This window comes from Tsuneonella suprasediminis (assembly GCF_003605755.1).
Lineage (GTDB): Bacteria > Pseudomonadota > Alphaproteobacteria > Sphingomonadales > Sphingomonadaceae > Tsuneonella > Tsuneonella suprasediminis.
This window is the reverse complement of record NZ_RAHJ01000018.1, coordinates 687971-802211: the sequence shown is the minus strand read 5'-3', so window position 1 is coordinate 802211 and position 114241 is coordinate 687971. Positions and strand designations below refer to the sequence as shown.

Below are 114241 nucleotides of genomic sequence, written 5' to 3'. Positions count from 1 at the left end.
GCCACTGAAACAAAAGCCGCCAGCGCGACTTTCGCCAGCCCCGGCTGGAAACTGACCGACGCCACCCGTTTCGAAGTCTCCACCGCTGAAACCACCAGCTTGCCCTCTGTCGTTGTGGGACAGGATCTGACGCCCGAACAGATCGAGCTGGGCAGCGTGAACCCCGACGGGCAATCGCTGATGGAACTGTCGCGCTCGATCGCCGATTACCGCGAAGCCGGTCGCCGCACCGCGGAGCTGGAGGCGAAGTGGTGGCACAAGATTTCCGGCCCGCTTTCCGCTGCGCTGATGCCCTTGCTGGGCGCGGTCGCCGCATTCGGGCTGGCGCGTTCGGGCCAGCTGTTCCTGCGCGCGATCATCGGCATGGCGCTGGGCTTCGCCTATTTCGTGGTCGACAACGCCGCGCTGGCGATGGGCAATTTCGGCGGATACCCGCCCTTTCTCGCCGCATGGGCGCCGTTCATGCTGTTCCTGCTGATCGGTGAGACAGTGCTGATCCGCACAGAGGAGTAGCGGATTGGGGAAGAAGCTGGGCTGATGGCACTGCCGCCGCCCGCCCCGCTCCGGCCCTTCGGGTCCGCTACCGCTTGTTACGCCGCCTTATCGCTATTCCGTGCGCGCATGGTGCTGGCCGCGATCCGCCCGACCAGCGGGATCATCCCGGTATAGTTCGCCTGAAGATACGTCGAATCCGCGCCCAGATGCGCCGACAGCCGCCGATGCGCCTCGCCCAGCGAGTGATAGGGCATCGATGGAAGCAAGTGGTGCAGCGCGTGGAACCGCAGCCCCACCGGCGCCCACATCGCAGCCACGATGCCCGGCGGCGGTACGTTGACCGAATCGAGATACTGCGCGGTCACCGTCATCGGCTCGCCCTCGTTCTCCCACAAATGCGCCACCAGCGTGCGAAGCTGGTTGAGCACTGCGACCACCGAAAACACCGCCAGCGCCACCAGTAGCGGTCGCCAGCCCAGCAGCGGGATGCTGGCAAACAGCGCCAGCGCCCAGATCGACGCGCCGGTTTCCAGCAGGATATACCAGCGCCGCTTCGATTCCGCGGGCGGGCGGCGGCGATAATCGGGATTGATCGCCAGCGTCGAGAACCGTTCCCAGTTCATCTTGCGGATCGCCGGGAAAATCAGCCCCAGCGGCGCGAGGATGCCAAAACGGATCATCAGCGCGGGCGGTGCCAGCAAGGCGATCAGCAGGAACACCGGCAGGCTCCACGGTTTCATCAGCGCCAGCGGCAGATATTCCGGGTCTTCCGGGGTGCCATATTTGGTCCGCGAATGGTGGATGGTGTGCCCGTCTTCATACATGAACGAAGGGGTCAGCATCGGAATGCCGACCAGCAGGTTCCACACAGTGCGGAAACCGGGCAGCGCATCGCGGTGCATGTGCGAAATTTCGTGAATGAACAGCAGCGCGCGATACAATGCCTGCACCGCCACCAGCCCCAGCAGGATCGCCAGCCATGTCTTGTCGGTCAGGATTGCCCCGGCCAGCGCGGCATAACCGATGAATGCAGAGCCGAGCATATCGGGCCAGTAAATCCCCGGCTTGGCTGTATGCAGGTCGCGCGTCAGATCGACTGCGGCACGCAACAACACTTTGTCGTCCGGCAAGCGGGTGCGATCAATCGCCGCATTCGTGGCGGTTTGAGCTTCCTGCGCGGAATAGGCGGTGGAGTGACTGGCGGGTTGAGTGGCGTTCATTATCTGCTTTTCCGAAACGATGACACGCCTTACTGCGCCCCTTTCGGGGTGGCGCGCTATGGCATAGGTCAAATCGCAGCTACCCCACACCTATGGAACACACAATGAACGAGGCTGCTGCCGTGTCAGACCGACAGATAGAAGTGATCCCCGTCACGAACAAGCGCGAGCGCGCGGATTTTGTCGATCTCAGTTATCGGATTCATGCCGACGATCCGCATTGGGTGCCCCCGCTGCGGATGGAAGCGATGGAGCTGGTCACCCCCGGTAAGAACCCGTTTTTCGACCATGCCGAGGTGCAGCATTTTCTGGCGAAGGAAGGCGGCCGTACGGTCGGGCGCATTTCCGCGCATATCGATCATCTGGCGATTGCCCAGCCGCCCGAACAGGGCATGGGGCCGGGTGTCGGCAACTGGGGCCTGTTCGAAGCGGAAGACGCAACAATCGCCGCCCGCCTGATCGCCACGGCGGAAGAATGGTTGCGTGACAAGGGGATGCACCGCGTTCTTGCCCCGCTGTCGATGTCCGTATGGGAAGAACCGGGGCAACTGGTGGCGGGCCACGATCATTCGCCCACGGTGATGATGGGACACCAGCCCGCCCGCTATCGCGACTGGTTCGAAGCGCTCGGTTATACCAAGGCCAAATCGCTTTATACTTACGAGCTGGATATTACGCAGGAATTCCCCCCGCTGATCCAGCGCATCGTCGCCTCTGGCGAAAAGAACGCGAAAATCCGCATTCGCAATGTCGATAAATCGAAATTCGACGAAGAAGCGCGCCTGATCCTCGATATTCTCAACGATGCGTGGTCGGATAACTGGGGCTTCGTGCCGTTCACCGACGCCGAAATCGCCTATGCCGGCAAGAAGTTCAAACCCATCGTGCGCGAAGACCTCATCATGGTTGCCGAATACGAAGGGGAACCGGTGGCGTTCATGATGACGTTGCCCGATCTTAACGAAGTGCTGAAACCGATGAAGGGCAAACTGTTCCCGTTCAACTGGATCAAGCTGCTGACATGGCTACGCAATCCGCAGGTCCGCACGATGCGGGTGCCGCTGATGGGGGTCCGCAAACGCCTGCAGTCCTCGCGCCTTGCCAGCCAGCTGGCCTTTATGATGATCGAATATATCCGGCGCAATGCGATTGAAAAATACGGCTCGACGCGCGGGGAAATCGGCTGGATCCTCGACGATAATCAGGGAATGGTCGCCATCGCGGAGGCTATCGACAGCCGGATCAACCGCGAATACGTGGTCTATCAGAAGGAGCTATAAGCGCGATTGCGTCGGGGCGGTGACACCACGAAGGGCGCCCCACATTATCAGCCCCACCGTCACCCCGGCCCACCTCTCGTCATTGCGAGGAGCCGCAGGCGACGTGGCAATCCATCGACCATACCTCGCCCTCTCACAGCCGTTGCGATGGGCGGGACCGTCGGGTGGAAGCTGGTCACACGAAGGCGCGAAGGCACGAAGTGAGTTTGGTCCGGACGTAAGGTCGCACTGCCGATGGCTGCCCAATACCATCGCGCGCACCCTCCCCTCGTCATTGCGAGGAGCGTAAGCGACGCGGCAATCCATGAACCGAACCTCGCCTCTTCCACAACCGCTGCAATGGACACCACCGCCCCACGTTGGATTGCTTCACTGCGTTCGCAATGACGAAGAGCGCCCCATATTATCAGCCCCCACCGTCACCCCGGCCCTGAGCCGGGGGCCAGCTTCTGCTGGCTCCACGCCGGAAGAATAGTGGCCCCCGGATAAAGTCCGTCCGCTCCAATCGTCATTGCGAGGAGCCGCAGGCGACGTGGCAATCCATCGACCGCACCTCACCCTCTCACAGCCGTTGCGATGGGCGGGGACGTCGGGCGGAAGTTTGGCACACGAAGGCGCGAAGGCACGAAGTGGGTTTGGTTCAGGTGCAGCGTCGCACTGCCGATGGCTGGCCAATACCATCGCGCGCACCCTCCCCTCGTCATTGCGAGGAGCGTAAGCGACGTGGCAATCCATGGCCCTGCCTCACCATCACCACAGCCGCCGCGACGGGCGCATCGCAGCGAACCGGCAACCGTCTCTCACACAGCCCGCTAACCGCTTCTATTCGTGGTATTTGTGCCACGAGGCGGCGCAATTTGGCGGAACGTGGGAACGGTGTTCCGGCGCCTGTCGTTCGCGTTATATGATCGCCCCGGCTTTTCCGTCCGGCGGCGCGAGAGGAACACGCGCAGGTGGCAACCCAAGGGGTGAAATCAGACAAGCGGAGCAAAGCGACTGCCGCGCCGCCAATCGGCATCGTGCTGGTGGTGGAAGACGACGCTATTCTGGCGCTGAATATCGAAGAGACCCTGCTTGGCGCAGGCGCCACGCGGGTGATTCAGTGCAATTCGTCCGACGATGCGCTGGCAGCATTACGCACACACCAACCGGATGCGATGATACTGGACGTGCATCTGTCGGATCGCGACGACGGCTGGGCGCTGGCCGAGCTGGTCAGCTCAGTCGGGCCCAATCCGCCGCGCATCGTTTTTTCAACCGGTGCCCCGCAAGATATCCCGGCCAACATCGCTGAGCTGGGGCCGGTGCTGGAAAAACCCTACGCGCCCGAGGATTTGCTCGCTGCGATCCAAACGCGCCCAGGTGCGACCGGGCTGTTCTCCCGTTTGAAAAGCGTTCTGCGCTAAAACCCATTCGCGCCACAACTCTGTGTCGCAACAGTTCCGCCAAGCCCATCCGTTTCATCAGGCCATAAAAAAGGCCTCCGCTCGCATTCGAGCGGAGGCCCTTCGGGATCGTATCACCAGCCGCTTGGACGGGAGGGGGGTCTCGGCGGTGACATAAGGGAAATGCACCGACCGAAAACCGGTTCCCCGCAGAATCGCATTTTTCAAATTTTTTTGATTCACCGCAATTCGGCTGTGCGGTGGGAGATGTGCCGGGGCTTTCACCAGATGCCCTCTCAGCCCCTCAGATAAACGGCCGCATCTGCATGCGCCGCCCTTCGAACTGCGCGAATTCGCTGGTGCGTTCCATATCGGGCACGGCAATCCGGCCATTGCGCCAGTCAACCAGCTTTTCGCGGCGCAGCCATTGCAGTGTGCGGTTCACATGCACCAGCGACAGACCAAGCATTTCCGCCACTTGCGTCTGCGTGATCGGCAGTTCGAGGCTGTTGTCCCGCCGGGCGATGCCGGTTGCCTGTGCGCGGTCCACCATCCACACCGCCAGATTGGCGATCCGTTCGCGGGCGTTACGCTGGCCCAACGAGACGATATGTTCTTCCAGCTCGGTTTCTTCCTTCGCCGCCATCCACACGATGTCGTATCCCAGCCGGGGATGCGAACGGATCAGCGTGGGGAAATCGACGCGGTGGAATTCGCACAGCCGCGCTGGCAGGATCGCTTCCACCGAATGACTGCGCGGATCGTCGAACGCACCCTGCAATCCGACCAGATCGCCGGGGAACATCAGGTTGACGATTTGCCGCCGTCCATCGTCCAGCGTGCGGACCCGCATCAGCACCCCTTCGAGCACCGTGAACAGTTCGTGCCCGTCACTGCCCTGTTCGAAAACCGTGTCGCCACGGTCGACCACGCGTTCCCCGCGCTTGATCGATTGCATGGTTTCGACTTGTTCGACCGTGAGAGCGCGCAGACACTGTGCCAGTTGCAGCGGGCATTCGGCGCACCGCGTCTCATCAGACGAAACCATCCGTACCCCCCCATTGCAATAGAAGAAACTGTCACCAATTTCTGTGCGATGGCAGTGATTTGTCCCGTTGCCAACAGCTTGTCAATTCGCAGGCGGAACCTTCGCTGTTCTGCATCGTTTCCCCGCTATCTCAAACGGGAAGGGTTTACATGTCGCTTGGAGATCAAGTCGCTTCCAATCTGCCGTATTTGCGCCGCTATGCCCGCGCACTGACCGGCTCTCAATCGACCGGTGATACATTCGTGCGCGCTACGCTGGAGGCCGCACTGGCCGACGACGAGCTGAAAAAATCGCTCGAGGCCGGTCGTGTCCCGCTCTACCGCGCATTTAACAAAGTGTGGTCGAGCGCCTATCTCGAAGTGGCCGACGATGGCCGCCCGAACGATGGGACCGGCGAACACGAAAGTGCCGCCCGCGATCGGCTGAAAGTCATCACTCCGCTCAACCGTCAGGCTTTGCTGCTGACGACGCTGGAAGATTTCTCGATCCCGGAAACGGCCGAAATCATGGAGCTGGACGCCGCTCAGGTGGAGGCTCTGGTTCAGGAAGCCGTGGCGGAAATCGACCGCGAATCCGCCACCAGCGTCCTGATTATCGAAGATGAGCCGCTGATTTCGATGCAACTCGAAGATCTGGTCCGCTCTTTGGGTCACGACATTTGCGGCACCGCCGCCACCCGCACGCAAGCGCAGGAAGTCGTTGCCGAAAAGACCCCCGGTCTGGTGCTGGCCGATATTCAGCTGGCCGATGGCTCCTCCGGTCTGGATGCAGTGGACGATATTCTGGCGATCGGTTCGGTGCCGGTGATCTTCATCACCGCCTATCCCGAACGCCTGCTGACCGGCGACCGGCCCGAACCGACCTATCTGGTCACCAAGCCGTTTCAGGAATCGACCGTACGCACCGCGATCAGTCAGGCGCTGTTCTTCGGATCAAGCCGCCCGCTGGCCTGACACCGCGCACAGCAACACCGAAACCAACCCGGCGAGGACAGATGTCCCTCGCCGGGTTTTTCGTGTCTGACGTAACGGGCGAGAGGGGCGCGAACGCGCGAAAATCGTAGATGGCAGGCAACGCCGTGCCAGCGTTACGTGTCAGCGAGATGCCGGGCTTTTACGGCGCCGTCCGGTCTGCCGACGCTCCGCCCGTTTGCGCGCGCGGATTTCAAATTCGCTGGGGCGGCGCACCGGCACCAGCAAGCGGCACCGCACCCCTTCGCGGGCAAATTCCAGCCGCACCGGATGGCGCAGTTCGTGGGCCACGATCTTTTCGATCAGATCGGTGCCGAACCCGCGCGATCGCTGATCGGGGACCGGGGGACCGCCACTTTCCACCCATTCGATACTGGCCAGGTTTTCTTTTTCCAGCGCCCAGGTCAGGCGGACTTTGCCCTCCGGCGTGCTCAGAGCGCCGTATTTCGCGGCATTGGTCGCCAGTTCGTGCACCGCCAGCCCCAGCGACAGCGCATCGTTGGGCGCCAGTTCGACATGCGGCCCCTCCAGTTCTATCGACGCTTCGCTGCGGGCATAAGGCGCCAGTTCGGCCTGCATCACCGCGCCGAGCGGAGTCGTGCTCCAGTCCGACGATGTCAGCAAATCGTGCGTGGCCGACAGCGCACGGATGCGGCCGTCCAGCCCGTCGGCAAAATCGTCAATATCGGTTGCCCGTCGCCGGGTGAGATTGACGATCGACAGCACATTGGCCAGCGTGTTTTTGACACGGTGGTTCAGTTCGCGGGTCAGCGTGTCGCGGATCGAATTCTGTTCTTCCAGCCATTCGAGCGAGGCCTGATCTTCTGCTGCCTGTTGCGTCAGCAACCGCACCACCACCATCAGCAGGCTGGCCACCAGCAGCCCGAACAGCAAAGTCAGCATCGACAGCGTGGACAGCCCCGCCCCTCGCGCCGATTCCACTTCCAGCACCATCGGGTGATTGGCGATATTCACCTGATTACGCACAATGCGACCGGTGCGGTGCGCCGGGGCGAGTTCCGCCAGCAGATTCTCCTTGCCCGGCGCCCCGTCATACAGGCGCACACCCATGTCACCGGGCGTTTCCAGCTCCATTGCCGAAATCAGGAAATCCTGCGCGTTGAACGGGCTATAGACAAATCCGCGCAGTTTACGGCCACTGATCCCCCCTTCGAACACAGGCATGTAGATCAGAAAACCCGGCTCTGGCTTGTTGCCTTCCTGTGCCAGCACGACTTTGCCGCTGGCGGTGGGGCGCACCGAATGGATCGCTTCGTCCATCGCCTCACGCCGGACAGGCTCGGAATACATGTCGAACCCGATGGCGCGGCGATTGCGTTCGGTATCGGGCTGCAAAAACGTGACGGGCACCACCAGCTTTGCATTCGCGGCCGGCTTGGGATGCACCGCACGACGGCTGGCAGTTACTTCACTCAGCGCGGCTTCATACCGGGAGACATCGCGCGGCTTCAGCGCAATCGCCCAGCCGATACCTTCCGCTCCGCGATAATCGGAATCAAGCCGCAGTTCGCTTATAAAGCGCCGGAAAAGAGGCCCCGGCACGGCATCGACCGTGCCGAACAGAGCCGCGCCTGCACGCAGATAAGCCGAAGAGGTATTGCCGCGCCGTTCCAGCGCAGAGGCGACTGCTTGCGCTGTTTCACTCATCGCGGCCTGTTCGCGCTGCCACTCGCCCCGCTCTATCGCGAAGATAGAGAGGGCGGTAATCGCTGTAATCAAAAGAAAAATCGCCAGCGGCGCCGCGCGCGGATATTGGACCAGCAATTGCCGTGCCCGGCGATTCTGCAAGTCCGAATTACTCAACCGACTACCCCCAACCGACTTGCCGACAAAATTGGCCGCAAGCCATTGTCTGCCAATACATACCCGGCAGTATCAAGGGAACCATGCGCGCCCGGCTTCGTTCCCAACTTGACAGCACGGCCATTCCGGGGAGTAGCGCACTCAACGACAGGCCGTTTACTGCGGACGCATTTTGTATCGATACATTATTGTTTGGGACGTTCATGACATCGGACAAGGACGACACGAAAGATTCTGCATCACAGGGGGGCGAAAAGGATCGCAACACAGTGAACAGACAGAAAAAAGATGCACAACCGGGGTGGGCCAATGGCCTGCGCCAGTTGTACGATTCTGTTGTGGAAGAAGAATTGCCGGATAGTTTCAAGGATTTGCTTTCCAAACTGGATGGCAAGAACTGATGAGCGAGACCGAGCGAACGGCCAGCGAGAAGGCCGATTTCAAGCGAGAGCTGACCGAAGTGGTTCCGCATCTGCGCGCATTTGCGCGTGGCCTGTGCGGCCGCCCCGACATGGCAGACGATCTGGTGCAGGAAACCATGCTGAAGGCATGGGCCGCGCAGGATCGATTCCAGCCCGGCACATCGATGCGCGCATGGACTTTCGTGATCCTGCGTAACGCCTATCTCACCGATATGCGCCGCAATCGTTTCCGTGGCGATTTCGACGAGAACGTGGCCGAACGTATCCTGACCGCGCCTGCGGGACAGGAAGAACCGATCCACCTGTCCGACATGCGCCGCGCGCTGCTGACGCTGCCGCCCGAACGGCGCGAAGCTTTGCTGCTGGTGGGTGCGGGTGGCTTCTCTTACGAAGAAGCGGCCAATATCTGCGGCTGTGCCGTGGGCACGATCAAAAGCCGTGTGGGCCGCGCCCGCGCTGCTCTGACGGCAATGCTGGAAGATGGCACAATTCCCAAACGCACCGCCGAAGACGAAAGCGCACACCGCGCCTTGCTGGAAGAGCTGGACGAAGTGGCCGCGGGCAACGGTGTCAGCGAACCGACCCGCTGATTGCGAACCGCTTGAACAGACCCCACGCTTGCGGCAATATCGCAGGTTCCGATTGTCATAAGGCTCCACGGCGATGAGCGCCCACGAATCCCGCGATGCTGCTGTGTCTGCGCCAGATGGCGGCGAACCCGCGCGCGTATCGGACAGCTCCACGCAAATGACATTCGCCGCGCAGGAATTGCGGCTGATGTCGGCGCTGGTGGTCATTCTGGGTCTGGGACTGTTTCTGGCACTGCCGTTCGTGCTGTCGATCGGGTCGGTAGTATTCCTGCCGCTGGTCACCGCACTGATCCTGACGATAGTTCTGTCGCCACTGGCGGATAAACTCGCCAGTTGGGGGCTGCCCAATGTCCTGGCATCGTTCCTGTCACTGCTGCTGCTGTGTGCGATTATGATGCTGGCGCTAGGGCTGATCCTGCAACCGGCAGTCGCCCTGTTCGATCAATTGCCGCAAGTGGTCGATCAGGTCAGCAAGCGGTTCAGCGAACTGCGTGCGAACTTCCACTGGATTGCATCGGCCAACGAGCAGATCGCGCAGATTACCGGGCATACCGGGCGCGAAGTCGTGCTGGCCAGCCCGTCGGTGTTCGAACAGCTCGCCTTTGCGACGCCCAGCGTGGTGCTGGAAACCTTGCTGACGTTCCTGATGACGTTCTTCATGGTGGAGGCGCGCGTCAGGTTGCGCCGCCACCTGATGCTTGACCGCAGCGATTTCGGCAGCAGTATCAAGGCCGCCCGCGTCATCCGCGAAGTGCAGGACCGGGTCGCCGCCTATATCCTGACAGTCACTTTCATCAACGCAGGCGTCGGCGTGATCGTCGCGCTGGGCGCATGGGCGCTGGGGGTCGATGCCCCGGTGATGTGGGGCGGGCTGGCCGCGCTGCTCAATTTCCTGCCCTATATCGGCCCGCTGGCGATGACAGCGGTGCTGGCGCTCTATGGCGTGGGGACAGCGGAAACCGCCTTGCTCGGCATTATCCCCGCGGCGGCCTATCTGGGTCTGCACACAGTCGAATCGAACGTTGTCACGCCGTCGATTCTCGGTGCACGATTTACGATGAACCCGGTGGTGATCCTGATCGCGCTGAGTTACTTCAGCTGGATCTGGGGCGTGTTCGGCGCGTTGCTGTCGGTGCCCATTCTGCTAACCCTGACCGCGTTCTTCGACCATGTCGGGCGGCCCAACCTGATCGGCTTCATATTTGGGGAGCCATTGTTCATCGGCAATCCGCAAACCACCGAACCTGCCGAAGAAACCTGATACGAAAAACCCGCCCCGGACAGCCGGAGCGGGTTTTCTGCAATCGCTGACTCGCGAGGATCAGCCCGGATATTTCCAGGTGGTGCCACGTGCGAGGTTTTCCGAAGCGAAGCTCCAGTTCAGCTTTGTGTCGATCACTGCGTCCAGATAGGCCGGGCGGGCATTCTGGTGATCGAGGTAATAGGCGTGTTCCCACACGTCGACGGTCAGCAGCGGGTTGCCGTCCTGATCGGCCAGCGTATCGCCATCGTGCGTTTCCGCGATTTCCAGCTTGCCGCCCTTTTCGACCAGCCAGACCCAGCCACTGGCGAAGTGGCCTGCGCCGCGTGCCTTCAGCTCGTCCTTCAGCTTGTCGAGCGAGCCGAATGCGTCGTCGATCATCGAAGCGAGTTCATCCGACGGGTTGCCGGTGTCAGCCGCCAGCGAATGCCAGTAGAACCCGTGGTTCCAGCTCTGCGCGGCGTTGTTGAACAGACCCTGGTTCTTGCCACGAACGGCGGCAATCACTTCTTCCAGCGACTTGTCGGCCAGTTCGCCACCTTCGATGGCGGCATTGGTCTTGTCGATGTACGCCTTGTGATGCTTGCCATAGTGGTACGACAGCGTTTCAGCGGAAATGGCCGGTGCCAGTGCCGTGTCGGCATAAGGCAGCGGGATAAGATCGAAAGCCATTTGGTTTCTCCCGTATTCGGATTGGAGTGGTAGTGAGGGTTCACATAGGCAATGCGCGAGTGACGGCAAGGTTGCAACCGAGTCAATTTAATCCTTGCTTGTCCGGTCGACAGCAGTGGTAACGGCCACGTCCAGCGTCACATTGCCCACCGTCCGCATGATATCCGGCAGCATCTCGACCGCGACCAGCAGGGCCAGCGGCCCGACCGGCACCCCCATCGCCAGTGCGATCGGGCCGATGGATACGACAAAGCTGATCGAACCCGGCAAGCTGACCGACCCGACCGAAATCACCAGCGCCACCGCTATGCCCGCAGCCAGCGAGAGCGGAGTAAGGGTGACACCCGCCAGATGCGCGACATAGATCGCCACAGCCAGATTCATCGCCGGGCTGGTCGAACGGAAAATCGCCACCGCCAACGGCAGGACAAATTCCGCTGTGGTTTCGCGCACACCCAGTCGCTGCGCCGCGACCAGCATCGCGGGCAAGCTGGCTAGCGAACTTTGGGTGGATAGCGCGACAGCCTGTGCCGGGAACATCGCGCGGGTGAACCGCAGCGGATTGATCCCTCCAGCGACCCACGCCAGTACATATCCGCCCAGCATGACGATGAAGCCCATCGCTGCCACCACCAGAATATAGTGCGCCAGCGTCGCGAATGCCGCGCCCCCGCTTTGTGCGGCAACGCCCATTGCCAGCGCAAACACGCCCACCGGGGCCAGCCACAAGACCCATCCGATAATCAGCAGCATCGTGTTGGCCAGCGCGCGGAAGAACTGGATCATCGTGTCGCGCTGCCCCGCGGGCAGGCGCACCAGCGCCAGCGCGAATACGGCGAAGAACAGAGTCAGCGGCAACATTGAGGTGTTGGCCGCCGCCTCCACGATATTGGGAGCGACAAGCGATTCGACGAATGCACCAATCCCCGGCACTTCCTGAGCGGGGCCAGTGCTGGCCGAAAGGATGCCTGCGGCGGAAGCGGGCGGCGGAAATACAGATAGCAACATCGGCAGGACAAAGGCCGACACCAGTCCGCCGAAAATCAGAACTACAGCTATCCAGCTTAACATCCGCCGCGCCACCGCCCCGGCGCGCGCGGCTTGCGCCATTTGCGTGATACCCAGCACCAGCAGCGCCGCGACCAGCGGCACGATAGTGACCTGCAAGGCCCTGAGCCACAAAGAGCCAACCGGCTTGGTTATCGCCAGTATCGGATCGATCGTTGCACTGCCCGCCAATGCCCAGCCTAGTAGCAGGCCCGCGATCAGTCCCGTTAGTGTCCACCCCGCCGGCAGCCGCACGTTGACGAGCTGATGTTCCGCCGATTGCGCGCGTGCAGCGCGATCCCCTGTATCGTCCATTACCCCAGAATAACGCAATTCTCGTTTCGCGCTAGGTACTGACTAAAGGGTGACATTTTCGCCGGTTCACGGCATGGCGGCTGCTATTGACGAGACGAGAGATTGAGAGACAGATGGGACGCAGGTTCTTCGGCACCGACGGCATTCGCGGCCGCACCAATCAGGGGGTGATGACCGCCGCCACAGCGATGAAGGTTGGCCAGGCCGCCGGTCGGCACTTCCTGCGTGGCGACCACCGCCACCGGGTCGTGATCGGCAAGGACACCCGCCTTTCCGGCTATATGATGGAAAGCGCTCTGGTAGCGGGCTTCACCAGTGTGGGGATGGATGTGATCATGACCGGGCCGCTGCCGACCCCGGCGATTGCCCTGCTCACCCGCGAAATGCGCGCCGATCTCGGCGTGATGATTTCCGCCAGCCATAACCCGTTCGAAGACAACGGGATCAAGCTGTTCGGTCCCGATGGCTTCAAACTGTCCGATGCGGACGAACTGGCGATAGAGGCGATGCTCGATCAGGAACTGCCACTGGCAGACGCCCGCCAGATCGGCCGCGCCCGGCGGATCGACGATGCGCGTGGCCGCTATATCCACGCGGTCAAACAGACAGTGTCGAGCGAAATCCGCTTCGACGGCCTGAAGGTTGTGGTCGATTGCGCCAACGGCGCCGCCTATCAGGTGGCGCCGTCTGCGATCTGGGAACTGGGCGCGAAAGTAATCCCCATCGGGGTCGAACCCAACGGCACGAATATCAACGACAAAGTCGGATCGACCTCGCTCGATGCGATCAAGGCGAAAGTCATCGAAACCGGTGCCGATATCGGCATCGCGCTGGATGGCGATGCCGATCGCCTGATCGTAGTCGATGAAAAGGGCGAAACGGTCGATGGCGATCAGATCATGGCGCTCATCGCCCTGCGCCTGCATGGCAAGGGCGCGCTGAAGGGCGGCGGTATCGTGGCCACGGTGATGTCAAACCTCGGCCTCGAACGCTGCCTGCAAGGGCACGGGCTAACGCTAGAGCGCGCCAAAGTCGGTGACCGCTACGTGCTTGAAAAAATGCGCGCAGGCGGGTTCAATGTCGGCGGGGAGCAATCGGGGCACATGATCCTGCTCGATCATGCCACCACCGGCGATGGCACTATTGCGGCCATGCGCGTGCTGGCCAGCCTCGTGCGTTCGGGCAAGCGAGCGAGCGAGATGCTCCACCAGTTCGACCCTGTACCGCAATTGCTGAAAAACGTGCGCTACGATGGCGGCGCCCCGCTCGACGATGCACATGTCAAACAGGCGATTGCAGACGCGGAAAGCGAACTGGCCGGGCGCGGGCGGCTGGTTATCCGCCCGTCGGGCACCGAACCGGTCATCCGGGTGATGGCCGAAGGCGATGACGAAGGGCAAGTCGAACGCGTGGTCGATTCAATCTGCGACGCTGTGCGGGCGGCGGCCTGATGCTGGACATGCGGCCCGATTGCGAACGGTGCGGCACCGATCTGCCGGCAGAGGCACCCGGTGCCTTCATCTGTAGTCTGGAATGCACATTCTGCGCCGAATGCGCCGACGATCTGGATGATCGTTGCCCTAATTGCGGTGGCGAACTGATGGATCGGCCCACGCGGGCAAAATCGCTCCACGCCAAATTCCCGCCATCCACACAGCGGAAGCATTCGGCATGATCGACCGCCCCCCTCCCCGCATATTGTCGATCGCCGGTTCCGATTCGTCGGGCGGCGCGGGAATTCAGGCCGATATCAAGACGATCACGATGCTCGGCGGATATGCGATGACCGCCATCACGGCGATCACGGCGCAAAATACCACCGGGGTTCAGGCGATTGCCCCGCTTTCCGCAGACATGGTTTCAACTCAGATAGATTCGTGCATCAGCGATATCGGGGTGGATGCGATCAAGATCGGGATGCTGCACGATATCGCGATTGTCGATGCGCTCGACAGTGCGCTGGCGGGTCTGGACGCGGCAGTGCCGGTCATCCTCGACCCGGTGATGGTTTCCACCAGCGGCGCGACTTTGATCGCAGAGGATGCCGTCGCGGCGATCCGCGAAAAGCTGTTCGCCCGTTCGATGCTGGTCACGCCCAACTTGCCCGAACTGGCGCACCTTGCGGGGCGCACACTGGAAGATACCAATCAGGTGATCGACGCTGCGGCGGAACTGGCCGACCGCCACGGCTGCTGCGTTCTCGCCAAAGGCGGGCATACCGAAGACGCGCGAGTGATCGACACTCTGATCCAGCCGGGCGGTCGCTGGGTTCAATTCGATCACGCGCGGATCGACACCCGCCACACCCACGGCACCGGCTGCACACTGTCGTCCGCCATCGCCACGCTGATCGGTCACGGGCAGGCGTTGGACCACGCAGTGCGGCTGGGACGGCAATTCGTGCTGGCAGCAATCAATGCCGCACCGGGATTCGGCGCAGGCAACGGCCCGCTGGGGCAGCAGGCGGTGCGTAATCTCAACTAACGCGCACTGCTCCGTTCACTGGAGTAATGCCTAATAAAACGAAGGGGGCGCGGGCTGCCAAACAGCCGCGCCCCCACTCTTCGCGCCGACACGGGGCAATGTCCGACCCTGTCAGCAGGGCGCTTTGAGAGTCGGCTCGTTCAGCTTGTAAAATCCGCAGATGTGGCCCCACGCCTCGTCCGCGGTTTCACACCAGCGGAACAGGTTGAGATCGTCTTTGTTGATCGTTCCTTCTTCGGCCAGTGCCTCGAAATCGATCACGCGGTTCCAGAAATCCTTGCCGAACAGCAGGATCGGAATCGGCTTCATCTTGCCCGTCTGAATTAACGTGAGCAGCTCGAAGAATTCGTCGAACGTACCAAAACCGCCGGGGAACACCGCCACCGCCTTCGCCCGCAGCAGGAAGTGCATTTTGCGAAGCGCGAAGTAGTGGAACTGGAAGCTGAGATAGGGCGTCACATATTTGTTTGGCGCCTGTTCGTGCGGCAACACGATGTTGAGGCCGATCGATTCCGCCCCCGCATCGCTCGCGCCGCGATTGGCCGCTTCCATGATCGACGGGCCACCGCCCGAACAGATCACGAACTGGCGCTTGCCATCTTCCACGATGGATTTTTCGCTGACCATCTTCGCCAGCTTATGCGCTTCGGTGTAATACTTCGCCTTCTCCACCAATCGTTCGACCACCGTGCGATTGGCATCGGTGATGGAAGCGCGCATTTCATCGACCTTGTCAGGCGACGGAATGCGGGCCGAACCATACATCACCAGCGTGGAGCCCACGCCCGCTTCGTCCAACAGCATTTCCGGCTTGAGCAGCTCAAGCTGGAACCGAACCGGGCGCAATTCTTCGCGAACCAGGAAATCGGTGTCGCGAAATGCCAGACGATAGGCCGGATGCCGCGTTTGCGGGGTATCTGGCGTTCCCTTGTCGGTGAATTCGGCTTCCTGTTCGGCGCGGTAAAACTTGCGATCCTTCAGATCGCGTTCCTGTTTCTTATTCTCATCAGTCATCACCGCCCGATAGGCCGCGGCAGAGCGGCGGGCAAGATACAGAAGCACGCGAAGAAGCTGGATGCCCCGTGAGGATTCGAACCTCAATTGACGGAGTCAGAGTCCGTAGTCTTACCATTAGACGACGGGGCATCGGGTGCGCGGCGGTAAGCCCTGCCAACGCGAGAGAGGGCGCACTTAGTTTCCATGCCCCGCAAGGTCAAGGGGATGCGTGACCGATCTCTTGCCCCACGATCAAACCAGCGCTAGCATTGCAGACAGGTGCCCGTGCGCGGACGGTTTTATGCGGCGCGGGTGGATTATTGAGAAAGAGTACAATGGCGGACGTGTCTCCGCCGGACACGAACAGGAGAGCTGGCAGGAAAGGGGGCAAAAAGTCCGGCAAAGTAGCCGATTTTCGCTACAAGGGCCCCCCTCAGCTCAACGATCGTCGACCCGGCCAGTCGCCGGACAATCGCGGCGAACCCAAGGCTTCCGAGCCACAGCGCGGCGCGTCGAATCGGCGCAAAGAGCGGCGCAGGCGGCATGGCGGCAAACCTGCACAGTCTCAGTTGCCTCAGGCCCGGTCACCCCAGGTGCAGTCACCTCAGGTGCAGGCCCAGCCCGAAATCCGGCCCAATTCAGCCGCCGACAAACCACGCCACCCACGCGGCACCCCGCATCCGCGGCAGGCCTATGCCGCGCTCGACCTTGGCACTAACAACTGCCGCCTGCTGATCGCACGCCCTTCGGGAGAAAATTTCACAGTGATCGATGCATTCAGCCGGGTTGTCCGCCTGGGCGAAGGGCTGGCCGCCAGCGGACAATTGAGCGAAGCGGCTATGGATCGCGCCCTGGGCGCATTGCAGGTCTGCTCCGACAAATTGCGCCGCCGCAACGTGTTCCTCGCCCGCTCGGTAGCGACCGAAGCCTGCCGCCGCGCATCCAACGGGGAAGAGTTCATCGAGCGGGTTCGCCGCGAAACCGGCATCGTGCTCGATATCATTTCCGCTCAGGAAGAGGCGCGGCTGGCTGTGCTCGGCTGCCACGTATTGCTGGAACAGGGCACAGGACCGGCGGTGATTTTCGATATTGGCGGCGGTTCAACCGAACTCGTACTGATAGAGCCAACCGATACTGTTCCGCGCATACTCGACTGGGTCAGTGTACCGTGGGGTGTGGTGTCGCTGACCGACACGGTCGGCCGTTCAGAAGGGGATGCGGAAACCCGGCTGGCCCGTTACGCCGAAATGCGCCGCACGGTGTTCGACAGCTTCGCTGACTTCGCGAAGCGTATCGCACCTGCCGCCACGGCCGCGGAGGATGTCCGCCTGCTTGGCACCAGCGGGACAGTGACCACGCTGGCCAGCCTGCATCTCGAATTGCCGCAATACGACAGGCGCGCTGTCGATGGGCTGATCGTTCCATCGCAATCGATGCGTGGGATTGCCGATCGGCTGTCGGCAATGTCGCCCGATGAAAGGCGCACCCTGCCCTGCATCGGCAATGACAGGGCCGATCTGGTTGTCGCCGGTTGTGCAATCCTCGAATCGATTCTCGACATCTGGCCCGCCGACCGGCTGGGCGTGGCCGACCGGGGGATTCGCGAAGGCATCCTTCGCTCGCTGATGGCAGGTGCAGCATGAGCCGGTCGGGACGCAACCCGGACAAACGCGTGCGAACCGCGCGCGGGCGCACTGCATCGTCGAATCGCTGGCTCGAACGCCAGCTCAACGACCCTTACGTAAAACAAGCCAAGGCCGAGGGGTATCGCAGCCGCGCGGCCTATAAGCTGACGGAGCTGGACGATAAGTATCGCCTGTTGAAGGGGGCGCAGCGCGTGGTCGACCTCGGCATCGCTCCCGGCGGATGGAGTCAGGTGGTCCGCAAGCGTGCGCCTCATGCCGCCGTGGTCGGCATCGATCTGCTGGAAACCGAGCCAATCGAGGGCGTTACGATTCTTCAGATGGATTTCATGGCGGACGAAGCGCCGCCCGCGCTCGAATCGGCACTGGGCGGCCCGGCCGATCTGGTGCTGTCCGACATGGCGGCCAACACGGTGGGCCATAAGCAGACCGATCATTTACGAACGATGGGGCTGGTGGAAACAGCCGCGTGGTTCGCGATCGAGAATCTGTCGCCGGGTGGTGCATTCGTGGCAAAGGTGCTGGCAGGCGGGACCGATACCGATCTGCTCGCTCTGCTGAAGAAGCACTTCAAGACTGTCAAACATGCCAAACCACCCGCCAGCCGCAAGGGATCGAGCGAGTGGTACGTGATCGCACAAGGATTCAAGGGCGCCGAATAGCGGCGCCCTTGCAAATTCTTTCAACGATTTAAGCTGAAGGCAACTGCCCGCGCCAAAGCTCAGTTGGCGGGTGCGGCTTCCGCCGGTGCAGCCTCTGCAGGCTTGGCTTCTTCGGCTGCCGCTGCATCCGATGCCGCATCAGCCGGCGCGGCGGCATCGCCTTCAGCCGGTTTAGCTTCCGGGGTCGGCAGTTCGGGGCCGCCGCCCAGCGAGCGCAGATACAGGATGATGTTGGCGCGATCTTCACCCTTCGACAGACCGGCGAAGCTCATCTTGGTGCCCGGCGCAAACGCCTTCGGGCTGGCAAGCCAAGCATCGAGATTTTCGTATGTCCACTTGCCGCCATGTTCGGCCAGCGCAGCAGAGAATGCGAACCCGCGTTTGCCGTGGCCGATATCTTCCCCGACAGTGCCGAACAGATTCGGACCAGTCCCGTTCGCGCCGCCCTGATCGAAAGTGTGGCAAGTGCCGCAACGCGCCTTGGCGTCTTTTTCACCCTTGGCGACATCGGCGGTGGCCAGCAGTTCGGCCAGACTTGGCCCCTTATCGGCCCCGCCTTCGTCCGCCGCGCCTTCGACGGGATAACCCATCTCGTGCGGGGCGTGGTGTTTATCGGCCATGAAATACTTGGCGCTCAGGCTCGACAGGCCGAGTGCGACGATCCCTGAAAACAGGACCCATCCGGCAGCGGTGTTGAAACGGTCGTCCATGCGTGCAGCTATCCCGCGAATTCTCAAAAGTGGTAAAGGTAAAAGTCCCCTTGCGGGCCGCTCTAATTGCACGATTGCCTGCGCGCAAGAGCGGAAACCCTTGCCGCCCGATTGACGCACAGCTACGCGCGCTTCGCCAATGAACAGCTTTCCTGCCCCCGCCCGCGCCATGGTCGCCCAGATGGCCGAAGCCGCCGCCGCCGATCCGGCGCGCGCCATCGCCTATCAGGGCTCGCCCGGGGCCAATTCCCACCGTGCGGCGGTGGAAATGGTCCCCGGTTGCCTGCCACTGCCTTGTTTTTCTTTTGCCGACGCAATCGAAGCGGTGAAAGACGGGCGCGCCGGCGCAGCCGCGATTCCCATCGAAAACAGCCAGCACGGGCGCGTTGCCGATATTCACTTTCTGCTACCGGAAAGCGGGCTGTCGATCGTTGCCGAACATTTTCTGCGAATCAATCATGCGCTGATGGCCGCGCCCACTGCCGATGGAAAACATGGCCCGTTCGAATACGCGCTGAGTCATCCGCAGGCTCTGGGACAAAGCCGCCATTACCTGCAAAAACGCGGGATCAAGCCGCAGGCGCATTCGGATACCGCCGGTGCGGCCGCCTATGTCGCGGAAATGCGCGATCCCACGCTGGCAGCGATTGCCCCGCCGATGGCAGCAGACCTATATGGTCTCGATATCGTGGAAAACGATGTCGAAGATGCTGCGGACAATACCACGCGTTTTCTGCTGCTCGCCCGCGAACCGCTGCCCCCTGAAACGGTCGCAGGCCGACCTGCAATCACTACGTTCGTGTTCGAAGTGAAGAATATTCCCGCTGCACTGTACAAGGCGTTGGGCGGGTTCGCGACCAACGGCGTCAATATGACCAAGCTGGAAAGTTACCAGATCGGCGCGCGGTTTGCTGCTTCGATGTTCTATTCGGATATTCTCGGTGCACCGGGCGATCCGGCTGTCGACCGGGCGCTGGACGAGCTGGCGTACCACAGCAAGGAGCTCCGCATTCTAGGCACTTACCCCCAGGCACGCGAGCGCGGTTGATCTCTGCGCTTGCGGTGGCGCGCCGGGCGTGTCACCACCTTTTCCTGTGACGACAAGTACGGGGGAATTGCAGCCAGCAGGCGAAGCGTGGGATGCCGTCCGCGCGGATTCTTCCATTCAATATGCGCCGATTCCCCAACCCAAGACTGCTCAGCCGCCTGCGTGGCTGGAGACCGTGTTCAAATGGCTGACGGAAGTGCTGGGCCCGGTAGGGCGCTGGCTGGTTAATGCATGGCCAGTGCTGAAATGGGCTTTGCTGGCACTGGCCATCGCCGCCCTGCTGTATCTGTTATGGAAACTGATCGGCCCCACGCTTGGCTGGCGGCCGCAAAAGCACAGCGATTCCTATCGCGAAGACGAATGGCAACCTACCCATGCCGCTGCGCTAGCTTTGCTCGAAGATGCAGACCGGCTTGCCGCAGAGGGGTGCTTCGATGAAGCGACGCATTTGTTGCTCCAGCGAAGTGTAACCCAGATTGCCGATGCCCGCCCCGATCTGGTCGATCCATCCAGCACTGCGCGCGAGCTGGCGGCATTGCCTGCCCTGCCCGATGCCGCACGTGCGGCCTTCGGTACGATAGCGACCCGTGTGGAACGTAGCCTGTTCGCGCTCCGCACACTCGGTGCAGACGACTGGCAGATCGCCCGCGATGCATATGCTGCGTTCGCTCTGGAACGGATCGCCCGATGAGTGGTACGGGCGCCTCTGCCTTCAACCCGCGCGTGATTCTGGGGCTGGTGCTGTTCGGCGCAGTGGCGTTTCTTGCTACCCTGTATTTCATCGGCAGTGGACAAACCGGCAAGAGCGGTGTGGCCGAAGCCGACGTGACCAATCGCGGCCTTAATGGGTACGCCGCGCTGTATCGAATGCTGGAACGGCAGGGACACGATGTCTCCCAATCGCGCAGCCGCAAGCAATATCTGACCGATGGCCTGCTGATCCTGACGCCATCCGCCAATGCCGAAGCTGACGATATTCGCAAGGTTATCGAAGATCGCCGCTATATCGGCCCCACTGTGCTGATTATCCCCAAATGGGTCGCAATCGACGCGCCACGCACACTCCCCGGCCGCAAGCCCGATTGGGTCATGCTGGGCGGCAGCTTCACCCCCGAATGGGCGTCCGAACTGGGAGATGACTTGTCGCTGGAGACAAAGATCGAACCGGTCGAAAAAGGGACCGCACGGTGGAGTGGGTTGGGCAAGTCAGGCGCTTTGCCCAGCCCGGAATATGTGCAGGCCTTCACACAAGGGCGGATCGTCGGTCTGGCAGAAGATGCCCAAGGGCGGAATCTCGTCGGCTATATGGACGATGGCGGTTGCTATCCGGTGCTCGATCAGGCTGCCGGGCTGGCCGCCATCCCCCCCGACGACTGTACCGAAGATCGATGGAACGTCATGGTCGTGGCCGAACCTGACCTGATGAATAACTATGGGCTGGCGGATCGCAACCGTGCACTGTTCGCAGCGCAAGTGGTGAACCTTGCCCGCGAAGGGATGGACCTGCCGATCGTTTTCGACACGACATTGGCCGGTGCGGGTGGCACACAGAATCTGTTGACGCTGGCGTTCACCCCGCCGTTCCTTGCAGCGACGCTGTGCCTGCTGATCGCGATGCTGATCGTGGGATGGCGCGCGTTTCGCCGCTTTGGCCCGCCTATGGCGGAAGGGCGGGCGATTGCATTCGGCAAGCGACAACTGGTGGCCAATGCCGCCGGATTCACGATCCGCAGCCGGCGCCTGCATCTGCTGACTGCGCCCTATGCCGCACTGGTCGCCCGGCGGCTGGCGGCGGTGCTGGGGCTGCGTTCGGCAGACCCGGTCGCAATCGATGCGGCGGTTGCCCGGCGGGCACCGGACGCACCGGTTTACTCCCAACTCGCCGCTCGTCTGTCTCAGGCGCGTGGCCCATCCGAAATCCTGCGTGCCGCGCACGCGCTCAAGTCGCTGGAAAGGACTATCGCCCCATGACCATGACCCTCCCCGAGGTTCGCACCCTTGCCGGTGCGATCCGCGCCGAAGTGGCCAAGGCCGTTGTCGGGCAGGAGGAAACCGTCGAACACCTGCTGGTCGCGCTGCTGGCCGAAGGGCACGTGTTGCTGGAAGGGCCGCCGGGAACCGCGAAGACATTTCTGGCGCAATGTTTCGCCACTGCGCTGGGCCTCGATTTCGGGCGCATCCAGTTCACGCCTGACTTGCTGCCGGGCGATATTCTGGGTTCCAACCTGTTCAATTTCCAGACCAGCCAGTTCACTCTGACGCGCGGACCGATCTTCTGCGACCTGCTGCTAGCCGACGAAATCAACCGCACCCCGCCCAAAACCCAAGCCGCTTTGCTGGAAGCGATGCAGGAACGGCGCGTGACGCTGGACGGCGAAACCCATGCATTGCCCGAACATTTCATGGTCGTCGCCACGCAGAACCCAATTGAAAATCAGGGCGTCTATCCTTTGCCCGAGGCGCAGCTCGACCGGTTTCTGTTCAAGCTGCTGGTGCCCTATCCCTCGTCCGAGGAAGAGGCGGCGATTGTCACCCGTTTCGGGAAGCGCCAGGGTCCGCAGCGCCCGGCGGATTTCGGCATCGCAGCCGTTGCCAATGGCGAAACGATCGGACAAGCGACCGCAGCGCTCGATCAGGTGACAATGGCGGAAGAAATCGTCGACTATGTCGTGCGGCTGGTGCGCGCCACACGTGACAATGCCGATCTCAGTAGCGGGGCCTCGCCGCGCGCGGCTGTACAACTGGCGAACGCCGCCCGCGCCCGCGCCGCGCTGGAGGGGCGCGATTATGTCATCCCCGACGATGTGAAGGCGCTGGCCGTGGCTGTGCTGCGCCACCGCCTCGTGCTCAGCCCCGCAGCGGAGATCGAAGGGCGCGCAGTCGAAACGCTGGTCGCTGAGCTGGTCGAATCGACCGAGGCCCCGCGCTGAGGTGAAGCTGCCGCTTGTCCCCACTGCCCGCGCAGCATGGATCGCCGCGCTCGCCGCGCCGGTGGCCCTGCTGATCGCAGCCGCGGCACCCGCTGCATGGGTGGTCGCGCCCGCGGCGGGTGTGGCATTGCTGGTGGTGATCGTGCTCGATGCGCTGGTGGCCGGTCGGCTCGACGGCTGGCGCGTGATCGCGCCGCACGATTGCGAAGTGGGGGAGCCGCTGCACGTGCAGGTGTTGGCCGACCTGTCTGCCCGCGCTGGCGGTGGCGCTGTCGATGCCGCGCTGGAATTCGATTCCCGTCTGGAAGACGGTGGCCGGGCATTTGTGGCCCTGCACCCCGATCAAGGGAACGATACCTGGCAGGGGGATATCACGCTCACCCCCAACCGGCGCGGCACGGCCACGCTCGACCGGGTCTGGCTACGCTGGACTGGCCCGCTGGGTTTGGGGGCGCGGCAGATGCAGCACGATCTGGATCATGCTATCCGCATCTGGCCCGATCTGTCGCCCGTACGCAGTCCGGCACTGCAACACTTTCTGCGCGACGCTCAGTTCGGCCTGATCGCCCGTCGTATCCGCGGCGAAGGCACACAATTCGAAGCGCTGAGCGAATACGAACCCGGTATGGATCGCCGCCGGATCGACTGGAAGGCCAGCGCGCGCCACACCCGTCTCTATGCCCGCGAAAACGAAAGCGAGCGCAACAACCAGATCGTGTTTGCGTTCGATTGCGGTCAGGCAATGTGCGAACCCGTCGATGGTCTGCCGCGTATCGACCGCGCCGTTTCTGCCGCGCTGACCGCTGCCTATGTCGCGCTGAAAGGCGGTGACCGCGTGTCGCTGTTCGGATTTGCCGCCCGCCCGCAAATCGCCACTCCGTTTTACGGCGAAACCCGCCAGTTCCACCGCTTGCAGGCCGCCGCTGCCGCGCTGGATTATCACAGTGAAGAACCCAACTTCACGCTGGCGCTGGCGACACTGTCCAGCCGGTTGCAGCGGCGTAGCATGGTAGTGGTGTTTTCCGATTTCACTGACCCGACCGGGGCAGAAATCATGATCGAAAGCCTTGGGCGACTGGTCGAACACCATCTGGTGCTGTTCGTTACCATTGCCGACAGCGAGCTGTCCGATCTGGAAGATGCCGCCCCCGATACGCTCGATAATCTGGCAATGGCAGTCACTGCCGATACTCTGTCGCGCCAGCGCGCACTGGTGCTGCAGCGTCTGCGCCAGATGGGGATCGACGTGATCGAGGCACCGTGGGATCGGATCGGCTATCGCCTGATCGATGCCTATCTGGCCGTCAAACGCAGTGGAGCGATCGGATGAAGGCCCCTACCCTCAGCGGCCTGTTCGGCCGAAAACAGGACGCCAGCCCGCCACCCGATATCGAAGCGGCCGCTCTGCGTTCTGACAGGTTCCGGCTGGCCCGCGAAGGCGACTGGCAGCGGCTCGATACTATCGTCACCGCTATGGAAGAGAACCGCCTGCGCCGCCTGTCCGATGATGACGTACTGGCCTTGCCTGCGCTTTATCGCACCACTGCATCCAGCCTGGCGGTGGCGCGCGAAACTTCGCTCGATTCCGCGACAATCGCCTATCTCGAATCGCTGGTGCAACGGGCATGGTTTCAGGTCTATGGTCCACGACAGGGCTTTGTACGATGGCTCGGCGGATTTCTCGGCGGTGGGCTGAGCCGGGCGATACGTGAAATCTGGCCGGAAATTCTGGTCGCGCTGGCCGTGATGGTGGCCGGAGTGGCGACCGGGTGGCTGCTGGTCAGCGGCGATCAGGACTGGTATTTCTCCCTCGTCCCCAGCCAGTTCGCCGACACCCGCGTGCCGGGCGCATCGCGCGCAGTATTGATGGAATCGCTGTCCACCGCCGATAGCGCGGGCGGCTTGTCAGGCTTTGCCGCCTATCTGTTTCAGAACAATGCCAGCGTTTCGATCCTCGCATTCGCGCTGGGATTTGCATTTGGCATACCGACGTTGATGATCCTTCTGAAAGAAATGGCCACGCTCGGCGCGATGCTGTGGCTGTTTTCCACGCGAGGGCTGACACTGGATTTCGCCGCATGGCTTTCGGTTCACGGAACGACCGAACTGTTTGCCATCCTGCTGGCCGGAGCTGCTGGCCTGCACGTGGGGCGTTCAATGGCATTTCCTGGCGGGCGCTCGATCATGGCGGCTGCAGCGGAAAGCGGTCGGCGGGCGGCCATTGTGATGGCAGGGGTCGTGATGATGCTGATCGTCGCTGCTCTGCTGGAAGGGTTCGCCCGGCAACTGGTGGGCGATACGCTGGAACGGCTCGCAATCGGCGGCTCGATGCTGGTGATCTGGTGCGCTTATTTCTTCGCATTCCGCCGCGTTCCGCCGGGTGCAGAGCGATGAACATGCGCGACCGGCAGTCTGCGTTTATCGCCAGGCGGCAACGCACGGTTCTGACACCCGAAGGACTGGCGTTGCCCTTTATCGTCGGATCACGGTCGGCCCGGATCGGTGCGCTGATCCTAGACTATCTGATCCTTCTGGTTGGCACTGTCGCAGTAACAATAGCGATGGCTTACATCGGCCTGCCCTTGCGCGAGATGGAAGGTGGCGACGGTGCCGGCGAGTTTCTGGCGGTATTGTGGACCATATTCTGGTTCATCGCGTGGAACGGATATTTCATGGCGTTCGAACTGGGCCCGCGCGGGGCAACCCCCGGCAAACGGATCGTCGGTATCCGCGTTGCCGCTCGCCCCAACGCCGCAGGCAGCGCGGGTCGGTTGACGCCGGAAGCAGTGATCGCCCGCAATCTGCTGCGCGATATCGAACTGTTTATGCCGCTGATTCTCGTGCTGATGGCGCCTAGCGGTGCGGGCGGCCCTGCGGCGATGGCCGCAACGGCGTGGTTCCTTATTTTCGCGCTGTTCCCGTTCTTCAACCGGGATGCGTTGCGCGCTGGCGATCTGATTGCCGGAACATGGGTAGTTGAAGCGCCCCGCACAAAACTGGCCCGCGCGCTTTCGGTGGAAGGGGGCGCGCACGGCGCCAGCGAAGTGACCGGGGCAACATACCGCTTCGGAGATGAGGAATTGTCGATCTACGGCGAATACGAATTGCAGACGTTGGAACGGGTGCTGCGCGACAATCAGGCCGAAGCGATGGAGGCGGTGCACGCGGCGATCTGTCGCAAAATCGGCTGGACCCCCGGCGCAGGCGATGAACGCGCCTTTCTGGAGGCATTCTACGCCCAACTGCGCGCCCGGCTGGAAAATGACATGCGTTTCGGCAGGCGCAAGGCGGATAAATTCAGCTAGGGCCAGCCCCCTAAGGTAAACACACAATGCCCCACTATTCCATTCGCCCCGATCCCCTTTGCGATCAGGACGTGCTCGACCTGCTGCAACTGCATCTGAACGAGATGCACCAGTGGTCGCCAGCCTGCAAAGTGCATGCGATGCCTGCCGAACGTCTGCGGGCCAATGATGTGGCATTTTATTCGGCGTGGGATGGCGACAAGCTGGCCGCCGTTGGTGCACTGAAGGATCTCGGCGGCGGCAGGGGGGAACTGAAATCGATGCGCACCGCCCCCGCCTATCGCGGCAAAGGTGCGGGGCGCGCCATGCTCGACCACCTGATCGCGGAAGCGCGGCATCGCGGGATGGTGTGGCTGGGTCTGGAAACCGGAAATGCCACTCCCTTCGACGCTGCGCGGGCACTTTACGCCCGCAACGGGTTTGCCCAATGCTCCGCATTCGGCGACTACGTTTCCGACGATTTTAGTATCTGCATGGAACGCACCTTATGAAGTTCAATCGCCGCACCACTCTCGCCGGGACTGGCGCGCTCATCGCGGGCGCCTGCGTTCCGTTGCAACAGGACACATCCGGCAGGCTGACGGCAAAGCTGCGCCTGATCGAAGTGGGTAGCGGCGGCACACTGGGGGTGATGCTGCTGAATACAGCGGATGGCCAGACCATCGGCCACAATTCCGGCGAACGCTTCGCCATGTGCTCCACCTTCAAGGCAAGCCTTGCCGCGCTCGCGCTCGATCGCGCAGCAAAGGGTGCGCTCGATCTCGATAAAGTTTTGTATTGGCGGGAAAGCGATCTGCAATCCTACGCGCCGTTCGCAAAAGAACGGCTGGTCACCGGTGCGACGATCCGCGAACTTGCCCGCGCGGCGCAGGTTCTGTCGGACAACACAGCTGCCAATCTCGTGCTCGGCGCCGTCGGCGGCCCTTCGGCGCTAACGCAATTCTGGCGCAGTCTGGGGGACGATGTCTCGCGGCTGGATAACGTCGAGCCGCTGCTCAATGTTGTGCTGCCCGGCAGAGTGGAAAATACCACTACCCCCGTTGCAATGGCGCGCACTCTGGCCAAAATCCTTTTCCGTGGCGGCGTAGCTCCGCAAGCAGCGCAGACTTTGCAGCAATGGATGCGCGAAACGCAGACCGGTACAAAGAAAGTGCGAGCCGGGTTGCCAGCCGAATGGGTCGCAGGCGACAAGACCGGCTTTTCCGGCTCGCCACCCGGAATGCAGGGAGTCTCTGCCGATATTGGATTCGCGATACCGGTCGATGACGCGCCAATTGTGTTCGCCACATATCACCGCGCCACCACGGTCGGCCCGCCCAGCCCGATGGCCGACGCTGCGATGGCGCAGGTCGGCGGTATCATCAGGCAATTTACGGGGGTTTAAGTGTCAGAAATACGAGGCTACTTGGTGGTATAGCCGCCATTGACGAGGATTGTCTGTCCGGTCATCCACCAACCCTCTGTAATCAAAAAGCGAATCCACGGAACGATGTCTTCGATATCGGTCAGTCCCGTCTTTGAAAATCGTGAAAGCGCCGCCGCACTCTTGTGATAGGCCTGCGCCTCCGAGGATTCCTGCCCATAAAAGAACGGCGTATCCATCGGCCCTGGACCAATGGCTGTCACAGAAATTCCGCGTTCGCTAAACTCTTTCGATGCTGCACGGGTGAAGTGCTCGACCGGTGCCTTGCTACCTGCATATGTCGCGTAAAACGGCGTGTACGCGCCCAGCAGAGAGGTCACCAAAGTGCAGATCTTGCCGTTATCGCTGACATGCTTTCCGGCTTCTTTCAGGAAGAAAAACGCGGACTTGGCATTGACTGCGCTCATGCTGTCATAATCGTCTTCGGTCGTCTCAAGCATCGGCTTCTTCAGCACTTTGCCGACTGTGTTCACAGCGACATCGATGCGGCCCATTGCCGCAACGGCATCGGCAAACAATTGCTCCATCGCACCGACCGTCGTCAGATCAGCTTGAAAGGTATGTGCTTTTGCACCTGCATCTTCGATCACCGCGGCTGTTTCTTCGGCTGCCGCCTTTGCCGAATCGCTGTTGTAATGAATGGCAACAGAGCTCGCCCCCCGCTCCGCCAGATCTCGGGCGAGCAACCCGCCCAGATTTTTGGCGCCGCCTGCAATGAGCGCGGTCTTCCCGTTGATTGAATGATCGACCATTCTGAATGCCTCCTATTATGTGACTGACATCCGTTTGGCTGTTTATCATTGCTGGATAAATGAGCTTTCTTGACTTCATATGTTGTATATTTGAAACAATGAGCGATGGACCGGATCGAATTGCTCAATGTGTTCTGCCACGTCGTGGAATGTGGCAGCTTCACGCGTGCGGCAGATCGGCTGACTATGCCGCGATCGTCCGTTTCTCTGGCAATTCAAGAACTTGAACGGATCGTCGGAACGCGCCTGCTTCATCGCACGACACGCAAGGTTTCCCCAACGCAGGATGGGCTTGAATGCTACGAACGGTGTCAGCCGCTAATCGAAGAATTCGACGATCTCAGCAATATGTTCACTGCGGCGCAACGCGGCCTGAGCGGTCGCATCCGGGTCGATCTGCCCGGTCGGATCGGTCGACTGATCGTAGCCCCGGCCATTGGCGAATTTCTCGCCCAACATCCTGAAATCGATATAATAATGGGCGTCACTGATCGCTCTACCGATCTGATTGAGGAAGGTGTCGATTGCGTCTTGCGCGTAGGGACTCCTGAAAACAGCTTCCTCGTCGCGCGTCAAATCGGTGAGGTAAAGCTGACCAATGTTGCCAGCCCAGACTATCTGGCGCGTCACGGAACCCCATGCATCCCGGCTGATTTGTCGGATCACAGCATGGTGTTGTTTGCCTCGCCCAACACCGGGCGGGTCGAGCACTTTGAATGGGTTGCCAGCGGTCAGCTATATACACAGCCCGTTCGCGGGCGGCTGACGGTGAACAATGCCGAGGCTATGATCGCCGCCTGCCATGCCGGTTTAGGCATAATCCAAATCCCGGCATATGACATACAGGACTCGATCGCCCGAGGTGAACTAGTTGAAATCATGCCCGAATTTCGCGCAGATTCCATGCCGATGAACCTGCTTTTTCCCCGCCGCCGCGAAAGGACGAGGCGGGTGCTAATATTTGCCGATTGGCTGGAATCGCTCGTCCGTCGCGAAATTCTAAGGACACAATAAAGTAATAGACCACGTCGCAGAACATGCTCAGTCTCGGCATCAGGACACTGAAATATAGTATTTTCCCCAGCCCCGCCTTGGATCCAAATTTAGACCAACCCCCATACGGTCATCCACACGTCGCAAAAAACAGTGATCCGATGAGCAGAAATGCCAACAGAGCTCCACGAAAGGCCGCCTTCATCAAGGCGAAGATTCGTCGCAACAATGACTGGGCCGATGCATCGATCGCCAATGTATCGACATCGGGTTTGATGATCAAAACGCAGTCTCCACCCGAAGTCGGCTCAATCGTTGAACTTCGGCATCGAGGATGGAATATGCAAGGCGAAGTGGTCTGGAACAGCCGGTCGCGCGCTGGTATTCGCGCCTTCGAGCCAATCGATATAGCTGAACTAACTGGCAATTCCGGTCTTGGCCAAAGTGTGCGGAGTGACACATCACGGCCGACGCCCAAGGGCATATGGCATTGGGCCCGGGCGCGCTAAATCGCACGCGCCCGACACCCGTAATTTCAATCGCTTCCAGCCGACTTGCTTTGTAATTGCACGTAATTCAGCAAGCCCATCCGCTCGATCATGTCGAACTGAGTTTCGAGAAAGTCGACGTGATCTTCCTCGCTTTCCAGAATTCGTTCAAATATCTCACGACTGGTATAGTCGCGCACGGTTTCGCAATGGGCGATCGCCTCCTTGAGCAGAGGAATTGCTTCCATTTCCACGGCGAGATCGGCCCGCAGGATTTCCTCTACCGTTTCACCGACTTTCAGCCTGTGGATCGCCTGAAAATTCGGCAGGCCCTGCAGAAACAGGATACGCTCGGCCAGAACATCGGCGTGTTTCATTTCGTCGATGGATTCGTGGCGTTCGTATTCTGCAAGCTTCGTCACGCCCCAGTCGGCCAGCACACGATAGTGCAGCCAGTACTGATTGATTGCGGTCAGTTCGTTTGTCAGTGCCTTGTTGAGGAACTCGATGACCTTCTCGTCACCCTTCATCGCTGTCTCCTGTGCTGCGTTACCGACAGCTTAGACGTCAGGAGGCGGAGCGGGCAAGCTGCGACTGTCCTGTAGCAAATCCCGAAGACATAGCGCCCAGAGCCGGGGCACGCTCTTCGAACAGGATTTCCTCTGCCTCGTCCAGGCAATGGCCGCATTGGGGCCGCTTGCCCAGCTCGGCATAGACTTGTTCGGCATCGCCGCCGCACCGCCGCGCAGCGCGGCGCAGGTCGCATTCACGGATGGCATTGCAGATGCAGGTGTACACGAAGTTCTCCCATGTGACGATTCGTAAGCTAATGCGAGTAAATCGCAATAGCAAGCCCTAGTGGCGTTTCAGAGGAAATCGGCGGCCATAAGTCATGCATCGCCAGACCCATTCGAGAGGTCCGTAGTTAAAGCGAGCGAGCCACCATTTCGACCACGCGAGCATAGCCCCGCACCCAAACAGCACGACTACGTACAGTTCCACGCGGTTCAGCTGGCCAAACAATCGCAGGCCCGGCGGCTGAAACACGAACAGCATCGCTAGCGATGTGCCGATGTAGTTGGAAAACGCCATCCGCCCCGCCGCGATAGTCCGCCGCCCCAAGCGGCCATGCACGTGCTGCCCGGCCACCGCCAGCAGAGCGGCCAGCCCCACCACCACCGGCAGGCGGGTAAATGCCGAGGGGCCGAGGAACGCAAACAGCGATCCGCTGTAACTCAGCCCGTCGCGCACCACCCACAGGCCCAGCGCAGCGGTTGCCAGCGAGCCTGTCGCCACGCCGATCCATCCCCAGCGCAGCTGAGTGCGCCGCTCGACAGAGCCGTCGAACAGACCGAAACGGTAGAGCGCCATTCCAATCAGCATCAGCGGCAGTGTTTCCAGCCACACTTGCACGATTGCCAGCAACCATTCGCTGGCGTGGGCGTGCACGGCATGTTCGACATATTCGAAATAGCTGCCATTGCGCGCGATCAGCATTTCGGCGGCCCCGTCGGCACGCTCCTGCGCCAGCAATTCTTCCAGCTCGGCGCTGAGCGATATCCCACCCGGCGCCCAATCTGCCCACAACGCACCGAATTGCGCGCTATAGACCAGCGCACCGGCGGAATAGCCGATCAGCCCGACAGCCAGTAGCGCCTCTGCCCTTAAGCGGAGGAACAGCAGCGCAACAATCCCGCAAGCCGCATAGGCTGTGAGAATATCCCCGCGCCAGAGCAGGAAATAATGCGCCAGACCGAACAGCATCAGGCCCGCCAGACGGCGCACCTGCCGCCATCCGCTGTCGCCGCGCCGCTCGGCACGGTCCATGAACAGCACCAGCCCGGCCCCGAAAAGCAGCGTGAACAGCCCGCGCATTTTCCCGTCGATCAGCACGAACTGGACCAGCCACAGCCAGTTGTCATAGGCGTGGAGCGGTGTCGCAAACCCGCCAGGCCAAGTATAGGCCAGAAATGGCTGACCGAAGCCGACTATATTGGCCGCAAGGATACCCATCACCGCGACCCCACGGGTGAAGTCGAGGCTTTCCAGACGTGAATAGGCGCCGGGTTGTTGCGCGCCGGATGCCGTGTCCGATGCCGGAAGGGGAATATCCGCTGCGGAAATATCGTCTGCCATGCTCTCTCCGCGCCTCAGCGCTGCACGTATCAGGTTATCGCGCGGAGAGAATAGCTCTGATCGATATCAGCGGGTGACAATGCACCCCTGCCCTGCCGCCTTCAGCGCGTTACATGCGGATTGCGCGGCGGCGCTTGTCGGCCAGCCACCGGCCAATAACCGTGTCAAACGGCCAGCGGGCACAGCGAATTTGGCTTTGCCGGACAGCACACCGCGGCCACCGATGCGCGACCACAGCTTGTCCGCATTGGCGGCGACGGAGAACGCCCCCAGTTGTACTTTCCACGGGCCATTCTGCTGCACGCCCGGCTTGGGTGCGGGCGCAGATGGCGGTGCGGCTTCCTCTCGCCGGCGTATCGCGCGCGTCACCGGTTTCGGCGCAGCGGGCGGGCTGTGCATGGCAAAGTCCGCTCCGGCGCGCGCGGGGCTTTCCGTGCCGGTGGCGCGCATCGCTTCTGCAACCGCCGCCTGCGCTTCTGTCACAGCGGGCACCTCAGGCCGCGATGGCGGCACTGCCACACTCTCCACCGGTTCGGGCGGGCGTTGACGCGGCAGGACCGAAGGCGCTGCACTGGCGACCTGTGTTTCGGCAGGAACGTCGGCCGCCAGATCGGCGGCTGCCATCTGGCTGGCACGGGTGGCATCGGCATCCTGCCGCATCTGAATAACCAGCGATTGCGCCGCCTGACGCTGCGCCAGCGGGACATATTCGTCCATCTGCTGCAACGCCGGCCTGGCCTGCGGCAACCCCGCACCGTTAGCCAGCGTTAGCAAGGCATAGGCACGTTCCCAGTCCTTGGGGGCAAGATCGCCGTTGAAATGCGCGATGCCCAGCAGATACTGCGCCCGCGGATCGCCGCGACCGGCGGCCGCTTCGATATACGGCATGGCTTCCCGACGTTTGCCATCCTGAAACAGCAGCAAGCCATAGTTATCGGCAGCCTTGAGATGCCCTTTCGCGGCGGCTTCGGCATACAGCGCCTGCGCCTTTTTAAGATCGACCGCGACACCGCGCCCAAGGCGATAGGCCTGCGCCATGTTGAAGATCGCATCGGGATCGCCTTTCGCCGCAGGCCCGCGCCATTCAGCGACAGCCCGCGCATAATCGCCCGCAGACCACGCATCGACCCCGGCCTTTACATCGGCCCATGCCGGGCGGGCGGCCAAAAGCGACAGCCCGGCCATTGCGAAAAGTGTATAATGCCAGATCGGCTTCATTGCGGATGCGCCCCCTTTGATGCGCGTTGCCCGTCCGTTTGAGAGACTGGCATAGTGAACAGCGCGTTAGCAAAAGGTTTCTACCACCCGCGTTTTCACATCATAGGAGGGAATTACCCTAGTAACGCATGCCGTGTGCCGCCCCGGCGTTAACTCAATATTAGGGGTGAAGTGCGATCTCCCTGTGTGGAAGGCGTGCAGTGCGCCTTGGCAAATGGCAATTCAGGGGGAACAGCCTTGCGTGTTCTGGCATTGGCTTCGCAAAAGGGGGGATCGGGCAAGACCACCCTGTCGGGACACCTCGCGGTACAGGCGCAACGCGCCGGTGCAGGCCCGGTCGTGCTCATCGATATCGATCCGCAAGGCTCGCTGGCCGACTGGTGGAACGAACGGGAGGCGGAATATCCGGCCTTTGCCCAGACAACGGTCGCCCGCCTCGCATCCGATCTGCAAATTCTGCGTCAGCAGGGTTTCAAACTGGCGGTGATCGATACCCCGCCCGCGATCACGATGGCGATTCAATCGGTGATTTCGGTGGCTGAGCTGATCGTCGTCCCGACCCGCCCCAGCCCCCACGATTTGCGCGCTGTCGGTGCCACTGTCGATCTGTGCGAACGCGCTGGCAAGCCGCTGATTTTCGTGGTCAATGCCGCCACACCAAAGGCCCGGATCACATCCGAAGCCGCCGTCGCGCTCAGCCAGCACGGCACAGTCGCACCGGTCACATTGCATCATCGCACCGATTTCGCCGCATCGATGATCGATGGGCGCACTGTGATGGAAGTCGATCCCGAAGGGCGCTCCGCCGCGGAAGTCACCGCCTTGTGGAATTACGTCTCCGACCGGCTGGAAAAGAATTTTCGCCGTACAATCTTCGCCGCACCCAATTCGCTGTCGGCCATTCCGGGCATCAATCGTGTGCAAGGTGGCTTCGGCCGCCGCGTTGCCCAGTAACGCGCACGGAAGGGACCGCCACACATGGCCGACGCAAATTTCGCCTCGCTCAGCCCCTCGCTGCTCGCTCGCAAGGGCGGCGCGAAACCGGCTATGCGGCCACAGCACGCGATGATAGCGTCGATGCCGCACGTCGCACCGTCCACGTTCTCCGGTAACGACGAAACGCTGGAAGATCTTGGCTGGAACGACATGGGTGAGGAATTTGCGCCCGCGCCCGCCGAACCGATCTATCTCACCCCGGCCCCGCACAATCCAGATGCCGAGGCCGAAGCACAGGCCAACGATCGCGCCGCCGAACGCCAGCTCAACGATCCTGCCAGCGACGTGCGTCGTCCGTTTGTGGTGGAACAGCAGGCCGAACTGGCCCGCGCTGTTGCTGCCACCCGCCATACCGACACCAAGGGACACAAGCCGGGCAAACGCGTCGCCTTCACCTTGCGACTGGATGCCGAACGCCATCTGAAACTGAAGCTGGCGAGCACGATCAACAATTGCAGCGCGCAGCAACTCGTGACCGAAGCACTTGATACATTGATCGCGAAAATGCCCGAAATCGAAACACTTGCTGCTCAAGTCAAGCATCGCTGACAGGGTTACCCAAGGGGATAATACCATGATCCGCATCAACCGCACTTCTCGCACGATGGCTCTTGTCGCCGGAACCGCGCTCGCCTCGATGGCGCTCGCCGGCTGCACGACGAAAGCCGCGCCGCGCGCCGATCTTTCGGCCAGCCAGGCCGAACTCGCGCTGAAGAAAGGCAAGGCAGACAAGGCCATCGAACATGCCGAAGCGGCTGTTCTGGCCGATGGGCGTAATCCCGCATATCGCGCCACGCTCGGCTCTGCCTATCTCGAAGCGGGCCGCTTCGCTTCGGCTATGACCAGTTTCGATGACGCCATGAAGCTGGGCGATACCAGCCCGCGCACGGCGCTCAGCTATGCCCTCGCCGCATCTGCCGCCGGGCAACAGCAGAGCGCGCGCGCCGTGCTGATCGACTGGCGCGACAGTATTCCGGCCACCGATCTGGGTCTGGCAATGGCACTGGCAGGCGATCCGAATCAGGGGGTTCAGATCCTTGCCAATGCAATCCGTTCGGGCGACAACACGCCGAAAACCCGCCAGAACCTCGCCTATGCCTATGCTCTGGCCGGTAACTGGCAGGCCGCGCGCCTGATGGCGGGGCAGGATGTTCCCGGCGATCAGCTCAACGCCCGGATGACCAAATGGGCCCAGATGGCGCGCCCGGAAGATGCCAATACCCGGGTGGCCACGCTGCTCGGCACCAAAGCCGATGCGGCCGATCCGGGTCAGCCGATACAGCTGGCGCTGGGCAATCACCCGAACGCCGAACAGCTTGCCGCAGAAGCCACCGCCTATGCCGCGCCCGAACCGCAGATGGCGCCTGCTCCCGTGCTCGCACACAACGGCGGTGAACTGCCTGCACTGAACCGGACAGCGGCAACTCCGCGCGCTGCCCCGGCCGCTTCTGTTGCACAGGCATCGGCGCCGGCAGCTCCGGTTGCTCAGGCAAGCGCCGCTGCCGCGCAACCGGCCCCGGCGCTCGCCGTCGCGGAACCGCAGCCGACCCGGCCGCGCACGTTCGAAACGGCCTTTTCAACGCCAACCCCCACCGGGGCCAGCGCACCGCAGATGATGGAATCGGCCATCGCCTTCGCATCCAGGCCGGTGGTGCAGCGCGCCCCGGCGCGATACGGCGCGGTCGCACCCAAGTCGGAGGCGGAACGCATCGCCAGCCGCACCGCCAAACTGGGCAACGGCAATCACCTGATCCAGCTCGGCTCGTTCCTGAGCAAGCAAGGGGCGCGCCGCGCATGGGGTGTCTATGCCAAGCGCTATCCCGAACTGGCGAACTACGACATGGTCATCACCGAAGCGAAAATCCGGGGCAAGCACTACTACCGCGTATCGGCAGGCGGCTTTGCCAGCGCAGGCGCCAACAGCATGTGCTCCACCATGAAAGCGCGCGGACAGGGTTGCTTCAAATGGGCCCAGGGTAAACCGCTGCCCGGCGCAGTAAACAACGGCATTCGCATGGCCAGTCGCTAAACCCACCATTCAACAGACCACCGAAGATCGGCCTCTCCCGCTAATCGACCGGGAGGGGCCGGTTTCGTTTCAGCCGACTGCGACGCCGCCTTTGTAAAGCGCGGTGACCCGGCCTTGCGTCGGTTGCCCGTCGAACGGGGTGTTGCCAGCACTGGCGGCCATTTTGCGGCGGTCGATGATCCACGGGCGTTCGGGATCGACCAGCGCGATGTCAGCTTCGTATCCGGCGGCCAGTGCGCCCGCTTTCACGCCAAGGATGCGCGCCGGGTTGGTCGCCAGCAATTCGACCGCGCGCGGCAGATCGACGATCCCGTCGCGCACCAGCGTCAGCGCCATCGCCAGCAGCGTTTCAGCTCCGGCCATCCCCGGTTCGGCATCGGCAAACGGCAGGCGCTTGTCCTCCGGGCCACGCGGATCGTGGCCGCTGGAAATGACATCTATCGTACCATCGGCCAGCGCCTCCCGCACGGCATGGCGATCGTCCTCGCAGCGGAGCGGGGGCGACAGACGGGCAAAGGTGCGGAAATCCATCGTCGCGAGGTCAGACAGCATGAAATGCGCCGGAGTGACGCCCGCAGTTACCGCAACCCCGCGCGCCTTCGCAGCGCGCACCAGATCGAGGGCAGCACGTGTCGTCATCTGGCGGATATGCAGCCGCGCCCCGGCCAGTTCGGCCAGCGCAATATCGCGCGCCACCGCCAGCGCTTCTGCCTGAGACGGCGCAGCAGGCAGACCCAGCCGCGTGGCGATTTCGCCGGCAGTGGCCACTGCCTTGCCCGTCAGGCCGCCATCTTCGGCGTGGCTAACCACCACCATGTCGAGCATCGCGGCATATTGCAGCAGGCGCAGCATCACACCCGAATCCGCGATCCAACGCCGCCCCGTCGCCACGGCGACCGCGCCCGCTTCGCGCATCAAAGCAATTTCAGCCAGTTCCGCACCCGCCAGCCCTGCGGTCGCCGCTGCCAGTGGATGAACCCACATATCGGGCTTCCCGCTTTTGGCGATAAAGTTGACCCGCGCCGGATAATCGAGCGGCGGGTTCTGATCGGGCATCAGCGCGGCACGGGTAATCCCGCCGAAATGGAACGCCCCCTTGTCGATGGCGAACACCCCCAGATCGACCAGACCGGGGATAACCAGCGCCCCCTTGGCATCGACAATATCGTCGCCATCGTGCGGCCCTTCGAACCCGGCAATAATGCCATCGGCCAGCCGCAGCGCACCGTCACACACGCCATCGGGAGTGACCAGCCTGCCGCCGGTAATCGTGAGAGGTCGCGCCTGCTTCATGCCGCGTCTCCCCACCCGGCAACCCCGCGTCGGCGGCGCGTCAGCACGTCGAGGCAGGCCATGCGGATCGCCACACCCATTTCCACCTGCCGGGTGATGATCGAGCGGTCTGCCATATCGGCCACATCGCTATCGATTTCGATCCCGCGGTTCATCGGGCCGGGATGCATCACCAATGCATCGGGCGCGGCCAGCTCCAGCCGCGCTTTGCTCAACCCATAGAGGTGCCGGTATTCGCGTGGGCTGGGGATGAACTGGCCGCTCATCCGTTCGTTTTGCAGGCGGAGCATCATCACTACGTCCGCTCCGGCCAGTGCCGCGTCGAAATCGTGGAATATCTCCACCCCCATCGCATCGACATGGGCCGGCATCAGCGACGGCGGCGCGCAGACCCGCACACTGGCCCCCATCGCCTGCATCGACAGGATGTTCGACCGGGCGACCCGGCTGTGCAGCACATCGCCGCAGATCGTTACCGTCAGCCCGGTGAAATCGTCGGCCGCGTGCCCCCGGTCACGCAAAGCGTGGCGCAGCGCCAGTGCATCGAGCAGCGCCTGCGTCGGATGTTCATGCTGCCCGTCCCCGGCATTGAGAACGGGGCAATCAACCTGTTCGGCAATCAGCTCGACCGCGCCCGAACTGCCGTGGCGAATGACGATGGCATCGGCCCGCATCGCATTCAGCGTGATCGCGGTATCGATCAGCGTTTCGCCCTTCTTCACGCTCGACTGCGCGGCATGCATATTGACCACGTCCGCCCCAAGTCGCTTGCCAGCGATCTCGAAGCTCAGCAGCGTGCGGGTGGAGTTTTCGAAGAAGGCGTTGATAACCGTAAGCCCGGCCAGCAAGTCGGTGTGCTTGTCAGCACCACGGTTCATCGCCACCCACTGTTCCGCTTCGTCGAGCAGATAGAGGATTTCATGCCGTTCCAGCCGCCCGATCGCCACGAGGTCGCGATGCGGAAACGCCAGTGCGCCCGCCGGGTAACGGCCCGCTGGAACGCCAGCTACCGAAGATTTTTCCGCCGATGTCATTGAAGTCATGCCCTTGGTCGAGTGAGGTCAGCCGGTCAAGCGGTTTCACACTGGCGCCCACGCCATCGAACCGATAGGCTGGCCGCACGCAATACTGTATTCAGGGGAATAATCCGCATATGTCGTTTGCCCGCAAGGTCTGGCACCTGCTCGTCGCCATCAAAGACGGGCTTTCGCTGGTTTTCCTCCTGCTGTTTTTCACCGCTCTCTATATGGTCCTGACAGCGCGGCCCAACCCCGGCCATGTTCGCGAAGGGGCACTGATGCTCGATCTCGACGGTTCCATCGTCGAAGAAAAATCGGCCATCGATCCTTTTTCCGTCCTGCTTTCAGGCGAAGCGCCTGCGGGCGAATTCGACGTGCAGGATCTGGTCCACGCACTCGATACCGCGGCTGACGACGATCGGATCAAGGCAGTGGTGATCGATATGTCGCGCTTCATGGGCGGCGGTCAGGTCGCGATGGAAACCGTGGGTGCCGCACTCGACCGGGTGCGCGCCGCGAAGAAACCCGTGCTGACTTTCGCCACGGTCTATACCGACGATGGCGTGATGCTCGCTGCCCATGCCAGCGAGGTGTGGGCCGATCCGATGGGTGGCGCTGTCGCTGCCGGGCCGGGTGGCAAACATCTGTATTACGGCGACCTTCTGAAGCGCTTCAAAGTCGATCCGCATGTGTTCAAGGTCGGCACCTATAAAAGCGCGGTCGAACCTTATCTCCGGTCCGACATGTCGGAACCGGCGCGCGAGAATTACACCCAGCTCTACGGATCGCTGTGGAGCGAATGGAAGGCCGATGTCACCAAGGCACGGCCCAAGGCAAAGATCGACCAGATCACCAAAGACCCCACGGCATGGGTGCAGGCTGCCAACGGCGATTTTGCCAAGGCCGCACTCGATGCCGGGTTGGTCGACAAGCTGGGCGACCGGGTCGAATTCGGCCAACGCGTCGCCAAGATCGTGGGCGAAGATCCGTGGGACAAGGATCCGGGTGCATTTGCCAGTGTCGATCTCGATCCCTGGCTGGCGGATAATGCACCGGAAACGCCGGGCAAGCCGATTGGCGTGATTACCATCGCAGGCGAAATCGTCGATGGCGATGCCGGACCGGGCATTGCCGGGGGCGACCGTATTGCAGGCCTGCTGAACGATGCACTCGACGACGATCTGGCCGGGCTGGTGGTGCGGGTCGATTCACCCGGTGGCTCGGTTATGGCCAGCGAGGAAATTCGCCGCGCGATCCTTCGCCTGAAGGCGCAGGGTATCCCGGTGGCAGTGTCTATGGGCAACCTCGCCGCCAGTGGGGGATACTGGGTATCGACACCGGGCGACCGGATATTTGCCGAACCCACTACGATCACCGGATCGATCGGCATTTTCGCTGTCGTCCCGACATTCGAGAAAGCGCTGGCCGACCATGGCGTTCATTCAGATGGTGTGCAGACCACTCCGCTCAGCGGGCAACCCGATCTGATCGGCGGGTTCAATCCCGAAATCGAAGCGATCATGCAATCGGGCATCGAAAACGGATACCGTCAGTTCCTCACCCGCGTGGCACAATCGCGCAAGATGTCGACCGAGGCGGTCGACAAGATCGCGCAAGGGCGTGTGTGGGATGGCGGAACCGCGCGCCAGATCGGGCTGGTCGATCAGTTCGGCGGCCTGCCCGATGCACTCGAATGGGTCGCCAAACAGGCGAAGCTGAAGGATGGCGACTGGCACGCACAATATCTTGGCAAGGAACAGACCCGCTACGACACGATCATTAAGCGGATCGTTCAGGGCGGCGACTCCCACGGCCGCGCAGCCGTTGCGACCGGCCCGGACATGGTCGCCGTGATGGCAGGCCGCCAGCAAGCGCAACTGGCGCAAGTCAGCAGCGATCTGGAGCGGCTGATGCGCGCGCAGGGAATGCAGGCCTATTGCCTCGAATGCGCGCCAGCGGTGCAGCCGCGCGAATCGCGCCCTATGGCGCGCTGGCTGGCAACGCTGGCCGCATTGATAGATTGAGACAGACCGAACGCGGATCGCCTCTTGCCATCGCCGCAGGGTGATGGCAAAGGCGCCGCTTCGCGAACGAGATGGGCGCGTAGCTCAGCGGTAGAGCACACCCTTCACACGGGTGGGGTCGCAGGTTCAATCCCTGCCGCGCCCACCATCTTTTCAGGCACTTAGCTGGAAAGATGGTCCCACCATTCCACACCGGGGTATTCTCGGGGTAGCGTATCTCTCGCTACCCCTCGAGATTTCACGACACAGGAGCGGCCGTCGCAGCGGCCCCAGCCGAGGCATGCGAGCTCGAAGCGGGCCGCCGCGCGCCGATGAGCTCGAGTGCGTCGGTGGCGATCACCTTCACCTCGTCGGGGCCGAGCGTGCGGGCGCTTCCCGTGTTGGCATTCTCGCCGTGATGGTCGTCACACGTCGCATTGTTGCAGCGGTCGAGCTGAGTGAGGTCCCGATGGCAGGGGTGCGACGATCCCTCGCTCGCAATCGCCTTGACGATGGAGCCGAGGTTTTGATCGGGGGTGAAATAAGCCCGGTATCGCCTGTAGTGAGTCTCGAGGACCCGGCGCACCGTGAGGGCCACCTTGGCATGATCGCCCTCGTTCCGATCAACGTAGGCGGTCAGCTCGTCAATCATCTCGATGTGCCGAGCCCGACAAAGGAGGTCCAAGTCCACGACCGAGGCCTCCGACCATTGGCCCCCGGTGGCGAAGTCGATCTTGAAGGCCGTGCATGGGGTGCCCGCGCAACGGGCCTCGATGTCGAGGAGCAAGTGCTCGTCGTGGGACAGCACGATCATCTGGCGGCAGCGGCCGCACAGCTCCTTGATGACCTCGACCGTCATATACCGGCGATGGCTGTCGTGGCTGCTTAGCGGGTCATCGACCACCACTGTCTTCCCGGCGAGGCCTGTGTCGCTGTCGAGCATGGCGAGGAAGAAGGCGAAGGCGAGCGTGGTCTTGTCCCCGGCCGACAGCGTGTTGCGGAATGAGGGGATGGCGTCCGCCTGCCGCCCCCGTCCGCGCGCGACGGTCTCGCCCTTAATGAGCAACCCGTAGTCCACTTGGCCCGAGTTGCCCTGCATACTGTTGGTGATCTTCGAGATGGTGAAGCTGGCGCCGAAGCGGCCGAGGTAGTGATTCACGCGGCTGTGGTACTGCGCGGCCGAGGCCTCGTTCACGTCCTTGAGCTTCTTCTGGATGTAGGTCCGGGTCTTGCGCGTCCGCGCGTCCCGCTTCTTGGCTCGGAAGTAGGCATCGACCCGCTTCTGTACCCCCGCATCATGCCGGGCGATGCGCTTCTTCACGTTGTCGCGGGTCGCCTGTGCGACCGCCAAGTTGGTCGGCGTGGCGGTCGAGACCTTCGCAGTGGCGTCATTGATGGCGACAACGGCCTCGTTGTATGCATTGATGAGGTCATTTGCGGCCGTGATCTTGGCGGCGATCTCAGAGAGCTCCGCCTCGGCCTCGAGCTTGTCCAACGGGGACGCGCGCTTCTTATCGCACAGCGACTTGGCCGCTTTGTGGGCGTCCGCGATCACGGGACCGAGCTCGGCCATCTCCGGGAGTGGCTTATCCAGCCGGACGTATTCGCCCCATTTGCGGGCCGCCTCGGCATTCGTCTCGACCTTGGCAGTCAGGCCGGTGCGGGTGTCCTCGCCCAACGCACTATCGACCTCGACCCCGAGCTCCCGGACCGTCGCTAGATGGGCCTTGTAGGTGTCCCCGAAGATTTGCCCATACAGCGTGACCATGCCCGCCTGATCCACGTCCTCGCGCCCACAGAAGGGGCAGGAATCATCGTGGATGTGGTCCAAGCCGTAGCCGATCCACTCCTCGGCCTTCTTGTCGAGGTGGAAGCGGGTGAAGTGCTCGAGCAAGCGGTCCCGAGCCGAGGTATCAATGTCAGCGACGGTGCTAGCGAGGGCGGCGGCCATCCCGGCCGGGAGAGCGGGGACGGGCAGCTCCTCGAGCTGCTTTAGGGCAGCGATCTTGTCCGCCTGCTGGACCGCTTTCACAGCGCGCTCGGCATCCTCGAGGCGCTTGTCGTAATCGGGGTTGGGCGCCAGCGCGAAGAACTCGTCCAGCCCCATGTCGGCGGGCTTGTCCTCGGCAAGGGCCGTTTCGGCCGCCTTCAATTCCGCAGCCGTCTTGCGGTTGATCTCGTTGAAGTGCTCGAGGTGGGTTGCCAGCCGCACGCCGTCCTTGCCGATGATGACTGTGAAGAGACCGCGATCATGGGCCAGCTCGGTCAGCTCGCCCGCATAGATGTTGTCGGCAATGAAGGTGGTGTCGAACACCTCGATTGGCGCGCTCTTTGACTTCCACTTGCCATTCTCGAAGCGGATATTCCCGGCGTCAGCGATGAGGGTGACATCCGGCGCGGCGCCACCATTGCCCAAAGATTGGCGAGCGAGGACAGTGTTTGAGCAACCATCCCGGGCCGCCCGGAGGACTGAGGTCAGGGTCGATTTTCCCCTCCCGTTCCCTCCATAGAACAGCGTGAGCTGCGAGAGCTTTGGGGACCCCGGCGTGTCGAACGCACGCAATACCCCCACATTGCGAATGACGAACTTGCTGAACATGAACAAATAGCTGACTCGGAAACACCTGAGAGTCAAAGGTGTTCGCCAGTATTGTTCTCGATTGGTTCAACTATAGTGCAAAGGGGCTCGTCTCCCCCGCCCTGTTTGTGCACGGACGGCAGAGCCGATTATGCGCGCCCTCGCTCTCGAAGGGCTTGCGGCAACGCAGGCACGGCCGGGTCTGCATCGGCTCCGGCTCCCCGTGCACATCGCGGCGCCGGTTGGGCGACGGGAGATAGCTCGGCCACCCCATCGGTCAGCCAGCCACCATCGTCCGCATCATGCCCAAGGAGACGAGCTGCCGCCGGGACAGGGCCTCGACCGAGACCAGCTCGGCCGTGTCGGGCGAGCGGATCACGTCCACCCATACCCCGCCCCGGGCGCCCGGCTGGCACAACAGCCCAAAGAAGGCACCGAGCTCGGCCGCCGGGACCTCGAACAGCCGTGCGATCTTGCGGACGATTGCGACGGTGGGCCAGCGGCTCGGTTCGTTGATTCGGGCGTCGATCAGCGCGGCCAGGTGCGCCTCCCGGGTCCGGTCATCGAACAGGGCGAGATAGCCGTTGCGGGCCGCCTCCGGGGTCAGCTCCACTGTGGGCTCGAATCATAGACCGCATCGGTGCGGACCTTGCGGAAGGCGATCTCGGCCGAGCGCTCGGCACAGGCCAGCTCGATCAGCACGCTATCGGTGCCGGAGTGGTCGAGGAGCGCCTGTCCGGGCGTACAGCCCTTCTCCACGGCGATCTCCCCGGCGCGCGCCATCATCGCGTCCCCGTACTCGGCCGCCTTATACAGCGGCTCCGCCGTCCCGGCCGCCACTTCGGCAGCGTTCTTGCGGATGGGGGTGGCGCCGTTCTTGAGCAGGACGGCGGTGGCGCCCTTCTGTGCGGGCACGTCCACGGTCGAAATCTCGTCAACGGTCATCGACCGGATGATTTGCTTCTTGGGTACAGTCATTGTGATGGTTCCTTCGGCTGAGGTTGCGGCACGGAGGAGAGGTCATTCTCGACCTGCCGGGCTATCAACGATGCGACCGTCTCCGCCCGCGCCCGGGACTGGCGCGGCTGATTCAGGTGCGAGAGCAGGTCCGGGGCATTCAGCTCGAGCTCGCCCAACAGCGAGCCGCGAAATTGGTGCATCATGCGGGAGGGCGAATAGGCCTCCGAGCCGTGGCGGCGCCGGTACTCAGCGAGGAATGCCCGGTCGGCATCGAAGAGCGCGACCATCGCCTCCCCGGCGGCGGCGATAGCGGACGAGAAGCGGGCAGCGGCCTCGGCCTTGTCGGTGGCGATCTCGCTCAGGCGGTCCGGTTGGGCGATTGCCTCCGGCTCCGGGCCGTCAGGCCGCTTGCTGTTCCAAATTCCCATTGTCGTCTCCTTCGTCATTTTCGATGGCGGGCGCATGGCCCAAGGACAGGCGGATGGCGGCGATCACGTCGCGGGCCTCCTTGCGGTCGAAGCCCGCGCGAATGAGGTCAACACGGCGCATTCGCCAGAAGTGTTCATCGAAGATGGGTCGCTCGGCCGCGTCCCGGGCGCGCGCCAGCACCCAGCGGTCATAGACCGACACCGGCTCGCGTTCCCCGCGCATCAGGCGGTCCTCGTGCCACAGGACGGCGAGCTCAGGGGTGCCCGGGGCTTCCTCGCCCATCTCCATCAACAGCGACATGCGAAGCGCCCGGCGGCCGTCCGGCCCCATCATCTGGCAACCCACCATGAAGGCGAGGTCATCGAGGGCTCTATCGCGGTTCATTTTCGATCATCCGGGCCGGGGCGGGCAGCGACCGCAGGCCTTCGGCCATCTGCACAGCGACCTTCGCCACGGCATCGCCCAAGACACCGGCATCGAGATTGTGCGTCACGCGGCCATTGACGGACACCGACGAGATTTCACGGTACGCGGGCAGCAGGGCCTTGGCGCGCAGCTCGAGCAGGCGGTCGCTGTATTTGCGGACCGTGCCGACGATGCGCTCACGGTGACGCCCCCCATAGATTGGCTCGTCCCAGCCTTCCTGCGCGCGGCGGTAAATCTCGTGCTCGATGCTGGCCTCGGCCGACTGCATCGCTTCGTCCCATTGTCGGGCGAACTCGGGGTCACGCGCCCGCTCGTCCTTGAAGGTCTGGATTGCGCCGTACCGGCTGGACGCGCGGGGGCTGGCGGCGCGGGCGGCCCGGGTCGCAATGCCGTGCAGCTCCAATTCCTTGAGAAAGGCCCTCTTGCGGCGGTCGGTCAGCTTCATGGCCGAACGATAGCTGGCGGGGCCAACGGAACGAACGGCGGGGCGTTGATGAGAAACTCAGCAGGTTGAAAATCACGCGCCTGATCACACATTTAATGCTCGGGTCGACAATGTCGGCCTCAGGGAGAAGCAAGCAAAATGTCGGCAAGTGACGAAATTGACGAAATGCACCTCACGCCGAACGGCTGGGTCCGAGGTAGCAGCAAGATTGACTTTGCTGGATGGACCCACCGCGACCCCCCACCTGATCGTTTACTCACGGTGAGTTTCCGGGAGTATATGTCATCGGGCTTCTCTAAGATGGAGCTGACTGCGGACGAAGAGAAGCACGGCCCAGACGTGGACATACTTGCGGCGCTCGAAAAGCACGGCGTGGAGCCCCGACCGGGAGCCGATCGGTATTATGGCTGGCCTGAATTCCTCAAGAAGATCGGCTACAAGAAGGCTTCGGCTTAAGACAGCGCGCTACCCCGTGCCGCTACCCCCTTTCTCACCGCCATACGGCGGTCACGGAAAAGATGGAGCGGCGGCGGGCGGCCCGGCCCGTTGAGAGGGCAGGCTCCGGGGGGCATTGGGGGATCACGATGGTAGCTACCGCTCCACATCTGTTTGCGGCGTTCTTCGCGGCAGCGGGCAACTTCATTTACAACTACCAGACGCTTATTACTGGCGCAGCGGCAATCGGCGCGGCTTGGTACGCCGGAGCTCCCGTTTGGCGACAACTGAAAGACAGCAATCTCCAGACCCGGATAATGCATCGGGAAACGCTCGCCATTCGTCTGCGCGAGGCCGAGGAGCGCGCCGCGCGGGTCGCCAAGTCGATAGACGAACCACTGTGGACTGCGCAGCGGGTGACGAGCGACCCGGTAGGCGAGCCCATCGAGATAGGCGAGCATGACGCGCATGGCGTGGAGCAGATGATTCAGGGAGCCTTAGACTGGTATCTTGTCACCCTCGAAGGCACCGAGGACGCGCCCGTGGAGGCGGCAAAGACCGCGCTTAAGGCGGCACTCAAGGACCTCACCGATACGCTGAGCGATGTGCATTGGCCTGCGTGGAATGACCAGCATGGCGAAGATTACTCCATGACTGACGACCAGTGGGCCGAGGTCCTCCAAAGAGCCGACGAGGGCGCAAAGCAGGCAAGCGCCAAGGTCAGTGCCGCATGGAAAGCCAATCGGACGCTCAAGGATGCCCAACAGGGCACAATCGACGGACTGAGAAAACAGATTGCCGCGCTGGACCAGAGCATCGCCCGGAACGCCTGACCGCTACCCCTCGCCGCTACCCTCGGCCGGGGTGCAGGCACGGCGATGTGGAAACGATGGCGCGGCATCCGGCGGCCTTGCCCTCGGATAGGGCCAGCTCCGGCTCCGGCCGCGCCGATCTCGCGCCCGCGCGCGTTAGGCCAGACGGCCACAACGGCAGGCGGCAGGCCACATGGCCCAGGCATAAGCCCAACAAGACGGCTCGACCCGTCTGCGGAGCCTAAACCCGTCTGCCGGAGAGCCGCAGAAACCTTGGAGAAAGACTGGTTAGACGGGTTAGACGGGTTAGATAGGAGGTCAGGAATAATCGAAGCGCCCGCCTCCGACCCCCCTTTGGGTTCCCTATCGCGCTGAATTGCCGCGCGACCCGCCTACCCGTCTAACCCGTCTGCGACCCACAATTTGCGTGGTTTCGGGCGAGGTGAACCCGTCTGCGACCCGCCTGCGGACCCGTCTTGCCGGGGTCAGTATGGCGCGCCGTTCGCCCACTCGGCCGGGGAGCCGTCCTCCGGCTCATCGAACGCCCACGCGCCGAAGGCCTTGCGCCAGCGGTCCCGAAGGTCCGCCAGCGGCGGAAATATCCAGCCGCGCCAGCAATCGCCCTTCTGCTGGTGCTTGTAATTCTCGAACCCCCATTCCTTCAAGAATTTGCCTAGGCGCGGCTCCGATACATTGCGAAGCGCGGGGCTGGACTGCCGCATCAAGTCATAGAGTCCGGCGCACCCGTCGCGCCTGTCCCTCTCGCTTGTGTCCTGCGGCCCCGGCCGCCCGTCACGCCTGTCCCGCTCATTCGAGGAGCGGACGTTCAGCTCGGCCCCGTGCGGAGCTTGCCCGGGGATGATTCCGGCTTCGATCACGTCCAGCAGCCATTCCTGCATCGGCAGGAGGGTCTTGATCTTCTGTTCACGCAGGGCGGCCGTCTGCGGCACGTCCAGACGCGGGTGCCAGTTGCCGAGGTCCATCGCCAACAGATCATGCAGGAAGGCCTCGAGGCCGCCGTTGTCGATCTCGTTGTTCAACTTGATCCACCACTGGACCCGCTCGTCAGTCTCCGGGCTCCCCGGCGGGAAGGCCTTATCCGGCGACACGTCGAACACTGCGAAGCGCCGCTCGTCCGCACTGGCCGAGACAACCCACTCCTCGTTCGATGCGATGATGACCTTGAGCCGGTTGCGCGACGGGAAGGCGTCCACGCCCTTCGGCTCGATCATGATGTTCGGCTCGGTGATGAGGCTCTTGATAATCCCCTCCGCCTTCGCCTCCCCGCGCGCCAGCGCCTCGTCCGCGAACAAGAGGCAGCAATCGTGCAGCGGCTTGTTGAAGTTGGAGGTCATCGTGTGCGAGCTGGCGATGGTCGTGCCGTGCTGGCCGAATATTCGGCTCATAAGGCGGCCGAAGGTGCTCTTGCCGGTGCCCTTGCCGCCCCGGAGGACCAGTGCCACTTCCGCCCGCCGCTCGGGGCGTTGAACCGCATAGGCGGCCCAATTCAGGAGGTACTTGGCCCCGGCGCGATCTCCGGCAGCGAGCACGTCCTCGATCAACTCCCGCAACAGCGGCCATTCGCCCGCGCGCGGCTGGACAGCGAGGCCGCGCCAGATGTTGTACTCAAGCCGGTCGTCCACCTCCTCGTTCGGTCGGAACACCACGCTGCGATATTGGCGCCGGAGGGGATGCTCGAGCCACCACTTGCCGGCCGGGGCATAGACCGGGGCTTTCTCCTTCGTGACGCCCACCTGCACCCGCACATTCAGGTAGCGGTTCTTGAAGTCAGCGAAGGACTGGACGACCATCTCCTGCCGATTGGGGTCCACCTCGCTCGGTTGCCACGAGACCACGCGGCAGGCGTTGCCATAGGACAAGATCACGGCGTGGTCGGCATTCAGCCGGGCGAGCATCGGCTCCTCGGCCTCGGCCCGCGCCCGTTCGATCTGCCGGGCAGCATACTCGAGGGACCGCTTCTGTGCGCGGGTGTGGGCAGAGATGCCGAAGTCCGGGTCCAGCAACACAGCCGCGATGGTGTCATCATCGCACCCGGCCCGGACGAGCTCGCAGCAGACCGCGAAAGTCACCTCAGACCGGGAAGCGTACTTGAGCTGATCGTCCGGGTCATCGCCCTGCACGATCAACATTCGGGTGCGCGGCGTCACCCGCTCGGGAAGCTCGTCTAGGTCCTTCAGGCGCGGTGGCTCGCGCTCGAGCTGCACCTTCCCCTGTCCGGCGGCCGGAACGGCGCTCTCGGCTGGCGCGGGCGTGAAATCTGCTAGTCGGTACATCATGCGGTCGGCCACTTAACAACCAAGGAGGCGCGTTCCACGCGGCCTGCATCGCGCTTCTTCTTGTTTGGCAGGTTGCGGGTCCCGGGCAGGCGCATGAGGTGGTCGAGCGACTGGCAGTTATCGCCGCCCAGCTTGTCGCGAAGCGCGACGTTGTAGAGCTTGGCCTCCGCTATGGCGACCGGATGTCCGCCGATGAATTGCCGATCCTCCGGCACCAGCAGCCAGAAGGCCTGAAAGCCGTTGCCGCTGTCCACGATGGCGGACGGCGGCGGGTCGAAGCTCTCGAAGGCGCTGCGGATGCGCTGGCGCTCCTCGGTCCAATCGTGACGCTTGCCGGGGTCAGCATCGACAAAGAGCATGTCCAGCCACTCAATGTCCGCCTCGCTGGGCTTGCGGTTCGGGTCAGCGTCTGCCTTCACCGTGTTGGGCGTCCAGTAGAGGTTGCGCTTGCCGTTCCACCTGTACAGCCATGCGCGCATCGGCTCCGGCGCGTCGAGCTCGAAGGTGCGCGTCTCGATGCCACCACCATCCGGGCAAATGGCAGAGAGTACGCAGCGACCATCGTGACGCATCAAACGTAGGAAATTCAGCGTATCATCGAAGGGACCGGCTTCAACGCTCCGGCCTTCGTCCCCGGCATGGGATTCAGTATTATCGCCCACGGATGAGCTCTCCTCTCGTCCAACCGATGGAACCTCTGGCCGTCCGTCTCACTCCTTCGAGGCGGGCGGCCTTTCCATTCGGCGCGGGGATTTCGATCAGGCGGCGAGCTTCTGCTCGAGCCACGCGACCACCTCCGACCGCAGCCAGACGACGCGATTGCTGCCAATGCGCCTTTGCTTGGGAAACTCGCCCTTCTTGGCCATCGCATAGATGGTCGATTGCGAGAGGGTGGTCAGCTCGATTACACCCCGCAAGTCGAGGACGAGCTGATTGTCAGTACTCATGTTCCGATCTCCTCGCTTCGGTTACGAAAGGAAGCGAGGAGCTATTAATTACGCTATTTGATCGGGGTCGAGCGAATTGTAATGGTCTATCCCCGGTGTGGGGGAGAAATGATTCATTTATCCCCGCTACTAGCCGTGAGGCGCTGCGCTACTTTGCAACCCACAGCTTACCCCACGCCTCGAGCGCGGCGCGCTTCTCGTCCAGATAGCTGTAGCGGTTGTACGTCCCGGCGACACCGGCGACGACATGGCCGAGGACCCGCTCGATGTGTTCCTGGGCCACGCCGAGGCGGGCCATGTGCGTTGCGACCGAGCGGCGAATGTCGTGCAGCGTCCACGGCTCCATCGGCTCGATCTCGGCCTTCTTCGCATTCTTGGCAATCTTTGAATCCAAGGCCGCCTTGGCCTTCGAGAAACCGCTGAACGGCCGCTCCCCGCTGGTGGTGGTGAACAGGAAGTCCCCGCCGTTCCACTTGGGCAGGGCCTCGACCAATGCCCACGCCGGGGCGGACAGCGGGAACACGTGCGGGCGCTTGGTCTTGTAGCTGGCGGCCGGTATCTCGACCGCGCGCTGTTCGGTGTGGATCCAGCCGCGCTCGAGCCCAGCGATCTCGGAACGGCGCTGACCGGTCAGGATCAATAGGCGGACCATGTCACCGAAGGGGTAGGCGGCATCCTTCGCCGCATTCCATATCTGGCCGAGCTCCTCAACGGTCAGGACCCGCTCACGCGAGACGTAGCCGAGCTCCGGCCGCTGCATCCCGGCGAGCGGGTTGGCGGCGATCAGCCCCCGGTCCGCTGCCCAGTTGAACATCCGGGTCAGGTGCTTGCGGACCTCCCGCGCGATGGAGGCGCCGCTCTCCTCGATCACCTCGTCCAGCATCTCGTGCGCCTCGGCCCGGGTGATGGTCTCGATCAGGCGGCCTTGCCACTTCGGAGCGACGTGGTCAGCGAGCAAGCGCTCGGCTGGGCAACGGCCGATCTTGCGCGGTTTCGCTGCCGCCGCGGATGAGTCATCCGGTCCGGCTCCGGCCTCCGCCTGCTTCTTGGCGAGCTCCTCCTGCGCCTTCGCCCAGCGGCCGTCCTTGGTGTTGGGCTTCGCGTACAGCTCAACGAAGCGATCGAGCACGGCCTCGAAGGTGCGCGTCTGCCGCTGTTCGACCTCCTCCTCCTTCACGGCCGCCGGGTCGATGCCATCGTCCGCCTGTTCGAGTGCCGTCCGGGCCTTCGTCCGGGCCTCGGCCAGCGACACCTTCGGATAGGCCCCGAGGCTCAGCCGCTTCATCTCGCCGCGCTTCCCGTCCGGCTGGACGACGCGGTAAAGCATGGACCAGCTCTTCTTGCCGCTCTTGCCCACACGGATGCGAAGCTCGCGCACAATGTCGTCAGCGATCTCCGCCCGGGTGCCCGCCTTCACCGTCAGCGCCTCGAGCCGCTTCTCGGTCAGCCGTTCCCGGCCCCGCTTCTCCTTTACCTTGGGCGCCTCTGCCACCGTAGCCATTCCACCGATCTCCTTTCAGGGGTAGCACTAGGGTAGCGCGGGTCCCGGTTTGGGCAGGAACACATCGGAACCGCCCGGAGCCGATTTAGCTGTAAAGTCGCAGAAACTCTAGTGTTTCTAGGAATGCCTCGAAACCCACCGGAAGGGGTATCCGGTCCTTCACACGGGTGGGGTCACAGGTTCAATCCCTGTCGCGCCCACCATCTCTTTCAGATACTTCGCGCGATCAGTGGTTCTTACATCCCGCACTCGGGTATTTGTTGGGGGATGTAGCTCCGCTCGGCCTTCCGTCATGCGACGCACTTGAAAGATATTGAATTTGGCAGATTCACTTATCCGCCTCATTATCGGCGCCTTACGGCCCGGTAAAGACGTTTGAAGGACTGCGATCCACGGGTGCCATGGCTTGGTATCCGAATTGGCGCGCCCGGCAGGATTCGAACCTGCAACTCCAAGCTTAGAAGGCTCGTGCTCTATCCAGTTGAACTACGGGCGCGCGCTGTGGAGGCGCATAGCGTGCTTTTCGCGCAGCGCAAATCGGCATAGAGCGTGAGCATGGCAGAATATATCACCCGCGTCGAAGGAGATGCCGTCGCACCGCGGCATTTTCGCTATTACGATTTTATCATGGCGGCGTTCGTCGCGATCCTGCTCCTCTCCAACATCATCGGTGCGGCGAAACCCAGTTTCGTAACTCTGCCAGGTGGCACCGAGTGGTCGTTCGGTGCGGGGGTATTGTTCTTTCCGCTCAGTTATATAATCGGCGACGTGCTGACCGAAGTGTACGGCTTCGCCCGTGCACGCCGGGTCATCTGGACCGGCTTCGCGGCGCTGGCCTTCATGGCTTTCATGGCATGGGTCGTCGTCGCCCTGCCTCCGGCGAGGGGCTGGCCGGGGCAAGAGGCTTACGAATTCGTGTTCGGCAATTCGTGGCGCATCGTGCTGGCATCGATGGCAGCATTCTGGGCCGGCGAGTTCGCCAATTCGATCGTACTCGCCAAAATGAAGGTATGGACCGGTGGGAAAAAGCTGTGGAGCCGCACCATCGGTTCGACCGTCGTGGGTCAAGGGCTGGATAGCCTGATCTTCTATCCACTCGCGTTCTACGGGCTGGCCGGATGGCCGCCGGAACAGCTCATGCAGGTCGTTGTGTCGCAATGGTTTATCAAAACCATGTGGGAAGTCTTGTTAACCCCGGTTACTTATCTGGTGATCGGCACGCTGAAGCGGCGCGAAGGGGTGGATGTATATGACACTACCACTGATTTTTCTCCTTTCGGCAAATCCCAAGGTTGATCGCAGCTCACTGACACAAGTGGCAAACGGATAAAGAAAGGCCGGACCTTGCGGCCCGGCCTCTCCCCTCTCCAACTGAGAATTCCGTTTTAGAAGTTAAACCCGACCCCGATGCCATAACGGCGCGGATCAAGGGTGAAGATATTGGTGAAGTTACCCGAAGACGCATCGGTGACATACAGGCCAGTGACCGAGCTGTCGTCAAAGATGTTCTGGATGAACCCACGTACGTACCAGCGCTTGTCCGGCCCGTTGAGCTGGATCTGCGCGTTCGCCTGAACGAACGGTGCAATCCGGTTCACGTTGCCGTTGAACACGTTGCCGTACTGCGTACCCGTCATCGCGATGTCGAAGCGGGGAACCAGCGTGACACCGCCACCGAACTCGGCGGTGTACTGAACACCGGCCGAAGCCTTGAACTCAGGCGCCTGCGGCAGTGCATTGCCCTTCAGATTGACTTCGACGCCGGGGCTGAGCACCTGGATGCCACTACCCGTCGGGATATTCGCCTGGAGCGCCGAGCAGACGCTGAATGCCCCCAGCGAAGCGATGCCTGAATTCGGCCCGAACGATGTCGGCCCCTGCAGCCCGAGATTGGAGTTGAACCCGGTGACGTATGCCGCAGCCAGTCCGGCTGTAGGCGCTGTTACCGCGCACAGCGACGCGTTGGTGAGATCCTTGATAATCACAGCATTCGGATCGCCGCCGCCCGGATCACGCGGATTCGAGAAGTATTGATCGCCAGCCACTTCGGTATGCAGATAGCTGAAGCCGAGATTGATCATCCAGTTCCGATCGGGCCGGATGACCGATTCAAGCTCAAGCCCCCAGATATTGGCATCGATATTGTCGTTGACCGAAGTCCGTGCAACGATGCGGCTGAGCTGAAGGTTCTTGTACTTATAGTAGAACGCCGTCGCGTTGAGCTGCAACGCCCCGTTCGCGAAAGTGTTTTTGCTGCCGATTTCGAAAGCATCGATGCTTTCCGGAGAAAAACTCTCTGGCACAGCGAAGACCGGCGCAAGCGGTGGGTTGATCCCCCCTGATTTGTAGCCACGCGAATACGATGCATAGAGCAGGTTGTTCGGCGTGATCTGGAAATCGAGCACCGCACGTCCGGTAATCTTGTCGAACGACACGTTGCGCTGCTGTACAAGCTGCTGGCCCGGTGTACCCGCATCGGCATCATACAATCCGCTCGGCCCGGTCAGCGGCACGATCGGTGAATCGAACGGATCGCCATCGTTGGAAAACGGATTAAAGAAGTTGAGGTAAGTCGTGCGTGCAGTAACCGATTTCTTATCACTGTTATAACGCAGGCCGCCGGTCAGCTTCAGCCGATCGCTGATATCGTAATAGACTTCGCCAAAGATACCATAGCTATCCAGTTTGAAGTTCATCGTGTTGTTGCGATAATACGATGGACCAAAATACGAAGGCGGCAGGCCTGCGCCCAAAGCTGATACCGTACCAACGACACCCGAAGCCCAATCCAGCCCGAACGCATTCACGAAGTAGCTGTTTTCTTCCACTGTCGTGGTCGCATAGATACCGCCGAGCAGGAAGTTGAGCGGCCCGTCGAAGTCGCTCGACAGGATCGCTTCACCCGACCACGAGGTCTGCAGCTGGTTCGAACGGTCATACGCCAGCGGCACACTGCTGCAGTTGGCAAAACCTTCGTATGCACCGCGCCCATCGGTGCGCGGTTCAGACGTGCACAACTCGCCAGTCGGGCCGTTCGGAGTCAGCGCGTCATAAATTGGCTGAAAATACGCTCCTAACGTCGGTGACTGAGTAAGCGCCGCTAGTGTAGCAAGGCCGGTGGCGAAGCCAGTGCGGTCCTGAACGCCAAGATTGTAATCCTGCGAGGAATCGACGTTGGTATCCTGATAGATACCTGTTAGCGACAGGTTCATCGCGCCGAAGTTCTGCGACAGATGCGCCTGAATCTGCAGTTCATCCGCATAATACTTGGGCGTGTAGGCAGTATAGACCTGACGAACATCGGACGGTTCGACCGAATTGGCATACACGTCGTTGACGTCATATACGCTGCCAAGCGCGAGCCCCTGAAGCGCAGCGGGAATACCGGCAACGCGGAAAAATTCGGTGGACGTCAGGACCGATGCAAGGGTCGAATTACCGTTAGTTTTCTCGAACGCGCGCTTTGCGTTCAGACAGCCGAGCACCCCGGTGGGATCGCGCTGACACATCTGTTTCTGAATCCGCATACGATCATCGTCTTCGCGGAAGTAATATCCCATAAGATCGAATGTGGTGTCCGCACTGGGCTCCCAGCGGAACGATCCGCGCACCGCGAACATATCCCGCCCGTCAATCCGGGTATTGTCATACAGGTTGTCGGTATAGCCATCACGGTTGAGGTAGAAACCTGCTACGCGAACACCCATCGTATCGCCGATAGGCAGGTTGATCATGCCCTTGGCCTTGATCGAATCGTAATTCCCATATTCGGCATCGCCCGAAACATGGAAACCCGACAGGTCGGGCTTCGCCGTCACGACGTTGACCACGCCCGAAGTCGCATTGCGACCGAACAGCGTGCCCTGCGGCCCACGCAGAACTTCGACACGTTCAAGATCGAAATACTCGGTTTCGAAGATACGTGTGCCGAATAGCGGCGAGCCATTGGTATGGATTGCCGTTGCGCTGTCGCAGGTCACACCCACGCAAAGGTCGCCAATACCACGGATCGTGAAGCTGGCCGAAGTAAAGTTGCCCTTCGAAAACGAAACGTTCGGCAGGGTCAGCTGCAGATCGCTGGCGTTATCGATCTGCTGCGCTTCCAATGCTTCGCTGCTGAATGCGCTGACCGCGATCGGTACATTTTGCAGCGCTTCCGAGCGACGCTGCGCGGTCACCACGATAGTTTCGCCAAGCGACGCAGCAGACTGTTGCCTCGCTGTATCGCCAGACTGTTCAGTGGCTTGGTCGGAAGTGGTATCCTGAGCTGCGGCAGGAAATGCTGCGACAGACGCGCAGATTCCGGCAAGCAGGGCAAACTTTACCCGCATAGTTCCTCTCCATATTGGCGGGCCACTTTTGTATGGCCTCATTCCCGGAACGGAAGCTACGTCAATTTCACACGATAGTGCAAGCGAAGGTTTATTGTTTCGAACAAACGGTACGCAAGATTTCGGATATTTCGCGCTCCGTACCTGAAAGCATGATCGGGTTGACGTTACGGAAAGCCTGCATTCACCCGGACGTGGCCGGTTTACCACATTAACGAATCAAATTGTGGAATGCGGTTTTCGGCAGACCGGTCAGGCGATATCGGCGCTGTTCGCGATCTGCGTAATGCCGCGTTTGCCGCTGGAATCGCGGCCCAGTTGCACGATCACATCGATCACCGATGCGGCATAAGCGATTGTGTCGGATCGGGTCAGCCCGATTCCGGTTTGCATCACCATCAGCGAAAGCTGCTCCAACGCGCCAGCCAGACTGTTGGCGTGGATGGTGGAGAAACTGCCCGGATGCCCGGTATTGATTGCCCGCAGGAAGCTGACGCTTTCCGCTCCGCGCAATTCGCCCAATACGATGCGGTCGGGGCGCAGCCGCAACGCAGCCTGCAGCAATTCGTTGGCGGTTACCTTCGCTTCACCCAGTTCGCCCTTCACCGCGACCAGCCCGACACCGTTTTCGCCCGGCATCCTCAGTTCAGGGGTATCTTCCACCAGCACGACACGCTGATCGCGCGGGATTTCCCCCAGCATGGCGTTGAGGAAGGTGGTTTTGCCAGTGCTGGTGCCGCCCGAAATCAGGATCGTCTTGCGCTGGCGGATCGCCTCGCGAAGATAAGCGATGGGCTGCTGGCGCGGATCGGGCATCGCCGCCTGTTCGGCGGTCATCAGCGGGCCGGTATCATATGCGTCGAGAGGAAGATCGAGCCGCCGATGCCGCCGGATCGCCATGACCCAGTGTTTGCGCGCGGCCGGCGGTCCGCAGAACTGCACACGCGCACCATCGGGCAATGTGGCACCCAATAACGGGTGTTCGCGATTGATGCCCTGATGACTGACGCGGGCGACCTGCTCGGCCAACCGTTGCACCAGACGATCGTCGATCTCCGGCGCTTCAATCCGCTGCATTCCGGGATACGCGGCATCTTCCACCCACACTTCGCCCGGCCGGTTCACCATGATTTCCGTCACGGTATCCCGTTCGAGCCACTGGCGAAACGGCGCGAGATAGGCATCGAGATAAACGCTGCGCTCGCTCACGCTTCCCGCTGGCAAAGGATGAACGTCTGCCGCCACAGGGTTACCTGACCGCAGCGACCTGGCTGAAGTCGAGATCGCGGGCAGTGAAAACGCGGATCGGTTCACCCTGTCGCACGCGCACAGTCGGGCTGATCTGACCATCCTGCTGCAAGGCCGTGCTGGCTGCGCTGGCCCCGCCCCCCAGCACGACCGACGCACCGCCGGTCGCCAGTCCACCGATCACCGACAGCAGGATCGAAGATCCGAACCGCTTGAAGAAATGGCTGTTCACTTTGCCCGGCAGACCGGCCGTACCGTCAAACCCAACCGCAGGTGACGCCAGATTGACCGATGCGCCATCGGGACGGATCAAGCGCGTCCAGATTACATAGGCCCGGCGTTGCCCACCTTGCAGGCCCGACTGGTATTGCCCGATCAGGCGGCTTGAACGCGGCACCAGCACACGGGTGCCGTCGAAACTACGCACGTCCTGACTGACCACTGCGCGGACATAGCCGGGGACATCGGTATTGATGGCAGTTTCCAGCACCGCCGGGATTAGTGTGCCTTGCATCACTGTGGTTTGCGGATTGACCATAGCCTTGGCCTGAGCAGGGGCACCACCGACACCGCCGATCTTACTGGCAAAGTCGGAGGCATTGCCACTGCCGGTCGCACCGCCCGCCACCGGGCTTTCCGGCTTCGCGTCCAGCATGGGCGATGTCAGGTTGCTAGCGTCGAATACGAGTGTCGGGGATGAATAGGGGTTGGCCTGACTTTCCGGCATCGGCTGCGCTGCCAGCACCGGCTGCGGTGCGGGATCGTTGCGCGGCATGTTCATCGGCTGCGCCTCTGGCTGAGGCGTCGGCGTAATCGCTTGCGGCGGCACGACGGGCGCGGGCGCGGCTTGCTGCTGCACCGCCTGTGCCTGTTGTTCGGCGGACTCTTCCTTGCCGGTGCGCGCGGCATTCATGCCCCACAGCGTCACCGCACCGAGCAGGCCGACCAACGCAACTCCCGCTGCCAGACCCAGCCCGTCGGACCTCCCCTTGCGCTGCGTCACCGCGGGAAACGCATTGCGGCTGGCGAGATCGATAATCTCGGCCGATTCCCGTTCACGCGGGTCGGTATCCGGCGCATCGGCGGCAGAGTTTTTCGATGGCAAACGCATGGCAAGGCGCATCAGTTGTTCTCCCCGGCAGGAAGGTTCTCGCTACGGGCCAATGCGGCCTCGTTACGCAAAGGTTTGGGCGCGCGTACCGGCCCGCTGTTGACCAGAGTGGCGCTGTCTTCGCCCGAACGCAGGATGATTTCGCGCGGCACCCCTTCGACCACGATCACATCGCCGCGCACAGTGAAATTCACCGGGCCTTCAACGCCCTTGTAATCCTTCACCAGAATGGCTGGCACGGGTTCCCCGCTATGCCATTGCAGGAATGTCGCGTTGCCATCGTCATAGGTGCGCGCGGGCAGCAAGGCGCGGTCGCCCGCCCCCGCCCATGCGAAATTCAGCTCTGCCGGATCGACCACGGCATAAGGATCGCTGGCGGCGGCGGTTTCGACAGCATTCGGCGCTTGCGGAGTAACGGCTGCCTGACGTGCAGACTGTTCGCTCTCCGGTTCCTTGGGATAGGTAAACCGCAGGACATAGAGCGGATTGGCGCGCGGGCTGGCAACGAGATCGAACAGGTACGTGTGCCGGTCGGTTACGACAGTCATATTGGTGCGCGCGGTGGGACTGAGCGGTTTGACGAACAGCAGATTGGCGCGTTTGTTCGGTGTCACCTGCCATGCAGTCGAATCCCCGATGGCGACGTTTTCGATATGCTCGTCTTCGGCAAAGGCGATAGTCGCCTGCACTTTGGTGCGCCCTTCGATGCGGACGACTTTGGCCGGATCATAGAGCCGTTCGACCAGACGCGAATCGCTGGCCAGCGCAGGGGCAGATACAGCGGCAAGCACAATAGTCGAAGCAAGCGCGGAAATCAGCGCGCGGTTCATTTCACATTCTCCGTCTTACGCGGCGCAGGGGCACGGAAACGACTGCCAATACCCCTCGCGCGCGAAATGGATGAGGGTTCGCCCCGTTGTTGCCCGCTGGCCGAAGCCGGTGCCTGATTGATAACGACTGTGTCGCGTCGCACGACGCCACCTGCCGAGGGGCTGTCGTTCGCGGCCGGTGCCGTGGCGAACGCGGAAACCGGGATGCGCCGTTCCGCTGCCCCCGATGCCGACTGTGTTGCAGCGCTCTGTACCGGGGCTACAGCAGCGGACACGCGCGGCGCGGGAACGGTATATGCAGATCGGCCGTCGGCACCCTTTTCCGGCACCAGCCCGAACACCCGCCAGCCCGAAACCATCGTCCCGGCCACTTTCAGCACCATAATCATCAGCGCCACATGCACCGCCCCGATCAGGAAAAACGCCATCGCTGCCTGCGGATCGATCTGCCCCGGTGTCGCCACCAGTGCGGCCAGAACCGGCACTGCCAGTTCCAGCATCACACTGCCCGCCAGCACCGCGAACAGCGGCGTAATCGCCAGCATTACCACGCCTTTCAGCCACCCGGTGAACAGCCCGCGCGTGCCATCGAACAATGCCATCACCACGAAAATCGGGCCAAGTGCGACCAGTACTGCCAGTGCAATCCGTGCCGTTACCAGAACGCCCACTGTCCCCAACAGAAACAGCATCGCGCCCAGCCACATCATCCCTTCGGGCGAGAAGGCGGATACATCGGCCTTGCCCCCCTGCCCCGCTTGCTGGATCGCCGCGAACACCACATCGATTTTCTGCGCGAAGACTTGCGTGGCGGAACCCTGAGCACCGGTGATGATCGTGGCCAGTTCGTCCGGCCCGCCGATGGCAAGGTTCCACACCACCCGACTATAGGCGACCCAACTGGTCACGAATGTCAGCACCAGACCCAGCAGCATCATGCGCGGGGTCAGCGAACGCACACCCAGGCTTGTGCGCCCCAACAGCAGCGAAATCGCGAAGAACGCGACATACAGCGTCAACAGGATCGTCAGCACAGTCAGCAGCGCGCCGCCGGGCGCAAACATGCGCCCGAACGCCTGCGCGGTCGTTTCGCCCGCGATGCAATCGACTGCACGCAGAGCTGCCGCGACGCCACCTGCCGCATTACCCGCGGCCTGATCGCAGGCCACACTCATTCGGCAGCCTGACGGAACGGAACGTCGTCCACCCCGCTATCCCCATCGCTGACCGAACTGCCGCCGGGCCACGCATGGCCGGTCAGCGCAGGGAACCAGTCTGCCGGCGCATCGCCCACTGCATCGCGCAACAAGTCAAGCCGCCGCACAGTGCTTTCACGGCCCGACAGGATCGCCAGCACTTCGGGCGCACCCGACAAGTCGAGCCGCACGACCACGCTGGCATCGGGCTGGCGGATCAGGAAGCAGCGGCTGTGCGCGGGCAAGCTGCGGATCAGTGCCAGTTCGTGACTGGTCAGCCCGAACCCGTCGCAGTAATCTTCCGCCCGCGCGCGGCTGTTGGGCATGAACACCATCGTCGCGGTCTGTTCGACCAGCGCAGTCGAAATCCGGCTCTCCAGCGCGTCGCGCGCCGACTGTGTGGCAAACCCGACCAGCGCATTGCGCTTACGCAAAGTCTTCAGCCAGTCGCGAATGCGGGCAGCGAACACTTCATCGTCGAGCGCCTTCCACCCTTCGTCGATCAGAATCATCGTCGGCTTGCCATCCAGCCGTTCGTCGATCCGGTGGAACAGGTACATCATCGTCGGCGTCCGCAGGCGCGGATTTTCCAGTAGCGCGGTCATGTCGAAGCCGAGTGTGCGGACATCGAGATCGAGCTTGTCGTCAGCATTATCGAACAGCCAGCCATGTTCCCCGGTGCCGATCCATGCCCCCAGCCGGTCTGCCAGATCACCCGGTTCGGGGCGGCGTGTACCCGACAGCAATTCGCGGAAATGGCGCAGACGGCGCAGCGAGGGATCGTTGGCATAAGCCGCATCGACGGCAGCCGTGATAGTCGAAAATTCTTCCGGCCCGTCGGCCTTCAGCAAGACTGTCAGCCACTCGCGCAGGAAAGCGCGGTTGGTGGGCGTATCGGGCAAGGCCAGCGGGTTAAATCCGGTCGGTTCTCCACTGGCAATCCGATCGTACCGCCCGCCGATGCCGCGAATGAACAGTTCCGCTCCGCGATCCTTGTCGAACAGGATCGTGCGCGGATTGAATTTCTGCGCCTGCGCGGCGAGGAAATTCATCACCACGGTCTTGCCCGAACCGCTCGGCCCGATAACCGAGAAATTGCCCAGATCGCCGTTGTGAAAATTGAAGAAGAACGGGGTGCTGCTGGTAGTTTGCAGCAAAGTGACCGCTTCGCCCCAGTGGTTGCCCTCGGCCTGCCCCAGCGCCATCCCGTGCAGGGAACCGAAGCTGGCCATATTGGCGCTGGAGATCATCGCCCGACGCACCAGATAGCTTTCGTTACCGGGGAACTGACCCCAGAACGCCGGTTCCAGGTTGGTATCTTCGCGCACGACGATCGCACCGGTATCGGCCAGCGATGCGGCGCAGGCGGCAGTTGCTTCATCCAGTGCAGGCAAGCTCTTTTCGCGGACCAGCACTGTCAGGTGATGATCGCCGAAGCCGACTGCCCCATTGCCCAGTGCATCGCGCGCAGCCATCATGTCGGCCCGCTCCGCCATTGCTTCCTCGTCGGCGGATTTGAGACGACGGATCGCCAGATCCATCCGCTCGCGCGCAGTGGTCCGTTCCTGCGGGGCATAGCTTTCCGACACGATCATTTCGAACGGCTGGCGCAGCAGTGCATCAAGCAGGCCGGGACTGGTCGCGTCGGGATAGTCCTTCAAGCTGAGAATCGCTGCGAAGTCCGGCTCCCCCGACCCGCGCAGCTCCATCGCATCCAGCCCGAAGCTCGCCCGACGATAGGGCAGCATCTGGCCGATATCGGTTTCGTCGGACGGGCGGCGCACAGGGCGCATCTCGCCGTTGTACAGCGCGCTGAGCAATTCGAGCAATTCGTTGTTGGTTGCCCCGCTCGGCCCTTCGTAGTCGCCCAACACCGCGGCGCCATAGGCTTGCAGCGACGCAACCAGACCGGTCGCCGCCGCCTTCAGTGCGCGCACATCTTTGGGATCGGCCTCGACATCGTCCTGCCCGCGACGGTTCCACATCTTGGCCATACGTTCGGCCAGACCGGCCTTGCCCCGCGCAGGGCGGCGGATAATGGTGACGAACTGATCGTTGACGAACAGCGAACCACCCGCCAGCCGCTCCTTCCACCGCCGGTCGATATGGGCGGCCAGCGGGTCGGAAAATTCGCTCTCCAGTTCGATCTCCACCCGGCGGCGGATCACATGGTGATACATCACGAACCGCGCATCGAGCGTGGACCGTAGCATAACCTCGCGGGTAGTCGCGTGGGCGTTCAGCGCGTCGCTGTCTTCGGTTTCGAACAGCAGGCCGGGCACCTGCAGCGCAGTCATCACGCTGCCATCGCGCAGCAGCACGGTATTGCCATCGATCAGCCGCGCATAAGGCAGCCGGTCGCCGGCACGGGCTTCCTTCGCGCTCCAGGCGGCAGCTCCGATCCACTTGCTCATCGACCCACGATCCCTTCCGGCCCGGTCATGCCGCGTAGCTGTTACAGCCCCAGCGCTTCCAATTTCTGACGCGCGGGCATTTGCTGACTTTCGTCAGCCACAAATCGAAAAAGCGCGGTTCGCGCATACAGGCGAAATATCCGAACGTATGAAACACCAGCGCGGCGGGCAGCGCCCACCAGCTGCCGGTGATCAGGAACAGTTCGGTCGTCAGCGCGAAATTGATGATGAAGTAATTGTACGTCACGCCAGCGAACATCTGCGGCCGGGTCAGTGCGCGATGGACGGGGTGGCGGACGAGTTCCATCGGATCAGCCCCCGGCTGCGCCCTGAATGCCGGCAACGATCGTGCCTGCACCGAACAGGATGAACACACCGATGATCACCGTCGCGCCGAACCGCCAGTTGAGGCGGCCGGTCAGCATCATAAAGCCGACCGCGGCCACCGCCATCACGGCAACTGCCGTGGCGACATTGCCCAGCAATGTTCCCTGCAACCAGCCAAGCGCCGCGACGATCGGGCCGGAGCCTTGCGGATCGGCACCCTGCGCGAATGCAGCGGTGGGACTTGCCAGCAGAGCCAGCGGGAAAAGACGGGTAACGAGACGCTTCATATTCTATTGACCCTTTCGGGAATGGTTCGACAGTCGCCCCATGATTGCGGCAACATATTGTTGGGTTTCACGAATGCGCGGGATACCATTAGCGGCAGTCACTCGCCCCGGCCCCGCATTGTAAGCGGCCAGTGCCTTTTCCAGATCGCCGTCAAACCGGTCGAGCTGTTCACGCAGATATCGCGCGCCACCCTCCAGATTGGCAAACGGATCATGCGGGTTCACGCCCATCTGGCGCGCGGTGCCCGGCATCAGTTGCGCCAGACCGCGCGCGCCCACGGGCGACACGGCATCCGAACGCCAGCGGCTTTCCTGCCAGACCAGCGCTTCTATCAACGCGGGACTGAGATCGAAGCGGCGCGAAAGTTCCGCCACTTTCGCGGCATATGTTTGCGGCACGACCTGTGCCTGCCGCGCGGTGTCGGCCACGGCCAGATCGGGCACAGCGAAATCGGCGGAAAGTTCCACAATGTCAGATGCAGTCCCGGTTGCCACCTGCGCGATGGGCGCATTGGCGAGCGCGCCGGAAACCCAGCGTGCACCATCACCATCGATCTGCATGACGTCCGCTTTCGCCGGAATGGCGCCAAATGCCAGAACCATAGCGAAAGTGAGGCGTCCCGCATGTGCGAGAATCATCGTACCCTCCAGCCCGCTCATTGCGCACTGTAAATGACAATGCGGTGACAGCAAGCTGAACTCGCGGACAAAAATTGGTCATGAAGCAAGAAGGGCACCCCGAAAAGATCGGCGCGCCCTCTTCTAATTGTACTTATGCGCGCGCGTTCTATTCGCGAACGGGCTGCTACCCGCCAGTCATTGTCCGCACCGGCCCTGCGACGACTTTCATCCCGCCGCCATGCCGCGCTTCAGATCAGCGGCTGGCTGTGCGATGCACCGACCCGAATGTTCCGGCATCGAGCGCGACCAGCGCCTTGCGCGCCAGAACGCCCGCTTCGACCCATTGCCCGTTTGCGGTTTCCAGCATGTATGCACTGTCGCGCGACAGCACGCGTTGGAACATGCTGCGTGCCGTGGCCGTGTCCCCCTGCCGCGCATAGGCGATGCCAAGGTTGATCAGCCGCGCGGGATCGCTGGTATTAAGGGCGTCGTTGCTTTCAATTCTGGCGATGGCAGCCGCGCTGCGCCCTTGCGCCATTGCGTCGTAAGCCACATCGACCTGTTCCATCGTGGCGACTGCACCCTGCGCCATCATCGCCAGACCAATAATCGTTCCAGCAGCCATTTTCCTTCTCCCACTAATTCGCTTTGTGAGAGGAAGTTGCGCCTGCAAGCCCCGAACTGCAACATAAATGAAACAATGTCATTGAATTGCAATATTAGACGTTCGGCAGTGCTGAAAAAGGCCCGCTGGCCGCGCCATTCGCTCCATCGCGAGCATTCCGGAAAGAGCCGTCAACGCCCCCTGCTCAATTGTCATATTTGTCATTTATAGCGGTTTTTTACGCAATTATTTCAATCGGTCATAATTGCAAACAAACTGTCACCCAGCCCTCGTAGCTCGCGAGTCGCGACAATCGATCGCACCAATCGATTCTGTGATTTTCCGGTTTTTGAGGGGACCGTTTACCGTGACCAACTTCCAGCGCACACTTCTGCTCGGCTGTGGCCTTGCCGCTCTTTCCGGCTGCGGCCCCGATGGCGTCGCTTCGCCCGGCACATCGGGCGACGTTAACGTCGATATCACAAACCCGGCACCGACACCCGCTCCGTCGCCGACACCGACAGCCACCGTCAAACCGGCCGGTGCCTGCCCCACGCTGACTAACGACGGCAGCGTCGAACTGAAGGATCAGGGCACGATCACCGGCCCGACCGGTGAATACCGCATCTGCGAACTGCCCAGCCTGATCAAGAAGAGCGTCACGCTGCCGAAGGTGAACGGCCTGCTTTACGCGATGAACGGCCGTGTCGACGTGGGCTGCGACGGCGGCTTCAAAGCGCCGACTGCTGGCGCGCCTTACACCTCCACCACTGTCGGCTGTTCCACTCCGCTGGAAGCCGACACCAACGTGACACTGTCGATCGATCCGGGTGTGATCCTTTATGCCCGCACCGGCCAGTCGTGGATCGCCGTGAACCGCGGCAACAAGATCAACGCCGTCGGCACCGCCAGCGCGCCGATCATCTTCACCAGCCAGGATAACGTGGCCGGGATCAACACCGATTCTTCCATCGGCCAGTGGGGCGGCGTCGTGCTGCTCGGCCGTGGCCGGATCAGCGATTGCGATGTCGGCACGACCGCTGCCGGCACGTGTGAACGCGACACCGAAGGCGCGGTGAACCTCGCCCGGTTCGGCGGCAACGACGACAGTTACAACGCGGGTACGATGAAGTACTTCCAAATCCGCTATTCCGGCTTCGTCCTCAGCTCGAACAAGGAACTGCAGGCGCTGACGCCCGAAGGTATCGGCTCTGGCACAGTGATCGAACACTTCCAGTCGCACAACAGCTCGGACGATGGGATGGAGCTGTTCGGCGGCGTCGTGAACATCAAGGGCTACGTCGCCACCGGTGCGGATGACGACAGCCTCGATGTCGACACCGGCGCACGCGCCAATCTGCAGAACGTGCTGCTGATCCAGCGTCCGGGCCAGGGCGACGCGCTGATGGAAATCGATTCCAACGGCAAGGAAACCGAAACCCCGCGCACCAATCTGAAAGTGGTCAACTTCCTTGGCCTGCAGCTTTCGACCAGTGCCAGCAACGAAGGCGCCGACAAGGCGGCCACGCTGTTCCGCGGCAACGCCGATATCACGCTGTACAACGGCGCGATCATCACTCCGCAGAACGAATGCATCCGCATGACGTCGAACACCGACAGCGCCAACCGTGCGACGCTGACGGCGCGTTCGGTCGTGCTTCAGTGCAACAGCACCAAGTACATCGGCGATGGCAGCGGCTCTGCTCCGTTCACCGCCGATCAGGTGAAGACCGCATTCGGTGCCGGTTCGAACAACAACAGCGACACCTTCACTAACACCCTGACGATGACTTTCGTCAACGGGGCGAACGAAGATGCGATTGTCACCGCCGACCCCAGCACGCTGTCGAGCTTCTTCGCAGCGGCGCCTTCGCCGTATCACATCGGTGCCGCATGGTCGGGCAACACCGCTTGGTACAAGGGCTGGACCTGCGACAGCTCCTACGCCGATTTCGGCAGCGGTTCGGCCTGCACCTCGCTGCCGACCACCTGATCGGCTGCAACCCGAGCACAGGGGGGCGGCCGCCGCAACGGCTGCCCCCTTTTTCGATGATCGCGAATATTAGGGGGAACCAGATGTCCACCACCCTGCGGCTGGCCGGAGCGCTCCTGCTCACCAGCGCGCTGACTGCACCGGGCCTTGCCCACGCGCAGACCGCGCCCGAACAAACCGACCCCAGTGTATCTCAGCCGGGCGACACAACGGCAAGCGATACGCCTGCCGATCCCGGTGCGACCAGCGCCGACAGCGCCCCGCCGCAGGACGATCTGGAAGTTTCGATCCCCGGCGGCAGCGAAATCGTCGTCACCGGGCGACGATTCCAGAATATCGAACGCAGTTCGAATCAGGTCGTCTCCGTTCTGTCGAGCGCTGAAATCGCCCGCACAGGTGAAGGCAACATCGCTGGCGCGCTGGCACACGTCCCCGGCCTCAGTCTGGTGGGCAGCGGGTTCGTCTATGTCCGCGGGCTAGGCGATCGTTATTCGCTCGCTCTGCTCAACGGCCTGCCCTTGCCCAGCCCCGAACCGCTCAAGCGCGTGGTGCCGCTCGATCTGTTCCCGACCGGCGTGATCGCATCGTCGCTGGTGCAGAAAAGCTATTCGGTGAACTATCCGGGCGAATTCGGTGGCGGGGTCATCAATCTGACCACCAAAGCCACCCCGAACCAGCCGTTCCTGAAGATTTCCGCCGGGATTTCGGGCGATACCTTCACCACCGGCAATCTGGGCTACACCTATTACGGCAGCAAGTCCGACTGGCTGGGGTATGACGACGGTTCGCGCAATCCGCCCCCGGCGCTGCAGGACTATTTCGATAAAGGCCTGCTGATCGGCACGGACAACGTCAATTCGACCGCCATCGCCCGCGAACTGGTGGGCTGGCGCAACGCTGTGATCCAGCAGTATGATCACACGCCGGTTAACGTGTCGGCCAGCATTTCAGCGGGCAAGACATTCCCGCTGGGCGATCTCGATTTCGGGGTGATCGCAGCGGCGGGGTATTCGAACAAGTATCTCACCCGCGAAATCCGCCAGCAATTGTCGCAAAGCGCCGACCTCAGCTCGCTGGAAAAGGATTTCCGCCAGGTCAGCACCGATCAGCGCACCACTGTCAACGGCCTGCTCGGCTTCGGTCTGGAAGGCAACGGCAACAAATTGCGCTGGACCACGCTGTATATCCACGACACGCTGAAGAAAGCGTCGCTGGCATTCGGGCAGCGGCCAGCGCAAAACGGCGATACCGACTTCATCGATCAGCGCACTGCGTTTTACGAACGCCAGTTGTTCGACACGCAAGCGGTGGCGGAGCTGGAACTGACGCCCGCACTACACCTCGATGCACGCATGTCCTATGCCAACAGCAAGCGTAAAGCACCGGGCGAACTGACGTTCGAATATGTCCGCACCAATTCGGATGCGGACCCGTTCGGTCAGTATTTCGTGAACCGTCTGAACAACGGCAACGGCGGCGATGGCGGGATCACGTTCTCCGACCTGAACGAAGATCTCTATGCCGCCGGGATCGATCTCAGCTATCGTGCGACCCCGTCGCTCTCGCTGACCGGCGGTCTGGCCTATTCGGATACCAAACGCACCAGTTCGCGGCGCGATTTCCTGTTTCTGGCCCCGAACGAGTGGCTGGGCAGCCCGTACACCGTGACGGCTATCGGCATGTTGCGGCCCGATCTGCTGCTGGCGCCTGGCGTGGTCGATGCGCTGGGCATCACACTGATCGAAACCGATCCGGGTACGCCCAAGTTCGGCGCGGGCCTGACCACCAAGGCTGGGTATCTCAAGGGCAACTGGCAAGTGACCGACAACATCGCGATCGATGCCGGTGTACGCTACGAAGACGGTTCGCAGTTCACCAAACCGATCCCGGTGTTCGTGTCAGTGCCGCCCTCCGTCCCGGAAGCAACGCTGCAACGCAGTTACTGGCTGCCCGCCGCCACGTTGACGTTCGATCTGCAGAATTCGATGCAGATTCGCCTCAACGCGTCGAAAACGATTGCCCGCCCCCAGTTCCGCGAACTGATCGCGCAACCGTATTACGACCCGGAATCGAACCGCCCTTATCGCGGCAACCCGTTGCTGGTGGATAGCGAACTGTTCAACGCCGAAGCGCGTTTCGAATGGTACTTCGCGCCCGAACAGCGCGTGTCGCTGGCCGGATTCTACAAACACATCGACAAACCGATCGAAGCGTTCGTGACCGGTGTCGATCTGCTGACCAGCTATGCCAACGCGCCCAAAGCCGATCTCTATGGCGGTGAGCTGGAAGTGGCGAAATACTGGCCGTTGCAAAGCGTCGGCGGGGATTTCTTCGACGGTCGCCGGGTCGTGACAATCCTCAACTACACCTACACCAAGTCGAAACTGAAAGTCGGGGCTGATGATACCGTGGCCGTTTATGGCGCGGCATCGACTATCGCGAGCGACTATTTCCGCGATGGTGCGCCACTGACCGGCCAGTCGGATCATATCGTCAACCTGCAGCTTGGGCTGGAAGACACCGACCGGCTTTCGCAGCAGACCTTCCTGCTCTCCTATGCCAGCGACCGTGTGGTCAGCCGCGGGCTCAACGGCTCACCGCCGCAGCCCGACGTGATCGAACGGCCCGGCATCAACCTCGATTTCGTATGGCGTGAAGGGTTCACGTTGTTCGGTGCCGGGATGGAAGCCAAGTTCGAAGCCCGCAATATCTTCGGGCAAGGACATCAGGAATTTCAGGAGGCCGGTGACAACCGGATCGACATCAACACCTACGACGTGGGCACGACACTGGCCTTCACGCTGGGGATCGATCTGTAACACCGGCCATATTTCGGAACCTCCCAAACTTCGGGCCGCCTTTCGGGGCGGCCTGTTTTTTTGGATGGGCACCAGCGATGGCATGGGTAACTTCTGGAGAAGAGCCCGCTTCCGAAGGCTCCGATCCGCTAGAGAGCCAGACCCCGGATCAGGTTCGGGGCGACGACACAATGGAAGCGGCCGATTGGCGAGCTACCATGCCCCACCACTCCCCCCTCGTCATTGCGAGGAGCCGCAGGCGACGTGGCAATCCATGGACCTTACCTCGCCTCCATCACAACCGCCGCGATAGGCGGGAACGTCGGGTGGAAGTTTGTCACACGAAGGCGCGAAGGCACGAAGTGGGTTTGGTTCAGGGGTAAGGTAGCACTGTCGATGGTTGGCCAATACTATCGCGCACGCCCGCCCTTCGTCATTGCGAGGAGCGTAAGCGACGCGGCAATCCATGAACCGAACCTCGTCTCCTCCACAACCGCTGCAATGGGCACCGTCGCCCCACCTTGGACTGCTTCGCTGCGTCCACAATGACGAAAGAGTGGATGGCGCCCCGGGTCAGATCCGAGGCGCCGAATAATCAGGCGAACCTCACCCTCTATGGCGCGTCGAACACGTAACCTAGCGACCGCACGGTACGCAGCGGATTGCCCGCCCCGGCGGCCTTTAACGACCGGCGCAGGCGGCCGATCCATACATCCACCGTGCGTGCATCGATCGCCGGTTCCTGCTTGCCCAACCCTGCGATAATCTCTTCCCGCCCCATCACCCGGTTGGCATTTTCCGCGAAGAACCGCAGCAGGCGGAATTCGTTGGGCCGCAAAACGATCGGTTCGCCCAGCCAGCGGGCCTGCAGCGCGGTCATATCGATCGTGAGATCGCCGATTTCGAACCGCTGGGCCGCGTGGCGCATCTGCCGGTGGGTTTGCACCGCCAGCACCCGATCCAATATCGCGGTGCGGTCCACCGGGCCGACGATATAATCGTCTGCCCCGGCGCGCAGCGCACGGCGGCGATCCTCCGGATCGTCTTCTTCCAGCACCATCGTCACATGGGCTTCGGCCATGCGGGCATCGGCGCGCAGGCGGCGACACATTTCGAGACCCGCCAGATCGTCCATCACCCAATCGACGAAAGCCCGCACCGGCCCTTCGACCAGCCGTTTCGGCCCATCGGGTTCGAGCCGGTCGAACGTGTATCGCGTGCCGTCGTGGACGAAATCGTCCATGCTTTCGACAGCGCTTCCGGTCACGAAAATATTGACCACATCCATGTCGTGTGAGTCCCCTTGGTCCCACACCGATTGCCGCGCCGATGTGACGCATTCGTGACTATTGTTACGCGCGCTCGTCCGTCTGCCCGCTGCCCCGCAACTGGCGGGAATAGAACCAGCCAATGCCGATAAGGCTGAAGCCCAGCGCCATGAACGATGCGATGCGCGCCAGCCCGCCCAGCCCGGCGGTATCGACCAGGAATACTTTGGCCACAGCCAGCACCATCAGCACCAGCGAACCGATCCGCCAGCTACGCTGCTGCGAGCGGGAACCCCACCACAGGAACCCGACCGCAAGAACGATGCCGAGCAGCGAACGCAGCAGGTCTTCGCTCTGCCCCATCGTGCCCGCCACCGGCAGCGATCCTGCGAACAGGTGGCGCAGCTCGCTGAGGGCATAGAGCGCGATCACCGCCATTGCCGCGGCATCGGCGGCCCAGCGCAGAAATGCGGGGTACTGCGGCAAGTGGCGCTGCACGAACAGGATCGTCAGCAGGCCGATGGCATAGGCGGGCAGCAATGCATCGATCACCGGCCATGCGCCCACCGCCTGTTCCGCCCACAGCGGATTGTGCAGGATCAGCGTGAACCAGCCGAAATGTGCCAGCCCCGCCAGTGCCAGCGACAACGCGCTGCGCTGCCAGCTCTCCCGCGCGGCCAGCCATGCAGCGCCCAGCAGAACCGCTTCCCATACTGTGCGTTGCATCATCCCGGTAGCGACGAAATCGCCCCCGACGGCAGCGGCGAAGGCATGGCGATAGGCGGTGTGGAGCGCGACAGTGCCCGCCACGCCCAGCGCAATCATCGCGGCACGGCGCGGCGGCCCATCGCTTTGCAGCGCCGTGGCCATTGCCGCTGACAGCGCAGCGACCAGCGGCACGATATGCAGCGCCACGGCCTTCAACGCAGGCAGATCGCCCGATTGCAGCGGAATGCCGACCAGCGCCTCCACCCCGCCGTCCAGCCAGTGGATCAGCGCCGGTATCGCCCACAGCCCGGCAATGCCCAGCAAGGCCGCCAGTGCGCCCGGCCTCGGCAAGCGCCAAGCGAGGACAGCGGCAGCCACCGCAACGCTCCACGCCAGCGCATCGGCTGGCAGCACTTGCGCCAGCGCGACATAGCCCGCCAACGCCGCCAGCGCTTCACTTACCAGCCGCCAGCGACCGGGCATTTCGCGCCATGCCAACGCGGCAAACGCCGCAGACACCGCCAGCCAGCGAACCACGCCTGTCCAGCGCGCCTCTGCATTCATGCCGATGGCGCGCTCAGCCTCTTTAATCATTTCGGGGAAAGTCTGCGGCAGGAACAGAGCCAGCAACAGGCCGATAACCGCCGCGCCGCGCGCAATCGCCAGCCAGCCGTTTTCCGGCCGTCGCAAAGCAAGCACCCCGCCGACAAGCATGGGCGCGACCAGCGGGGCCGCCCATGCGGGCAGCACCATCAGTCCCGCCACCCCGGCCAGCGCCGTGGCCGATGCCCCCGCACCCACTATGCGGCGCGTATGCGGGGCCGGACTCCACCCCAGCCAGACCGCCATTGCCGGGATCAACGCCAGGGCAAAGCTGGCCAGCGCCAGCAGCGGCTCGCTCTCCCCGCGCAGAAAATGGCCGAACTGCCAATACGATGCAGCCGCCAGGCCCAGCGCCACACCGTTCGCCTGCGCGAAATCGATCGTGCGCCCATGCCCGCGCCAGATCTGCGCCAGCGGCACCGCAGCGAATATGATTGCCAGCACGACAGCGACCGCAGCAAAGCCGGTCACCGCCGGATCGGGCCACATGCTCAGCAGAGCAACGCCCACTGCCGCCGCCACGGCATTGCCTTCGCGCATCGCCGGGCTGCGCCAGCCGAACCATGCCAGCGCCGCGCCCAGCAACAGGTACAGCCCCCATTCCAACACGCCATAGCCACCCTGATGGACCAGCGCGGCCAGTTGCAGCGCGGCAATCGCCGCCGCGCCCACCCGCACCAGCCAGTGCAGCCGCCCGCCCCCGCCGGTCAGCGTCGGCAGAATTGCGCCCAGCAGCACGAGATAGGCCCCCAGCACTACCAGATCGCCACCCTGCGGAACCGCGCCCATCAGCAGCAAGGCGCCCCAGCCCAGCCCGCCCGCCAGCGATGCCATACCCAGCCACACGCGGTCCTGCCGCTTGCCGGTCAGCGTCAGCCCGGCGGTCACCAGTCCGAGGTACAGCGTCAGCAGCGGCAGGTTCGCCTCTTCCCCGCCGACCAGCGCAGGCGCGGCGAATCCGCCGACCAGCCCCAGCACCGCGCAAGGCAAGCCAAAGCGGTACGACAGCGCAATCGCCGCTGCCGTCACCAGCGCCAGCCCCACGAACGCCAGCGTCGATCCGATCAGCCCGTATTGCGATCCGGCGAGGTAAAACGCGGCATAAAGCGTCGCCAGACCGGCCCCGGCCAGCGCCTGCGCCACACGCGGATCGGCCACCCGTTCGCGCCAGCGATTGGCTACCTCCGCTCCGGCGATCAGCGCCAGACCGAACAGACCGGCCAGCACCACCCGCACCGGTGGTGTGAGCAACCCGGCATCGATCGACCAGCGCACAAGGAAGAACCCCGCCACCGCCAGCGTGACTCCGCCCGCCCAGATCGGCAGCAGACGCCCGAACAAATCCTCGAAATCGAACGAAGGCCGCCATCTGAGCGCCGTGCGGAGCGGGTTGTCCGCCACCTGATCGACTGGCGCGGTTGCATCATCCGTCTCCGTCTTCGCCAATGGAGACGCGGGCGCGGGCGCAGACATCGGATCACGGACGACGCGCGGTATGGCCGACCTGGCCGGTTGCGCGGGCTGAGCAGGCTCAGCCATATCCGGCCGATCTTCCGCCGCATCTGCCAGCGGAGCGGCCGCAGCCCCCCGCCCCCGTGCGTCACGCTCGGCCTGGAGGCGGGCAACCGTCAGCTCCAGCGTATCGACACGCCGCCACAGCCACGCAATCGCACCGGCCAGCAGGGCAAGCAGCAAAATATCCATAAACAGCAACAATCTCCGTTTGCGCTCATCATTAGCTACAAACGGCGGGTTGGAAAGCGTTGTGGTGCTGGCACCGCTGAAGAAAACTCTGTTTTATAAAAATCAGAGATATGATAATAATAAACTGCGTATAGAGGAAATTAATCAATTAATAATCGGTTTATTCACCCATGATAGAATTATTTATTGCAGCATCAGCCGCATCTGTATCAATGCCAACTAAAGCAGAACCAACGGTAGATCCGTCAAACTGGATTATGGCGAGCGATTTTCCACCCATAAATCAGGCGATATCGAACATTACTTATGAATTGACGCTAAACCGGCAGGGAAAACCGGATCGCTGCACGATTGTTTTCAGCAGTAGTTCGGCTGAACTCGATGCCGCAGTGTGTGGGGGTGCTATGAAACGGGCCCGTTTTCGCCCGGCAAAGGACCGCAACGGTGCCCCCGCGTTCTTCGTCCGGCGGGAACGGGTCGGTTTCGTTGCCGACGAATCCCAGACCGGTGACTACCGCAACGAAGATGCGGACATCGTCATATCGCTGCCCGAAGTCCCTCAAAACAACAGCTATCTGACCGAAATACTGTTGACGATGGCAGAGGATGGCACGTTAAGCGATTGCGCCATCCGGCAAAGCAACGCCGAACCCGCGCTCGACAAATTGGCATGCGAAGTGGCCAGCAGCCCGCAGATCGCCGCACCGATACGCGATGGAAATGGCAACACGGTTCCGGGTATCCGCAACTACTACGTCGGCTTCGGCAACGCACCGACATTGGGCGCAATCAGCCGGTAACGCTCAGACACGACCGGCGCGGCGCAGTTGCATCGGTGGAAAAACGGGGGAGGGATCGGCGCGCGCCTCCCTTCCAACCGGCACCGCCGACACCGGCCCAACAACCGGATCGGGGCGCAATAGCCCGTAGACTATATCGCCAAAAATCCGCGCCAGTTACCATCTGTCAACTCATCTCTACTAATTAAGCTGAATGCTTACGTGGATAATACTTGCGATTTTGGCAGTAAATGCCGCAACTTTCGTCAGTTTCTGGCGCGACAAAGTCTATGCCATCAACGGAACACGACGTATTCCAGAAGCCGACCTGCTGAAACTGGCCCTGATCGGCGGCACCCCCGGCGCATTCCTCGCCCGCCACATGTTCCGCCACAAGACCCGCAAGGAACCGTTTTCAACCTACCTGCAACTGATCGCGGTTATCCAGCTTGGCGGACTGATCGGTTTCTGGTTGATTTGATCTAAGGCCGACTAATCAGTCCCTGAGATGGGGGCATCGATGATTCGATCCATAATTGCAGCATTTCTATTGTGCTTACCTGCGCCGGTTCTTGGGCTGGATTTCTACGAAGAACGCGGTGGCTGGTCGATCGCACCCAGTGACGATGGCTGTGCGATGTCTATGGATTACGATGGCGACGGTCAAACGACGGTTTTGTTCGGTAAAGATATCGACGGTTCTCTATTCATCTCGGTTACCAATTATAATTGGTCGGCGAAACGAGGCACAACCTACGACATCACCTACTCCCTGAATGGCAAACTATATGGTGGCGGCAAGAATCCGGGAATCGAAAGTTCAGGGCAGAAAGGTTTCGTATCTCGTGTTGAAAACAGTTTTGAGCGCGATTTCGCAGCCGGGAGGAGCCTGCAAATCTATCTGGGGGAACAACTGATTGACCGGCTTTCCCTTTCAGGGACCGCCGTGGGCGTTGCCTCGCTCAATCGTTGCGTCACTCTATTGAAACAAGAGCATGCCGCAGAAGCGAAGGAAAAGGCAAAGTATGCCGATTTGCCAAACGATCCGTTTTCTAAAGCCACCACATCTTCTGGAACGGCTGGAGGCACCGACCCCACTCCAAAACAAAATATGGGCATCTGGGTGACATCCAATGATTATCCCGCAAAAGCCATCCGTGAAAAGCACGAAGGGACAACCCGCTTTCGACTGTTCATCGACACACATGGTGCCGTGCAGAAGTGCGAGACCATCGAGACAAGTGGCTTTCCCGAACTCGATGAACAAACGTGCGCTCTGGCGCTGCGCCGGGCACGTTTCGATCCAGCCAGAGATAGCAGCGGCAAAAACATCGAAGGCGTGTGGGAGAGCGCAGTCCGTTGGGAGCTTCCCACCTCACTGCCGCCCAGGCCAGCCCCGACCAATTGCGTAGTGGGCGAAGTCTGTATCCGATGACGACACCAAGCCGTTGAGGTAGAGGCAAAGTTCAGGGTTATCGAACTGCCTGGCCACCGTAATTACGAAGAACGGAGCGACGCGACAATCCTTGTCCTGCACATTGCTGCCACCATAATCGACGCAAGGGGCGATACCCACGCGAACGGATTGCTTCACTCCGTTCGACTCCGTTCACTCTGGTTAAGAGGCAATGGAGCAGCGGAAGCGGGGCCCCGGCTCGGTGGCCGGGGCGACGACAAACGGTGGCGGGCATAGTGCGGTTCAGGGGCACCGGAGCGCGCGCATAATGCCCCCCCTACCCATGCGCCCCGAACTGGTGCGCGATGGCGGCGCCTATGCGTAAATTCAGTGCGTGGGCGGTTTCTATCGGGTCGATATAGTCGCGGTGGATCGCGGCGTATCCTTCGTTGTCGCCATCGGGGTAATCGCCCGGTTCGGCCACGGCATAGTCGGCCAGCGTCGCCACTTGCGCGGGATAGGCGCGGCGCAGTTGTTGCAGCGCATCTTCGATCCGCAGGGTAAACACCATCTCCAGCACATCGTCGCGACTGATGTCGTTGGCGCGGGAGAAGGCGGGGATGCTGACCGCTTTCAGGAACATATGCTGCAACAGCGCCAGTCGCAGAGCCTGTAGCACGCCGATTTCGCGGCGGACGTGCTCGCGCCCCTCCATCGGTGCCTCGTCCGGCACATGCGACAGCAGGCGGTGCAGTTTCAGCGCATCGACCCGCAGGCGCGATGTCAGGCGGCGGAACACGCCCGCGCGATCGTCCTTGGTCAGATAACCGGCCAGTGCCTCGCACGCGGGGGCCAGCGCCTCTTCCGTGCCGCGATAGGTCCGGCTGGCCCAATAGGCCGAATTGAACAATTCGCCATATGCGGCCACGGTCTTGATACTGGCCAGCGCATTGGCCGCCCGCACCAGCCGCACCATTTGCCGCCCGCGCGCGCTGGACGCCAGCAATGCGCCCAGATCTTCGTAATTCCCTTCCGCCGCGCTGCCGAAACCGGCAATCACGTTCACGGGATAGCCGAGCTGTTGCAGAATGGCGTTGTGCGGGATTGCGCGGATCTGGCGCAGGCTCATATCGCGGTCGGCCGACAGGTCCGACTGGCGGCGGCTTTTCCGGCTGCCGGTTTCGTTGAGCATCCCCAGCCCGAACGCGGTGATCGCGCGACTGTATGTCTTGCTTTCCAGATGATCGCGCTGATCCTCTTTAATCGCGCGATAGAAATCGAGCGAAAGGTCGGTCCGGCGATAGAACGGATCGGTCGCGGCATCGACATCGGTCTGCGCCGGGCGCAGTTCCGCAATCCGGGTCAGCGTGGCCAGCGCCAGTTCGGGCGTGGCGAAGAACAGATATCCATCGCCCCCCTGAAAGCTGACTTCCGGTTCCAGCCGGATGCCCGCGCGCACGAACCGCCGCCGCGCCCACGGGCTCAGCGGCCATTCCAGCCGATCGGCCATGCTGGTAGGATGCGCGCCGCGCCCCATGCTCTCGCCGTGGGTATCGAAAATCAGCGCGGCGGTATCGGTCAGGCCATTCGCCTCCATCGCGTTGGCCAGCCGCCCTTGCAGCCGCTCGATCGCCAGACTGGCGGGGATTTGCCCGACGAACCGCCCGGCATCCGAAAACCCGGTCTGAATGCACACCCGCCCACGCTGACGGGCGTAATCGGTATAGGCTTCCTCCCGCAGCAGCGCGTCGAGGAAGCGGCCGCCATGTTCCAGCGCGCTTTCGGTTTCGAACAGCGGAGAGACATCGACCTTGTCCGCGATGCCGAACAGCCGCGCGAAATAGAGCGCGGCCAGCACAGTGGCAGGCTGTTCGCATTCGGCGATCAACATGCGGATCGGGGTATCGGCATCGATGTGATGCAGAATCTGCGCCATCGCCAGAAATTGCCGAATGGCGGACGAGCTTTCGATGGCCAGCGCGGCGAAGTTCGGCCGCAATGGGCGCACCTCCGCCAGCATTTGCCGCAAAGTCGCCAGCGCTCCGCGGCTCGCCACGTCGATCTGCTGCCCTTCCGGCAGACGGCTGCGGATTGCGTTATGGAGCTGGCTGGAATTCACGCGGAAGTGTATCCACCCCATGCCCAGCCCATCGGCCCGCATCGATGCTGCCAGCGTTCGCAGCGCAACCGCCCGTTCCCCGCCCGCATCGCGCGCTTCGCTTTCCAACGCTTCGATGATCGGGGTGAGCGAGAGCAGCTTGTTGGGATCGTCGGCCGTCAATCGGTCCGCCGCAGCGGAAAGATCGGCCGGATCGACCAGTTCCCGCGCGAAATCGTCGCAACGGGCCTGCGTGTAATCAATTGCCCCGTGTAATGTGGCAAGTAATGGATGCTGTTCGTCAATTTTTTTCAGATTTGCCGCAAAGCGTTCTAATCGCTTGGCTTTTTCTTGCAATCTGAAGGTGATGGAGGTGTGCCACTTGATGTCGGTGCGACCATCCATATCGTACCCGACCCAGGTCGCCAGGCGGAACGGCAGAGCATCGAATTCGTGCCACTTATCAGGCCATTGCTGCTGTGCATGGGTCAGCAAACGGTGCACGATCGTGTCCCGTGCATCCTGAGCATTGGCCATCGCGCGCAAGGCACGGTCGTGTTCGTAAGCGAGCGTAATCTCCGGCCTGTCGGTGCCGGGGACACATACGCTCGGCCCGATTTCCCCTTCCTGCCCAGCAGCTTGCGCGACAGCGTCGGACTGGGCCGGGGTCATCAGGAAGGTCGGATGGGCGGTAAAGACAGCGTGGAGCTGCGGATTCTGCCAGCGATCCGAAAACTCAGCGAAATCCGTATCTTGCGCCACCATACTGGCCAAGGCGAGCGGTGCCGAGGCCGGTTCCACCAGCCGCCGCAACCGCGACGCCCGGCTTTGCAAAGCATCGCACTCCAGCTCCGCCACCAGCCCGGCGACATCGGCCAGCGTCAGCTCGCCTGCCTCGATTTGTCGCGAAATATCAAGTGATAGCTGGAACACCGGATTGAACATCGGTGTCTGCGCGGTGCGCTGATGCGCCGTCTGTAGCCGCTCGACGAGATCGGCCACCCGGGTCATCGGCCAAGCCCCGCCGCCTCGTGCGCCAACGCCTGAATCATCGCCGGATCGGGGGCGCCCTTGGGAGAAACCCAGCTTCCCCCGACACATAGCACAGGATCGAACGCCAGCCATTGCGGTGCGGTGTCCAGCCCAATGCCCCCGGTGGGACAGAATTTGCACTGCCCGAACGGCGCGGCCAGCGCCTTCAGAGCGGGCAATCCGCCTGACGCCATCGCCGGGAAAAATTTGAAGTGATTCAAACCCATGTCCAGACCGCGCATGATATCACCCGCGTTGGCGATACCCGGCAGGAACGGCACACCCGATGCCACCGCGGCTTTGCCCAATGGCTCCGTCAAACCGGGGCTGACGATAAATTCACTTCCCGCATCAATGGCTTGCTGCAATTGTGTGGGGTTCGTAACGGTCCCGGCACCAACAATCGCACCATCGACCGATTTCATCGCCCTGATCGCATCGAGCGCAGCAGGTGTACGAAGCGTAACCTCCAGAACTTTGAGGCCACCAGCAACCAGCGCACGGGCCAGCGGCACCGCATGGTCGACATCGTCGACGACGATCACCGGGATCACCGGGGCGGTACGCATGATGGTTTCGATATCGCTCATAATTTGGGGCATCCATGCTGACGGACAAAGGCAGCAGCCGCACCGAAAAGACCGGGCTGCGGGTGAGTTATCAGCTTGACGGGGATCGTCCCCATCAGGCTGTCGAAGCGCCCCTTGGCGCGGAAGCGTTCGGCAAAGCCGGACTGCGGCAGCAGATCGCGCAGGCGATAACCAAGCCCGCCCGCAATTACCACGCCGCCAAAGCCGCCCTGCGCCAGCGCAATATCGCCTGCGACGCTGCCTAGCGACAGGCAGAAACGATCGACCGCCGCAGCGGCAAGGCTATCCTCGCCCTTCATCCCTGCGGTCCAGATCGCGACATCGTCGATATCGGCAACAGCGCGCTTCTCCAGCGCGGCAAGCGCCTGATAGATATCGACAATACCCGGCCCGGATACGACCCGCTCCACTGAGACACGCCGGTGCCGCTTTCGTAAGCGAGCGAGGATCGTGTCTTCGATATTATCAAGCGGAGCGAATTCGATATGGCCGCCTTCGGTCGCCTGTACGCGGTATTCGTCACCCGATCGCCAGAGATGTGCGACCCCCAGCCCGGTGCCGGGTCCAAGCACCGAAATCGTCCCATCGCTGGTCAGTGGTTCATCCGGCCCGGCAACGTACATGAACTGGTCTTCCGGCGCCCGTGCAACCGCGTGCGCCACAGCTTCGAAATCGTTGACGACGGTATAACGCGGGCAACCGAGTTTTTCCGGGATCAGTTTGGGACGGATCAACCACGGGTTGTTGGTGAACCGGATCACCTCGCCGCCGACCGGACCAGCAATGGCCATAGCCACTGCATCGGGCAACGTGCCTCCCATCCGCTGGCGAAAATCCTGCCACGCCGTCTGAAAGCTGGCGTGATCTTCAGTGTGGAGCGTTTCCGGCTCGCCCAGTGTGATCGTGCCGTCTTTGGCCACTTTGGCGATGGCAAAGCGGGCGTGGGTTCCACCGATATCGACTGTAACGATCTCGCTCATCGCGCTACTATCTCCTTACAGTCCAGCCAGAGCGAGCATCGAACTGGCACCCTTTTCCGCCGAATCCGCATTGGCGCGGAACATGGCAAACAATTCGCGGCCCATGCCATGCTCATCCTCGGTAACGACAACCGGTTCCCGAGCGTCGAGATCGGCGGTGGTCGACAACTCTCCCGTCTGGGCGCACAGCCGCACAATGTCGCCATCGCGCAAACGCGCCAGCGGGCCACCGCCCAACGCCTCCGGCGTGCAGTGGATCGCTGCGGGCACTTTCCCGCTGGCCCCGCTCATCCGCCCGTCGGTGACGAGCGCCACGCGATATCCGCGGTCCTGCAACACGCCCAGCGGCGGAGTCAGCTTGTGCAATTCGGGCATCCCGTTGGCACGGGGCCCCTGAAAGCGCACCACGACCACGACATCGCAATCCAGTTCGCCCTTGCTGAATGCATCGGCAACCGCCGCCTGCGTTTCGAACACGCGGCACGGCGCCTCCACCGTCCAGCGTTCGGGCTCGACCGCACTTGTCTTGAAACAGGCGCGACCCAGATTTCCTTCGACCAGTCGCATCCCGCCATCTGCCTGAAACGGATCACTGGCCGGGCGCAGCATTTCGGGATCGCCGCTTTTCCCGACATCGCGCCATTCCAGCGCGTCGCCATCCAGCCAGGGCTCCTGCGCGTAGATCGACAGATCGTCACCGCCGACAGTCACGATGTCGCGATGCGCCAGCCCTTCGCTCAGCAGAGTGCCGATGACGTAGCCCATGCCGCCTGCATCCTGAAAATGGTTCACATCACCCGAACCATTGGGATAGACGCGCGTGACCAGCGGAACCACGCCCGACAGTTCAGCCAGATCGTTCCAATCGAACGCAATTCCCGCTGCCCGTGCCATAGCAGGCAAGTGAATGGCATGATTGGTCGATCCGCCGGTTGCGAGCAGACCGACTGCTGCATTCACGATGGCCTTTTCATCGATGCACCGGGCAAAGCTGTGCGCCGGATCATCGGCAATCTGCGCCAGACGATGCACCGCGGCGCGGGAGAGCGCCTGCCGCAGAGGTGTGCCGGGCTGAACGAAGGCCGCGCCGGGAATGTGCAGCCCCATCATCTCCATCATCATCTGATTGGAGTTGGCCGTGCCATAGAACGTGCAAGTGCCGGGCGAATGGTAACTCGCGCTTTCGCTATCCAGCAGTTCCGCGCGGGTCGCCTTGCCTTCGGCGTAGAGCTGACGAACCTTCTGTTTTTGCTTGTTGGCGATCCCGGTTGGCATCGGCCCACTCGGAATGAAGATAGCGGGCAGGTGGCCGAACCGCGCGGCACCCATGAACAGGCCGGGCACGATCTTGTCGCAAATACCCAGCAGGAACATGCCATCGTACATCGCATGACTCATCGCCACGGTCGTGCTCAGCGCGATTACGTCGCGGCTGAACAGAGACAGCTCCATCCCATCCTGACCTTGCGTAACGCCATCGCACATCGCCGGCGTTCCGCCCGCCACTTGCGCCGTCGCGCCGACTTCCCGCGCCCAGACCTTCATCTGCGGCGGATAAGTACCATAGGGCTGGTGCGCCGAGAGCATGTCGTTGTAAGCAGTGACAATGGCGAGGTTCGGGCCGCGATTGGTCTTGATCGCCTGCTGATCTTCCAGCGCCGCGGCAAAGCCGTGCGCGAGGTTGGAACACGACAGCGAATTGCGGTCCGGCTGCCGTTCACGCTCGCGATCCATCAGATCGAGATAGCGACGGCGGCTGTCGCGGCTGTTGGCGACAATGCGCTGTGTCACGCGGTGAACGGTGTCGTTGAGATTGCTCATAATGGGTTACTCATCATGCCAGGTCACGCCGTCGCGCTCGGCCAGGGCGATGGCCGCGCTCGGCCCCCATGTTCCGGCGGCATAGGTTTTGGGTGTCTGCGCTTCCGCAGTCCATTCGGCGCGAATACCGTCGATCCATTCCCACTGCGCCTCCACCTCGTCACGTCGCACGAACAAAGTCTGATCGCCGACAATCAGATCGAGCAGGAGCCGTTCGTAAGCGATCCGTTTGACCGCACCGGCAAATGCATCGGGCATCGAAATGTCGAGCGGCACAGGGCGCAAGCGGATGCCTTCGCGATCCAGACCAGGCACTTTGGCCATCAGCGACAGGTGCACGTTTTCTTCGGGCTGAATGCCGATAACCAGCCTGTTGGGTTGGGTTTTGGCCCCCTTCCCTTCGAAGATCGAAAACGGGATCGGGCGGAACTGGATTACTACTTCGGTCACACGTTCGGGCAGACGTTTGCCGGTGCGCAGGTAAAACGGCACCCCGTTCCAGCGCCAGTTATCGACATGCGCCTTGATCGCGACGAACGTTTCGGTGTCGGAATCTTTACCCAGTTCCTCGTCATATCCGGGCACCGACTTTCCAGCGATGGCCCCGGCACGATACTGGCCAGTCACGGTTTCGCCGTCCTTCACCGGGCGCAGTGCGCGCAGCACCTTCACTTTTTCATCGCGCACGGCAGTGGAATCGAAGCTGGTCGGCGGTTCCATCGCGACCAGCGCAAGCAACTGGAGCATGTGGTTCTGCACCATATCGCGCAGCGCCCCGGAATCGTCGTAATAGGCGACGCGCGATTCCAGCCCGACCGTTTCTGCCACGGTGATCTGGACATGTTCGATATAGTTCGAATTCCAGATCGGTTCGAACATGATATTGGCAAACCGCAGAGCGAGCAGGTTTTGCACCGTCTCTTTACCGAGATAGTGATCGATCCGGAAAATCCGGTCTTCACTGAATGCGGATGCAACCGCGTCGTTTATTTCCTCGCTCGTCTCCAGCGACGTGCCGAGCGGCTTTTCCAGCCCGATCCGCACGTTGGCGCCAGCCAGCCCCGCCGATTGCAAACCGGCAATGGTCGGCTCAAACAGGCTGGGCGCGGTGGAAAGGAAAATGGCCAGCCCTTTCTGTGGCTTGCCAACCTTCTTTGCCAGCTCGTCAAAACCCTCAATCGTGGTCGCATCGAGCGGCTGATAGCTCAACCGATTGAGGAAATCGGCCATGCCGCCACGGCGGCCTGCGGGCAGATATTTCTCAAGCGCCGCACGCGCGAAGTTTCTGAACTCCGCATCGCTCATATCCGAACGCGCCGTCCCAACGATTTTCAGTTCAGGGTCGAGCAATCCATCGTGATCGAGCGCGCATAACGACGGCAGTAGCATACGCTGGGCAAGATCGCCGGTGGCGCCGAACAGCAGCAGACGGTCTGCGGTAAAGTTCATAATATCTGGCCTTGGGTCATGACACTCCGGCAGTAAGAGCAATCTTGTTGCGCTGCAGCATCATGGGTAGCAATCATTCGCCATGTGGCAAAGGGCAGCGGATATGTATTCATAACGCAGGAGCCGCCGACACGGTCCCTGCGCCCATGCTATTCCCCGATCGCCGTCAGCACCACTTCGCGCTGATGCGACCGTGCCCGATATTCTGCGAGATAGATTGCCTGCCATGTACCGAGCAGCAGGCGACCGGCGGCAAAGGGAACTGTCAGTACGCCTCCCGTCACCACCGATTTGATATGAGCGGGCATATCGTCGGGGCCCTCGCAATCGTGTTCGTAGCGATCACTTTGTGGCGCGCTCCGGTCCAGCCACCGCAGTAGGTCGCGCTGTACCGAAGGGTCGGCATTCTCGCTAATCAGCAGACCCGCGCTGGTATGGCGGCAAAACAGCGAGAGGGTGCCAGTGGCGATCCCGGTTTGATCCAGCCATCGCTGCACATCGCCCGAAACGTCCGTCAGGCATTCTCCCGACGTTCTGATATGCAATCGCCCCTGCGCGATACCCACACTCAATCCACCAGCCCCAATGTGCGGCGGGCCGCTTTCAGATGGGGAATATCGACCATTTTGCCATCGATCCCCACTGTTCCCACATCGGGGTTAGCGGCAAACGCATCGACAATCCGCTGAGCAAAGGCGACCTCTTCATCGCTGGGCGTAAAGCTTTCATTGATCGGCGCGACTTGCGCGGGATGGATAGCGAGCCGCCCGGAAAAACCCTCTGCCCGCGCCGCGCGGCTGCTGGCGCGCAAACCATCCTCATCGCGGAAATCGGCGTGGAGTGTCTCTATCGCCGGCACCCCGGCAGCATGGGCCGCCATCAGCGTCAATGAACGGACAAGCTTGTAGGTAAAGCCCCATTCGCCATTCACATCGCGGTTGCCAGTGGCGCCCAGCGCAGCGGCAAGGTCTTCCGCCCCCCAGGTCAGCCCGGCAAGGCGCGGCAGATCGGCAGTGGCATATTCGCTCAGGCGGAAGGGTGCGATGGCGGTTTCTGTCGCCACGGGAACGATGCGGATCGATCCCGGCGCAATACCGTGCGCCAGTTCCATATGATCGAGCAGGCCGGATAGCTTCGCGACACAGTCTGCCCCATTCGTTTTGGGCTGAACAATACCATGCGGTGCACCCGGCACCACCGCCGCCAGATCGCCTTCCGTCATTCCCGTGTCGAACGGGTTGACCCTGACCCAAAGCTGTGGAGCGCCCGGCGCATCGCGGTCAAAATCGCGGAGGAATGCCGCCACCAGTTCCCGTGCGGCATTCTTTGCCGAAGGCGCCACGGCATCTTCCAGATCGAGGATGACCGCATCGGCCCCACATCCAGCCACTTTGGCCAGCTTCTTTTCGCTATCGCCGGGAATGAACAGAAACGACCTCAGCGGCTTCATAAGGTATCCTCTCGATACATGTCAGGTCACGGCCGCACGGACACGGTATTCCGCGCGGTCCCACGCGCCGGTTTCCATCACCTCTGCCAGTATCGCGACAGCGCGCGCGATATCGGCGTGGCTGAGATACAGCGGTGTCAGGCCAAAGCGCATGACATCGGGATCGCGGAAATCCCCGATCACGCCACGCGCCTTTAACGCCTGCATGATCGCATACCCGTGTTCATGGCGATAGGAGATATGGCTGCCGCGCATCGCAGGGTCGCCCGGCCCGGCCGCAGTAAAGCCGAACCGCTGAACCAGCGGCTCCATCCCGTGTTCAAAGACTTCGGCCAGCGACAGCGACTTGGCGCGGATTTGCGACAGATCAGCCTGTTCCATCAGGTCCACTCCGACCTCCAGACCAGCCAGCCCGATAATCGGCGGCGTCCCGGTCAAGAAGCGTTCAATCCCCGGCGCCGCCTCGTATTCGTCGCGGAATGCAAATGGGGCGGAATGGCCGAACCATCCCGATAATGCGGGCAATGCATCCGCCTGATGCCGCCCGGCCACAAAGAGGAAAGCCGGCGCACCCGGTCCGCCATTCAGGAACTTATAACCGCAACCAACTGCGAAGTCGGCCTCCGCGTCGGTGAGGTGCAGTGGCATCGCGCCGACACTGTGACTCAAATCCCAGATAGCCAACGCACCTTTTGCATGGATCGCCGCAGTGGTCGCCGCCATGTCGCGCATCGCACCGGTTTTGTAATGGACGTGAGTCAGCAGAACGACCGCCGTATCCGCATCGATCGCATCGATCACTGCGTCCGGCTCAACCGCCTTCGCAACGATGCGTCCACCGCTCAACCGATCAAGGCCCTGCATCATATACAGATCGGTGGGGAAATTGCCTGTTTCGCTCAGGACCGTCTTCCGCCCGGAATTGAGCGAAACAGCCGCCGCCAATGCCTTGAAGATATTGACCGAAGTCGAATCGCAGGCAACCACTTCGGCAGACCGGGCACCGATCAGGCGCGCGATCTTGTCACCAATACGCCGCGGCGCAGTCACCCATTCAGCATCGTTCCACGACGCGATCAGCCCGTCGCCCCACTCGCGCTCCACCACTTCCGCGATCCGCGATGGAGCGGCCTTTGGTAAAGCGCCCAGCGAATTGCCGTCGAGGTAGATAACCCCGGCGGGCAGCGCAAACTGCTCGCGAAAATGGGCCAGAGGATCGGCGGCATCGCGGGCAGCCAGATCGATCACCGGCGTATGCTCCACTGCAAGGTTTCACCTGCATGAAACGGAACCAGTTGCGCTCCCCCAACGTCGATAGTGTCGGGCACCACCAGTTCGGCCCGTTCGAGGGTGATCGTACCTTCGTTCACAGGCAGTCCATAGAAGGCCGGACCGTGAAGCGAGGCGAAACCTTCGAACTGTTCGAAAGCCCCTTCATCCGCGAACACCTGAAGATAGCTTTCAAGCGCATACGGTGCGTTGAAAATGCCGGCACAGCCACAGGCGCTTTCCTTCGCTTCGCGGCTGTGCGGCGCGCTGTCCGTTCCCAGAAAGAACCGCGATGATCCCGAAGTGGCCGCTTTCCGCAAAGCCAGACGGTGCGTCTCCCGCTTGGCAACCGGCAGGCAATAGGCGTGGGGCCGGATACCGCCGACCAGCATCGCGTTGCGGTTGATATGCAGGTGCTGCGGCGTGATCGTTGCGGCCACGTTCGGCCCGGCACTCTCCACGAACTGCACCGCATCCTGCGTGGTGATATGTTCGAACACAACCTTGAGTTCGGGGAAATGGCGCAGGATCCGGCTCAGATGCCGTTCGATGAAAACGGCTTCCCGGTCGAACACATCGACATCGCTGTCGGTCACTTCGCCATGGATGCACAGCACCATGCCGATATCCTGCATCCGGCTGAGCACAGGGGCGAGCCGGGCAATATCGCTGACCCCATGGGCGGAATTGGTCGTGGCGTTGGCGGGATACAGCTTTGCCGCCGTCAGTATTCCACGCGCGAACCCGTCTGCCAGATCGTCGGGATCGGTCGCATCGGTAAGGTATGCCGTCATCAGCGGGGTGAAATGCGTGCCCGGCTCAATCGCGCACAGTATCCGTTCGCGATAGGCATCGGCCAATGCGGTCGTCGTCACCGGGGGCGACAGGTTGGGCATCACGATAGCGCGGGCGAACTGGCGAGCAGTATATTGGGCCACCCCTTCCAGCATAGCGCCGTCGCGCAAGTGAACGTGCCAATCGTCGGGGCGGCGGATCGTGATGGAATCGGGAACGATGCTCATAGGGGTTCCCTTAGTCCGGCCAACGCCTATCTGTCACCCATGCCCGCAACTCACCTCGCTCGCCGCGCCATAGTCCGTGTCTCCCCACAGATAGCGGGGGAAGACGCAACAGCCTTTCTACAGGGTCTGCTCACCAGCGATGTGACCGGCACCGGCCCCACATATGCCGCCTTGCTGAGCGCGCAGGGCAAGACGATGTTCGACCTGATCGTGTGGCACGATGGAGCCGACGTCCTGCTCGATTGCGAAGCCGATGTGGCCAGCGATCTGGCGAAACGCCTCTCGCTTTATCGCCTGCGCCGGAAGCTCGATATTGCGGTCGATCCCACCATCGCGGTCCATTGGCAATTGACGGGAGAAACAGGGCAGCCCGACCCCCGCCTGCCTGCGCTCGGCCATCGCTGGCTGGCCAGTGCGAACCCCGGCAGCCCACCAGAGCCACCGGCGGACGACAACTGGCTGGCGCATCGCCTGTCATGCGGAGTGCCCGAAGGGCGCGCAGAACTGGGCGATATCCTCTGGCTGGAAACAAATGCGGTCGAGCTCAACGGAGTGAGTTTCACGAAGGGTTGCTATATCGGACAAGAGAACACGGCCCGCATGAACTGGCGGCAGAAAGTCAACCGCCGCCTGATCGTAGTACCCATCGCCCAATCGGACGAGAAGCGGCAGGTTGTCGCCTACCCCGAACTGGGCAAAGCGGTAGATCATTTGCGGATCGAGGCGATTGCCCCAGAGTGGATTCCCGCATGGATGGACCTGACGCCGCCTGCGGGCTGAACGCTATCCGGCGGCGCGGGTCTGTTCCGGTACGCCTTCGGGATCGAGAAGCTCCAGCGCCTTTTCGATCACACGCGCCGACGATGCGGGTTTCGGGACGAGTTCGGCCTGTAACTGGCGAATGCGTTCGTCCTGCCTGTCCAAATCACCCGAATGCAACAAATATGGCACGCCAAGACGGCGCAACTCGGTTGCAACCGGGACACACGTACTTCCTGCCTGCAGAGTGACATCCAGCACAGCAACGTCAGGCAAGCCATCGCCGCCCAATGCCGCGAAAGCCTGCTCCACGCAGGTCGTGGCGAGGCAAGCACAACCTCTGTCCTCTGCCGCCATTTCCAGATCCATCAAGATCAGGGGTTCGTCTTCTAGCAGGAGGATCAACGGACGATGGCTCATACACCAGCCCCCGGTATCGTTGGCATATGCAGAGTGACATCAAGCCCGTCGGCACACCAATCGCGCGTGATCGAGCCACCTGCGGTACGCAACAGGCGATCCATTATGGCATAGCCGGTGCCTGAACTTGCTGCGGCCCCAGCAGCCACGGATCCGCCGCGTTCACGCCAGGTAATCTCCAACGCATCATCGCGCCAATACCAGTCGAGATCGACAAACCCATCGGGCGTGCTCCATGCACCGTGACGATTGGCATTGTCGGCCAGCTCGAACAGAACCAGCCCGACAGTAGAAACAGTCTGGAACGGCACCTGTAATCCGTTGCCTTTGAATCTGATCGTCCGCCCTTCGGCGACATATGGGTCCAGTATCGCACGGATCGCCTGCCCCAGTTCGATGCTGCCGCTTGACGCTTCGTCCAGAGTGGTTTCGTAAGCCCGACCCAGAGCCTGTATCCGCCCGTTGATTTCACCGGCAACACTCTCGGCACCGCGCGCGCGACCGGTAATATTGACTATGCCCGAAATCACGGAAAACATGTTCTTGGTACGATGGGACAGTTCGCGCGCCATTTCGCGCGCATGACGTTCCGCCGCCTGAGCGCCGGACAGCACATCGCCGTTGTTCATAATTCCGGAAGCAGTGCTGCCAGTTCCACCGGCATGGGCGACATCACGCTGTGTCACGAAACTCAAAACCTCGTCAGTTTTTCCCTTTAAGTGATTTGCGCTTAACGCCGAAACTTACGAATGGTTCCTATCATTTACAGAGCGGAGGAATGGCGGCGACTTACATTGCCAGACCGGACTGATGCCCTATATCCGTGCGATGGACCAGACCCGCTCGAAACTCGTCATCCGCAACGCTCAGCCGACAGACGCCCGCGCCGTCGCGGCTCTCTCCGCGAAGGTATACGGCAAACACGAAGCGTATAGCGCCGCGATGATCCGCGGGCAGATCAACAATTTCCCCGAGGGGCAGTTTATCGCGGAATACGAAGGCAAAGTCGTCGGCTATTGCGGGACGATGATAATCGCGCAGGAAGTCGCGTTTGCGCCGCATACCTGGAACGAAATTACCGGGCAGGGTTATGCCAGTCGCCATAATCCCGATGGCGACGTACTCTACGGCGTCGAAGTCTGTGTCGATCCCGAATATCGCCGCTTGCGGATAGGGCAACGGTTTTACCGGAAGCGGCAGGATCTGTGCCGCGACTGGGAACTGAAGGGAATCGCATTCGGCGGACGAATGCCGGGCTTCGCCCGCCGCCGGAAGACTTATCGCAAACCGGAAGAATACCTTGCCGCCGTGCTGGACAAGCAGGTGTCCGATACAGTCATCAATTTCCAGCTCAATCAGGGGTTCGAACCGAAGAAGGTCTTACGCGGCTATCACCCTGAAGACCGCGATAGCGGGGGTAACGCCGTGTTGATGTTCTGGCCCGATCCACTGGCACCGGAAGGCAATATCCACCGCACCCGCTCTCTCGCGGATCGATTGCCCGAAAGCGTCCGCGTAGCGACCGTGCAGTTTATGATGCGCCGGATCACCAGCATTGATGAGTTCGAACAGCAGGTGGAATACTGGGTCGATGTCGCCAGCGATTATGGCGCGGATTTCGTAATTTTCCCTGAGCTGTTCACTCTGGAATTGTTGTCGATCCCGGAAAAGCCATTACCCCCGGCGGAAGCGATTGAAGAGATCGCGAACTATACCGACCGTTTCAAGGAATTCATGGAACGGCTCGCAGTCAGTTATAACATCAACATCGTGGGCGGATCGCACCCAACCCGTGTCGCCAACGGTGAGATCCGCAACATCGCATATGTTTTCCTGCGCGACGGTGCAGTGTATGAACAGCAGAAGCTGCACCCCACACCCTCCGAACGCAAATGGTGGAATATCAAGGGCGGGTTCGGCGCCGAAGCCATCCCGACCGATTGCGGCCCTATCGGCGTGATGATCTGTTACGACAGCGAGTTCCCCGAACTCGCGCGTCATCTGGTGGATCAGGGTGCGCTGATGCTGTTCGTGCCGTTCTGTACTGACGAACGACGCGGGTTCCTGCGCGTGCGGTACTGTTGCCATGCGCGCGCGGTCGAGAACCAGTGCTATGTCATCACCAGCGGTGTAGTGGGCAATATTCCGAACGTCGAGAATATGGATATTCACTATGCGGAGAGCGGCGTTCTCACTCCATCCGACTTCCCGTTTTCCCGCGATGGCGTTGCCGCCGATACCGCGCCCAACACCGAAACGATCGCCATCGCAGACCTTTCGCTATCGGCGTTGCTCACCGCGCGACAATCAGGCGCGGTGCAAAACCTCAAGGATCGTCGCTTCGACCTGTATCGCACCCGCTGGATCGAACACGATGCCGATCACGAGCCAAGCCCGCCAGCTCATAATGCGCCGGTGACTTCGTCCACCGGCGGATAACGGCCGATATCAGGGGTGTTCAGGTCCGCTGAACGGCTTCTTATCGCTCCACGCGCAGCCATTGCGCTGTTCGCCGGCAACCTGCAGGGTTGCAACGAACGGATAGCTACGGTCGCTCATACCGTCGGAGCATTTACCGGGAGTTACCGCCAGCACCAACGGTGCCCCACCATACATTCCGCTCCATGAAATGCCGCCTCGCCCGGCAAAGCGTTCGACACCGATCGCTTTACCTTCGGTGCTTTCAGGCGTGGAATAGATCAGAGTCTGTCCCGCCACAGTTCCGCCCCAGAACGGCTCAGTACCGGTGAAGCGCACTGTCTCGTTCTCGCCAATTCCGGCGTAAGGGCTCCAATCTTCGGTATCGCCGGGCATATTGCCGTTGCCGCCTGAGGCCGAGCATCCCGCAAGCGCGAACAGAGAAAGCGAAAGGATCAGAGGAACGATGCGCTGCATAGTTGGTGTTCTTGCCTCAGGCGCAGCTTTTCGCAAGCCCACACCGCCCCAGGGGGAACACTTATGGCCAGCCGTGCATTATCTCCGGCATCCACAGGGTGCGGAACAGGAGCAGGAAAATGCGGCAATTGCCGTGGGTTATTGGCGCAATCGCAGCAACTGTCGCGGGTGTCGCGTGTGGCAGCACCGTCAATACCAATCCGCTTTCCCGATGGGACGGGCAGACGCTGGGGGAGTTCGCCAACCACCAGCCCCCGGCCATTTCGCCCGACCGATATCTTGAAATGCAGGGACCGCAAGAACGCTATGCGATGACGACGCCGGAAGGGGTGGTGCCGGTAGAACAGCTCTCTGACCGCGGCCTCTATGCCAATGATCGCTTCGCCCGAACCTGGTACGCCGATACGCCAGAGGATTACGACAACAGCACATCATGGCCGCAACAAGCGGCAGCCACGATGCCGGTCAGCGACAGCCCCGCCTCAACCGAACCGGCGAGCAAGGCGCAGATCGATGCGACCAATACCAGACCGCTGGAACTGACGCGCCCCGTTCAACTGGCCGATGCGCGCCCTGTTAAGAGTAATGCGGTTAAAAGCACAGGCGGCGCGAAAGTCGTGGACGTCGCGGCAAGCCTTGCTGCACAATCTGCATCACAGACCATACAATAACATAGCATAATCAAGCGATTATATCGCCCTTCAGCCTGTAGCGCGCTCGACCAATCGAGCTGCTGGCTTGCGAAGGACTACACCGCCCCCATCAGGTGCGGCAAGCAATTCGCCGGAGCCCGCCAAAGCAGGCCCCGGCGCATCGCATCAGTCAGCGGAGGAAAGGTTTACAGCACTTTCCTTGCCGTTACGCCCCTGCTCAACATCATAGTTGAGGCGCTGTTCTTTATCGAGCGTGGTCATGCCGGCTGCCTGAACAGCGGTGATGTGCACGAAGCTGTCGGCCGAACCATCGTCGGGCTGGATGAAGCCGTAACCCTTGTCGGCATTGAAGAATTTTACGGTGCCAGTCTTGGCCATTGGATGTTCCTTTCAATAGAACAGATAATCGCACGCAGAATTGCGTGCAGGTCGTGCGTCAAATCGTCCAAGGAAAGGAAGTCGTCGTCTGGTTTGCGCCGGGGCTGCGAGGCAGCAAGCGGCGGTCGGCAAATTCGAAGTCCATCGCAATATTCGATGTCAGCGTGAGCACGATAGCACAGATAGAGTGGTTCTCCTAATCTTACTCCCGTCAGGCGCATCCTTCGCTGTAAGTGAGCTGTGGCATCAGCCCGACATGGATTGCATCCACTTTGCGATCCGCCCCGATTTCGAACCGCATGCGTGGATCGTTACCCGGTTGAGTCAGGTACTTGGCAGGCGCTTCGACATATTCGTGGGCACTGGTCCTGAAGCTGGGAAAATCGCGCAACACGCGCGCCTCGCTGTCGCCCGGCCCGATCCCTTCAACCAGCTTGACTTTCGACCCGCGCGCTACGGTGATCCGGCGCACCTGCCCGTCCTCCACAATCGCATAGGCATCGGGATATTCGGGCGAGGTATAGATTAGGCAGGTATCGCTGGCCTGTGCGCCGCGCATCGCAAAATCGCTGCCTTTGGGCACAGGCTTGCCAATAGTAAGATCGCCCAACCCCTCCAGCCTTAGCGTGTTGGCTGGCAAAGGCGTTGCCGTGGCAGAAGGTGGCGGCGATGGAGACGCAGCCTCCGACGCCGTGGGCAATGCCTCCCTAGCCGCAGCATCAGGGGCAGAGCTGGCGGCAGCATCGCCCCCTTCCCCCGATGTGGCACTCTGGTCCGACTGAGAACATGCGGCCAGCAATGCCAGCGAAGCGAACGGGGCGATCAGGGCGATGGTTTTCATAGCGATCTCACAAATTGCAAACGGGGATCAACGCGTACGGTCGGCCTTGCCGAAATGACGCTCCAGCAAGGTAGTCAGCTTACTGGCGGCATCGCGGGCGGCATTGTCCACCGTGTCGGAATGAGCAGTTGCACTTACCGGATCGCCACCACGCGGACGCGCTTCGATCATGCACCGTTTGTCGTCTCCGCCGCCCTTGCGCGCGTTTTCATCTCCGACATGGACTTCCAACCGTGTCAGCCGGTCGGAGAAGCGGCCCAGCTTACTGCGAAGCTGCTCTTCGATCCGTTCGGCCACGTTTTCGGTGCCCATCACACTGCTGTCGGAGTTGAACTGAATTTCCATACTTCGATCCTCTTCAATCACGATTCTGCACCCCTGACATCAATGCCCCGGCATTGCCCCGGTTCCCCTTTTCCGCGCGTGGGCTGGCTATACCGCGCGCGCCCTGCCAAAGGGCGTTGTGAAAGGGGAACTGGCATATGGCCAATGATGACGAAGAGTACGTGTACGACGAGGAAAGCGGCGAATGGATGCCCGCATCCGAACTGGCGGCAAAACAGGCTGCGGCCAATACCGTTGAAGTCCGCGACGCGGTCGGCAACCTGCTGGCCGATGGCGATCAGGTCACTTTGATCAAGGATCTGGAAGTCAAAGGTGCCGGCCAGACACTGAAGCAAGGGACGCTGATCAAATCGATCCGCCTGACCGGCGATGCGCAGGAAATCGACTGCAAATATCCCGGCATCAAAGGGCTGGTTTTGCGCGCCGAATTCGTCAAAAAACGCTGATCCTACAGGTTCAGCGTTTTCAACGCGTTGGGTGAGACATGGACCACATGTTACACTGTCCTGAAGAAGAAAAATCCACCACCCGCAGGACAGCCGCGTAACACGGGTTTTCAGACCCGCCGGGATAGCAGAAACAGATATGGCCAGATGCCGGTGCATAGCCGGGATCTGGCCATATTTGTGCGGTGTAGGAAAGAGCCTATCGCGCGGTCAGGCGACTGATGTCTCGGTTCGAAACTACAGCTCGATACAGTCCGGGAGCGGAGAGAGCATTTCGATGGCAGAGGGGTCGGATGCCGGGCGACCATAGACCCCGCTGTAAATGCCCCCGATCCAATCGCCCAGTTGCGACTTAGCAATGGCATCGGGCGCGTAATTGGTGAGCATCAGGCGCATCGGCGGCGGCAATTCCGCCCCCAGTTGCGGCATTCTATAGCAAAGCTGCGGCACCATGCGGCAGCCCAGCCTGCGGTAGAATTCGACGCGACGCGCCTCGATCGAATCCACCCCTTCATCGGGCGCTTCCACTTCCAGCACCATCGGGACCGGACAATGTCGGGCTGTTTCGCGAAACAGCTTCCCACCCACGCCATGCCCGCGCAGGCGTTCGTTGACGGCCATGTATTCCAGCAGGCCAAAGCCCGCATTCGATACATAGAGCACGGAAAACCCGGCGATCTCCTCTGCGATTGTTGCGGCGAGAAGCACATAGTCAGACCGCACCACAACATCGTTGAGAAAAGCCGTGGGCTTGCGTTCCGACGGCGGAAAGGCCCGCTCGTACAACTCCGCTATCGGCGCAAAACGCCAGTCACCCCCATCGCTGATGGGGGTGACCTGTAAATCGGCGTCGGACATTGGAGAAACAGCCTTCCTATGCCGGGTCAGTCATCGGCGCTGACGTACAGATCGCCGCCGTCGCGATACTTGGCCGCCATTTCGCCCATCCCTTCTTCGGCATCTGCCACCGGCGCGGTTGCCGCCAGATAGCTGTCGCTGTTCTGCTTCGCCGCGAAGTCGCGCACTTCCTGCGTGATCTTCATGCTGCAGAACTTCGGGCCGCACATCGAACAGAAATGCGCGGTCTTGGCGCCTTCGGCGGGCAAAGTCTGGTCGTGGTATTGCTCTGCCGTGTCGGGATCGAGGCTGAGGTTGAACTGGTCGCGCCAACGGAATTCGAAGCGCGCCTTGCTCAGCGCATCATCGCGCACTTTCGCTGCCGGGTGCCCTTTCGCCAGATCGGCCGCGTGGGCAGCGAGTTTGTAAGTCACTACGCCCACTTTCACATCGTCGCGGTCGGGCAGGCCGAGGTGTTCCTTCGGCGTGACGTAACACAGCATCGCGGTGCCGTACCAACCGATCTGCGCCGCACCGATACCGCTGGTGATATGGTCGTACCCCGGTGCAATATCGGTGACGAGCGGCCCGAGGGTGTAAAACGGCGCTTCGCCGCATGCCTCAAGCTGTTTGTCCATGTTTTCCTTGATCTTGTGCATCGGGACGTGACCCGGCCCTTCGATCATCACCTGCACGTCCTGTTCCCAGGCGCGCTTGGTCAGTTCGCCCAGCGTGTACAGCTCGGCAAATTGCGCTTCGTCGTTGGCATCGGCGATGGATCCGGGGCGCAAGCCATCGCCCAGCGAATACGCGATGTCGTATGCCTTCATGATCTCGGTGATTTCATCGAACCGTTCATAGAGGAACGATTCCTTGTGATGCGCCAGACACCATTTGGCCATGATGCTGCCACCGCGGCTGACGATCCCGGTCACGCGCTTGGCGGTCATCGGGATATAAGGCAGCCGCACACCGGCGTGGATCGTGAAGTAATCGACCCCCTGTTCTGCCTGTTCGATCAGCGTGTCGCGGAAGATTTCCCACGTCAGATCTTCGGCAATGCCGCCCACCTTTTCCAGCGCCTGATAAATCGGCACGGTGCCGATTGGCACGGGGCTGTTGCGGATGATCCATTCGCGGGTGTCGTGGATATTGCGCCCGGTGGAAAGGTCCATCACGGTATCCGCGCCCCAGCGGATCGACCAGACCATCTTGTCCACTTCGCTGGCGACATCGCTGGCGACGGCGGAGTTGCCGATGTTGGCGTTGATCTTGACCAGGAAGTTGCGCCCGATGGCCATCGGTTCCGCTTCCGGGTGGTTCACATTGCTGGGGATGATCGCCCGCCCGCGCGCCAGTTCGTCGCGCACGAATTCGGGGGTGACATATTCGGGGATTTCCGCACCCCACGAATTGCCATCCAGTTCGCGCGCAATCCGTTCGCGGCCGAGGTTTTCGCGTTCCGCCACATATTCCATTTCAGGCGTGATGATGCCGCGCTTGGCATAATGCATCTGGCTGATATTGCCGCCCGGCTTCGCGCGCAGCACGGTCTTGCGGACATTGGGGAACGCGGGCACCCCGCCGCTGCGGTCGGGGCCGAGCTGGCCGTTGTCTTCCGGCTTCACTTCGCGGGCGGTGTATTCTTCCACATCGCCACGGGCGATCTGCCATTCGCGACGCAACTGCGGCAGGCCCTTGCGAATATCGATCTGCGCGTCGTTGTCGGTGTAAGGGCCGGAGGTGTCATATACCCGCACCGGCGCTTCGCCGACTTCCAGCGCGATTTCGCGCATGGCGACGCCCAGCGGACCGACATGGACCTTCTTCGATCCGCGGATCGGGCCGGTGGTGACCCCGATATCGAATTTGCTGTTGATGTCGGCCATGCGATTCACTCTCCTCACAGGCGAAGGGTGCATGTCGGGTGCCGCATGCCACTCCCTCCGCCGATGTTAATCGGTTCAGGTTCAACGGGTCGGGCAGCGTGACCTGCCCCTCTCAGCCATCACTGGCTCCCCGGGGGTCCGACGGTTGTAGGCGTTAATTCGGCTGAGCGAAAGGGGCGATCAGTAATCGCCTTTATCGAACGGGCCTTCGCGGCATTCATACGCGGTGCGACCGCCGCGCTTCTCGATAATGCTCACCAGTCCGAAATAATCGCCGGGTCCGAAACCGGCGTTCTTATGGACCACTTTGGCCCCGCCACCCTCGGCCACCGGAAAACCCAGACCGCCGAGAACCGAGGCGACCTTTGCCGGATCGTCTTGCAGATAGAGCGTCGTGCTTTCGGGCAGATCCGACCCCGGATTGAAGTCGTACCCCATGCCAACGACCTGCAAGCCATTCCATTTTCCATCGAATTCGTAGCGCACGCCATAGCGCCCATCGTTCTGCGCGGGTTGCAGGACCGTTGGCGCGATCTTGCGACCGAGACCGGGAATATCCCGTGGGCCGGATGCGCGATAGCCGCCCTTGCCATCCGAAATCGCGGAGGCGCTATAGAGCAACTCCCGCCCAGCCATCGTGAACGGGCGGCAGATTTCCTTGTCCTTCGTTCCCAGCAAAGCGCTGAGTTCCGGGCCGCGCAACGGGGCCGGTGTCGCCTTGGCAGGTGCAGCCACGACCTTGGCTCCATCCGCACTGGCCGCATCGCTGGCTGAGGGCACAGCGGCCTTGGCAGTATTGTCCGTGGTGTCCGAATTGCCGCAGCCGGTGACCATGCCAATGGCGGCAATCGCCAATATATATCGATATTTCAAAGCAACCCCCTCGGTGATCGGTTCCGGCCAGAACATCATTCTGTCCGGGTGGAGTCAACCGTCGGGCTGCAAACGACACAGGTGGCGGGCAGGACGGCGAACGCCCCACCCGCCGCTGGCGATCATGCGGATTGGGTCGCAGCGATCCAGTCGTCGATCTTCTTTTCCAGCACCGGCAACGGCAACGCCCCGGTGTCGAGCACCTGTTCGTGGAAGGCGCGAATGTCGAACTTGTCGCCCAGCACTTTCTCCGCCTTCTTACGCAGGCCCTGAATCGTCAGAGCGCCAACCTTGTACGCCAGCGCCTGACTGGGAATGGCAATATAGCGTTCCACTTCTGCCGTGGCATCGGTGCGGCCCATGCCAGAATTCGCCAGCATGTATTCAATCGCCTGATCGCGGGTCCATCCCTTGGAATGAAGGCCGGTATCGACCACCAGCCGCATCGCGCGCAGCATCTCGTCATCCAGTGTACCGAACCGCTGGTAGGGGTCTTTGTAGAACCCCATCGGATAGCCGAGCGTTTCGGCATAAAGCGCCCAGCCTTCGACATAGGCGGTATTGCCACCGAACCGCATGAAGGCCGGCAGCGCATCGTTTTCCTGCGCCAGACTGATCTGGAAATGATGCCCCGGCGCACCTTCGTGCAGGTACAGCGTGGTTTCGCCCGGCGTGGTGCGGCTCGGCAGATCGTAGGCGTTAAAATAGAATACGCCCGGACGCGAGCCATCCGGCGTGCCCGATTCATACGAACCGCCTGCTTCGAACTTTTCGCGGAATTCCTCGTACGGCCGGATTTCCAATGCGGTCTTGGGCACCTTGGAAAAGAACTTCGGCACTTGCTGATCGACTTCCTTGCCGATGGCGTAATACCGTTGCGTCAGGTCTTCGCGGCTCTTGGGCTTGAACTGCGGATCGGTACGGATGAATTCGAAGAATTCGCCCAGCGTTCCCTTGAAGCCGACTTCGCTTTTGATCTCCTCCATCCCATGCTTGATCCGGGCCACTTCGCTCAGGCCCAGATTGTGCAGGTAATCGGCGGTCAGCGGCAGCGTAGTGGTCTGCTCGATCATCGATTGATAGAGTGCCGCCCCACCCTTCATCTGGCTGAGGCCGACGCTGTCGCGCGCGACCGGCAGATATTCGTCTTTCAGGAATGCGTGCAGGCGGGCATTGGCGGCGTACACATCACCGATGGACGCGTGATAGGCATCGGTCAGTCGCGCCTTCTCAGCATCGCTGAAATCGGCAGGCATATTGTCGACCGGTCCCCAATAAGGGGATTCCTCGATCGGCATTTTCGCTTGCGTTTCGAGCTGCTGGATCACGTTGTTGATCGTCAGTTTGGTTTCGACAACGCCTGACTTCATCCCTTCGCGGAATTTGCCAATCGACCTGTCGATCAGCCGAACATAATCGGCATTGCGCGAAAGCCCGTTCTCATAATCCTTCACAGTCTTGTACGGTGCGGCACCTTTCCCGCTGGAGAACGTGGGATAATACGTGTGGAAGCCGAAGAAGTGATTGATCGGGCGCACTTCGGTCAGCGCCAGATATTCGGGCGTCAGCGTCTTCAGCGCTTCACCCTGTGAATAGGCGAACACGTCATAGGCGATCTTGTCGGTCGGGTTCAGCTTGTCCCGGTCGATAGTCTTGAGCGCAGCGAGGCTGCTTTCAGCCTGCGCTTTCACCGCGGCGTTGTATTCCGGCGTCAGGAAATCGCCGATCTTGTCGGCATAGCGCAGATCACCGCGAAAAATCGCCATGATCGGGCTAAGCTTGAGGCTCGCTTCATCGTCTGCCTTGAAAATGGCAAACAGCTTGTCATGCTCAACCTGTTCGACGGATAACCCAACGGGCTTTACCGCCTCGGCAGGGTCGGCCGCATTGGCGGCAGTCGAAACCGCCAACGGCAAAGCGGCGGCGATCAGCAGGATAGAACGCAGTTTCATGGATAGTCCCCCGTAAACAATTACAGAGGAATAGGACTATCATCCGATATGTGTCGAGCGCCCGCCACTCGACCAGCGACATATCGTTGTCGACGGGCGCTGCGATACTGCCCGCCGTTATGCGGTTTCGATGACCCTTGCAGATCGCGCACTGGTTTGTTCACCGTCATATACGAATTCAGTCCCAGCGCAGTCGATCACAGGTATCTCTTCCCGCTCTGCCCAATAGTTCTGATTGTGTCGCCATTCGGGCTTGTCACCGCGGCGCGGTAACTGATCCAGACCACGCATCAGATATCCGGGATTGAAGTTATCGGCTTCGATCCAGGGGTGCAGCTCCATTCCCTCGTCTTCCGGACGGAGCGCCACCTCCACCCGCTTCGCACCAATTTGCGCCATGTAGTTGAGTAGGCTGCAGATGAAATCGCCCATCATGTCCACGCGCAGCGTCCAGCTTGCGCGGAAATACCCCATGACCCACGCCATATTGGGCACGCCGGTAAACATCATCCCGCGATAGGTGACGGTATCATGCCAGTTCACTGGCTCTCCATCGACTTCGAACGGGATGTCGCCCATCACCGACAGGCGAAAACCCGTGGCAGCCACGATCAGGTCCGCTTCGATTTCCTCACCCGATGCCGTGCGAACGCCCTTTTCAGTGAAACGGTCGATGGTGTCGGTCACAACAGTCAGCTTGCCTGCCTTGGCAGCACGGAAAATGTCGCCCTCCGGGCAGAACGCCAGCCTTTGCTGCCACACGCGATATTTGGGTGTGAAGTGCGGTTCGAAGGGAAAATCGGGATCGCCGGTGAATGCTCTCACCAGTTCCTTCAGATCTTCAAACACCGCCTCAGGCTCTGTCTGGCAGCGTTTGGTCAGTTGATCCTGATCATACATGATCTGCTGGCGTACAACACGGTGCACGGTCGGTTCGTCCACCCCCACTTCGCGCAGGCGATCCGCCAGTTCATTCCTGTTTTCCGAACAATAGAAATAGGTGGGCGACCGCTGCAGCATCGTCACGTGCGCGGCCTTCACAGCAAATTGGGGAATAACCGTCGCCGCCGTGGCTCCCGATCCGATCACCAGAATGCGCTTGCCGCTGTAATCGTATTCCGGATCCCACAATTGGGCGTGGACGAAGTCGCCCCTGTAATCGTTCAAACCCGGCCAGTTGGGGATATATGGCTTTTCGTGGTCGTAATACCCCTGACACATCCACAGGAAGTTGCAGGTGAAAATCACCGTTTCATCGCTGGCGGTCTTGCGCGCTTCGACCGTCCATAAATCGGTATCGCGCGAATAGCTGCACTTCTCGATCCGGTGGCCATAGCGGATATGATCGTCGATGCCGTTCTCCGCGATCACCTCTCCCATGTAATCGAGGATCGCCTGCCCGCTGGCGATCGGCGCACCGATCCACGGTTTGAAGCGATAGCCGAAAGTATAAAGGTCGGAATCCGACCGGACACCGGGGTATTTGTGCGTTTCCCACGTGCCACCGAACGTGTCCTTCATCTCAAGGATCGCATATGTCCGCTCGGGACATTGCTGCTGCAGGTGATAAGCCGAACCGATGCCGGAAATCCCCGCTCCGGCTATCAACACATCGAAATGACTGGCGCTGTTTTCGTGAACCATAGTTGCAATTCCTCTCCATTATAGGTTCGGTTTTGCCACTTATGTTGAACGTAATCCTTGATCCGGATCAAACGCTATTCGATCGGTTTGTCGAGCGCCTGCCCAACACCCCACTGGCCCAACCCCGATGGCGACCACTTCGCAGAGGCAGCAGTCAAGGCGGGGATCCGGGGTATGGGAACGCTTAGAAAGTGTAGCCGATTCCCAAGCCACCAAACCATTGGTCGGCGCTACCACGAATAGAGGTGTATGGCGTGTCTTTCGCATCGCCCAGCATGTGCGAATATCCGCCGATGAACACCAGACCGAGGCCACCGTTCGTCAGGTCGCCATCGAGATCCACACCAACAATCAGATTGGCCCCGGCTTTGGTCCAGCCCGATCCGGCCGTATAAGTCGGCAAACCGCTGGCGGCGCTCTGCGTCGGGCTGACAGAATAATAGTAATCCATGAATTTGCGGTCGCCGTGCTCGGCAGATACCGAGAGCATAGCGATCATCCCGCGACTGAGCGGAGTGAAATAGCTGATACCGGGGGAGATGGCAGTGCCGCGGTGAGCACCGTTAATATCGTGGGTGACATCTACGCTGAAGCTCAGCCGGTCGTATGGGTTGAGAACAGCAGGCATCGACACGCCTGCATTGCCGCCGATTTCTATCGCCGTTTTCAGCTTTCCCGCACTGGCGACCACCGGGTCTTCGATCTGGCGGGCCCGGTCGGACCGGATACGCAGCACCGGGCCAAGCGCGAAACCGGCGCCTTTGTCAGGATCGGGAATGAAATCGAGCGCCACACCGCCAGCGCGTGGCCGGATCGCCACGCCGCCCAGACTTCCCTGAATCAACGGGACGGGAAACGCGACATAATCGTCCGAACCGGAATAGCTGGGACCATAGCCGACCCCGGCACCGATCGACACCCAATCCCCATCGTAAACAGTACCGCCCTGCCTGTCGGCGGGGCCTTGCACTGCCTGCTCGGATGATGCGTCTTGCCCCAATGCAGGCCCGGCAGACAAAAGTGCGCCGACAGCCAGTACCGCCGGAAATACTGAGAATTTCATTGTGTAGCGTTCCCCTGTTGTTGGTTTTGAAAACGAGCAAATCGCGCCGCCGTTCCTGCCTTGCGCCACCAAGGTCGGTTTCCCCACGCAACCAGTTGCGAATACTCGATTTAATTCGAAAGCGCAGCGAAGGTCGTTGCCCGCCGCGGAAATGCCGCCTAGGTCGGAGCGAATGACAGCGCGCAGGATCGATATGGCAATTGCCGGGGGTGGCCTGGCCGGTGGCCTGATCGCGCTCGCCTTGCACAGAGCCCGCCCGGAATTCACCATTGCCCTGGTCGAACAGGGGCCGATGATCGGCGGCAATCATCGCTGGTCTTGGTTCGCCAGCGATCTCGATGCCGATGGCGCCGCACTCCTCAGCGGATTTCGCACCGCTTCGTGGGGCGGATATGATGTGCGCTTTCCGGGCTATCGGCGCGATCTGGGCACCGCCTATCACTCGCTGGCCTCAGTCGATTTCGATGCGGCGCTGCGCCGCGAACTGGCCGAAGGGGCGCTGATCGTCGGCCGTTCGATCCACTCGCTCGATGCACGCGGGATCGATCTGGATAACGGCGAACGGATCGAAGCACGGACCGTCATCGATTGCCGGGGAATCGACAGCGCGGCGCAACTCACCGGCGGGTGGCAGGTGTTCATCGGCCGTCACTTGCGAACCCCTCGACCCCACGGCATCGCGCGGCCCACGATCATGGATGCCGATGTGGAACAGTACGGGGCCTATCGCTTCGTCTATACCCTCCCCCTTGGCGCGCAGGATTTGTTTGTCGAAGACACGTATTATGCCGACACTCCGCAACTCGACCGCAATGCCCTGTCAGGCAGAATCGACCGCTATTGCCAGCGTGCAGGCTGGCAGGGAAATCCCGTGGGCTTCGAAACCGGGGTGCTGCCCGTGATAACCGGTGGCAACTTCGCAGCATTTCAGGCGGCCCACCGGATCGACGGAGTCGCCGTGGCGGGGACGCGCGGCGGGTTCATGCACCCGCTTACCAGTTATTCACTGCCCTTCGCAGTCGAAACCGCACTCGCCATTGCCCGCGATGCCGATTTACCCGGCGTCCAGCTTGCCGCGATGCTGGAGGGGCGCGCACGGCAACATTGGTCGCGCACCCGATTCTATCGCCAGTTGGGTCGGATGTTATTCAGGGCCGGTTCGGCAGAAGAGCGATGGCGGATATTCGCGCGCTTCTATCGCCTGCCCCGCCCGCTGATCGAGCGATTTTATGCGGCACAGACTACGCGCCTCGATAGGGCACGGGTTCTGTGTGGGAAGCCTCCTGTGCCGGTAATGGGTGCACTCGCTGCATTGGTCGGGCAAGGGCGCGCGTTGGAAAGGGATGCGGCATGAGTGCGGAAGGAAAAACCGCTTGCGTGATCGGTGCCGGGTTCGGCGGGCTGGCACTGGCCATCCGCTTGCAGGCCGCAGGTATTCGGACCACTGTCGTGGAAGCGCGCGACAAGCCCGGCGGGCGGGCCTATGTCTGGGAACGCGATGGCTTCACCTTCGACGCTGGCCCAACAGTCGTTACCGACCCCGCGTGCCTGCAAGAGCTGTGGGAACTGACCGGGCACGAGATGGCAGCAGACATCGAACTGATGCCGGTCATGCCGTTCTATCGTCTGAACTGGCCCGATGGCACGACTTTCGATTATTCGAACGACGACGCGCAACTGCGCGAGGCGATCCTGCGTATCGCCCCGGCAGACCTTGCCGGATACGACGCATTCGCGCGCTATTCCGCCGGCGTATTCGAAGAGGGGTATCGCAAGCTCGGCTCTGTCCCGTTCCTCGATTTCGCCAGCATGGCCAAGGCCGCACCAGCACTGGCCAAACATCAGGCGTGGCGCTCCGTATTCTCGATCGTCAGCAAATACGTGAAGAGCGAACATCTGCGGCAGGCGTTGAGCTTTCACACGCTGTTGGTGGGCGGCAATCCGTTCACCACCAGTTCGATCTATGCCCTGATCCACAAGCTGGAAAAGGATGGCGGCGTGTGGTGGGCGCGTGGCGGTACAAATCGCCTGATCGCCGCGATGGTGCGCCATTTCGAACGGCTGGGCGGCACACTACGGCTGAGCGATCCGGTGGTGCAAATTCACACAGTCGGCACCCGCGCGACCGAGGTCGAATGCACATCCGGCTGGCAACAACGCTTCGATGCAGTGGCCAGCAATGGCGACGTGGTGCACACCTATCGCGACCTCTTAAAAGGCACCAAGCGCGGGGACAAGGAAACCAAACGTCTGACGGGCAAGCGTTTCAGCCCCAGCCTGTTTGTGGTGCATTTCGGGCTGGAAGGGAGCTGGCCCGGCATCCCGCACCATACGATCCTGTTCGGCCCACGCTACCGCGGATTGCTGGAAGATATCTACGACACCGGAGTGCTGCCGCAGGATTTTTCGATCTATCTGCACCACCCGACAGTGACCGATCCGAGCATGGCCCCGCCCGGCAAAAGCACGTTTTACGCACTGGTGCCTGTGGCGCATATGGGCAAGCTGACGGTGGACTGGGAACAAGTCGGCCCCATTCTGGAACAACGCGTTCTGGCAGAAATCGGTCGCCGCCTGATCCCCGATATCGACGATCGTATCGTGACCAAATTCCATTATACGCCGCGCGATTTTTCCAGCGATCTGAACGCGCATCTGGGAAGTGCGTTCAGCCTCGAACCGATCCTGACGCAAAGCGCATATTTCCGCGCGCACAATCGCGACGATGAAATATCCAACGTCTATCTCGTCGGCGCCGGAACCCACCCCGGCGCCGGTATTCCCGGTGTTGTCGGCAGCGCGAAGGCGACTGCCGGATTGATGATAAAGGACCTGACTGAATGAACCGTCTCGCCATTTACTGTGGCTCTGCCACGCCTGCCGATCCGCGCTACATGGAACTGGCGCGCGAAGTGGGGCGGACATTGGCCGAACGCGGGATCGGCGTGGTCTATGGCGGCGGGCGGCTCGGGCTGATGGGTGCTGTAGCCAGCAGTGCATTGGCAGCAGGTGGAGAAGTGATCGGAGTGATCCCCGATGCGCTGGCCGGATCCGAAGTCGCCAATACCGACTGCACCGAACTCTATACCGTTTCGGGAATGCACGAACGCAAACAACGCTTCACCGATTTGAGCGACGGTTTCATCACGATCCCCGGCGGGGTCGGCACGATGGACGAATTGTGGGAAGCGATGAGCTGGGCCCAATTGGGATATCACAGCAAGCCGGTCGGCCTGCTCAACGCGTTTGGCTTCTATGACGATCTGATCGCATTCAACCGCCGGATGGCCGAGGTCGGCTTTGTCCGCCCCGCGCACCAGACCATCCTGATCGCAGACGAAGCCCTGCCATCTCTGCTGACAAAGATGGAAAGCTATCAGCCACATACACCTATCTTTTCGATGAAGGCAGACGACCTGTGAGCCCGCCGCGGCGCATATCGCCGCGGATGCTGGCGCCGTCGCGGATCATCCGCAGCACTCCGGCGCAGGCTGGTGGCGGGAGAGACCGAGATGCACTGATACAAAAAGCCCACGATGCCATCGAACAGGGATCGCGCAGCTTTGCCGCCGCCAGTCGCCTGTTCGACCGGCACACGCGCGAACGTGTGTGGCTGCTCTATGCGTGGTGTCGGCGGTGCGACGACATCGCCGATGGGCAGGACATGGGTGGCGAGTTGTCGACCGATGGCGATCCGGCCAAACGTATCCGGGCGATCCGCTTGCTGACGCAGCGCGCGTTCGAAGGTCTGCCCACTGCCGATCCGGCATTCGATGCTTTCGGGCTGGTCGCGCGCGAATGCGGCCTCACCCGCGAAATGGCCGAAGATGTCATCGAAGGTTTCGCGCTCGATGCCGCCGGGTGGCGGCCGCGCACGGAAATGGATCTGGCGCGCTATTGTTATCACGTTGCGGGTGCTGTCGGCGTGATGATGGCCGTGGTGATGGGGGTGCAGAAAGCGGACAGCGAATTGCTGGACCGTGCATGCGATCTGGGCATTGCCTTCCAGCTCGCCAATATCGCCCGCGATATCAACGAAGATGACAAAGCCGATCGCTGTTACATCCCGGTGGAATGGCTGGTTCAGGAAGATATCGAGCCGGGCCAGCATATGAAGCCGCACCATCGGCAGGAACTGGCCGACATCACCGCCCGCCTGATCCGGCGGATGGAGCGGCACGAGGCGATGGCCCGCGTCGGTGCCGCACACCTGCCTTTCCGCAGCCGCTGGGCGGTGCTTTCCGCGGCCCGTATCTATGGCGCTATCGGGCGCGAAGTCGTCGCGCGCGGTAAGGCGGCGTGGGACCATCGGGTGGTGATCGGCTCTGCAGCCAAGGCGCGCCATGTGGCCGCTGCATTCTGGGAAGCTGCTCGCAATCGCCCCAAAGTTCCCGCGGAACCGCCCGAATGGACGCGCGGCGATATCCTGATCGAAGTGCGTATGGCCGGCCCCGTCGCGCCACCCTCGTTTGAGCCTTTGCCCGACGAATTTGACGGTCAGGCGCGCCAAACCGAGAAATAACAGGCCAGAACTCATCGGGTTAGGGGCACTCGCAATCGGCGGAAACTTTGGCTAACCCGTGATCATGATTGCTAAGCTCCTGATCGCCAATCGCGGCGAAATCGCCTGCCGCATTATCCGCACCGCCCGCGCCATGGGCATTGCTACCGTGGCAGTCTATTCCGATGCCGACGCCAAGGCGCTGCATGTCCGTCAGGCAGACGAAGCAGTGCACATCGGCCCTTCCCCGGCCGCCGAATCCTATCTGATCGGAGAACGGATCATCGCAGCAGCGAAGGAAACCGGGGCGGAGGCGATCCATCCCGGTTATGGCTTCCTGTCGGAAAACGCCGATTTCGCGCAAGCGGTGATCGATGCCGGTCTGATATGGGTCGGTCCGAAGCCGGACAGCATCCGCGCGATGGGCCTGAAAGACGCCGCCAAAGAACGGATGATCGCCGCCGGGGTGCCGGTGACGCCAGGCTATCTCGGGGCGGACCAGTCTGTCGAACGGTTGACTGCGGAAGCGGACAAGATCGGTTACCCCGTTCTTATCAAGGCGGTTGCTGGCGGCGGGGGCAAGGGAATGCGGAAAGTGGACGCCGCCGCCGATTTCCCCGCTGCGCTCGAATCCTGCCAGCGCGAAGCCCGCGCCAGTTTCGGCAACGACGAAGTTCTGCTGGAAAAATGGATCACGTCCCCCCGCCACATCGAAGTGCAGGTGTTTGGCGATAGCCACGGCAACGTCGTCCACCTGTTCGAACGCGATTGCTCGCTCCAGCGCCGCCATCAGAAAGTGATCGAGGAAGCCCCCGCCCCCGGCATGGACGAAAGCACCCGTGCCGAAATCTGCGCCGCAGCCGTGCGCGCCGCCAAGGCTGTTGATTATGAAGGCGCAGGCACCATCGAATTCATCGCTGACGCTAGCGAAGGCCTGCGCGCCGACCGCATTTTCTTCATGGAAATGAACACCCGTTTGCAGGTCGAACATCCGGTGACAGAGGAAATCACCGGGGTCGATCTGGTCGAATGGCAGTTGCGCGTGGCCAGCGGGGAAGCGATCCCGCTGAAACAGGAAGACCTCGGCATCAATGGCCACGCTATCGAAGCGCGGCTCTATGCCGAAGATCCGGCGAAAGGTTTTCTGCCCAGCACCGGGCGGCTCGATCACCTGATTTTCGGCAATGCCAACCGGATTGAAACCGGGGTGGAAGAAGGCGGCACCGTCTCTCCATTCTACGATCCGATGATTGCCAAGGTCATCTGCCACGCGCCGACCCGCGCCGCTGCCATCGACGATCTCGCACTGGCGTTGGCGGAAACCGAGGTCTGGCCGGTGCGGACCAATGCCGGATTTCTTGTTCGCGCGCTGGAATCCGACCGTTTTCGCGCCGCCGATCTCGATACCGGGTTTATCGGCGATGCAGGCGATGCTCTGATCCCGATGGGCGAACCAAACGACGACGAATGGCATGTCGCGGCGCAGATTGCAGCCGCCGAATTCGCCGGGATGCCAATGTCCGGTTTCCGCCTCAACGCCGCACCACGCCGCACGGTCGCACTTGCCAATGGCGAGAGCAGGCGCACTATCGATCTGCCCACAGCGGAAGGCGCCATTGTATCATTCGGCACCGACGAACCTGCATTCCACGCAGCGGACAGTGCGACGATTTCCGGCTATCGTGCGAACGATCAGGTCATCGTGTTCGCGAACGGTGTCGGCCACGCATTCGACAGCGCGATGCGCGGCACCGGCCACGCCTCCGCTGCCGATGGAGCGATTCTGGCGCCGATGCCGGGCAAAGTGATCGCCGTCGATATAACCGAAGGCGACACCGTCACTGCCGGGCAGCGCCTGATAGTGCTCGAAGCGATGAAAATGGAACACGCGCTTACCGCCCCGTTCGACGGGACCGTTACCGAACTGAACGCCAGCGAAGGTGGTCAGGTTCAGGTGGAGGCAGTGCTGGCCGTGGTGGAACCAACGCAAGAGTAGGTTCAGAGCCCATTGCAGGCAGCGCGATGCCGCCGCCCTGATCAATGCACCTCGTGCATCGCCAGATATTTGCGCGCATCATGCGGGCGGCGGAACAGGCGCCAGCGTTCGCTGAACAGTACCAGCCCCAATGACAGCAAGCTGCAAATCAGCAGAGCATGGGCCATCGGCCGCGCGCTATCGTCGTAAGCCTGCCCGATAAGAATGCCCAGCCCGGCACCGATCAGCATACGCACGAACGATTGCACCGAACTGGCCGCACCGGCGGTATGTTCGAACGGTTGCATTGCTATCGAACCGAAATTCGCACCCATAAATCCCAGCAAACATAAGTTGGCCGACATCAGCGGCACGAACAACATCAGCGAATGCGGCTGATAATGCGCCGCCCACACCTGCACCGCCGAAATCACGATGAAAGCGCAAAGCGCGCTGTGCGACACACGCCGTGCGCCGAACCGTTCCACAATCCGTGAGTTGGTGAAACTCGACACCGCCAGCGTCGATGCAGTGGCCCCGAAGATGACCGGGAAGGCTTCGTTGGCGTTGAAGTGTTCGCCAATCAACTGCTGAGCACTGTTGATATAACCGAACAGCGCGCCAAAGGTCAGCCCGCTGCCGACAACATAGCCGACCGCCGTTCGCGTGCGGAATGTAAGCGGCAGGTTATGCAATACGGTCTTGAACTCCATCGGCTGCACATCTTCGGGGTGGAGCGTTTCGGGCAATCGCAGCGCAGTCCACAACGCCACCAGCGCAGCCAGAACCGCCATTGCCACGAACACCCAGTGCCAGCTCCCAACTTTCAGCACCGCATCGCCCATGCTGGGCGCGAGGACAGGCACCACCATGAATACGATGAAGATCGTGGACAGCAATTTCGCCATCTGATCGCCTTCGTAGCGGTCCCGAATAATGGCAGCGGGCAGCACGCTCAGCCCGGCGGTTCCAAAGCCCTGCAGACACCGCAATGCCAACAGCGCCCCAAACGAAGGGGCCACCGCGCATAACAAGGCAGTTGTCACATATATGCCCAGAGTGACAAGCAATACCGGACGGCGGCCAAACCGATCCGCGAAAGAGCCGGGCACCAGGCATCCGGCGCCACTGGCCAGCAGATAAAGGCCGACGATCAATTGCCGCTGGTTCGGATCGCTCACCCCCAACGACCGGGCGATTTCGTCCAGTGCCGGAAGCATTCCGTCAATCGCCAGAGCGCCAAGGCTCATCAACGCAGCCATCATCGCTACGAATTCCCATTGGGGAATAGTGCGCCCGCTGCCGTCGCTGGCTGATATTGCTTCCTTCATCACCGTCCATTGCCCAAGCCAGCCGCGGAAAGGAAGAGGGCAAGCGCGGCAATCTTCCTTAGCGCCCCATAAAGGCTTAGATTACCGGCATGAGCACCGCCGACGAAGATGATGATGACGGGGACGACCGCGAAGGCAGCGGCGGGCTACGCAAGATCATTCATGTCGATATGGATGCGTTCTTCGCGAGCGTCGAACAGCGCGACGACCCATCGCTGCGGGGCAAGCCTGTGGCAGTGGGCGGTTCATCCGGGCGCGGAGTGGTCGCAGCGGCCAGTTACGAAGCACGCAAGTTCGGGGTTCGCAGCGCAATGCCATCGGTTACTGCCAAGCGGCTGTGCCCCGATCTGATTTTCTGCAAGCACCGGTTCGATGTATATCGCGCGGTGTCCCAGCAAATCCGGGCTATTTTCCGCGATTATACCCCGCATGTCGAACCACTCAGTCTGGACGAGGCCTATCTCGATGTAACCGCCGACCTGAAGGGGATTGGCAGCGGCACTCTGATCGCGGAGGATGTCCGACGCCGTATCCGCGCCGACACCGGACTGACCGCCAGCGCCGGGGTCAGTTACAACAAATTCCTCGCCAAGATCGCCAGCGATCAGAACAAGCCCAACGGTATCTGTGTGATCCGCCCCGGCGAAGGCGCGGCATTCGTCGCCGGTTTACCGGTACGCCGGTTTCACGGCGTCGGACCCAAGAGCGCCGAAAAGATGGCAAAGCTGGGCATTGCCACCGGCGCAGACCTTGCGGGCAAGGATATCGCTTTCCTGCGCCAGCATTTCGGCAGTTTTGCCGAATATCTGTTTCGCGCCGCCCGCGGGATCGACTTACGCCCGGTCCGCGCCAACCGGGTCCGCAAATCGGTGGGCGGGGAACGGACCTTTGCCGACGATATCTCCAGCGGGGCGGCGCTCCGCAACACTTTGGAAGATATTATCGATATCGTATGGGACAGCATCGAACGGGCAGAGGCGCGTGGGCGTACTGTCACGCTGAAAATGAAGTACACCGACTTCCAGAACGTCACCCGCTCGCGCTCTGTCACACAGCCAGTGAGTGACAAGGGCACCTTTACCGCAATCGCGCGTGGCTTGCTGGACGATGCCCTGCCCCTACCCCTGCCGATCCGTCTGATGGGCCTGACACTCAGCAATCTGGAGCGAGAGGGAGACGAACAGCCGCCACCGGATGAAGCGCAATTGTCTCTGCTATAGCCGATAGGTGTGCCCTTTAGGCTCAGCGCACATCCCGTTGCCACACGGCGATCCGCTTGCGCGCCAGTGGTGAGAGCGGTTCGGGCCATTCACCGCTCCCAAAAAACCGCGCTGCGATCACTTCACGCCCGTCGGGACGAAGCTTTCCCGCTGCCTGTGCGGCCACGAGATAGGCGGTATGCGGCGCGCCGGATACCGTCTCCTCCAGCTTTTCGGTCAGTCGCACGTTCACCAGATCAATGCCCAGCTCTTCCGCCATTTCCCGCCGTGCGGCATCGAGCGGGTCTTCGTCATGCGACATGCCACCGCCGGGCAGAGACCATGCTCCCGAACCGTAGCTATGCCGCACCAACAGCAGGCGCCCTGCCCGATCCCCGACGAACACGCTCACCCCGGCAATCGCGGGACGAAACAGCAGGCGATAGCGATGGCGCACCCGGTGCGCGATCCGCAAGGCGAGCCGGTGCAGGGCGCGCGGCAGCAATCGTTCGATCAGGTGAAGCACGTAATCGGCTGTGTCGCCGCGCCAAGCAGGCGTGCAACCGGCAAATCGCACTCTCCGGCAACCGCCGCATCGAATACCGCGCGCTTATCGTCGCCACGGATCACGAACATCATCGCATCGCTATTCAGTAGCGACGGAATGGTAAGCGTGATCCGGTCGAAGGGGGCTTCTGGTGGCAAAGGGTCGGGTGTCAGCCGGCGTATCGGCTGGCCATCGTTCACTTGAGGATCGGTATTGGGAAACAGCGAGGCAATATGGCCGTCCGCCCCCATGCCGAGCCAGACCAGCGCGAAACGCGACACCTGTTCCATCGTCGTCAGCGTCACCACTTCCGCCCCTACCGGTTCGAGCAGGGCGCGGATGCGGCCGGTATTCGACGCCGCATGATCTTCCGGCACGATCCGGTCATCCCCGGGCCAGACCACTATCCGGCCCCAGTCAAGCGGGGCAGTCACCAGTTTTTTCAAAATAGGGAACGGGGTCGAACCGCCCGGCACAGTGATTTCGACTGGCCCGGGCCCTTCGGCCAGGGCAGCGCTCAGGCGCGCTTCGATCCATTCGGCAATTTCGCCATCTGCGGCGTGTTCGATAATGTGCAGGTTATCCATACCGCTCATATATCACAAAGCCCGCCGCGGCACAGGCCGGGCGGGCAGTGTGGATACGTTTTCGCGATGCGACTATTGCAGCGTTTCGGTCAGGAACCAGACCCGCTGTTCAGCCTGATCGATCCAGTCATCGACCATGCCATTGGTGGCATAATCGTCCGCCTGCTCGCTCGTTTCCTTCACTTCTTTCAGGCGTTCGAGAAGTTTGACGTTATCGTCGCGCAGTTCCTTGACCATTTCATCTGCCGACAGGCCAGTGTTGTCCTGATCGGCAATGTGGGTCGCCTGTCCGACCGATCCGACTGAAGTCAGGGTCTTGCCGCCCTGCTTCCGCACGCGCTCTGCGATCAGATCGACATTGCCGAACAATTCGGCCGCCTGCTCATCGAACAGCAAGTGCAGATTGCGGAAACGCGGCCCGGACACATGCCAGTGGAAATTCTTGGTTTTGAGATAAAGCGCAAGATGATCGGCCAGCGCGCCATTCAGCGCTTCGATCAAAGCTTTATGCGAATTGTCGCCTGTTTTGGGCATTGAATGGTCTCCTTCGTCCAGTTGGATTACACATCATATACGCACGAAGTGATGATCGGTTCATTGAATTCAATCGATGCCAATTATCGGATTAATCGATTATTCCGCGCACTCGCAGTCCGATCACGATGGCACCGATCAGCAAGATTACAGCAATAACAATGCGTACCGAGCGTAATGGTAAGCGTGCCTGAATATCGGCACCTGCCAATATTGCCATAGCGACCGCGGCCATCCCGCCCAGCGCACCGCCCACCCCTGCCACTACGACCGATCCACTGGCGGCCAATGCAAAAACCAGAAATCGCGCCGCATCGCCAACTTGCCGTGCAATCAGCACGATCAGAATCGGAAGGAAAGAACGCGTCGGTTCCTGCGGCAAACGTTCTTTGCGTGGCCACGCCAGCTCCGCAGCCGCAACCAGCAGCGCAATAGCAACCAGCATCGCCTGTGCCGGTCCGGGCGTCAGGTTGGCGATCAACGAGCCGGAAAAAGCCATTGCCGCCGCCGACACGACAGACGCGATAATACCGGCCACCATCAACGCGGTCGTATTGCCGAGCCGCTGCGAAAGCCGCGCCGCCAGTTGCCAGTCACGTCCACCGGTCGAGACGACCAGCACGGCAACGAAAGCGAACAGCAAAGTGGACAAATTCGCGCTCTCAGGTCCGCCAGGGACCGGTTATCGCGATTGTCTTTGCCGGGCTGTAAGCGTTCACAAACAAAGTCTTGCCATCTGGCGAGAAGCACGCCCCCGCCCATTCGGTCTGCTCGCGCAGCAATGCCAGAGGATAAGCGACACCTTGCGGCGTGATCCCACGCAAATGGTTTTCGACTGTATCTGTGTACTGGTCCTCGCACACCACCAGATCGCCAAATGGGGCAACCGTCAGATTATCCCCGTAATTGAATTCATCCTTGCTGCGGGACTCGAAGAACAGTTGCAATCGGTCGGGCGCGCCTGCCTTGCCAGGTACGAGGCGAAACACCTGCCCCAAATTTGCCGCCCCGCCGCTGGTACAGGCAAAATAAAGCTCGCCATCGCCCATATGGATGCCTTCGCCTCGGGCGAACAACGCAGCCCCGGCCGCAGCGCCGCGCTGACGCAAATCATCGTTCGGCGCTTCGACATCTTCGAGATCGACCCAGTCCACC

Annotated in this window: 108 protein-coding genes, 3 tRNA genes and 1 riboswitch (2 of these 112 cut by a window edge); of the genes, 46 read left to right on the top strand and 65 right to left on the bottom strand. The window is 61.7% G+C overall.

Going from position 1 to position 114241, the window contains the following annotated elements; all coding sequences use genetic code 11:
- A protein-coding gene (gene lptG / locus D6858_RS09790; protein WP_120109473.1) for an LPS export ABC transporter permease LptG crosses the window boundary here: on the top strand, positions 1-513 show its end. 585 nt of this gene lie to the left of the window's left edge; only the last 513 of its 1098 coding nucleotides appear in the window; its start codon lies off the left edge, out of view; it ends in the stop codon at positions 511-513.
- A 77-nt stretch (positions 514-590) separates the two neighbouring features.
- Here lptG and D6858_RS09785 read toward each other — a convergent pair whose 3' ends face one another.
- Positions 591-1715: a fatty acid desaturase family protein gene (locus D6858_RS09785; RefSeq protein ID WP_120109471.1), complete on the bottom strand. Its 1125-nt coding sequence runs from the start codon at positions 1713-1715 to the stop codon at positions 591-593.
- Positions 1716-1837: 122 nt separating this feature from the next.
- On the opposite strand from D6858_RS09785, the gene D6858_RS09780 reads away from it, so the two are divergent.
- Together D6858_RS09780 and D6858_RS09775 are read left to right on the top strand one after the other, a co-directional pair.
- The gene (locus D6858_RS09780) at positions 1838-2995 is read left to right on the top strand and encodes a GNAT family protein (RefSeq protein WP_120109700.1); all 1158 of its coding nucleotides are present in this window, start codon (positions 1838-1840) and stop codon (positions 2993-2995) included.
- 953 nt (positions 2996-3948) lie between these two features.
- The gene (locus tag D6858_RS09775; RefSeq protein ID WP_240623796.1) at positions 3949-4401 is read left to right on the top strand and encodes a response regulator; all 453 of its coding nucleotides are present in this window, start codon (positions 3949-3951) and stop codon (positions 4399-4401) included.
- 283 nt (positions 4402-4684) lie between these two features.
- Here D6858_RS09775 and D6858_RS09770 read toward each other — a convergent pair whose 3' ends face one another.
- The gene (locus D6858_RS09770; protein WP_120109469.1) at positions 4685-5428 is read right to left on the bottom strand and encodes a Crp/Fnr family transcriptional regulator; all 744 of its coding nucleotides are present in this window, start codon (positions 5426-5428) and stop codon (positions 4685-4687) included.
- A gap of 149 nt (positions 5429-5577) precedes the next feature.
- On the opposite strand from D6858_RS09770, the gene D6858_RS09765 reads away from it, so the two are divergent.
- The gene (locus tag D6858_RS09765) at positions 5578-6381 is read left to right on the top strand and encodes a response regulator (RefSeq protein WP_120109467.1); all 804 of its coding nucleotides are present in this window, start codon (positions 5578-5580) and stop codon (positions 6379-6381) included.
- A gap of 141 nt (positions 6382-6522) precedes the next feature.
- Here D6858_RS09765 and D6858_RS09760 read toward each other — a convergent pair whose 3' ends face one another.
- Positions 6523-8223 carry a CHASE domain-containing protein gene (locus tag D6858_RS09760; RefSeq protein ID WP_240623794.1) on the bottom strand — a complete coding sequence of 567 codons (1701 nt, stop codon included), beginning with the start codon at positions 8221-8223 and terminating at the stop codon, positions 6523-6525.
- Positions 8224-8306: 83 nt separating this feature from the next.
- On the opposite strand from D6858_RS09760, the gene D6858_RS16125 reads away from it, so the two are divergent.
- The 3 genes from D6858_RS16125 (at position 8307) to D6858_RS09745 (ending at position 10496) form a co-directional block, all read left to right on the top strand.
- The gene (locus D6858_RS16125) at positions 8307-8624 is read left to right on the top strand and encodes a NepR family anti-sigma factor (protein ID WP_133305273.1); all 318 of its coding nucleotides are present in this window, start codon (positions 8307-8309) and stop codon (positions 8622-8624) included.
- On the top strand, positions 8624-9235 hold the full coding sequence (locus tag D6858_RS09750; RefSeq protein ID WP_120109462.1) for a sigma-70 family RNA polymerase sigma factor: 612 nt from the start codon (positions 8624-8626) through the stop codon (positions 9233-9235). Before D6858_RS16125 ends, D6858_RS09750 begins: the two co-directional genes overlap by 1 nt.
- A gap of 73 nt (positions 9236-9308) precedes the next feature.
- On the top strand, positions 9309-10496 hold the full coding sequence (locus tag D6858_RS09745; protein WP_120109460.1) for an AI-2E family transporter: 1188 nt from the start codon (positions 9309-9311) through the stop codon (positions 10494-10496).
- A gap of 60 nt (positions 10497-10556) precedes the next feature.
- Here D6858_RS09745 and D6858_RS09740 read toward each other — a convergent pair whose 3' ends face one another.
- Both D6858_RS09740 and D6858_RS09735 read right to left on the bottom strand, forming a co-directional pair.
- Positions 10557-11168 (bottom strand): superoxide dismutase, encoded by a 612-nt coding sequence (locus tag D6858_RS09740; RefSeq protein WP_120109458.1) that lies wholly within the window; start codon positions 11166-11168, stop codon positions 10557-10559.
- A gap of 87 nt (positions 11169-11255) precedes the next feature.
- Complete coding sequence (locus tag D6858_RS09735; protein WP_120109456.1) at positions 11256-12530, bottom strand: dicarboxylate/amino acid:cation symporter; 1275 nt, start codon at positions 12528-12530, stop codon at positions 11256-11258.
- A gap of 113 nt (positions 12531-12643) precedes the next feature.
- Here D6858_RS09735 and glmM point away from each other — a divergent pair, with 113 nt between their 5' ends.
- From glmM to thiD, 3 genes are read left to right on the top strand one after another with little or no spacing between them, the layout of a single operon-like run.
- Positions 12644-13981, top strand: coding sequence for a phosphoglucosamine mutase (gene glmM / locus D6858_RS09730; RefSeq protein WP_120109453.1), 1338 nt, complete (start codon positions 12644-12646; stop codon positions 13979-13981).
- The gene (locus D6858_RS09725; protein ID WP_120109450.1) at positions 13981-14205 is read left to right on the top strand and encodes a DUF1272 domain-containing protein; all 225 of its coding nucleotides are present in this window, start codon (positions 13981-13983) and stop codon (positions 14203-14205) included. The genes glmM and D6858_RS09725 overlap by 1 nt, the downstream gene beginning before the upstream one ends.
- Positions 14202-15014, top strand: a complete 813-nt coding sequence (gene thiD / locus D6858_RS09720) for a bifunctional hydroxymethylpyrimidine kinase/phosphomethylpyrimidine kinase (RefSeq protein ID WP_120109448.1) — start codon at positions 14202-14204, stop codon at positions 15012-15014. The genes D6858_RS09725 and thiD overlap by 4 nt, the downstream gene beginning before the upstream one ends.
- A gap of 111 nt (positions 15015-15125) precedes the next feature.
- Here thiD and D6858_RS09715 read toward each other — a convergent pair whose 3' ends face one another.
- Entirely contained in the window at positions 15126-16028 is a 903-nt protein-coding gene (locus tag D6858_RS09715) for an LOG family protein (protein ID WP_120109692.1), read from the bottom strand.
- 58 nt (positions 16029-16086) lie between these two features.
- Positions 16087-16160: transfer RNA gene (locus tag D6858_RS09710), tRNA-Gln, on the bottom strand.
- A gap of 185 nt (positions 16161-16345) precedes the next feature.
- On the opposite strand from D6858_RS09710, the gene D6858_RS09705 reads away from it, so the two are divergent.
- Both D6858_RS09705 and D6858_RS09700 read left to right on the top strand, forming a co-directional pair.
- On the top strand, positions 16346-17653 hold the full coding sequence (locus D6858_RS09705; protein WP_120109446.1) for a Ppx/GppA phosphatase family protein: 1308 nt from the start codon (positions 16346-16348) through the stop codon (positions 17651-17653).
- Positions 17650-18315 carry an RlmE family RNA methyltransferase gene (locus tag D6858_RS09700; RefSeq protein WP_120109444.1) on the top strand — a complete coding sequence of 222 codons (666 nt, stop codon included), beginning with the start codon at positions 17650-17652 and terminating at the stop codon, positions 18313-18315. The genes D6858_RS09705 and D6858_RS09700 overlap by 4 nt, the downstream gene beginning before the upstream one ends.
- A gap of 59 nt (positions 18316-18374) precedes the next feature.
- On the opposite strand, the gene D6858_RS09695 is transcribed toward D6858_RS09700, so the two are convergent.
- Complete coding sequence (locus tag D6858_RS09695; RefSeq protein ID WP_120109441.1) at positions 18375-19025, bottom strand: c-type cytochrome; 651 nt, start codon at positions 19023-19025, stop codon at positions 18375-18377.
- A 139-nt stretch (positions 19026-19164) separates the two neighbouring features.
- Between D6858_RS09695 and D6858_RS09690 the strand changes: the two genes are divergently transcribed.
- From D6858_RS09690 to bla, 9 genes are read left to right on the top strand one after another with little or no spacing between them, the layout of a single operon-like run.
- Entirely contained in the window at positions 19165-20073 is a 909-nt protein-coding gene (locus D6858_RS09690; protein WP_120109439.1) for a prephenate dehydratase, read from the top strand.
- 46 nt (positions 20074-20119) lie between these two features.
- A complete protein-coding gene (locus D6858_RS09685; protein WP_120109437.1) occupies positions 20120-20764 on the top strand; it encodes a hypothetical protein in 645 nt (214 codons plus the stop codon).
- A complete protein-coding gene (locus D6858_RS09680; RefSeq protein ID WP_120109435.1) occupies positions 20761-22044 on the top strand; it encodes a DUF4350 domain-containing protein in 1284 nt (427 codons plus the stop codon). Before D6858_RS09685 ends, D6858_RS09680 begins: the two co-directional genes overlap by 4 nt.
- 2 nt (positions 22045-22046) lie before the next feature.
- The gene (locus D6858_RS09675) at positions 22047-23003 is read left to right on the top strand and encodes an AAA family ATPase (protein ID WP_120109689.1); all 957 of its coding nucleotides are present in this window, start codon (positions 22047-22049) and stop codon (positions 23001-23003) included.
- Position 23004: 1 nt separating this feature from the next.
- Positions 23005-24333 (top strand): DUF58 domain-containing protein, encoded by a 1329-nt coding sequence (locus tag D6858_RS09670; protein WP_120109433.1) that lies wholly within the window; start codon positions 23005-23007, stop codon positions 24331-24333.
- The gene (locus D6858_RS09665; protein WP_120109431.1) at positions 24330-25397 is read left to right on the top strand and encodes a stage II sporulation protein M; all 1068 of its coding nucleotides are present in this window, start codon (positions 24330-24332) and stop codon (positions 25395-25397) included. The genes D6858_RS09670 and D6858_RS09665 overlap by 4 nt, the downstream gene beginning before the upstream one ends.
- Positions 25394-26308, top strand: a complete 915-nt coding sequence (locus D6858_RS09660; protein ID WP_240623793.1) for an RDD family protein — start codon at positions 25394-25396, stop codon at positions 26306-26308. Before D6858_RS09665 ends, D6858_RS09660 begins: the two co-directional genes overlap by 4 nt.
- A gap of 26 nt (positions 26309-26334) precedes the next feature.
- A complete protein-coding gene (locus tag D6858_RS09655) occupies positions 26335-26799 on the top strand; it encodes a GNAT family N-acetyltransferase (RefSeq protein WP_120109429.1) in 465 nt (154 codons plus the stop codon).
- Positions 26796-27692: a class A beta-lactamase gene (gene bla, locus D6858_RS09650; RefSeq protein WP_120109427.1), complete on the top strand. Its 897-nt coding sequence runs from the start codon at positions 26796-26798 to the stop codon at positions 27690-27692. Before D6858_RS09655 ends, bla begins: the two co-directional genes overlap by 4 nt.
- Positions 27693-27709: 17 nt before the next feature.
- Here the strand turns inward: bla and D6858_RS09645 are convergent, their stop codons facing one another.
- Positions 27710-28483, bottom strand: coding sequence for an SDR family oxidoreductase (locus D6858_RS09645; protein ID WP_120109425.1), 774 nt, complete (start codon positions 28481-28483; stop codon positions 27710-27712).
- Between the two features lie 105 nt (positions 28484-28588).
- On the opposite strand from D6858_RS09645, the gene D6858_RS09640 reads away from it, so the two are divergent.
- Positions 28589-29497 (top strand): LysR family transcriptional regulator, encoded by a 909-nt coding sequence (locus tag D6858_RS09640; RefSeq protein ID WP_120109422.1) that lies wholly within the window; start codon positions 28589-28591, stop codon positions 29495-29497.
- A 23-nt stretch (positions 29498-29520) separates the two neighbouring features.
- Positions 29521-29985 (top strand): PilZ domain-containing protein, encoded by a 465-nt coding sequence (locus tag D6858_RS16330; RefSeq protein WP_120109420.1) that lies wholly within the window; start codon positions 29521-29523, stop codon positions 29983-29985.
- 26 nt (positions 29986-30011) lie between these two features.
- Here the strand turns inward: D6858_RS16330 and bfr are convergent, their stop codons facing one another.
- From bfr to D6858_RS09615, 4 genes are all read right to left on the bottom strand, one after another.
- Positions 30012-30494 (bottom strand): bacterioferritin, encoded by a 483-nt coding sequence (gene bfr, locus D6858_RS09630; protein ID WP_120109417.1) that lies wholly within the window; start codon positions 30492-30494, stop codon positions 30012-30014.
- A 37-nt stretch (positions 30495-30531) separates the two neighbouring features.
- Complete coding sequence (locus D6858_RS09625) at positions 30532-30762, bottom strand: (2Fe-2S)-binding protein (RefSeq protein WP_120109415.1); 231 nt, start codon at positions 30760-30762, stop codon at positions 30532-30534.
- A gap of 57 nt (positions 30763-30819) precedes the next feature.
- On the bottom strand, positions 30820-32100 hold the full coding sequence (locus tag D6858_RS09620; RefSeq protein ID WP_120109411.1) for a DUF418 domain-containing protein: 1281 nt from the start codon (positions 32098-32100) through the stop codon (positions 30820-30822).
- A gap of 66 nt (positions 32101-32166) precedes the next feature.
- Positions 32167-33318: an SPOR domain-containing protein gene (locus D6858_RS09615; protein ID WP_120109409.1), complete on the bottom strand. Its 1152-nt coding sequence runs from the start codon at positions 33316-33318 to the stop codon at positions 32167-32169.
- A gap of 237 nt (positions 33319-33555) precedes the next feature.
- Here D6858_RS09615 and D6858_RS09610 point away from each other — a divergent pair, with 237 nt between their 5' ends.
- Genes D6858_RS09610 through D6858_RS09600 form a run of 3 tightly spaced genes read left to right on the top strand, consistent with a single transcriptional unit; the run spans position 33556 to position 36343 of the window.
- Complete coding sequence (locus tag D6858_RS09610) at positions 33556-34272, top strand: ParA family protein (RefSeq protein WP_120109406.1); 717 nt, start codon at positions 33556-33558, stop codon at positions 34270-34272.
- 24 nt (positions 34273-34296) lie between these two features.
- Complete coding sequence (locus D6858_RS09605; RefSeq protein WP_120109404.1) at positions 34297-34863, top strand: hypothetical protein; 567 nt, start codon at positions 34297-34299, stop codon at positions 34861-34863.
- Positions 34864-34888: 25 nt separating this feature from the next.
- A complete protein-coding gene (locus tag D6858_RS09600; protein WP_120109401.1) occupies positions 34889-36343 on the top strand; it encodes an SPOR domain-containing protein in 1455 nt (484 codons plus the stop codon).
- A 69-nt stretch (positions 36344-36412) separates the two neighbouring features.
- Here D6858_RS09600 and D6858_RS09595 read toward each other — a convergent pair whose 3' ends face one another.
- Both D6858_RS09595 and D6858_RS09590 read right to left on the bottom strand, forming a co-directional pair.
- Complete coding sequence (locus D6858_RS09595) at positions 36413-37636, bottom strand: dihydroorotase (protein ID WP_120109398.1); 1224 nt, start codon at positions 37634-37636, stop codon at positions 36413-36415.
- Entirely contained in the window at positions 37633-38679 is a 1047-nt protein-coding gene (locus D6858_RS09590; protein WP_205664909.1) for an aspartate carbamoyltransferase catalytic subunit, read from the bottom strand. The genes D6858_RS09595 and D6858_RS09590 overlap by 4 nt, the downstream gene beginning before the upstream one ends.
- A gap of 110 nt (positions 38680-38789) precedes the next feature.
- Here D6858_RS09590 and sppA point away from each other — a divergent pair, with 110 nt between their 5' ends.
- The gene (sppA, locus tag D6858_RS09585) at positions 38790-40679 is read left to right on the top strand and encodes a signal peptide peptidase SppA (RefSeq protein ID WP_120109394.1); all 1890 of its coding nucleotides are present in this window, start codon (positions 38790-38792) and stop codon (positions 40677-40679) included.
- A gap of 73 nt (positions 40680-40752) precedes the next feature.
- Positions 40753-40827, top strand: a tRNA-Val gene (locus tag D6858_RS09580).
- A gap of 90 nt (positions 40828-40917) precedes the next feature.
- Here the strand turns inward: D6858_RS09580 and D6858_RS09575 are convergent.
- The 6 genes from D6858_RS09575 to D6858_RS09550 form a co-directional block, all read right to left on the bottom strand.
- Positions 40918-43257 carry an AAA family ATPase gene (locus tag D6858_RS09575; protein WP_120109392.1) on the bottom strand — a complete coding sequence of 780 codons (2340 nt, stop codon included), beginning with the start codon at positions 43255-43257 and terminating at the stop codon, positions 40918-40920.
- A gap of 256 nt (positions 43258-43513) precedes the next feature.
- Entirely contained in the window at positions 43514-43849 is a 336-nt protein-coding gene (locus D6858_RS09570) for a hypothetical protein (protein WP_120109390.1), read from the bottom strand.
- Positions 43840-44214: a hypothetical protein gene (locus D6858_RS09565; protein ID WP_120109387.1), complete on the bottom strand. Its 375-nt coding sequence runs from the start codon at positions 44212-44214 to the stop codon at positions 43840-43842. The genes D6858_RS09570 and D6858_RS09565 overlap by 10 nt, the downstream gene beginning before the upstream one ends.
- The gene (locus D6858_RS09560) at positions 44211-44624 is read right to left on the bottom strand and encodes a hypothetical protein (RefSeq protein WP_120109384.1); all 414 of its coding nucleotides are present in this window, start codon (positions 44622-44624) and stop codon (positions 44211-44213) included. The genes D6858_RS09565 and D6858_RS09560 overlap by 4 nt, the downstream gene beginning before the upstream one ends.
- Entirely contained in the window at positions 44596-45009 is a 414-nt protein-coding gene (locus D6858_RS09555) for a P-loop NTPase family protein (RefSeq protein WP_133305272.1), read from the bottom strand. Before D6858_RS09555 ends, D6858_RS09560 begins: the two co-directional genes overlap by 29 nt.
- Positions 44996-45496 carry a hypothetical protein gene (locus D6858_RS09550; protein ID WP_120109378.1) on the bottom strand — a complete coding sequence of 167 codons (501 nt, stop codon included), beginning with the start codon at positions 45494-45496 and terminating at the stop codon, positions 44996-44998. Before D6858_RS09550 ends, D6858_RS09555 begins: the two co-directional genes overlap by 14 nt.
- 138 nt (positions 45497-45634) lie before the next feature.
- Here D6858_RS09550 and D6858_RS09545 point away from each other — a divergent pair, with 138 nt between their 5' ends.
- Both D6858_RS09545 and D6858_RS09540 read left to right on the top strand, forming a co-directional pair.
- Positions 45635-45952 (top strand): hypothetical protein, encoded by a 318-nt coding sequence (locus tag D6858_RS09545; protein WP_120109375.1) that lies wholly within the window; start codon positions 45635-45637, stop codon positions 45950-45952.
- 128 nt (positions 45953-46080) lie between these two features.
- Entirely contained in the window at positions 46081-46764 is a 684-nt protein-coding gene (locus D6858_RS09540) for a hypothetical protein (protein WP_133305271.1), read from the top strand.
- A 464-nt stretch (positions 46765-47228) separates the two neighbouring features.
- On the opposite strand, the gene D6858_RS09535 is transcribed toward D6858_RS09540, so the two are convergent.
- The 5 genes from D6858_RS09535 to D6858_RS09515 form a co-directional block, all read right to left on the bottom strand.
- Positions 47229-49052, bottom strand: a complete 1824-nt coding sequence (locus tag D6858_RS09535) for a primase-helicase family protein (protein WP_120109369.1) — start codon at positions 49050-49052, stop codon at positions 47229-47231.
- Positions 49037-49702 carry a hypothetical protein gene (locus tag D6858_RS09530; protein ID WP_120109366.1) on the bottom strand — a complete coding sequence of 222 codons (666 nt, stop codon included), beginning with the start codon at positions 49700-49702 and terminating at the stop codon, positions 49037-49039. Before D6858_RS09530 ends, D6858_RS09535 begins: the two co-directional genes overlap by 16 nt.
- Positions 49703-49798: 96 nt before the next feature.
- Positions 49799-49987: a helix-turn-helix transcriptional regulator gene (locus tag D6858_RS09525; RefSeq protein WP_120109363.1), complete on the bottom strand. Its 189-nt coding sequence runs from the start codon at positions 49985-49987 to the stop codon at positions 49799-49801.
- Between the two features lie 148 nt (positions 49988-50135).
- The gene (locus tag D6858_RS09520; RefSeq protein WP_120109360.1) at positions 50136-51488 is read right to left on the bottom strand and encodes a tyrosine-type recombinase/integrase; all 1353 of its coding nucleotides are present in this window, start codon (positions 51486-51488) and stop codon (positions 50136-50138) included.
- 419 nt (positions 51489-51907) lie between these two features.
- Positions 51908-51984: transfer RNA gene (locus D6858_RS09515), tRNA-Arg, on the bottom strand.
- Positions 51985-52043: 59 nt separating this feature from the next.
- On the opposite strand from D6858_RS09515, the gene D6858_RS09510 reads away from it, so the two are divergent.
- Positions 52044-52784 (top strand): queuosine precursor transporter, encoded by a 741-nt coding sequence (locus tag D6858_RS09510; protein ID WP_120109357.1) that lies wholly within the window; start codon positions 52044-52046, stop codon positions 52782-52784.
- An 89-nt stretch (positions 52785-52873) separates the two neighbouring features.
- Here the strand turns inward: D6858_RS09510 and D6858_RS09505 are convergent, their stop codons facing one another.
- The 10 genes from D6858_RS09505 to D6858_RS09460 form a co-directional block, all read right to left on the bottom strand.
- Entirely contained in the window at positions 52874-55819 is a 2946-nt protein-coding gene (locus tag D6858_RS09505) for a TonB-dependent receptor (protein ID WP_120109354.1), read from the bottom strand.
- Positions 55820-56071: 252 nt separating this feature from the next.
- Positions 56072-57064, bottom strand: a complete 993-nt coding sequence (gene virB11, locus D6858_RS09500) for a P-type DNA transfer ATPase VirB11 (protein WP_240623791.1) — start codon at positions 57062-57064, stop codon at positions 56072-56074.
- A gap of 4 nt (positions 57065-57068) precedes the next feature.
- Entirely contained in the window at positions 57069-58190 is a 1122-nt protein-coding gene (locus tag D6858_RS09495; protein WP_225081864.1) for a TrbI/VirB10 family protein, read from the bottom strand.
- Positions 58190-59008 (bottom strand): TrbG/VirB9 family P-type conjugative transfer protein, encoded by an 819-nt coding sequence (locus D6858_RS09490; protein WP_120109348.1) that lies wholly within the window; start codon positions 59006-59008, stop codon positions 58190-58192. The genes D6858_RS09495 and D6858_RS09490 overlap by 1 nt, the downstream gene beginning before the upstream one ends.
- The gene (locus tag D6858_RS09485; RefSeq protein ID WP_120109346.1) at positions 59005-60183 is read right to left on the bottom strand and encodes a TrbL/VirB6 family protein; all 1179 of its coding nucleotides are present in this window, start codon (positions 60181-60183) and stop codon (positions 59005-59007) included. Before D6858_RS09485 ends, D6858_RS09490 begins: the two co-directional genes overlap by 4 nt.
- On the bottom strand, positions 60180-62618 hold the full coding sequence (locus D6858_RS09480; RefSeq protein WP_120109343.1) for a VirB4 family type IV secretion/conjugal transfer ATPase: 2439 nt from the start codon (positions 62616-62618) through the stop codon (positions 60180-60182). The genes D6858_RS09485 and D6858_RS09480 overlap by 4 nt, the downstream gene beginning before the upstream one ends.
- Positions 62619-62643: 25 nt before the next feature.
- Positions 62644-62925 carry a VirB3 family type IV secretion system protein gene (locus D6858_RS09475; RefSeq protein ID WP_102153361.1) on the bottom strand — a complete coding sequence of 94 codons (282 nt, stop codon included), beginning with the start codon at positions 62923-62925 and terminating at the stop codon, positions 62644-62646.
- Between the two features lie 4 nt (positions 62926-62929).
- On the bottom strand, positions 62930-63232 hold the full coding sequence (locus tag D6858_RS09470; RefSeq protein ID WP_120109340.1) for a TrbC/VirB2 family type IV secretion system protein: 303 nt from the start codon (positions 63230-63232) through the stop codon (positions 62930-62932).
- Between the two features lie 3 nt (positions 63233-63235).
- Positions 63236-63892, bottom strand: coding sequence for a lytic transglycosylase domain-containing protein (locus D6858_RS09465; RefSeq protein WP_420823825.1), 657 nt, complete (start codon positions 63890-63892; stop codon positions 63236-63238).
- Between the two features lie 214 nt (positions 63893-64106).
- The gene (locus D6858_RS09460) at positions 64107-64478 is read right to left on the bottom strand and encodes a hypothetical protein (RefSeq protein ID WP_120109337.1); all 372 of its coding nucleotides are present in this window, start codon (positions 64476-64478) and stop codon (positions 64107-64109) included.
- A 346-nt stretch (positions 64479-64824) separates the two neighbouring features.
- Between D6858_RS09460 and D6858_RS09455 the strand changes: the two genes are divergently transcribed.
- Positions 64825-66450, top strand: coding sequence for a hypothetical protein (locus D6858_RS09455; RefSeq protein ID WP_120109335.1), 1626 nt, complete (start codon positions 64825-64827; stop codon positions 66448-66450).
- A gap of 83 nt (positions 66451-66533) precedes the next feature.
- Complete coding sequence (locus D6858_RS09450; protein ID WP_120109332.1) at positions 66534-69269, top strand: TonB-dependent receptor domain-containing protein; 2736 nt, start codon at positions 66534-66536, stop codon at positions 69267-69269.
- A gap of 592 nt (positions 69270-69861) precedes the next feature.
- On the opposite strand, the gene D6858_RS09445 is transcribed toward D6858_RS09450, so the two are convergent.
- Together D6858_RS09445 and D6858_RS09440 are read right to left on the bottom strand one after the other, a co-directional pair.
- Positions 69862-70536, bottom strand: a complete 675-nt coding sequence (locus D6858_RS09445) for a response regulator transcription factor (protein WP_120109329.1) — start codon at positions 70534-70536, stop codon at positions 69862-69864.
- Positions 70537-70600: 64 nt separating this feature from the next.
- On the bottom strand, positions 70601-73531 hold the full coding sequence (locus D6858_RS09440) for a DUF2339 domain-containing protein (protein ID WP_120109327.1): 2931 nt from the start codon (positions 73529-73531) through the stop codon (positions 70601-70603).
- 170 nt (positions 73532-73701) lie between these two features.
- On the opposite strand from D6858_RS09440, the gene D6858_RS15825 reads away from it, so the two are divergent.
- The 3 genes from D6858_RS15825 to D6858_RS09425 all read left to right on the top strand — a co-directional run bounded on the left by D6858_RS15825 (position 73702) and on the right by D6858_RS09425 (position 75745).
- A complete protein-coding gene (locus D6858_RS15825) occupies positions 73702-74331 on the top strand; it encodes an energy transducer TonB (protein WP_120109325.1) in 630 nt (209 codons plus the stop codon).
- A gap of 193 nt (positions 74332-74524) precedes the next feature.
- Positions 74525-74791 (top strand): DUF1294 domain-containing protein, encoded by a 267-nt coding sequence (locus D6858_RS09430; RefSeq protein WP_102153369.1) that lies wholly within the window; start codon positions 74525-74527, stop codon positions 74789-74791.
- A 39-nt stretch (positions 74792-74830) separates the two neighbouring features.
- On the top strand, positions 74831-75745 hold the full coding sequence (locus D6858_RS09425) for an energy transducer TonB (RefSeq protein ID WP_165859676.1): 915 nt from the start codon (positions 74831-74833) through the stop codon (positions 75743-75745).
- 298 nt (positions 75746-76043) lie between these two features.
- Here D6858_RS09425 and D6858_RS09420 read toward each other — a convergent pair whose 3' ends face one another.
- From D6858_RS09420 to pyrC, 9 genes are all read right to left on the bottom strand, one after another.
- Positions 76044-78815 (bottom strand): phosphoenolpyruvate carboxylase, encoded by a 2772-nt coding sequence (locus tag D6858_RS09420; protein WP_120109320.1) that lies wholly within the window; start codon positions 78813-78815, stop codon positions 76044-76046.
- Positions 78812-79426: a bifunctional 4-hydroxy-2-oxoglutarate aldolase/2-dehydro-3-deoxy-phosphogluconate aldolase gene (eda, locus tag D6858_RS09415; RefSeq protein WP_120109318.1), complete on the bottom strand. Its 615-nt coding sequence runs from the start codon at positions 79424-79426 to the stop codon at positions 78812-78814. The genes D6858_RS09420 and eda overlap by 4 nt, the downstream gene beginning before the upstream one ends.
- On the bottom strand, positions 79423-80406 hold the full coding sequence (gene glk / locus D6858_RS09410) for a glucokinase (protein WP_120109316.1): 984 nt from the start codon (positions 80404-80406) through the stop codon (positions 79423-79425). The genes eda and glk overlap by 4 nt, the downstream gene beginning before the upstream one ends.
- Positions 80407-80421: 15 nt before the next feature.
- The gene (gene edd / locus D6858_RS09405; protein WP_120109314.1) at positions 80422-82227 is read right to left on the bottom strand and encodes a phosphogluconate dehydratase; all 1806 of its coding nucleotides are present in this window, start codon (positions 82225-82227) and stop codon (positions 80422-80424) included.
- Positions 82228-82233: 6 nt separating this feature from the next.
- On the bottom strand, positions 82234-83676 hold the full coding sequence (gene zwf / locus D6858_RS09400; RefSeq protein WP_205664907.1) for a glucose-6-phosphate dehydrogenase: 1443 nt from the start codon (positions 83674-83676) through the stop codon (positions 82234-82236).
- Between the two features lie 149 nt (positions 83677-83825).
- Positions 83826-84242: a secondary thiamine-phosphate synthase enzyme YjbQ gene (locus tag D6858_RS09395; protein ID WP_120109311.1), complete on the bottom strand. Its 417-nt coding sequence runs from the start codon at positions 84240-84242 to the stop codon at positions 83826-83828.
- A 2-nt stretch (positions 84243-84244) separates the two neighbouring features.
- Positions 84245-85126 (bottom strand): HpcH/HpaI aldolase/citrate lyase family protein, encoded by an 882-nt coding sequence (locus D6858_RS09390; protein ID WP_120109309.1) that lies wholly within the window; start codon positions 85124-85126, stop codon positions 84245-84247.
- Between the two features lie 21 nt (positions 85127-85147).
- The gene (gene kynU / locus D6858_RS09385) at positions 85148-86389 is read right to left on the bottom strand and encodes a kynureninase (protein ID WP_225081877.1); all 1242 of its coding nucleotides are present in this window, start codon (positions 86387-86389) and stop codon (positions 85148-85150) included.
- Positions 86371-87417, bottom strand: a complete 1047-nt coding sequence (pyrC, locus tag D6858_RS09380; RefSeq protein ID WP_120109306.1) for a dihydroorotase — start codon at positions 87415-87417, stop codon at positions 86371-86373. Before pyrC ends, kynU begins: the two co-directional genes overlap by 19 nt.
- Before the next feature lie 39 nt (positions 87418-87456).
- On the opposite strand from pyrC, the gene ygfZ reads away from it, so the two are divergent.
- A complete protein-coding gene (ygfZ, locus tag D6858_RS09375; protein ID WP_120109304.1) occupies positions 87457-88197 on the top strand; it encodes a CAF17-like 4Fe-4S cluster assembly/insertion protein YgfZ in 741 nt (246 codons plus the stop codon).
- A gap of 3 nt (positions 88198-88200) precedes the next feature.
- On the opposite strand, the gene D6858_RS09370 is transcribed toward ygfZ, so the two are convergent.
- Complete coding sequence (locus tag D6858_RS09370; protein WP_120109301.1) at positions 88201-88596, bottom strand: response regulator; 396 nt, start codon at positions 88594-88596, stop codon at positions 88201-88203.
- A complete protein-coding gene (locus D6858_RS09365) occupies positions 88593-89282 on the bottom strand; it encodes an HWE histidine kinase domain-containing protein (RefSeq protein ID WP_240623789.1) in 690 nt (229 codons plus the stop codon). Before D6858_RS09365 ends, D6858_RS09370 begins: the two co-directional genes overlap by 4 nt.
- Positions 89283-89424: 142 nt before the next feature.
- Between D6858_RS09365 and D6858_RS09360 the strand changes: the two genes are divergently transcribed.
- Positions 89425-91035: a bifunctional GNAT family N-acetyltransferase/carbon-nitrogen hydrolase family protein gene (locus tag D6858_RS09360; RefSeq protein ID WP_120109673.1), complete on the top strand. Its 1611-nt coding sequence runs from the start codon at positions 89425-89427 to the stop codon at positions 91033-91035.
- Positions 91036-91044: 9 nt separating this feature from the next.
- Here the strand turns inward: D6858_RS09360 and D6858_RS09355 are convergent, their stop codons facing one another.
- Positions 91045-91491: a COG3650 family protein gene (locus D6858_RS09355; protein WP_120109296.1), complete on the bottom strand. Its 447-nt coding sequence runs from the start codon at positions 91489-91491 to the stop codon at positions 91045-91047.
- Positions 91492-91610: 119 nt separating this feature from the next.
- Here D6858_RS09355 and D6858_RS09350 point away from each other — a divergent pair, with 119 nt between their 5' ends.
- Entirely contained in the window at positions 91611-92162 is a 552-nt protein-coding gene (locus D6858_RS09350) for a hypothetical protein (RefSeq protein ID WP_120109293.1), read from the top strand.
- Positions 92163-92309: 147 nt separating this feature from the next.
- Here the strand turns inward: D6858_RS09350 and D6858_RS09345 are convergent, their stop codons facing one another.
- The 3 genes from D6858_RS09345 to D6858_RS09330 all read right to left on the bottom strand — a co-directional run bounded on the left by D6858_RS09345 (position 92310) and on the right by D6858_RS09330 (position 93708).
- Positions 92310-92522: a cold-shock protein gene (locus tag D6858_RS09345; RefSeq protein ID WP_120109290.1), complete on the bottom strand. Its 213-nt coding sequence runs from the start codon at positions 92520-92522 to the stop codon at positions 92310-92312.
- A gap of 211 nt (positions 92523-92733) precedes the next feature.
- Positions 92734-93363 carry a hypothetical protein gene (locus D6858_RS09335; RefSeq protein WP_120109285.1) on the bottom strand — a complete coding sequence of 210 codons (630 nt, stop codon included), beginning with the start codon at positions 93361-93363 and terminating at the stop codon, positions 92734-92736.
- Between the two features lie 27 nt (positions 93364-93390).
- Entirely contained in the window at positions 93391-93708 is a 318-nt protein-coding gene (locus D6858_RS09330) for an HPF/RaiA family ribosome-associated protein (RefSeq protein ID WP_120109282.1), read from the bottom strand.
- Between the two features lie 137 nt (positions 93709-93845).
- On the opposite strand from D6858_RS09330, the gene D6858_RS09325 reads away from it, so the two are divergent.
- Positions 93846-94154: an alkylphosphonate utilization protein gene (locus tag D6858_RS09325; protein WP_120109280.1), complete on the top strand. Its 309-nt coding sequence runs from the start codon at positions 93846-93848 to the stop codon at positions 94152-94154.
- A gap of 237 nt (positions 94155-94391) precedes the next feature.
- On the opposite strand, the gene D6858_RS09320 is transcribed toward D6858_RS09325, so the two are convergent.
- The 6 genes from D6858_RS09320 to D6858_RS09295 all read right to left on the bottom strand — a co-directional run bounded on the left by D6858_RS09320 (position 94392) and on the right by D6858_RS09295 (position 102412).
- Positions 94392-95012: a GNAT family N-acetyltransferase gene (locus D6858_RS09320; RefSeq protein ID WP_120109278.1), complete on the bottom strand. Its 621-nt coding sequence runs from the start codon at positions 95010-95012 to the stop codon at positions 94392-94394.
- Positions 95013-95038: 26 nt separating this feature from the next.
- Positions 95039-96880 (bottom strand): phosphomethylpyrimidine synthase ThiC, encoded by a 1842-nt coding sequence (gene thiC, locus D6858_RS09315; protein ID WP_120109276.1) that lies wholly within the window; start codon positions 96878-96880, stop codon positions 95039-95041.
- 35 nt (positions 96881-96915) lie between these two features.
- Positions 96916-97023: riboswitch (TPP riboswitch) on the bottom strand.
- Positions 97024-97060: 37 nt separating this feature from the next.
- Positions 97061-97792 carry a hypothetical protein gene (locus D6858_RS09310; protein WP_120109274.1) on the bottom strand — a complete coding sequence of 244 codons (732 nt, stop codon included), beginning with the start codon at positions 97790-97792 and terminating at the stop codon, positions 97061-97063.
- 83 nt (positions 97793-97875) lie between these two features.
- The gene (locus tag D6858_RS09305; RefSeq protein WP_120109272.1) at positions 97876-99705 is read right to left on the bottom strand and encodes a DUF885 domain-containing protein; all 1830 of its coding nucleotides are present in this window, start codon (positions 99703-99705) and stop codon (positions 97876-97878) included.
- Between the two features lie 117 nt (positions 99706-99822).
- On the bottom strand, positions 99823-101349 hold the full coding sequence (locus tag D6858_RS09300; protein ID WP_120109270.1) for a flavin-containing monooxygenase: 1527 nt from the start codon (positions 101347-101349) through the stop codon (positions 99823-99825).
- Between the two features lie 184 nt (positions 101350-101533).
- Complete coding sequence (locus D6858_RS09295; RefSeq protein ID WP_120109268.1) at positions 101534-102412, bottom strand: MipA/OmpV family protein; 879 nt, start codon at positions 102410-102412, stop codon at positions 101534-101536.
- 172 nt (positions 102413-102584) lie between these two features.
- On the opposite strand from D6858_RS09295, the gene crtY reads away from it, so the two are divergent.
- From crtY to D6858_RS09270, 5 genes are all read left to right on the top strand, one after another.
- Complete coding sequence (gene crtY, locus D6858_RS09290) at positions 102585-103766, top strand: lycopene beta-cyclase CrtY (protein ID WP_120109265.1); 1182 nt, start codon at positions 102585-102587, stop codon at positions 103764-103766.
- Entirely contained in the window at positions 103763-105256 is a 1494-nt protein-coding gene (locus D6858_RS09285) for a phytoene desaturase (protein WP_120109263.1), read from the top strand. Before crtY ends, D6858_RS09285 begins: the two co-directional genes overlap by 4 nt.
- Complete coding sequence (locus D6858_RS09280) at positions 105253-105834, top strand: LOG family protein (RefSeq protein WP_120109261.1); 582 nt, start codon at positions 105253-105255, stop codon at positions 105832-105834. The genes D6858_RS09285 and D6858_RS09280 overlap by 4 nt, the downstream gene beginning before the upstream one ends.
- 26 nt (positions 105835-105860) lie before the next feature.
- Positions 105861-106934 carry a phytoene/squalene synthase family protein gene (locus D6858_RS09275; protein WP_120109259.1) on the top strand — a complete coding sequence of 358 codons (1074 nt, stop codon included), beginning with the start codon at positions 105861-105863 and terminating at the stop codon, positions 106932-106934.
- A gap of 64 nt (positions 106935-106998) precedes the next feature.
- Positions 106999-108909 carry an acetyl/propionyl/methylcrotonyl-CoA carboxylase subunit alpha gene (locus D6858_RS09270; RefSeq protein WP_120109257.1) on the top strand — a complete coding sequence of 637 codons (1911 nt, stop codon included), beginning with the start codon at positions 106999-107001 and terminating at the stop codon, positions 108907-108909.
- Positions 108910-108950: 41 nt separating this feature from the next.
- On the opposite strand, the gene D6858_RS09265 is transcribed toward D6858_RS09270, so the two are convergent.
- Entirely contained in the window at positions 108951-110219 is a 1269-nt protein-coding gene (locus tag D6858_RS09265; protein ID WP_120109255.1) for a multidrug effflux MFS transporter, read from the bottom strand.
- Between the two features lie 89 nt (positions 110220-110308).
- Between D6858_RS09265 and dinB the strand changes: the two genes are divergently transcribed.
- The gene (gene dinB / locus D6858_RS09260) at positions 110309-111439 is read left to right on the top strand and encodes a DNA polymerase IV (RefSeq protein ID WP_120109253.1); all 1131 of its coding nucleotides are present in this window, start codon (positions 110309-110311) and stop codon (positions 111437-111439) included.
- 22 nt (positions 111440-111461) lie between these two features.
- On the opposite strand, the gene D6858_RS09255 is transcribed toward dinB, so the two are convergent.
- The 5 genes from D6858_RS09255 to D6858_RS09235 form a co-directional block, all read right to left on the bottom strand.
- A complete protein-coding gene (locus tag D6858_RS09255; protein WP_240623787.1) occupies positions 111462-111944 on the bottom strand; it encodes an NUDIX hydrolase in 483 nt (160 codons plus the stop codon).
- A complete protein-coding gene (locus D6858_RS09250; RefSeq protein ID WP_120109251.1) occupies positions 111932-112552 on the bottom strand; it encodes a 6-phosphogluconolactonase in 621 nt (206 codons plus the stop codon). The genes D6858_RS09255 and D6858_RS09250 overlap by 13 nt, the downstream gene beginning before the upstream one ends.
- A gap of 72 nt (positions 112553-112624) precedes the next feature.
- A complete protein-coding gene (locus D6858_RS09245) occupies positions 112625-113086 on the bottom strand; it encodes a Dps family protein (RefSeq protein WP_120109249.1) in 462 nt (153 codons plus the stop codon).
- Positions 113087-113177: 91 nt separating this feature from the next.
- Positions 113178-113738, bottom strand: a complete 561-nt coding sequence (locus D6858_RS09240; RefSeq protein WP_120109247.1) for a TMEM165/GDT1 family protein — start codon at positions 113736-113738, stop codon at positions 113178-113180.
- Positions 113739-113748: 10 nt separating this feature from the next.
- On the bottom strand, positions 113749-114241 hold the 3' end of the coding sequence (locus D6858_RS09235; protein ID WP_120109245.1) for an alkaline phosphatase PhoX. It continues 833 nt past the right edge of the window; the window shows 493 of its 1326 coding nt (coding positions 834-1326); the start codon falls outside the window, past its right edge — the gene reads right to left on this strand; its stop codon occupies positions 113749-113751.

What these genes read in the sequence shown, in the direction of transcription:
- D6858_RS09785 (WP_120109471.1), bottom strand. Translation starts at nt 1,715, where the DNA reads ATGAACGCCACTCAACCCGCCAGTCACTCCACCGCCTATTCCGCGCAG.
- D6858_RS09770 (WP_120109469.1), bottom strand. Translation starts at nt 5,428, where the DNA reads ATGGTTTCGTCTGATGAGACGCGGTGCGCCGAATGCCCGCTGCAACTG.
- D6858_RS09765 (WP_120109467.1), top strand. Translation starts at nt 5,578, where the DNA reads ATGTCGCTTGGAGATCAAGTCGCTTCCAATCTGCCGTATTTGCGCCGC.
- D6858_RS16125 (WP_133305273.1), top strand. Translation starts at nt 8,307, where the DNA reads ATGCGCGCCCGGCTTCGTTCCCAACTTGACAGCACGGCCATTCCGGGG.
- D6858_RS09750 (WP_120109462.1), top strand. Translation starts at nt 8,624, where the DNA reads ATGAGCGAGACCGAGCGAACGGCCAGCGAGAAGGCCGATTTCAAGCGA.
- D6858_RS09745 (WP_120109460.1), top strand. Translation starts at nt 9,309, where the DNA reads ATGAGCGCCCACGAATCCCGCGATGCTGCTGTGTCTGCGCCAGATGGC.
- D6858_RS09740 (WP_120109458.1), bottom strand. Translation starts at nt 11,168, where the DNA reads ATGGCTTTCGATCTTATCCCGCTGCCTTATGCCGACACGGCACTGGCA.
- D6858_RS09735 (WP_120109456.1), bottom strand. Translation starts at nt 12,530, where the DNA reads ATGGACGATACAGGGGATCGCGCTGCACGCGCGCAATCGGCGGAACAT.
- glmM (WP_120109453.1), top strand. Translation starts at nt 12,644, where the DNA reads ATGGGACGCAGGTTCTTCGGCACCGACGGCATTCGCGGCCGCACCAAT.
- D6858_RS09725 (WP_120109450.1), top strand. Translation starts at nt 13,981, where the DNA reads ATGCTGGACATGCGGCCCGATTGCGAACGGTGCGGCACCGATCTGCCG.
- thiD (WP_120109448.1), top strand. Translation starts at nt 14,202, where the DNA reads ATGATCGACCGCCCCCCTCCCCGCATATTGTCGATCGCCGGTTCCGAT.
- D6858_RS09715 (WP_120109692.1), bottom strand. Translation starts at nt 16,028, where the DNA reads ATGACTGATGAGAATAAGAAACAGGAACGCGATCTGAAGGATCGCAAG.
- D6858_RS09705 (WP_120109446.1), top strand. Translation starts at nt 16,346, where the DNA reads ATGGCGGACGTGTCTCCGCCGGACACGAACAGGAGAGCTGGCAGGAAA.
- D6858_RS09700 (WP_120109444.1), top strand. Translation starts at nt 17,650, where the DNA reads ATGAGCCGGTCGGGACGCAACCCGGACAAACGCGTGCGAACCGCGCGC.
- D6858_RS09695 (WP_120109441.1), bottom strand. Translation starts at nt 19,025, where the DNA reads ATGGACGACCGTTTCAACACCGCTGCCGGATGGGTCCTGTTTTCAGGG.
- D6858_RS09690 (WP_120109439.1), top strand. Translation starts at nt 19,165, where the DNA reads ATGAACAGCTTTCCTGCCCCCGCCCGCGCCATGGTCGCCCAGATGGCC.
- D6858_RS09680 (WP_120109435.1), top strand. Translation starts at nt 20,761, where the DNA reads ATGAGTGGTACGGGCGCCTCTGCCTTCAACCCGCGCGTGATTCTGGGG.
- D6858_RS09675 (WP_120109689.1), top strand. Translation starts at nt 22,047, where the DNA reads ATGACCCTCCCCGAGGTTCGCACCCTTGCCGGTGCGATCCGCGCCGAA.
- D6858_RS09665 (WP_120109431.1), top strand. Translation starts at nt 24,330, where the DNA reads ATGAAGGCCCCTACCCTCAGCGGCCTGTTCGGCCGAAAACAGGACGCC.
- D6858_RS09660 (WP_240623793.1), top strand. Translation starts at nt 25,394, where the DNA reads ATGAACATGCGCGACCGGCAGTCTGCGTTTATCGCCAGGCGGCAACGC.
- D6858_RS09655 (WP_120109429.1), top strand. Translation starts at nt 26,335, where the DNA reads ATGCCCCACTATTCCATTCGCCCCGATCCCCTTTGCGATCAGGACGTG.
- bla (WP_120109427.1), top strand. Translation starts at nt 26,796, where the DNA reads ATGAAGTTCAATCGCCGCACCACTCTCGCCGGGACTGGCGCGCTCATC.
- D6858_RS09645 (WP_120109425.1), bottom strand. Translation starts at nt 28,483, where the DNA reads ATGGTCGATCATTCAATCAACGGGAAGACCGCGCTCATTGCAGGCGGC.
- D6858_RS09640 (WP_120109422.1), top strand. Translation starts at nt 28,589, where the DNA reads ATGGACCGGATCGAATTGCTCAATGTGTTCTGCCACGTCGTGGAATGT.
- D6858_RS16330 (WP_120109420.1), top strand. Translation starts at nt 29,521, where the DNA reads ATGCTCAGTCTCGGCATCAGGACACTGAAATATAGTATTTTCCCCAGC.
- bfr (WP_120109417.1), bottom strand. Translation starts at nt 30,494, where the DNA reads ATGAAGGGTGACGAGAAGGTCATCGAGTTCCTCAACAAGGCACTGACA.
- D6858_RS09620 (WP_120109411.1), bottom strand. Translation starts at nt 32,100, where the DNA reads ATGGCAGACGATATTTCCGCAGCGGATATTCCCCTTCCGGCATCGGAC.
- D6858_RS09615 (WP_120109409.1), bottom strand. Translation starts at nt 33,318, where the DNA reads ATGAAGCCGATCTGGCATTATACACTTTTCGCAATGGCCGGGCTGTCG.
- D6858_RS09605 (WP_120109404.1), top strand. Translation starts at nt 34,297, where the DNA reads ATGGCCGACGCAAATTTCGCCTCGCTCAGCCCCTCGCTGCTCGCTCGC.
- D6858_RS09600 (WP_120109401.1), top strand. Translation starts at nt 34,889, where the DNA reads ATGATCCGCATCAACCGCACTTCTCGCACGATGGCTCTTGTCGCCGGA.
- D6858_RS09595 (WP_120109398.1), bottom strand. Translation starts at nt 37,636, where the DNA reads ATGAAGCAGGCGCGACCTCTCACGATTACCGGCGGCAGGCTGGTCACT.
- D6858_RS09590 (WP_205664909.1), bottom strand. Translation starts at nt 38,679, where the DNA reads ATGACTTCAATGACATCGGCGGAAAAATCTTCGGTAGCTGGCGTTCCA.
- sppA (WP_120109394.1), top strand. Translation starts at nt 38,790, where the DNA reads ATGTCGTTTGCCCGCAAGGTCTGGCACCTGCTCGTCGCCATCAAAGAC.
- D6858_RS09575 (WP_120109392.1), bottom strand. Translation starts at nt 43,257, where the DNA reads ATGTTCAGCAAGTTCGTCATTCGCAATGTGGGGGTATTGCGTGCGTTC.
- D6858_RS09565 (WP_120109387.1), bottom strand. Translation starts at nt 44,214, where the DNA reads ATGACTGTACCCAAGAAGCAAATCATCCGGTCGATGACCGTTGACGAG.
- D6858_RS09560 (WP_120109384.1), bottom strand. Translation starts at nt 44,624, where the DNA reads ATGGGAATTTGGAACAGCAAGCGGCCTGACGGCCCGGAGCCGGAGGCA.
- D6858_RS09555 (WP_133305272.1), bottom strand. Translation starts at nt 45,009, where the DNA reads ATGAACCGCGATAGAGCCCTCGATGACCTCGCCTTCATGGTGGGTTGC.
- D6858_RS09550 (WP_120109378.1), bottom strand. Translation starts at nt 45,496, where the DNA reads ATGAAGCTGACCGACCGCCGCAAGAGGGCCTTTCTCAAGGAATTGGAG.
- D6858_RS09545 (WP_120109375.1), top strand. Translation starts at nt 45,635, where the DNA reads ATGTCGGCAAGTGACGAAATTGACGAAATGCACCTCACGCCGAACGGC.
- D6858_RS09540 (WP_133305271.1), top strand. Translation starts at nt 46,081, where the DNA reads ATGGTAGCTACCGCTCCACATCTGTTTGCGGCGTTCTTCGCGGCAGCG.
- D6858_RS09525 (WP_120109363.1), bottom strand. Translation starts at nt 49,987, where the DNA reads ATGAGTACTGACAATCAGCTCGTCCTCGACTTGCGGGGTGTAATCGAG.
- D6858_RS09520 (WP_120109360.1), bottom strand. Translation starts at nt 51,488, where the DNA reads ATGGCTACGGTGGCAGAGGCGCCCAAGGTAAAGGAGAAGCGGGGCCGG.
- D6858_RS09510 (WP_120109357.1), top strand. Translation starts at nt 52,044, where the DNA reads ATGGCAGAATATATCACCCGCGTCGAAGGAGATGCCGTCGCACCGCGG.
- D6858_RS09505 (WP_120109354.1), bottom strand. Translation starts at nt 55,819, where the DNA reads ATGCGGGTAAAGTTTGCCCTGCTTGCCGGAATCTGCGCGTCTGTCGCA.
- D6858_RS09495 (WP_225081864.1), bottom strand. Translation starts at nt 58,190, where the DNA reads ATGCGCCTTGCCATGCGTTTGCCATCGAAAAACTCTGCCGCCGATGCG.
- D6858_RS09490 (WP_120109348.1), bottom strand. Translation starts at nt 59,008, where the DNA reads ATGAACCGCGCGCTGATTTCCGCGCTTGCTTCGACTATTGTGCTTGCC.
- D6858_RS09485 (WP_120109346.1), bottom strand. Translation starts at nt 60,183, where the DNA reads ATGAGTGTGGCCTGCGATCAGGCCGCGGGTAATGCGGCAGGTGGCGTC.
- D6858_RS09480 (WP_120109343.1), bottom strand. Translation starts at nt 62,618, where the DNA reads ATGAGCAAGTGGATCGGAGCTGCCGCCTGGAGCGCGAAGGAAGCCCGT.
- D6858_RS09475 (WP_102153361.1), bottom strand. Translation starts at nt 62,925, where the DNA reads ATGGAACTCGTCCGCCACCCCGTCCATCGCGCACTGACCCGGCCGCAG.
- D6858_RS09470 (WP_120109340.1), bottom strand. Translation starts at nt 63,232, where the DNA reads ATGAAGCGTCTCGTTACCCGTCTTTTCCCGCTGGCTCTGCTGGCAAGT.
- D6858_RS09465 (WP_420823825.1), bottom strand. Translation starts at nt 63,892, where the DNA reads ATGAGCGGGCTGGAGGGTACGATGATTCTCGCACATGCGGGACGCCTC.
- D6858_RS09460 (WP_120109337.1), bottom strand. Translation starts at nt 64,478, where the DNA reads ATGGCTGCTGGAACGATTATTGGTCTGGCGATGATGGCGCAGGGTGCA.
- D6858_RS09450 (WP_120109332.1), top strand. Translation starts at nt 66,534, where the DNA reads ATGTCCACCACCCTGCGGCTGGCCGGAGCGCTCCTGCTCACCAGCGCG.
- D6858_RS09445 (WP_120109329.1), bottom strand. Translation starts at nt 70,536, where the DNA reads ATGGATGTGGTCAATATTTTCGTGACCGGAAGCGCTGTCGAAAGCATG.
- D6858_RS09440 (WP_120109327.1), bottom strand. Translation starts at nt 73,531, where the DNA reads ATGGATATTTTGCTGCTTGCCCTGCTGGCCGGTGCGATTGCGTGGCTG.
- D6858_RS15825 (WP_120109325.1), top strand. Translation starts at nt 73,702, where the DNA reads ATGATAGAATTATTTATTGCAGCATCAGCCGCATCTGTATCAATGCCA.
- D6858_RS09430 (WP_102153369.1), top strand. Translation starts at nt 74,525, where the DNA reads ATGCTTACGTGGATAATACTTGCGATTTTGGCAGTAAATGCCGCAACT.
- D6858_RS09425 (WP_165859676.1), top strand. Translation starts at nt 74,831, where the DNA reads ATGATTCGATCCATAATTGCAGCATTTCTATTGTGCTTACCTGCGCCG.
- D6858_RS09420 (WP_120109320.1), bottom strand. Translation starts at nt 78,815, where the DNA reads ATGACCCGGGTGGCCGATCTCGTCGAGCGGCTACAGACGGCGCATCAG.
- eda (WP_120109318.1), bottom strand. Translation starts at nt 79,426, where the DNA reads ATGAGCGATATCGAAACCATCATGCGTACCGCCCCGGTGATCCCGGTG.
- glk (WP_120109316.1), bottom strand. Translation starts at nt 80,406, where the DNA reads ATGAGCGAGATCGTTACAGTCGATATCGGTGGAACCCACGCCCGCTTT.
- edd (WP_120109314.1), bottom strand. Translation starts at nt 82,227, where the DNA reads ATGAGCAATCTCAACGACACCGTTCACCGCGTGACACAGCGCATTGTC.
- zwf (WP_205664907.1), bottom strand. Translation starts at nt 83,676, where the DNA reads ATGAACTTTACCGCAGACCGTCTGCTGCTGTTCGGCGCCACCGGCGAT.
- D6858_RS09390 (WP_120109309.1), bottom strand. Translation starts at nt 85,126, where the DNA reads ATGAAGCCGCTGAGGTCGTTTCTGTTCATTCCCGGCGATAGCGAAAAG.
- pyrC (WP_120109306.1), bottom strand. Translation starts at nt 87,417, where the DNA reads ATGAGCATCGTTCCCGATTCCATCACGATCCGCCGCCCCGACGATTGG.
- ygfZ (WP_120109304.1), top strand. Translation starts at nt 87,457, where the DNA reads ATGCCCGCAACTCACCTCGCTCGCCGCGCCATAGTCCGTGTCTCCCCA.
- D6858_RS09370 (WP_120109301.1), bottom strand. Translation starts at nt 88,596, where the DNA reads ATGAGCCATCGTCCGTTGATCCTCCTGCTAGAAGACGAACCCCTGATC.
- D6858_RS09360 (WP_120109673.1), top strand. Translation starts at nt 89,425, where the DNA reads ATGGACCAGACCCGCTCGAAACTCGTCATCCGCAACGCTCAGCCGACA.
- D6858_RS09355 (WP_120109296.1), bottom strand. Translation starts at nt 91,491, where the DNA reads ATGCAGCGCATCGTTCCTCTGATCCTTTCGCTTTCTCTGTTCGCGCTT.
- D6858_RS09350 (WP_120109293.1), top strand. Translation starts at nt 91,611, where the DNA reads ATGCGGCAATTGCCGTGGGTTATTGGCGCAATCGCAGCAACTGTCGCG.
- D6858_RS09345 (WP_120109290.1), bottom strand. Translation starts at nt 92,522, where the DNA reads ATGGCCAAGACTGGCACCGTAAAATTCTTCAATGCCGACAAGGGTTAC.
- D6858_RS09335 (WP_120109285.1), bottom strand. Translation starts at nt 93,363, where the DNA reads ATGAAAACCATCGCCCTGATCGCCCCGTTCGCTTCGCTGGCATTGCTG.
- D6858_RS09330 (WP_120109282.1), bottom strand. Translation starts at nt 93,708, where the DNA reads ATGGAAATTCAGTTCAACTCCGACAGCAGTGTGATGGGCACCGAAAAC.
- D6858_RS09325 (WP_120109280.1), top strand. Translation starts at nt 93,846, where the DNA reads ATGGCCAATGATGACGAAGAGTACGTGTACGACGAGGAAAGCGGCGAA.
- D6858_RS09320 (WP_120109278.1), bottom strand. Translation starts at nt 95,012, where the DNA reads ATGTCCGACGCCGATTTACAGGTCACCCCCATCAGCGATGGGGGTGAC.
- thiC (WP_120109276.1), bottom strand. Translation starts at nt 96,880, where the DNA reads ATGGCCGACATCAACAGCAAATTCGATATCGGGGTCACCACCGGCCCG.
- D6858_RS09310 (WP_120109274.1), bottom strand. Translation starts at nt 97,792, where the DNA reads ATGATGTTCTGGCCGGAACCGATCACCGAGGGGGTTGCTTTGAAATAT.
- D6858_RS09305 (WP_120109272.1), bottom strand. Translation starts at nt 99,705, where the DNA reads ATGAAACTGCGTTCTATCCTGCTGATCGCCGCCGCTTTGCCGTTGGCG.
- D6858_RS09300 (WP_120109270.1), bottom strand. Translation starts at nt 101,349, where the DNA reads ATGGTTCACGAAAACAGCGCCAGTCATTTCGATGTGTTGATAGCCGGA.
- D6858_RS09295 (WP_120109268.1), bottom strand. Translation starts at nt 102,412, where the DNA reads ATGAAATTCTCAGTATTTCCGGCGGTACTGGCTGTCGGCGCACTTTTG.
- crtY (WP_120109265.1), top strand. Translation starts at nt 102,585, where the DNA reads ATGACAGCGCGCAGGATCGATATGGCAATTGCCGGGGGTGGCCTGGCC.
- D6858_RS09285 (WP_120109263.1), top strand. Translation starts at nt 103,763, where the DNA reads ATGAGTGCGGAAGGAAAAACCGCTTGCGTGATCGGTGCCGGGTTCGGC.
- D6858_RS09280 (WP_120109261.1), top strand. Translation starts at nt 105,253, where the DNA reads ATGAACCGTCTCGCCATTTACTGTGGCTCTGCCACGCCTGCCGATCCG.
- D6858_RS09275 (WP_120109259.1), top strand. Translation starts at nt 105,861, where the DNA reads ATGCTGGCGCCGTCGCGGATCATCCGCAGCACTCCGGCGCAGGCTGGT.
- D6858_RS09270 (WP_120109257.1), top strand. Translation starts at nt 106,999, where the DNA reads ATGATTGCTAAGCTCCTGATCGCCAATCGCGGCGAAATCGCCTGCCGC.
- D6858_RS09265 (WP_120109255.1), bottom strand. Translation starts at nt 110,219, where the DNA reads ATGAAGGAAGCAATATCAGCCAGCGACGGCAGCGGGCGCACTATTCCC.
- dinB (WP_120109253.1), top strand. Translation starts at nt 110,309, where the DNA reads ATGAGCACCGCCGACGAAGATGATGATGACGGGGACGACCGCGAAGGC.
- D6858_RS09250 (WP_120109251.1), bottom strand. Translation starts at nt 112,552, where the DNA reads ATGGATAACCTGCACATTATCGAACACGCCGCAGATGGCGAAATTGCC.
- D6858_RS09245 (WP_120109249.1), bottom strand. Translation starts at nt 113,086, where the DNA reads ATGCCCAAAACAGGCGACAATTCGCATAAAGCTTTGATCGAAGCGCTG.